This window comes from Hymenobacter nivis (genome assembly GCF_006439025.1).
Classification (GTDB): domain Bacteria; phylum Bacteroidota; class Bacteroidia; order Cytophagales; family Hymenobacteraceae; genus Hymenobacter; species Hymenobacter nivis_A.
Genome location: NZ_RCYZ01000001.1, coordinates 1 through 115,343 on the forward strand (window position 1 = coordinate 1; position 115,343 = coordinate 115,343).

Below are 115,343 nucleotides of genomic sequence, written 5' to 3' on the forward strand. Positions count from 1 at the left end.
GAGGGCTTGGCCCCGGCGTACCTCATCGCCGACCGGGGTTACGATTCCGACCCGCTCGTGGCCGCACTGGCCGCCCGTGGCACCTGTGCCGTGATTCCGCCCCGGCGCAAGCGCCTCTTCCCGCGGGCCTACGATGCGGTCCGCTACGCCCAGCGCCACCCCATCGAGCGGCTTTTCAGCCGTTTAAAGCAGTTTCGGCGCGTGGCCACGCGCTACGACAAGCTCGACGCGCACTTTTTGGCCTTCATTCACTTGGCGGCGACCGTACTCTGGTTGCGCGACTGTTAACACTTCCTAGTTTTCCGTCCCCACAACCAGCCCACGATACCTACCACCACAGCGGCGCACACGGCGTGGTTGAGGCGGGCGACGCGGTGGATTTCCTGGGGCCCGATGGGGCGCGGGTTTTCACCGATGTAGGGCTTGGCCACGAGCTGGCCGTGGTAGTAGTTGGGGCCCCCGAAGCGGCAGTTGAGCACGCCGGCCAGGGCAGCTTCGGGGTAGCCGGCGTTGGGGCTTTTGTGCTGATTGCCGTATTTGAGGATGAAACGGAAGCTGCGCCGGCTGCCATCCAGGGCCCCCAGCAGCGCGGCCGTGAGGCGGGCAGGCACGAGGTTGGCCGCGTCGTCGAGCCGGGCGGCGAACTTGCCGAACTGCTCGTAGCGCGGGCTGCGGTAGCCCACCATCGAGTCGAGGGTGTTCACCATTTTGTAGGCCATCAGGCCGGGCACGCCGGCCAGGGCGTAGGCGAGCAGCGGGGCCACCACGCCGTCGCTCAGGTTTTCGGCCAGGCTTTCGAGCACGGCGGTGCGGATTTGCTGGGCGTCGAGCCGGGCCGTGTCGCGACCCACGATGCGCGCCAGCTGGCGGCGGCCGGCGTCCAGCCCGTCCTGGTCCAGCACCGCAAACACCGCCTGGCCCTCGCGCACCAAGCCCGTGTTGGCCAGGCCGTAATACACCCAGGCGCTGTTCACGGCCACGCCCACGGCGGGCGGCAGGCGACGCAAAGCCTTGTCCATCAGCCAAAACGCGCCGAACGTGCCGCCCACCAGCCCGCCGGCCAGCAGCGCGCCCTTGGCGAAGCGCTGGGGCCCCCGGTTCAGGCTGCGCTCGCCGGCGGCGATGAGGGCCCCGTAGGTGCGCACGGGGTGAGGCCAGCCCTCGGGGTCGGCCAGCAGCAGGTCGAGGGCGTAGCCGGCGAGCAGCGGCGCGGCTAGGCGCGGGAAGCGGTCCATTCAGCAAGGGCGTTGACGAGCAGCTGGTTGTCGTCCGGGCGGCGGGTGCACAGGCGGAAGTGCGCCGGCGTGAGGCCCCGGAAGTTGGCCGCGTCGCGGATCAGCAAGCCGTGGCGGTCCAGCAGCCCGCGCTTCAGCTCCGCCGCGGTGCCGCGGCGCAGGGCCCCCAGGAAGTAATGCGTGTGGCTGGTAAATATCTCTAAACCAGGGTTTTCGGCCAGCTGGGTGGCGAAGGCGGCGCGGTCGGCCAGGAGCTGGGCGGTGGGCGGCTGCACCTCGGCGAAGTGCTCGAAGATGAAGTGGCCGGCAGCGGCGGCCAGCGCGTTCACCGTCCAGGGGGCCCGGGCGCGGGTGAGCCGGGCCACCACCGGCGCCGACGCCACCACGTAGCCCAGGCGCAGCCCGGGAATGGCGTAGGCCTTGGTCATCGAGCGCATGATCAGCAAGTTATCGAACCGCGCCAGCAGCGGGATGGCCGTTTCGGCATCGGTGGTAAATTCGATGAATGCCTCGTCGAGCACGAACACCGTACGCGGGTGGTTGGCCAGCAGCGTTTCGAGCACCCGGGGCCCCAGCAAGCTGCCCGTGGGGTTGTTGGGGCTGCACACAAACACCAAGTCACTGTTTATCACCGTTTCCGCGTGCAGGTCTTCCCAGGCCAGGAAATTTTGCTGGTGGTCGTGCAGCCGGCCGGCGTCTTCATACTCGGCGAAGGCGGGCGTGACGACCGTGCTGCGGCGCCGGGCCCAGGCCTGCGCCACGAGGTAGATGGTTTCGGTGGTGCCGCTGCTCACCAGCACTTGGCCGGCGGGCACGCCGTGGTGCGCCGCCGCCCGAGCGGCCAGGCTTTCGGCCAGCACTTCGGGGTAGCGGTTCACGCGCGGCCACTGGCTGAACACGTACTCCTTGAGGCCGGCTGGCTCGCCGCCGTACCACACGTTGGTGCTGAAATCCGCTACGATATCGGAAGTGTGACGGTAGCCGTCGTCGCCGTGGCCGTGCAGCATGGCTAGAGGGGGTTAAGGGAGAAAATTAGCTTGTACCGCCAAGCTGCGCTTGGCCTTGCCTATGCTGCCCCGAGGGCCCCTGGAGCAAGGCCAAGCGCAGCTTGGCGGTACATCACATTTGCAATGCTTTATAAATCTGCGCCATGTCTACGTTTTCGCGGATGAGGGCGGCCAACCGGTCGTACTGCTCGTTCTTAAAAGCCGCGAAATCGAGCGGCGCGGCGGCCGTTTCGGTGGTGTGGGGCCCCAGCAGCGCATCGATGACGGCCGGGTTATCGAGGATGCCGTGCAGGTAGGTGCCCCAGCAGCTCGGGCCGGCGTAGTAGCCGTCGGGCGCGCCGCTGGCCAGGGTGGCCACGGGGCGCGGGGGGCCCTCGGCCACGGTGCGGCCCATGTGGATTTCGTAGCCCTGGCAGTCGGCCGCCGCGCCGTCCAGAAACACAAATTGGCGCTGCTGGGTGGTTTTCTCGCCTTCCAGCACCGTGCGCACGGGCAGCAGGCCCAGGCCGGCGGTGGCGGCCACGCGGCTCTCCACGCCGGCGGGGTCTTCCACCGAGCGGCCCAGCATCTGGTAGCCGCCGCAAATGCCGACCACAGTTTTGCCGGCGCGGTGGGCCTGCACGATGGCGGCGGCCAGGCCGTTATTTTTCAGGGCAATGAGGTCGTCAATCGTGTTCTTGCTGCCGGGCAGAATCACCACGTCGGCGGCCAGGATTTCGGCCGCGTCGTGGGTGTAGAACAGGTGTGCCCGCGGGTCGTGGCCCAGGGCGTCGAAGTCGGTGAAGTTGGACATGCGGCCCAGCAGCACCACCGCCACCTGCACCCGGCCGGGGGCCCCGGGGCCCCGCTGCTTGCGGGCCAGCGCCACGGAGTCTTCCTCCTCCACAAAAATGTCGCGGAAGTAGGGCAGCACGCCCACCACCGGCACGCCGGTCAGGTCTTGCAACTGCTGGCGGCCGTCGGCAAACAGCCGCGCATCGCCCCGGAACTTGTTGATGATGATGCCCTTGATGCAGGCTTTTTCCTCAGGCTCCAGCAGGGCCAGCGTGCCGTACACGCTCCCAAACACGCCGCCCTTGTCAATATCCGCAATCAAATACGTAGCGGCGCCGGCGTGCTGGGCCATGCGCAGGTTGGTGATGTCGCGGGCCTTCAGGTTCAGCTCCGAGATGCTGCCGGCGCCCTCCAGCACCACCGGCTCGTGGCGGGCGGCCAGCCGGTCGTAGGCCGCGGTGGCGGCCTCGAACAGGGCGTGGCGGTCGTTGGTGCGGAAGTACTCGTAGGCCGACTGCGTGCCGATGGGCCGGCCGTTGACGACGACCTGCGCGGCCTGGTCGGAGGTGGGCTTGAGCAGCACCGGGTTCATGTCCACGTGGCACGGCACGCCGGCGGCCTCGGCTTGCACGGCCTGGGCCCGGCCAATTTCGAGGCCCTCGGGCGTGGCGTAGCTGTTCAGGCTCATGTTCTGGGCCTTGAAGGGGGCGGGGCGGTGGCCGTCTTGCAAAAAAATGCGGCAAAACCCGGCGGTGATAACGCTCTTGCCCACGTCGGACGCGGTGCCGACAAACATGATGGAACGAAGCATAGGGCCACAAAAAGGAAGGACGGGGCCCCCAAAAGTATTGCCCAGCCGGCGGCCGGCGGCGGCCGGGCCCCGCCCCGGCCCGCGGGGGCCGGGGCCATCTTCCGCGCAGTGGCCCCACATTTGCGCAGCCCCTGCGCCACCAACACCGCCCGCCATGCCCCCCTTCACCGTCCACCGCTTGCTGCGCCCGCTGCTGGTGTGGCGGGTGCGCCACATCAGCGAGCGCATGTACCTGCTCATCCTCAGCGTGTTGGTGGGCGCGGGCGCGGGCCTGGCGGCGGTGCTCCTCAAAACCAGCGTGCGCACGGCCGCCCGCCTGCTGCAAGCCAGCGTGCCCGAGCAGCAGCGGGTGTTTGCCTCGTCGCTGTACCCCATCATCGGCATCACCCTCACGATGCTGACCACCAAGTACTTGCTGCACGGGCACCTCAACCGGGGCATTGCGCCCATCATCTACAACACGGCCCGTGAGGGCAGCGTGGTGCCGCGCTCCAAGCTGTACTCGCAGCTCATCACGGCCTTTTTCACGGTGAGCTTCGGGGGCTCGGCCGGCACTGAGGCCCCCATCACCGTCACGGGTTCGGCCCTGGGCTCCAACGCCGGCCGGGTGCTGCACCTCGACCGGCGGCGGCGGCGCTTGCTCACGGGGTGCGGGGCGGCGGCGGGCCTGGCGGCCATCTTCAACTCGCCCATCGCGGGGGTGCTATTTGCCGTCGAAACCATTTTGCTGGAGCTGCCGGCGCAGTACTTCATCCCGCTGCTGCTCTCCTCGGCTGCGGCCACGGTGGTGTCCAAAGCCCTGTACGCGGGCCAGCCGTTCGTGCTCATTACCACGAGCTGGCCGGTGCACGCGGTGCCGTTTTACGTGCTGCTGGGCGTTTTCACGGCCTTCTTTTCGGTATACATGATCCGGACCTACTTCTGGTTCGACCATTTTTTTGCCCGTTGGCCCGGCCTCAGCTGGCGCAAGGTGCTGCTGGGCGGCACGGCCCTGGGGGCCCTCATTTTCCTGTTTCCCACGCTGTACGGCGAGGGCTACAACACGGTGGAGCTGCTGCTGGCCGGCAAGTCGGGCCAGCTCACCGACGGCAGCATCTTCTCGGTGTACGGCGACCACAACCCCTGGCTGCTGCTGGTGCTGGTACTTTTTAGCCTGCTGCTCAAGGTGGTGGCCACCAGCATCACGGTGGGGGCGGGCGGCAACGGCGGCATGTTCGGCTCGTCGCTGTTTTCGGGGGCCCTGGCGGGGTTTTTCTTCGCTAGGCTGCTGAACATGAGCGGCCTGGTGCAGATTCCGGAGGTACACTTCATTGTGCTGGGCATGGCCGGCACGCTGGCGGGCGTGGTGCACGCGCCGCTCACGGCCATTTTCCTCATCGCCGAAATCACGGGGGGTTACGCGCTGTTTGTGCCGCTGATGGTGGTCAGCAGCCTTTCATACCTGATTACCAAGTACTTCGAGCCCTATTCGGTGTACACCAAAAAGCTCGTGCCCCAGGGCGTGGACGTGAACGCCAACCGCGACCAGGGCCTGCTGGCCCAGCTCGACCCCCGCAAGCTGCTCGAAACCGACTTCGTGCCCGTGCGCCCCACCACCACGCTGGGCGAGCTGGCCGACATTTTCCGGCACGCCTCGCGCAACCTGTTTCCGGTGGTGGCGGCCGGCGGCCGGCTGCTGGGCGTCATCGGCCTCGACGCGGTGCGCGACGCCCTCTTCGACGAAAGCCACTACGATACCACCCTGGCCCGCGACCTGATGACGCCGCCCCTGGCCATTGTGGGCCCCGCCGACGACCTCGAGCACACCCTGGCCCTGCTCGACCGCCACGGGGCCTACGCCCTGCCCGTGTGCGAGGAAGACGGCCGCTACCTGGGCTTCATCCTCAAGTCGGCCATCCTGGCCCGCTACCGCCGCCAGCTCATTCAGGACAGCCAGGGCTAGGGCCCCCGGGGCCCTGTTGGCGTGGCCCGCGCTGGCCGTAGCGCAAGCCACGCCAACAGGGCCCTACACCTCCCCTTCCAGCGGCACGCCTTTGGGCACGAGCTGCAGGCCCACCATCATGAGCACGCCGGTGAGCAGGATGACCAGAAACATGAGGGTTTCGCTGACTTCGCCGATGAGCAGCGGGGCCGGAATGCTGTAGAACAAAAGCACCGAAATCAGGCCCTTGGGGGCGATGAACAGCTCGGGCAGCAGGTCGGTGCGGGCCACGAAGCGCAGGTACAGGTAGCGGATGAAAGTGAGCACGGCCACCACCAGCAGGCCCTGCCACAGCAGGTGGGTGTTGAGCAGGTTGGTGAGGTCGATGGAAAACCCGAAGACTAGGAAGAAGAACGTGCGCACCAGAAACGCCGACTCGGCGGTGAGGCTCTTGAGTTGGCCCAGCTCCGAAACCAGCTCGCTGGGGTGCAGCCAGCTTTGCAGGCGGCGGCCCCGCAGAAACAGGTCGGCGTTGTTAACAGCCAGCCCGAACACCAGTACCAGCACCAGCGAGGACAAGTGCAGCTGCTTGGCTAAGCTGTAGAGGAGCACCAAAAAGGCGAAGAGCAAAAAAAACTTGATGTGCCCGCGCAGCCGCGCCAGCAAAAATGCCAGCGCCGCCGTGCTCAGCACCGCTACTACCATTACGGCCAGGATATCGGCCCCGAACGTGACCAACGACACGCCCTGAGCGAAGTTTTCTTGCAGGGCGAAGTTGAAAAACATGATGCCCAGGATGTCGGAAAACGTGCTTTCGTAGATGATGAACTCCTTTTTTTCGGCCGTGAGGCCCGCCACGCTGGGGATGGCCACCGCGCTGCTTACCACCGACAAGGCCACGGCGTTGGCCAGGCAGCTCTGCCAGCCCGCGCCGGTGTAGAAGTGCAGCAGCGCGGCAATGGCCGACGAGGCCACCACCAGAATGGTGGCCGCCGCCAGAAACGAGCGCCGCACCATGGGGCCCTTGTCGCGGGTGAGGCGCAGGTCGAGCGAGCCTTCGAGCACGATGAGGATCAGGCCCACGATGCCCAGAATTTGGAGGAGCACCGGCGGCAGGCGCACCGGCAGGTGCCAGTAGGCGGTGGCCTGGCCGAAGGCGATGCCCGCCAGCAGCAGCAGCAGCACCGAGGGCACCTTGGTGGCCTTGGCGGCCAGGTCGAACAGGTACGAGAGCACCACGGCCAGGCTCAGGCCAATGAGAATGGTATAAGGATTCATGGCCCGGCTTAACGGGCCGGCGCGGATGCGGGTTGGGGCCCCGCGGCGGGCGGGGGCGTAGTTTTGGGGCTGAGTTCCTAAGCTGGTGGCCGTAATGAGTGGTGATACTTCTGCGTTTGTGGCCGTGGTGGGCGGCGGCCCGGCCGGCCTGCTGGCCGCCCAGCGCCTGGCCGAGGCCGGCCACCGGGTGCGCGTGTTCGAGGCCCAGGCCACGGCGGGGCGCAAGTTTCTGGTGGCCGGGCACGGCGGCTTCAACCTGAGCAACGCTGCCCCCGGGGCCGCCCGCTTCGCGGCGCAGTATGGGGCCGCGGCGGGGCGCTTCGGGGCCCTGCTGGCGCAGTTTGGGCCCGCCGAGCTGCGCGCTTGGGCCGCCGACCTGGGCATCGACACCTTCGTGGGCACCAGCGGGCGCATCTTCCCCGTACCGGCCCACACGCCCGCCGCCGTGCTGCGCGCCTGGCTGGCCCGCCTGGGGGCCCTGGGCGTCGAAATCCATACCCGCCACCGCTGGCTGGGCTTTGCGGGGCCCCGCGGCCTGCGCCTGCGCCGCGAGGCCACGGGCGAAGAATTCGTCGCCGAGCCTGCCGCCACAGTGCTGGCCCTGGGCGGCGCGAGCTGGGCCAAAACCGGCTCCGACGGCACTTGGGCCCCGTTGCTGCGCGAAATTGGCGTGGAGGTGCTGCCCTTCGCGCCGGCCAACTGCGGGGCGGAGGTGGCGTGGTCGGCGTTTTTCCGCGAGAAGGTGGGCCGCCAGCCGCTCAAAAATATTGCCCTGCGCGTGCACGAGGGCCCCGAGGTGCGCGGCGAGCTGCTGCTCACCGACTACGGCCTGGAGGGCACGCCCGTGTACGCCCTCACGCCGCAGGTGCGGGGGGCCCTGGCCGCCGGGGGCCCCGCCGTGCTGCACCTCAACCTCAAGCCCGACCTGCCCGCCGCCGCCCTGCTGGGCAAGCTGGGGGCCCCGCGCGGCAAGGCATCGCTGGCCGAATTCCTCAAGAAAACCCTGCACCTGGGGGCCCCCGTCCCCACCCTGCTGCGCGAAATTCAGCCCGACGCGGCCACGCTACCGCCCGCCGCCTTGGCGCAGCTCCTCAGCCACTTGCCGCTGCCCGTGGCCGGCCTGCGCCCGCTCGACGAGGCCATTTCGACGGCCGGCGGCGTGGCGTGGGCTGAACTCGACGAGCACCTGATGCTGCGCCGCCGCCCGGGCACCTACCTGGCCGGCGAAATGCTGGACTGGGAAGCCCCCACCGGCGGCTATCTGCTGCAAGGCTGCCTGGCCAGCGGGGCCGGCGCGGCGGCGGGCATCCTCGCCGCTAAGGCCCCAGGCGGCGGCGCGTAGAAAGTCGCAGCGGCTTTCATCTCGGCGCACTTTTGGAAAAAAGTTAAAAGTTGAGAGTTAAAGACTAGACTATCTGATCCTTAACTTTCAACTCTCAACTCCGCCTGGGCCCCACTACGCCCCGGGGAATGCCTGCGCCAGCTCCGCCATCACCTCGGCGGTGACGGCCGTGACCTCGCCCACGAGCCAGGCTGCGCGGGCCGGGTCGGGGTGCTGGGCCTCACTGGCCTCCAGCTCGCGGATGGCGTCGTAGAGGGGAATCACGCCCATGCCGTAGAGGGAGCTTTTGAGGTGGTGGGCAGCGTCGGCCAGGGCCGGCCAGTCGGCCTGCGCCAGGGCCTGCCGCAGGGCTTCGAGGATGGGCGGCGTGCTGGTGCAGAACACGCCCACCAAGTGGCGCACAAACGACTCATTGTCGCCCACCATCTGGCGCACGGCGCTCAGGTCGTAGAGCGGGCCGCGGGGGACCGGGGCGGCGGCGGGGGCCTGGCGGGCCACGGCCAGCGCCTGGCGTAGCGCAGCCTCGCCGAAGGGCTTGGCCAAGTAGGCATCGAAGCCGCTGGCGCGCAGGGCATCGGCGTCGAGCTGTGCGTGGGCCGTCACGGCGAGCACGGGCGTGGCGGCGCGGGCCGGGTCGGGGTGCTGGCGCAGGCGGGCGGTTGCGGCCGTGCCGTCGAGGCCGGGCAGGCGCAGGTCCATCAGCACCACGTCGTAGCAGTGCTGCTCAAACAGGGCCACCGCGGCGGGGCCGGTGGCGGCCGCGTCCACGGCCCAGCCCCAGCCGCGCAGCAGGGCTTCGGCCAGCAGGCTGCTCACGGGGTTATCTTCTACGAGCAGGGCGCGGCCGGCGCTACCGGGCGCGGCCTTGGCAGCCGGGGCGGGGGCCACCGGGGCCGTGCCCGGGGCGCTTTGGTCGGTGTCGAATTCGAGCGCGAAGTGGAACGTGCTGCCCACGCCCAGCTCGCTGGTAGCACGCAGCGTGCCGCCGAGCAGGGCCACTAGGCTGTGCGAAATGCTCAGGCCCAGGCCGGTGCCGCCGTAGTGCTGGTCGGTGGTTTCGCCGGCCTGCACGAAGGGCTCGAACACGGCGTCGAGCGCAGCGGGTGCAATGCCGATGCCCGAGTCGCTCACGCTGAACGCCACCCGGGCGCGGCCCGGCGCGGCCCCGGCCGGGCACTGCACGCGCAGCTCCACGCCGCCGCGCTCGGTAAACTTGAGGGCGTTGCCGAGCAGGTTGAGCAGCACCTGGCGCAGGCGGTGGGCGTCGCCCACTACGCGGGGCAGTGCGGGGGGGGCGTTCAGGCGCAGGGCCAGGCCCCGGGTTTCGGCCTCGGGCGCGAGCAGGGCGGTGCAGTCGCGCAGCAGGGCCCCCAGGTCGAAGGCTTCGGCGGCGGCGTGCAGGCGGCCGGCCCCCAGGCGGGCGGTAATCAGCACGTCGTTGAGCACGGCCAGCAAGTGCTGGGCCGAGCCGTTGAGCAGGCGCAGGTGTTCGGCCTGGGCGGGAGCCAGGGCCGAGGCGGCCAGCATTTCGGCCAGGCCCAGGATGCCGTGCAGCGGCGTGCGAATTTCGTGGCTCATGTTGGCCAGGAACTCCTGCTTGGCCCGCACGTTGGCCTCGGCGGCCTCGGTGGCGGCGCGCAGGCGGGCTTCGAGTTGCTTGGAGGCCGTTACGTCGAGCAGCAAGCCGCTGTAAACCACGCCCTTGTCGTCGCGGGTGGTAACGGCGGCCGTGCCACGGCACCAGCGCAGCGGCTGGCCCGGCACCACCACCCGCCCCTCAAATGCCCAGGGGCCCCGCACCTGCACGGCGGCAGCCAGCGAGAGGCGAAACGAGCGCACGTCGGCCGGGTGCAGAAAGGTTTCGGCCTGCTCGAGGGCGGCCGGGGCCATGCCGAAGCACTCCTGCAGCCGCGGGCTGACGTAGGTGACGTAGTGCTCGCCGTCGCGGTTCACGCGCCACTCAAAGAGCACGCCCGGCACGCTTTCGGCCAGCATCTGGAAGCGGGCTTCGCTGTTGGCCAAGGCGTTGGCCGCCTCGCGCCGGTCGGTGGTGTCGAACAGAGCCAGGCGGCAGCCGGGGCCCTGGGGCGGCAGCGGCTCTTCGCGCACGGCCTCCAGCTGGGCATAAAACGCGGTGCCGTTGGCGCGGCGCAGCTCCGTTTCGGTGTGCTGGGGGGCCGGGCTGGCCAGCACCCGGGCCAGGAAATCGGCAAAATCGGCGCGGTGCCCGGGGGTCACAAACAGCGCGAAGGGCCGGCCGGCCAGCCGGGTGCCCCCCGTGCCCAGCAGCTGGCTGGCCGTGCGGTTGAGTTGGGCAATGCCGCCGTGGGGCCCCAGCGTAACGAAGCCCACGGGGGCGTGCTCGTACAGGTCTTCGTACTGAACGCGGTTGGCCTCGGCGTCGGCCTGGGCCAGCAGCAGCGACTCGTACTGCATCTGCAGCTCCAGCTGGTGGGTTTGAAGCTCCTGCACCAGGCCGGGCAGCTGGTCGGGCGGCGTATTCTCAACGGCTTGCGTGAGCGGGCGGTGGCGCGAGCCTTCCGGATGAGGAAATAATGAGTCGGCAGCAGTCATAACATAAGGGCATAGCATATCGCCCAGCAAGTTACTGCCCGCCCCCTAAACTTGCCCCTCGGGGCCCTAAAGTGGCGTTTATTCGGGGCCCTGCGCGGCGGCTTTGGCCTGCGCGGCGTCGCGCAGGATCAGGCGGGCATCGGCCAACAGGCGACGGCCGGGGTCGAGCTGCTCGCGCAGAATGAGCGCGGTGAGCAGGAAAAACGAGGCCAGCGGCAGCACCCAGCCCAGCGCAAACCACAGCCAGAACGAGCGCCCGTAGTTGTAGGCGCAGTAGCCGGTGAGGATGGGAATAAACGAAATGGCCACCGCCATCACGAAGATCATGTCGACGAAGAGCATAGGCTGCGGGGGTGGGGCGGGGCGGCCCGGCGTTGGGGCCCTCGGGTACCCCGAAGGTACGAAAAAGCCCCGGCTTTGAGCGCGTGGCGGCAGTTATTTTGGCCGGCTTGCCACCGCGGGGCCCACTTTTGCGTATGCCGGGGCAGCGCCGGGGCCGCCACCGCCCCGGGCCCCTTTTTGCCCATGTGGGAGCACCAAAGTTTGTTCCGGGTTTCGGCCCAGTTGTTTGCCGAAGGCGTTTTTAACCTGCTGGACCGCAACCTGCGGCCGGAGGTTTTTTTGCTCGGCCTGGCCTCGGCCCGCGAGGCCGACGAGCCCGAGGGCGTGGTGCTGGAGCCCCAGAGTGTGCGCTACCGGCCCCTCGACTTTGCCGATATTAAGGACCGCGCCGCCGCCCTGGAGGCCGACGCCGGGCCCCGCGACGTGGTGTACCACCTGCACCCCAACGACCACGACCGCTACGAAAAGCAGCGCTGGTACGAGCTGGTGTGCCAGGCCACCGAGAGCACGCTGCGCGAGCTGACGGCCGCACGCCAGGAAAACCGCCGCTCCTTCTGCTCGGTGCCCGTGAACTTGCAGGGCTACCTCGTGACGGTGGTGCTGCAAGTGGCCACCGATTGCTACGAGAGCTACTACGCCATCCCCAAATCGGGGGGGCCGCGGCCGGCCAACTTGCTGCACGCCACGGTACTGGAGTTTTTGCACGACTGCACCCGGGCCCTGCGCGAGGCCGACACCGCCGACAACGAGCAGCCCGCCCTCGACCGCGACTACAACGAGGTGCTGCGCAGCGCCGGCCGCCGCCTGATGCTGCGCGCCGCCCCCGCCGGCACCCAGGGCCTGTACGATGCCTGCAACGGCGTGGCTGCCCTGCGCCACGAGGGCAGCGAGGGCGTGGGCACGCTGCTGGTGGCCCGCCGCCAGCACCCGGCCATCGTACCGGTGCTCACCCTCGAAACCCCCGTGACCCTGCGCGACCACCGCTCCATTCGCAAGCTGCTGGAATTGAGCGAGGACGCCACGGCCCTGGTCTCCGATGCCTCGCACGTATTCGGGCTGGGGCAGCTGGTGCCGGAAACCGACCCGCGCTACGAGCCCTTGGTTACCGTCAACTTCACCCACCACTACAGCTGGGAGATGAGCCACGCCGGCCACGTGCTGATGCGCGTGGTGAGCAACACGCCGCGCCTGCCCCAGGGCCGCGTGGCGGCCGACAATTTCGGCCGCACAGTGCGCCGCGTGTTCCCGTCGCTTGACTCCGACAGCGTGGACTACCTCTGGGACCTAACGGCCAGCGCCAGCACCCAGCCCACGGGCACCATCCTGGTATTCAGCACTGGGGCCGCCCAAGAGGCCCAGCGCCTGAGCCGCCAGAGCTTCCGGGTGGCCCCGCGCATCATCACGCCCACGGTGCTGCGCCTGGTTACCAACATCGACGGGGCAGTGTTCATCGAGCCCACCGGCGTGTGCCACTCCATCGGCGCTATCCTCGACGGCCTGGCCACCGAAAAGGGCGATTCGTCGCGCGGCTCGCGCTTCAACTCGGCCCTGCGCTACGTCAATAGTAGCCAATACCCTTGCCTGGCCGTCGTCGTCAGCGAAGACGGCTGGATTGACCTACTGCCGGCGCAATGAGCGAGTTGGTGAATGAGTAATTTAGCAACATGCTCATTGCTAGCTTACTCATTCACCAACCCGCTCATTGAAAGCTAGCCGTTCACCGAGCCCATCATGGCGGCGGGGTAGCGGCTGCCGGCGGCCACGCCCTTCGGGGCAATGTCGTCGAGCTGGGCCAGCTCGTCTTGGGAAAGGTTGATTTCCAGGGCCCCCAGGTTTTCTTCGAGGTAGGCCACGCGCTTGGTACCAGGGATGGGCACTACGTCGTCGCCTTGGGCCAGCACCCAGGCCAGGGCCAACTGGCCGGGGGTGCACTCCTTTTGCCGGGCCAAGTCGTTGATGCGGGCCACGAGGTCGAGGTTTTTCTGGAAGTTCTCGCCCTGGAAGCGCGGCGTGAAGCGGCGGTAATCGTCGGCCGCCAGGTCCTCAAACTTCTGGATTTGGCCCGTTAGGAAGCCCCGGCCCAGCGGCGAATAGGGCACGAAGCCAATGCCCAACTCGCGGCAGGTGGGCAGGATTTCGTCTTCCGGCTCGCGGCTCCAGAGGCTATACTCGGTTTGCAGGGCGGCGATGGGGTGCGTGGCCACGGCCCGGCGCAGGGTGGCGGGGGCAGCTTCGCTCAGGCCCAGATAGCGCACTTTGCCCTCCTCCACGAGGCGGCTCATGGCGCCCACTGTTTCTTCAATGGGCGTGCTGGCGTCCACGCGGTGCTGGTAATAGAGGTCGATGTGGTCGGTGCCGAGGCGCTTGAGGCTGGCTTCGCAGGCCGATTTCACATACTCGGGCCGGCCATTAATGCCGCGCTTGGTGGGGTCTTCGGGGTCGCGCACAATGCCGAACTTGGTGGCAATCAGCACTTGGTCGCGCTTGCCCTTGAAGGCCCGGGCCAGCAGCTCCTCGTTTTTGAAGGGGCCGTACATGTCGGCCGTGTCGAAGAACGTGACGCCTAGGTCCACGGCCCGGTGCAGGGTACGGAGGCTCTCGGCGTCGTCTTGCTGGCCGTAAAAATCGGACATGCCCATGCAGCCGAGGCCGAGGGCGGAAACCGTGAGGCCGGAGCGGCCGAGGGTGCGGGTTTGCATTGAAAAGGGATGGGAGGGTGAAGCTGTATAAACGGCCGGGGCCCCGCCGGGTTTGGGCGGGCTGGGCGGCCGGCTTTTCGCCGGCTGCCGGAAAATCGTTGAATCGCCGCCCATCCGGGGCCCTTACTTGCCCGCAAATCTTCCCCCAAAGATTACCGCCCATCCGGGGCCCCTACTTGTTCGCAACCCTTCCCCAAAGATTACCCGACAGGCGGCGAAAAGCCGGCACCCCGGCCCGCTGCGCAGCGGGCACGCCGCTGGCCGGTACCTTTGCGCCATGAAGGCATTTACTCCCAAAACCCTATTTGTGGCCCTGGCGGCCGCCGCCGGCTTGGCCGCCTGCTCGCCCACCACCACCGCCGATTCGCCCGCTGCCAGCGCCCGCGCCGCCGAAAACCTGCTCATGGACCGCCACGATTCGGTGATGGCCCAGACCGGCCACCTCTTTGAATTGCGCCAGCAGATTGCCGCCGCCAAGCCCGCGGGCGCGGTGCCCTACGCGCACGGCCTGCAGGCCGCCGAAAACGCCATGATGGCCTGGATGCACGGCTACCACGCCCCCGACACCGTCACCACGCCCGCCCCCGCCCGCCTGGCCTACATCCAGCAGCAGCAGGCCAAGCTGCAAGCCGTGGAAAAGCAGATGCACGGCACCATCGATTCGGCCGCCGCGTTGTTGAAGCAAGCGCCGGGCACCCCCGCCCCCGCCACTAAATAAGCTATGTCGATTCGCTTTTGGCTGGCCCCCGCGCTGGCCGCCGCCCTGCTCACGGCCTGCTCGGGCCCCAGTGCCGACCAAGCCGCCCGCCTGCCCATTCTGGGCGAGCGCGACGTGCGCCCCAACCCCAACGGGGGCCCCGCCGATACCATTTTTGCCACTGCCCCTGCCTTTAAGGCCGTGGACCAGGCCGGTAAGCCCGTCACGAACCAGACGCTGGCGGGCCGCGCCTACATCACCGATTTCTTCTTCGCCACCTGCCCCGGCATTTGCCCGAAGATGAACGGGGCCCTGCTCTCGGTGTTCAAGCCCTACGCCACCGACCCGCGCGTGGCCTTCGTGTCGTTCACCATCGACCCGGCCCACGATTCGCTGGCCGTGCTGGACGATTACGCCCAGCGCCTGGGCGTGACGAATGCCGCCCGTTGGCACTTCGTGACGACCGGCCACTCGGCCACCGCCCGCGATACGGTGTACGGGCTGGCCAAGGGCTTCTTCACGGCCGCCCAGCCCGACAAAGAGGCCCCCGGCGGCTTCGCGCACAACGGTACCTTCGCTTTGGTGGACGACCAAGGCCACATCCGCGGTCTTTATGACAGCCTGGACGCCAACGAAGTAGCGCGCCTGCAAAAGGAGCTGCCCGTGCTGCTGGCCGAAATCGCGGAGCGCCACCCCCAGGCCACCGCCGCCCAATGATCGGGCGCTGCCTCGGGTTGGGGGCCCTGGGCGTGGTGGCCTGCCTCTCGCTGCCCGGCTGCTTCTCCAACAACCGCCACCAGGGCGCGCGCCTCTACGCCGAGGCCTGCGCCGGCTGCCACGGCGACGCCGGCCAGGGCCTGGGCCGCCTCATCCCGCCCTTGGCCGGGGCTGACTACCTGGCCCTGCACCGCGCCGAGCTGCCCTGCCTGCTGCGCCGCGGCGTGCACGGCCCCATGACGGTAAACGGCGTGCTCTACAACCAGGTGATGCCCGCCGCCCGCGTCGATGACAAGCAGCTCAGCCCCGCCCGCCTCACTAACCTGCTGAACTACATCGAGAACAACTGGGGCAACCACGCCGCGCCCCGCACCATCCAGGAGGTCGAGCGCCAGCTTACCGCCTGCCCCAATGTCGGCGAGTAAACGACCATCCAAAGCAGGTCTTGTCCTGCTGCGCTTGCGAACCATCTTTCACCGCTGAACGACCTGTTGTAACCCAATAAAATGCTTCGCAAGCGCAGCAGGACAGGTCCGGTTCAGGCGGTTTCCAAGTGCTGGGGCCCTGCTATGGGCCCCGATAATAATTCTATAATTAGCCGACCGCTGGCTAAAAATCGGCCGGCTGCTCCCCGGGGCCCTGGCCCATTTCCCGTCCGGGCCGTACTTTGCGGCCCATTCCACTGCTCTTTTTCTTTGCCTCATGGGTCTGCTTGACTTTCTAAAAAATAAGCCCGAGAATAAGCCCGCCGACGCGCCGGCCCCCACCCCTGCCACCCCCGGGGCCCCTGCCCCCGCTTCGCCCGGGGCCCCCGCGGCACCGGCCGATGCCGCCGGCAAGCCCGCCGGGCCCCGCTACCAGGGCTCCAACTTCAAGACGCCGGCCCCCGAGCCCGCGCCGGTACCGGCCACCCCGCTGCCCTTCCCGGCCCCCGAGCCGCTGCCGTTCCCGTTCGAGCCCGAGAACGTGCTGGAGCAGCTGCTGCTGATGGCCGCCACCGAGGAGCAGGCCCGCCCGGCCTTCTACCAGGCCCTGATGCAGGAGGAAATCCTGATGATTCTAGCCCCCGAAGAGGGCGTGGGCCCCGGCGACGTAGTACCCACCGAGGGCGCGCAAATCCAGCTCCAGGTGCTCACCGACGGCAAACTGCCCATCTTCACTTCCCCCACCCGCCTCACCGACGGCGGCCAGGACGCCAGCGAGGTGAGCTACGTGCGCATCCCCGGCCACGCGTTTTTCAGCATGGTGCAGGGCCAGGACTGCGTGCTGAACCCCTTCTCGCCCGCCGGCAAGCTGCTGCCCAAGGAGGAGATTGAGGCCCTGCTCAACGGCCAGCTCACGGGCCCCACCTCGCCCGCCGGCGGCGATGCCGAGGTGCTGCTGAGCCAGCCCGAAAACTACCCCACCGCCGTGGCCGATGCCGTGGTGGCCTGGGCCGCCACCCAGCCGCACCTGCGCACCGCCTACCTGGCCCAGATGCAGCTTGCCAACGCCCCCGAAACGCCCCGCCTGCTGCTGGCCTTCGAGAGCGACGCCGCCGGCCCCGAGTTCATGCAGGAGCTGGGCCCCGTGCTGGAAGGCAAAACCGACGCCTACCAGTTTGTGGACCTGATGCTGCTCGACCTGGATTCGGACGAGGGCGTAAACCCGTATTTCAAACAGGTAGACCCCATCTACCAGCGCGCCTAGCGCCAATTTAGGGCCCCGGGCGGCTGGCTTTTTTGCCGCTTTCCGGGGGCCCCATGTGCAGCGTTTTTGAAAAGCCCGCGCCCTTGGTGGCGCGGGCTTTTTTGTGTTTAACCCAGGCCGCGTATGTTTACCGCTGTATGAAAGCAATTTTCCTCCTGGCCCTGCTGCCGCTGGCTGCCGCTGCCCAAACGGCCCCCTCCCCCGCCCCGCTGCTGCCCAAGGCCGACCCAGCCATTGCCAAGCTGGTGAACGAGATTTCGGCCAAAAACCTGCAAACTGACATCGAAAAGCTCGTCAGCTTCGGTACCCGCCACACCCTGAGCGACACCCAAAGCCCCACGCGCGGCATCGGGGCGGCCCGCCGGTGGGTGCAGGGCGAGTTTGAGAAATACAGCAAAGCCGGCGGCGGCCGCCTAAAGGTGGAAATGGACACCTTCACCGTAAAGCCCGACGGCCGCCGCATCAACCGGCCGGTGCTGATGGCCAACGTGCTGGCCACGCTGCCCGGCACCGACCCCACCGACACGCGCGTCATCCTCGTGAGCGGCCACATCGACTCGCGGGTAAGCGACGTGATGAACGCCACCGCCGACGCCCCCGGCGCCAACGACGACGGCTCGGGCACGGTGCTGGTGATGGAGCTGGCCCGCGTGCTGGCCGGCCAGAAATTCCCGTGCACCCTGAAATTTGCGGTGGTGCAGGGCGAAGAGCAGGGCCTCTACGGCTCGACCCACCTGGCCGAGCGCGCCAAGAAAGAGGGCTGGAATGTGGTGGCCATGCTCAACAACGACATCGTGGGCAACTCGCACGGCCACGACCCCGACCTGAGCGACGCCACCAAGCTGCGCGTGTTCAGCGAGGGCGTGCCAGCCACCGAAACCCCCGAGCAGGCCCGCCAGCGCCGCCAGCTCAGCTCCGAAAACGACGCCCCCAGCCGCCAGCTCGCCCGCACTGCCCAGCGCGCCGCCCTCGTCTACACCAAGGGCCAGGAGCTGGTGCTCATCAACCGCCCCGACCGTTTCCTGCGCGGCGGTGACCACACGCCGTTCAACGCCCAAGGCTTTGCCGCCGTGCGCTTTACGGAGATGAACGAGGACTTCAGCCACCAGCACCAGGACCTGCGCACCGAAAACGGCCGCGCCTACGGCGACGTGGCTTCGGGTGTGGACTACGCCTACCTGCGCCGCAACGCCGGTATTAACCTGGCCACCATGGCCAGCCTGGCCCTGGCCCCCGCCGCCCCCGCCAAGGTCGAAGTCCTCACCGCCAACCTCACCAACCGCACCGAGCTGCGCTGGCAGGCGCCCACCGGGGGCCCCAAGCCGGCCGCCTACGCCGTGCTCATCCGCGCCAGCGACGCGCCGCAGTGGCAGCAGCGCTACCTCGTGACGGACCTCAAAGCCGACTTGCCCATCAGCAAGGACAACTTCACCTTCGGCATCGCCAGCGTCGACGCCGCCGGCCACGAGAGCCCCGCCGTGCTGCCCGTGGTGGGCCGGTAAGTGGTTGCCTCCCGGCCCAATCAACGATAGATCTTAAAGCGAGTTAATAAACTTTTTCACTTGAATAAGAGGCAAATCGTTTTTTGATATGATAATAGAGAACGGAGAAGATGAATGGTTATTGGCGTACACAATGGGCAACATTTCAGAGCGCTGCTACTACGCCGGCTGGATGATGCATATCGAGTATCTGCTATGGTATTCACTAAAAGAGGGCCCCAGACGCTACGGCCATGGTGAAATTTCTCTTGATGATATAGACGCTCTTAGGTTACTATCGGGCAGATGCAAGCATTGGGTTTTTTTGACGACGTAGACGAGGAAACGGCAATTCCTTTTGACTTGTGGCAGAAGATGTATGCTGAATTTATTTTAGCCAATCCAGCAGTAGTGAAAAAGTGGGGCAACGGAGCCGCTTGACGCAGGAAACCCGTGCAGCGAGCGTTTAACTCAACGCAATCCGTGCTAAGCGGCGTAGACCATACAGAAAAGATGAACTGATTTATGGCCAATGCCTTCAACTTACAAAGGTTCGTCAGCGCCCAGGAAACGGCGTATCCGCAGGCCCTGACCGAGGTGAAAAACGGCCGCAAGCGCAACCACTGGATGTGGTACATCTTCCCCCAGATTCAGGGGTTGGGGTTCAGTGAGATTTCCCAGCACTACGCCATTGCCGACTTGGCCGAGGCAGCGGCCTACGCCCAGCACCCCGTTTTGGGGCCCCGGCTGGTGGAAATTTGCACGGCGCTGCTGGGGCTGGCTGGTAGCGATGCAGGCCGGATTTTTGGCAGTCCCGACGATTTAAAACTCAAGTCATCCATGACGCTGTTTGCCGCTGTGCCGGGCGCTGACCCAATTTTTCAAGCGGTTTTGGCAAAGTTTTTCGGCGGCGTGCGCGACGCCAAGACGCTGCAAATTATTGGCCGGCAGCCGTAGACGGGGTTGGCTGTAATGTTCCGCTTTGCGCGGCGATACATCCCCCAAACTCACCCATTCTTTCGGCCATGTCGCCACTCGTTCTGCTTGCCATCGTGCTCGTTCTCCTCGTGCTCAGCCTGCGCATTGCACAGGAATACCAGCGCGCCATTGTGTTCCGGCTGGGGCGCTACACGGGTACCCGGGGCCCCGGGCTGTACTTCCTCATCCCGTTTATGGAGCGCCAGCAAACCATCGACATGCGCACCAAAACGGTGGAACTGGAGCAGCAGGAAACCATCACCAAGGACAGCGTGACCATCAAGGTGAACGCCGTGCTGTGGTTCAAGGTGCTCAACCCGGCCGATGCAGTGATTAAGGTAGCCGACTACAACAAGGCGGTGTACCAGCTTTCGGTCACGGCGCTGCGCAACATTATTGGGCAAAACCAGCTCGACGAGGTGCTGCGCGAGCGGGCCCAAATCAACGGGGCCCTGCTGCAAATTGTGGATGCGGCCACCGAGGCCTGGGGCGTTAAAATCGAGCTGGTCGAAATCAAGGACGTCGAGATTCCGGAGTCCATGCAGCGGGCGATGGCGCGCGAGGCCGAGGCCATCCGCGAGAAGCGCGCCCGCATCATCAAGGCCGAAGCCGAGCTGGAGGCCTCGCTCAAACTCACGCAGGGGGCCCTGGAAATGGAAAAAAGCCCCATTGCCCTGGAGCTGCGCCGCATGCAGATGCTCTCGGAAATCGGCATCGACAACAACACGACCACCGTGGTGCTCATCCCCTCCGAGTTCACGCAGGCCGCCAAAAGCTTCTCGCAGATGGTGGGCCAAGGCACCCCGCCGCCGGCCGCATAGCGCAGGGGCCCTACTGCACGGCCACAATCTTGCGCAGCAGCTCGTCGGCCTCGAAGGGCTTGGCCAGGTGGTCGTCCATGCCCGCAGCCAGGTACTTGTCGTAGTCGCCCTGAAAAGCGTTGGCCGTGAGGGCGATGATGGGCGTGCGGGCCCGGGTACGGTCGGGGTCGCGGCGTATGCGGGCCGTCACCTCCACGCCGCTCATGTCGGGCATCTTAATGTCCATCAGCACCACGTCGTAGCGGGCCTGGGCAAACAGGGCCAGGGCCCCCGCGCCGTTCACGGCGCTGTCCACCACCAGGCCCTGGTGCTCCAGCACGTACTGCACCAGCTGGCGGTTCAGCTCGTTGTCTTCCACCAGCAGCACCCGCAGGCCACGGGCCACGCCGGCGGCCGGCGGGGGCGTGGAGGCCCCCGCGCCCGCCGACGCTTCGGGGGCAGGGGCGGCGGCTTCGGCAAAGGTGAGGGCGAAGGCGAAGGTGGTGCCCTCGCCCGGGGCGCTGCTCACCAGCAAGCGCCCGCCCAGCTGCTCTACGAGGCGGCTGCTGATGGTGAGCCCCAGCCCAGTGCCCCCAAACTGGCGCGCCGTATCGGCCGAGGCCTGCGCGAAGCTCTCAAAGATTGCCTCCTGCCGGTCGGCCGGAATGCCCAGCCCCGTATCCGTCACGCGGAAGGCCACGGTGAGGGCCCCGGCGGGGCGGGCCAGCACCCGGGCGCGCAGCGCCACGGTGCCCCGCTCGGTGAACTTGAGGGCGTTGCCGAGCAGGTTCACCAGCACCTGGCGCAGGCGCAGGGCGTCGCCGCGCACCCACGGCAGCGGCGCCAAGTCGAGGGTCAGGGCCAGGTTTTTCTCGGTGGCCTGGTGGGCCAACATCTGCCCCACGGCGTGCAGCGCGGCCGCCAGGTCGAAGGGCTCGTGCTCGGGGCCCTGCTCGGCCGAGGTAATCTTGGCGATATCGAGCACGTCGTTGAGCACCCCCAGCAGGTGCTGGCCCGCCGTGCGGATGGCCCCCACGTACTCCTGCTGCCGGGGCGTGAGCGGGGTGTTGCGCGCCAGCAGGCCCGCCATGCCCAGCACCGCGTTCAGGGGCGTGCGAATTTCGTGGCTCATGTTGGAAAGGAAGCTCTCGCGGGCCAGGGCCGCCTGCTCGGCCGCCAGCTTGGCCCGCCGCAGCTCGCGCTCGGCCAGGTAGCGCTCCGTCACGTCCAGCCCCGAGCCCACCACCATGCGCAGGGCCCCGTCCGCCCCAAACACCGGCCGCAGGCGCCGCATTTTCTGCTGCAGGCCGGTGGAAGTTTCCACGGTTTCCTCCCAGGCCGCGTCGGCCCGCTGGCGCAGCACCTGGTTAAATACCCGCTCGCGCTGCACGGCCACCTCGGCCGGGCGCCCCCGCCAAGCGCAGTATTCCCGGTTGGTCATGCCCATGGCCTGCTCCCGCACCTCGGCGTCGGCAATGGAGGCGGGGTTGGCGTACAGGTAGCGGTGGGCCGGGTCAAACACGGCAATGTCAACGGGTAATTGATTGAGGATGGCCTCGTAAAACTCGCGCTGATGCGCCATTTTCTGCTCGATGCGCAGGCGTTCGCTGATGTCGATGCCCGTTAGCATAACCATCCGCAGGGCCCCATCCGGGCCAAACAAGGGCTGGGCACTGCCCAGCCAGCAGCGTTCCTTGCCGCTGTACAGCAGTCGTTCTTCCCACGTTACCTCGCGCCGCTGCTGCACGGCCCGCTCCAGGCGCTGCTGCCGCAGCTCGGCTTGCAGCTGGGAGCGGCCGCGCAGGCCGTAGCTTTCCGTCGTGTTGCATCCCACCATCGCCCTCCGCAACGCCTGGTCGGGCTCAGAGGTGGCGTTCACGAACAGATACCGCAAGTCGGCGTCCAGCACCGACACGGCCGAGGGCAAGTGCATCAATACATCCTCATAAAAGGCTTGCTGCTCCACTAATTGCTGTTCGGTACGCCGTTGTTTCGTCACATCGCGGGCGCTGAGCAGATACCCCGCACCCCCACCGTCCAGCACCAGGTAGTCCACCGCAATAATGCGGCCGTCGGCCAACGCAAAGTCGTTGTTGAGCGACGTTTGGTTAGCCTCCCGCATCGCCTGCATTCGGGCCCCAACGCTTACCGGATCGGCCAGCAGCCGCTGATCGGCCAACATGCCCGAGGCATTGCGCTGCTCATTGAGGTCTTGCACACTGTCTGCGGGCAGTGCAAACATGTCGCGGCACTCGTCACTCACAAACCGGACCTGGTTATTACCGTCGAGCAGCATTGTGGCCACGGGAATGGCCCGCAGCACCGCCAGCAGCTCGTTTTCATGGCGATGGGCCGCTTGCTGGGCGGTGGCCACTTCTTGCTCGAGGGCGGCCACCCGGGCCTCCAACGCCAGGCAGCGGGCCCGTTCGGCCGCTAGCTCGGCGGCCAGGTCGGGTTTTAAGCCGGTAGCGGGAGGGAAAGAAACCATGAAAAAACAGCAAAAAACCTATCTCTATCTGTTGCGCAATTCAGCCGCAACAAGTCCGGTAGCCCTAAACAATGTACAACTTACGGGTAATTCATCAATTGCACTAGTTGCCGGTGTTATAGGCCAGCCAACCTAAGAGCAATGAGGGGCGCACTGCGTTAGCAATTTGCCAGTCAGCACCATCCGTTATTATGAATAAGCTCAACAGTAAACTAATATTATTTATTATTTATCTTTTTATAATACAACCAAGATAGCGGTTAGGTACTCGCCCCGCCAAAATACCAACCTGCCCGGGGCTGCCCCCTGCGTGCGGCCCCGAGGCCCCAAGGTGGCAGTTTTGGGGCCCCGGGACCGAACATGTGCAGCCTTTTCACGTTCTCAAAAACACCGTTGCGCGGAGCCCCGGCCCGGGGCCCCACCGTTTTTTTCCTCGTCGCCCATGAAAATTTTACTCACCGGGGCCACCGGCTACATTGGCCAGCGCCTACTCCCGGGCTTAGCCGAGGCCGGCCACGAGGTGGTATGCCTCGTGCGCGACGCCCGCCGCTTTGCCCTGCCCGATACGCTGCCCGAGGCCCGACGCGCGCAGGTGAGCGCCGTGCAGGGCGACTTGCTAAAGCCCGAAACCCTGGCCGACCTGCCCCTGGACATCGACGCGGCCTACTACCTGGTGCACTCGATGAGCGGGGGCGATAAGGATTTCTTCCAGCTGGAGCAGGACTCGGCGCGCCACTTCGCGCAGTACCTCGACCGCACCGGGGCCCGGCAGGTCATCTACCTTTCCGGCATCGCCAACGACCACGACCTGAGCGTGCACCTGCGCTCGCGCAGCGCCGTGGAAGACGTGCTGGCCGGTGCCCAACGAGCCCAACTCACAGTACTGCGGGCCAGCATCATCATCGGGTCGGGCTCGGCTTCGTTCGAGATCATCCGCGACATTGTGGAGAAGCTGCCGGTGATGGTGACGCCGCGCTGGCTGGACTCGCGCTGCCAGCCGCTGGGCATCCGCGACGTGATGTTTTACCTAGTGGCCGTGCTCGGCAACCCCGCTTGCCTGGGCCAAAGTTTCGACTTGGGGGGGCCCGACGTGCTGACCTACAAAGAGATGCTGCTCGGGCTGGCGGCCCAGCGTGGCTACAAGCGCTGGATCGTGACGGTGCCCGTGCTCACGCCGCGGCTCTCGTCGTGGTGGCTGTACTTGGTCACCAGCACCTCGTTTTCGCTGGCCCAAAGCCTGGTGGAAAGCCTCAAGAACGACACCGTGGCCGACCCCGCCCGCAGCATTGCCCGCGCCGTGCCGCACCAGTGCATGAGCTACCGCGAGGCCCTGGCCCTGGCCTTCCAGCGCATCGAGCAGAACGAGGTGGTGAGCAGCTGGAGCGACGCCATGAGCAGCGGCACCCTGCGCCAGAACTACATGGACGCCATCCAAATCCCCAAAAACGGGATGTTTTTCGACCGGCAGCTGCGGCCCTTTACGCGGCCCGTGGCCGAGGTGCTGGACAATATCTGGCGCATCGGCGGCGAGCGGGGCTGGTACAAAACCGACTGGCTCTGGCGCATCAGGGGCCTGATGGACAAGCTGGTGGGCGGCGTGGGCCTGCGCCGGGGCCGCCGCTCGCCCAGCCGCCTGCGCGCCGGCGACCCGCTCGATTTCTGGCGCGTGCTGGTGGCCGACCGCGCCGCCAAGCGCCTACTGCTCTACGCCGAAATGCGCCTGCCCGGCGAGGCCTGGCTCCAGTTCCGCATCGTGGACAACGAGGACGGTACCCACGCCCTGGAGCAGCTGGCCGCCTACCGCCCCCAGGGCCTGGCCGGCCGCCTGTACTGGTACTCGGTGCTGCCCTTCCACGGCATCATTTTCAAGGGCATGGTGAAGAACCTGATTGAGTTTGATGCCCCGGACGCGGAAAAGTAGCCAATTAATAGGCCGACCATAAGTCTAATGCTTTTTGCTTTAAGCACTAATAATCAATAGTCTATATCGCGCATATTGGGCAGTGGCGAGTCTAACGGTTGTGTTTTTTGGATCGTGTTTGGGCAGGACGGGCGGCTACCTTTCTAGCCGTCTCCCCTCCTTTCCAACGCACGGCCCATGTTCCTTTATACTTTCGAACTGCCCGCCGTTTTTCGGCCCGGCCACTACACAGCCTGCTACTTACTGGCCGTGGCCACCTACCAACTGTTGTTGCTGCTGGAAGGCCAGCGGCGCGGCTTCGCGCTGCGCCCCTGGCTGCTGATGCAGGCCGCCACGCTGCTGGCTTTTGTGGTGGGCTGCAAACTGGTGGTGCTGCCGCTGACCGACTGGTCTTCGCTGGGGCCCGGCGGCGCGGCGCTGGGGGCATACCCGGTGCGCTCGGCGTTGGGTGGCATTGCCGCCAGCAGCTTGGTGCTGTTGGCGTTGCGGCGGTGGTTGGGCCTGGGCTGGGCAGCATTCGATGCGTTTGTGGGGCCCCTAGCGGCGGGGCTGGCCGTGCAGTGCCTGGGCTGCCTGGCGGCCGGCTGCTGCTGGGGCGAGCTGGCGGGCAACACTGGCTTGGGCATAAGCTTCGGGCCTGGCACGGGGCCCTACGCCGCTCAGGTGGCGCGGGGCCTGCTGGCCGCCGGGGCCCCGCACGCGCTGCCGGTGGTTCCCACGCAGCTGTACGGACTGGTGCTGTGCCTGGCGCTGGCCGGAGCCACCTGGGCCACGCGCCGCCGCGCCTGGCCAGCCGGCACGCGCTACTTACTGGGCACGGGGGCCCTGCTGCTGGTGTGGGGCGGGCTGTGCCAGTGGCGCGACCCGGCCAGCCAAACCCTGGGGGCCCAGCCGCTGGTGCTGGGTGGCTTGCGGCTGCTGGCTATCCAGTGGAGCGTGTTGGAGCTGGGGCTGCTGCACCTGGCCGGCGCGGCGCTGTTGAGGTGGTGGGGCACGGTCTTCCCGGTGGCCCGGGCGGCTGCACCCAGCGCGCCACGGCCGGCACGGCAACTGGCCGGCACCGCGGCACTGCTGGCCTTCACGGCCGCGCTTGCCCCGCACGCCCTCACCGGAGCCGAGTTCCGGGTGCTGCAAGTGGCGCTGGGGGCCCTGTTGCTGGCCGAAGCGGCTGCCTGGTGGCCGGCCTTGGCCGCGGCCGGGTGGCACGGGCCGCCGCGATTGGCCTTCGCCGGGGCCCTGGCCTTGCTCGTGCTGATGAGCCAGGCCCCCGCCCCCAGCCAGGATTCGGTGCGGTCCATCGATTTTTCGGTGGGCGCGTCGCAGGGGGCTTTCGACCAAGATTTCAATTACTCTTCTACCACCGGCGGGGGGTGCGGCGGCGGCTCACAGTTGGCGGAGCGGGACGGTTACTTGCACAACTACCGGGCCGTGGGCGGACAAGTAGCCGTACAGGTTAATCCGGGTGGACTCGGCGGAATAGGCACGCTGGGCGTGGGCATGTGGGGCGGCACCGACCGGGTGAGCTACGCCCCGCAACCGCCCGGCGACGGCCCTCTGCAAACCGACCACGTACGGTTCGTCAGCAACTACAATCTCTTCGACGTCAATCCTTACTTCGAAGGGCAGGGCCGAATGACGAAGGATTTGCGCATTGGCTACCGCCTCGGCTTTCACATGGGCAACCTATTGAATAACCGAGCTACGCGCAGAGATTCAACGCTAGAAACCCTGCATTTCCTGCCCGAAGCGCAGCTATGGGTAGGCAGCCGCCGGCTGCTGTTCGTGCAGGCCGATGCCGGCTACGGCGCGGGAGGCTTGGGCAATTACCTCTACCGCTTCGGCCTGGGCTCGGGGTTCGGCTCCGACAAATGGGGCAACGTAGTGGCCGGCCTGGCTCTCACCGACGCCAGCACCCAAACGTTTTCTGCGCTTTTCAGCTCCACCAGCGAACGTCCCATCAATTCCACGCTGGGCTTTGCAGCGGCCAATATCCACCTAGCCAACAGCAGCTTTACCCTGGAGCCCAGCGCCGCCACCGACTTTGGCCGGCACCATCAAGTCAATCTACGCCTGCACTACCGGCTGAATAGAAAATAGGGCCCCGGGGCCCTATTTTTAGCCAAATACTGGCACCACGCGCCCCTCGTCCACCTTCAAGGCCGCGTCGTACTTTTTGCCGGTTTTGGCCGACACGAAGCCCTTGATGACGCCCGTTTCGCCGCGGCGCAGCAGCTGCTTTAGTTGCGTATCGGTCAGCTCCTTGCCGCCCCAGGCGAAAGGCACGCGGAACTGGCAGTCCTCGCGGAAGCGCGAGCAGCCGTAGGCGCTGCTGCCGCGCAGCATGGTGCCGAGCTTGCACACCGGGCACGGAATCTGGCCGGGGTCGGTGGCGGTGGTGGGCTTGCTTTCGGCGGCGGGCAGCAGCACGGGCTGGTGCTGCGCGTCGAGGCCCAGGGCGGCGTCGAACTTCTGCCCGTCGGGTCCCACGAAGCCCTTCATAATGGGCGTGCGCCCCTTGCTGAGCAACGCCTTGATTTGCGGGTCGCTGAACTTCTTGCCTTGTAACTCGGCCGGCAGCCGGAACTGGCAGCCCTCGCGGAAGCGGGCGCAGCCGAAGGCCGTTTTGCCGCGCAGGATGTGGCCGGTTTTGCACACCGGGCAGGGCCCCAGGCCAGCCGTGGCGTCGGCGGATTTCTTGGCCGCGGGCGTGGCGGTGGCCTTGCTGCCCGGCGCCACCGCAGCGGCGCCCTGGGGGCCCCGGGCGGCGGGCTGCTCGGCGCTGCCGCTCGTCACGGCGCGGCCCGAGCCGTCGGTTTTCACCTCCTGCACCATCTCGCGCACTAGGTTGGTGAGCTCGCCCAAAAACTGCTCGCTGGTGAGTTCGCCGCGCTCGATTTGGCGCAGCTTGTGCTCCCACTGCCCGGTCAGCTCCGCCGATTTCAGCGTCGGGTTGCGAATCAACCCGATGAGTTCCACCCCCGTGGGTGTGGGCAGGATGCGCTTTTTCTCGCGCCGGATGTAGTTCCGCTTGAACAGCGTTTCGATGATGGCGGCGCGGGTGCTGGGGCGGCCAATGCCGTTTTCCTTCATCGCCTGGCGCAATTCCTCGTCGTCGATGTTGCGGCCAGCGGTTTCCATGCCGCGCAGCAGGCTGGCCTCGGTGTAGTCCTTGGGCGGCTGGGTCACCTTGCTGTCGAGGCGCGGGGCGTGGGGCCCGCTTTCGCCCTTCGTGAAACTGGGCAGCACGGTGCTCACCACGTCGTCGTCCTCGGCGGCGGGGGCCCCGGGCTGGGCGCCGGCGGCGGGCGCGGGCTTGGGCGCGGCCTGCTGGGCTGGGTCGCCGTACACCACGCGCCAGCCGGGGCTGAGGATCTGGCGGCCGCGCACCCGGAAAGGGCGCTCGGCGGCCTCGGCCAGCACAGTGGTGTTGCTCACCTCGCAATCGGGGTAAAACGCGGCGATGAAGCGCCGGGCGATGATGTCGTACACGCTACTTTCCATACCGCCGCTGGGGCCCGCCGCGCCGGTCGGAATGATGGCGTGGTGGTCGGTTACCTTGTTGTTGTTGAACACCTTGCCCGTCTTCGGTATCTTGCCCGCCAGCAGCGGCGCCGTGAGCGTGGGGTAGGCCAGGCCGCGCAAAATGCCGGGGATTTTCGGGTACTGGTCGTCGGGCAGAAACGTGGTGTCTACCCGCGGGTAGCTCACCGCTTTCTTCTCGTACAGGGCCTGCACAATCTTGAGCGTGTCCTCGGCCGAGAGGCCCAACTGGTTGTTGCACTGCACTTGCAGCGAGGTCAGGTCGAAGAGGCGCGGCGGCGATTCACGGCCTTTCTTAATCTCGACATCGGTGATGGTGAGCGGCGCGGGGCGCACGGCTTCCAGGGCTTCGTTGGCCTCTTTTTCGGTCACGAAGTAGCCCAGGGCCTTCAGGCGCTCCTTCTCGTCGGGCGCGTCTTCGGCGGCCTTGGCCTGCTTGGGCGGGGCAATGTGGGCGAACATCGTGCCCCGGTATTCGGTGCGCAGCACCCAGTAGGGCTCGGGCTTGAAGTTCTGGATTTCGTGGTGGCGGGCCACCAGCAGGGCCAGCGTGGGCGTTTGCACCCGCCCGATGCTCAGCAGCTGCTTGTCCTGGTAGGTCGTGTATTTCAGCGTGAACAGGCGCGTGGCGTTTAGGCCCAGCAGCCAGTCGCCCACGGCGCGGCTCTTGCCCGCCTGGTAGAGCTTGTCGAATTCCTTGCCGTCGCGCAAGTTGTTGAACCCCTGCCGAATGGCCTCTTCGGTGAGCGACGAAATCCAGAGCCGCTTCACCGGCTTGCGGCACTTGGCCTCCATCAGCACCCAGCGCTGAATCACCTCCCCTTCCTGCCCCGCGTCGCCGCAGTTGATGACCTCCGTGGCCTCGTCAATCAGCCGCTTGATGGTGTGGAACTGCTTCACCACGCCCTCGTCGCGGCGCATGAGCTTGATGCCGAAGCTCTCCGGCACCATGGGCAGCGCGTGCAGGCTCCAGCGCTTCCAGGCCGGGTCGTAGTCGTCGGGTTCCTTCAGCTGGCAGAAGTGGCCGAAGGTCCAGGTCACCTGGTAGCCGTTGCCCTCCATGTAACCGTCCATGCGGCGGGTGGCGCCCAGCACGGTGGCAATTTCGCGGGCTACGCTAGGTTTTTCGGCAATGCAGACAATCACGGGTTTTCAGCGTTTTTCGTTGGTTGCGCGGGGTTTTCGGCGCGCGTAATCAACAAAGGTAACCGCGAAAAAGGTCGGCGTTTGGGACCCTTGGCACGAACCGCGCGGCCACCCGCCACCGGGGCCCTACGCCGCCACCGCTTCCCAAACCGCCGGTGCCTCGTCGGCTGCCGCGCCCGGGGCCCCAGCCGGGGGCGTGGTGGTTTGCCGCACCCGCCACAGCACGGCGGCCAGCACCAGCGCGCTCAGCCCCACGGCCCCCGCATACGCCCAGGCCGAGCCAAACCCTTCGACCAGCGAATCCTTTTGCCAGGCCGCCGGGGCCCACCGCATGGCGATGAACGCCACGGAATTGTTGAGCGCGTGAATGGCCATGCACACGCCCAGCGACCGGGTGCGGTAGTAGAGCCAGCCCAGCAGCAGGCCGAACAGCCCGGCGCTCACGCTCTGCGCCGGATTGAAGTGGATCAGCCCGAAGAGCAGCGCCGACTGCCCAATGGCCACCCAGGGCCGCTGATGTTGCAGCAATCCATTTAGGATGACGCCCCGAAACAGCAGCTCCTCCAGCACGGCGGCAGCGCCGGCCCCCAGCAGCAGGGCCACGGCGGGCGTTCGGCTTACTTCCTCGAAAAGGCTGCCAGCGGTGTTGGGCAGGTGCAGAAAGCTGAGCAGCGAAAGCACCAAGATGTTGGCTACCACCACCGCGGGCAGCGCGACAAGCAGCCACGGCCGCGCCTGCCCCAGCAGCTGCCAGGGCTGCCACCGCGCGCCCGCCTTCCAGCGCAGAAACGCCAGCAGAGCCGCGTTGGCGACGGTTGCCGCCACCATTATCCGTTGGGCCCGGGGCCAATGGGTGACGCTGAGCGCCGCGTAGCAGAGGCCACCGGCTACCAGCGAAACCAGCAGGTACCACCCTAGGATGCCCCAGCTCTCGCCCAGCGTGGGGTAGGCCAAGACCGGGCGTTTCGGAGCAGCAACGGGTGCTTCGGGAGCAGCTTTGGAGGCGAAGGGTACAGGTATTTCCATACAGAAAAGACGGGCGAAGCGAAGGATGGGGCCCCTAAAAATACCGGCCTGCGCCCCACCAAACAGCAGCGGCCGCCACATTTATTTTGGCGGCTGCCCCCACTCCCCGCTCACTGCCGCGGGCCGGCCGAAACCGCTGAGCCGGCCAGACTCTTCGGGGCCTGGATGGGGCCCCGGGGCGCAGCTTCTGGTGCAGCTAGCGGCGCTTTTGCGGTGGCCGTTGCTGCGCCGACGCCTACCCGCGGGGCCGGGCCGCGTATGTCTAGCCTCACTTCTCTTGCTGCCCATGGTTGTTCAAAAACAGTTGCGGCTGCCGGCCCTGCGCCGGGGCTTCCACCTCATCACCGATTACGTGCTGGCTGAGCTGCCCGAACTCCAGCAAATGCGGGCCGGCCTGCTGCACGTTTTCATCCAGCACACGTCGGCCAGCTTGTGCCTCAACGAAAACGCCGACCCCACGGTGCGCCACGACTTCGAGCAGTTTTTCAACCGCACCGCGCCCGAAAACGCGCCCTATTTCCGGCACAATTCCGAGGGCCCCGATGACATGCCGGCCCACCTGAAAGCCGCGCTGTTGGGCAGCAGTGTCAGCATTCCCGTCGCAAACGGGGCCCCAGCCCTGGGCATTTGGCAGGGCATATACCTGGGCGAGCACCGCGACCACGGCGGCCGCCGCGCACTGGTGCTCACACTGATGGGCGAGTAGGCCCGCACCGCCCGTGGGGCCCTGGCGTTGGCCGGCCAATACGGCGGCGTCGGCCGGGTTTTTCGGGGCGTTGGCGGGGGCCCGCGTCACATTTTGCGCGGTGGGGCCGTATGCGGGGCGGTGCCTTTGGCGGCGTCTTTCCAACGCCCCACACCCCGTTTCTACCATGTCCGACGTCGTTCTTATTGCCGAGCCCTACGGCTCGATGTTGTTTGCCCCCGAAGTGCCGTGCCTCATCGTGCAGTGGCACGGCTTCGCCACCAGCGCCGAATTTCGCTCCTTGATGGACCGCGGCCTGGAGCTGTACCGCGGCAAGGCCCGCCAAATCAAGCCCCTGGGGTGGCTGGCCGACACCCGGCTGGTGGGCGCCGTGCGCGCCGAAACCCAGCAGTGGATGTGCGACGACTGGAACCTACGGGCCGCTAAGGCGGGCATCCACCACGTCAGCTTTGTGGTACCCGAAACCGTGTTCGGGCAGATTTCGGTGGGCACCTACACCGAGAACGTGGCCAAGACCGCGGCCTACGCCATCGACCCCAGCCAGCACCACACCCTGGCCACGGCCAAGGCGTGGCTGCGCGAGCAGTTGCAGCAGATTAAGTAGGTGCAGCGGGCGCGCTGAGCCCCGGGAATTATCGTGCCCATTACGCTAGGCACTGCCCAGGGCCCAAAACGGGCTACTGTGCGTCGGCGTCGCCGCGCTCCTGGGCTTGGCGCAGCTTGCTATTTTTCTTGCCGTAGCCGTAGTAGATGGCCAAGCCCAAGGCCAGCCATACGAACAGGCGCAGCCAGGTTTCCCAGGGCAGCGAGGCCATCATCACCAGGCACACCACAATGCCGAGGATGGGCACCACCGGCACCCACGGCGTGCGAAAGCTGCGGGGCGCGTCGGGGTTGGTGCGGCGCATGATCATCACGCCCAGGCACACCATCACGAAGGCCAGCAGCGTGCCGATGCTCGTCATTTCGCCCACCACGGAGATGGGCACGAAGCCCGCAAACACGGCGATGAAGCAGCCCAGCAGCAGGCTCGACTGGAACGGCGTGTTGAAGGTGGGGTGCAGCTTGGAGAACACCGGCGGCAGCAGGCCGTCGCGCGACATGGAGAAAAACACCCGCGACTGCCCCAGCAAATCGACCAGAATAACCGACGTGTAGCCGATGAGGATGGCCAGAATCACGGCCGAGCTGAGCCAGGCGTAGGGTGTTTTTTCGATGGCGATGGCTACCGGGGCGGCGCTGTTTTTGAACTCGGTGTAGTTGGCCAACCCCGTGAGGACGTGACCGAAGAGCACGAACAGCACCGTGCACACCGCCAGCGAGCCGAGGATGCCGATGGGCATGTTGCGCTGCGGGTTCTTGGTTTCCTGGGCCATGGTGGCCACGATGTCGAAGCCGATGAACACGAAGAAGATGACGCCCGCCCCGCGCAAAATGCCGCTCAGGCCGAACTCGCCAAAGTTGCCGGTGTTGGCCGGAATGTAGGGCTGGTAGTTGGCGGGGTCGATGTACTTCCAGCCCAGGGCGATGAACACCAGCACCACTGCCACCTTCAGGGCCACCACCAGGGCGTTGAACCACGCCGAGCCTTTGGTGCCCCGCGTGACGATGGCCGTGATGGCCAGCACCACCAGCATGGCCGGCACGTTGCCATAACCGCTCACGCTAGAGCCGTCGGCGAGCTTGGCCGACTCAAACGGCGACATCACCAGCTGGGCCGGCAGGTGCAGGCCGTACTTGCCCAGAAACTTGATGAGGTACTGCGACCAGCTGATGGCCACCGTGGCGGCCCCCACCGAGTACTCAAGCACAAGGTCCCAGCCGATGATCCAGGCAAAAAGCTCGCCCATGGTGGCGTAGGAGTAGGTGTAGGCCGAGCCCGACACGGGCACCAGCGCGGCAAACTCGGCGTAGCACAGGGCCGAGAAGGCGCAGCCCACGGCCGCCACCACGAAGGAGAGCGTAACGGCGGGCCCCGCGTTGTTGGCCGCCGCGATGCCGGTGAGCGAAAACAGGCCCGCGCCGATAATGACGCCGATGCCAATGGCAATGAGGCTGAAGCCGTTGAGGGTGCGCTTGAGGGTGTTGCCCCCGGTTTCGGCCGCTTCGCGCTGCAACAGGGCCAGTGATTTTTTTAGCATGTAAGCAAAGGGCCCGCGGCGGGGCGGGCGGGGGTGAAGGCGCGGCGGGGCCCCGGCGGGGGCCGGCGGTGCCCCGCCGCGGGGCGTAGGAAAAAGGACGGGGGCTTGGGGCGGGGGCCCCGGAGCGGCGAGCGGCAGGGCCGGGCACCGGGCGGGGCAACGGAACGAATCAGGGCATTGCGGCGGCTTGTTTTTATAGGTCCAGGGCTTGGCACCTTTCCACGGGGTGGGGGTTGCCGGCGCGTCAGCGAGCCTGTCTCTCGGCGCCTCTTTATAAAAACAACCCGCGGCGCACCGCGGCATTGCCGGGCAAAGGTACGGCGCAAGGGCCTTGGCCCGGCGCGCGGGGCCTTACTTTGCGGGCCATGAAGATTCTATTGGTTGAAGACGAACCGTCCGTGGCCGCGTTCCTGCACCAGGGCCTGAGCGAGCAGGGCTACGCTGTAGACCTGGCCGCCGACGGCCTGCTGGGCCTGCGCCGGGCCCAGGCCACGCGCTACGATTGCCTCATCCTCGACCAGCTGCTACCCGGACTGAGCGGGCTGGAGCTGTGCCGCCAGGTGCGGGCCCACGACGCGGGCGTGCCCATCCTGATGCTGACGGCGCTGGGCGAGACGGACGACAAAATTCGGGGCCTCGACGCCGGGGCCGACGACTACCTCGTGAAGCCCTTCGCCTTTGAGGAGCTGCTGGCGCGGCTTCGGGCCCTTGTGCGCCGCCGCACCGAGGCCCCCGCCCCCGCCGCGCCCCTGCACCTGGCCGACCTCACCCTCGACCCCGGCGCCAAGCGCGTGACGCGCGCCGGCCAAGCCGTGCAGCTCACGGCCCGCGAGTTTGCCCTGCTCGAGTACCTGCTGCGCCACCAAAACCGGGTGGTGAGCCGCGCCGACCTGCTGGAGCACGTTTGGGACCTGAGCTTCGACACCGGCTCGAACGTGGTGGACGTGTACATCAACTTCCTGCGCAAGAAGATTGATAAGGGATTCGATACCAAGCTCATTCACACGCTGGTGGGCATGGGCTACATGATGAAAAGCGAGGACTAATTTCTTGATGTGGACGAATGCGGCAATGGGCAAACTGTAGTTCTACGAATGAAAGCGGCGCGCTGCGTGACGGCCTTTTGTTTACCTGGGGCCCCATTGTCCACATTCTTTACATCCTGCACATTCTTCCCTTCCTGCCCATTTAACCTCCCCCACTGCCGTGTCCATTCGCCTGCGCCTGGCGCTCCAGTTCGGGGCCATTCTGGCCGTTACGCTGCTGCTGTTTGCGCTGGTCATTTACGTGGCCACGCAGCAGTCGCGGCGCGTGCTGTTCACCGAAAGCCTGTTTAAGCGCACGCTGGTGGTGGGCCACGCCTACGCCGCCGGCCAGAGCGAGGCCGCCGACGCCGACGCCGGCCACCGCACCGCCTACCGCCACTACCTGCGCCAGCTCTACCGCACGCTGCCCGCCGAGGAAGGCCGGGTGTACAACGCCGCCGGCCGCCTGGTGTTTCGGGAGGGGCAGGGGCCCGGGCGCGCGGTGCCCGCCGCCTGGCTGGCCGAGGTGCGCCGCACCGGCCGCGCCGTGCTCGAACCGGAAACCAACTACCACGAAACCGTGGGCCTGCTCTACCACGACGCCCGCCTGGGGCCCCTGGTGGTGGTGGCCTCGTCGGTAGACGAAGACAGCCGCCAGCAGCTGGGGCAGCTGCGGCAGCTACTGGCCGCGGGCCTGCTGGCGGCCCTGGCCGTGACGGGCATCGGCGGGTGGGGCTTTGCCGGGCAGGCGCTGCGGCCGCTGCGGCGCATGGTGCGGGAGGTAGACGGCATCACGGCCACTGACCTGAGCCAGCGCCTGACGCCCGCCACGGGCCACGCCGACGAGATTGGCCGCCTGGCCCAGCGCTTCAACCGCCTGCTCGACCGCCTCGAATCGGCCTTTGCCGGGCAGCGCACCTTCGTGCGCGACGCCTCGCACGAGCTGCGCACGCCCCTCACCGCCCTCATCGGCGAGCTGGAGGTGGCCTTGCTGCAAGCCGAGCGCCCCGCGGCCGAGTACCGCCGCGTGCTCCAGCGCACCCTCGATTCGGCCCGCCGCCTGAACGAGCTCACCAACGGCCTGCTGCAAATTGCCCGCGCTTCCGACGACCCTTCGCAGGTGCCGATGGCCGCCGTGGCCCTCGACGAGCTGCTGCTGCTGGCCCACGAGCAGGTGCTGCGCCGCTACCCCACCTGCCGCGTCGACCTGGCCTTTGGCGATACCGATGCCGACGCGGCCGACGCCTTTGCCGTACGCGGCAACGAGGCCCTGCTGCTGGCGGCCGTGCTCAACGTGCTCGACAATGCGTGCAAGTTTTCGGGCAGTGGCGGCACCGTCACGGCCACGCTGGCCACGGGGCCCGCCCGCCTCGTGCTGCTGGTGGCCGACGAGGGCCCCGGCCTCCACGCCGAAGATCTGGCCCAGGTGTTCGTGCCGTTTTTCCGGGCGGCAGCGGCGCGGGCGGTGCCGGGCCACGGCATCGGCCTGCCCCTCACGGCCCGCATCATGGCCCTGCACGGCGGCACGGTGCGCCTGGCCAGCCAGCCCGGTCAGGGCACGCAAGTGTGGCTGGAGTGGCCCCGGCGCGGCGCGGGCGCGGCCTAAGGGCGGCGGGGCTTGCCGCCGCCCGGGGCCCTAGCGCAACCTATTTAATGGTTTTAATTTCATTTTAATTGGGCTTTAACCCCGGTTTAATAGCGGCTTTCTAACCTTGCATTGCGCTTTTACCCGCGCTCGATAACGTGTCGTTTTCGAGCCGCTGGGCGCGCTCCCGCACCTTTATGTCGCAGGTTATTTCGTCGCCGGTGCGCACCGGCACCCCCATTGCCCCCGCCGGGGGCCCCACGCCGCAGCCCGCGGCCCCGTCGTCGCTCTTCAGCACCCTGGGCCAGGATGCGCCGGCGGGGCTGGTGGTGTTTCTGGTGGCGCTGCCGCTGTGCCTGGGCATTTCGCTGGCCTCTGGGGCCCCCCTGCTGGCAGGCCTGGTGTCGGGCATCGTGGGCGGGCTGCTGGTGAGCACGCTCAGCGGCTCGGCGGTGAGCGTGAGCGGGCCGGCGGCGGGCCTCACCGCGATCATGCTCTCGGCCATTGCCACGCTGGGCTCGTGGCCGGCGGTGCTGGCGGCCACGGTGGTGGCGGGCGTATTGCAGCTGCTGCTGGGCGTGGCGCGGGCGGGCATCATCGCGCTGTACTTTCCGGCGGCCGTGATCCGGGGCATGCTGGCCGCCATCGGCATCATCTTGATCATGAAGCAGATCCCACACTTTTTGGGAGCTGATACGGACTATTTTGAGGACATGGACTTTTTGCAGTTCAACGGCCTGAACACCTTCTCGGCCATTGCGGCGGCGGCCAAGGGCCTGAGCCCGGGCTCGATGCTGGTGGGCGCGGTGTCGCTGGCGCTGCTGCTGCTCTGGGACACGGCGCCCGTGCGGCGGCAGCCCTGGGCGCGGCTGGTGCCGGGGGCCCTGGTGGCGGTGCTGGTGGCCGTGGGCCTCAACCAGCTGCTGCGCGCAGTGGCCCCGGGCCTGGCCGTGCGCCCCGAGCACCTGGTGAAGCTGCCGGTGCTCTCGTCGCTCGGCGAGCTGGCGGGGGCCATGACGTTTCCCGACTTCGGCGCCCTGCGCAACCCCGCCACCTACGGCGTGGCCTTCACCATCGCCGTCGTGGCCTCGCTCGAAACGCTGCTCAGCGTGGAGGCCGTGGACAACCTCGACCCGCTGAAGCGCCACACCCCCACCAACCGCGAGCTGATGGCCCAGGGGGCCGGCAACCTGGTGAGCGGCCTGCTGGGCGGCCTGCCCCTCACGGCAGTTATCGTGCGCTCGTCGGCCAACATTGCCGCTGGCGGCCGGAGCAAGGTGTCGGCCTTCATCCACGGCATCCTGCTGCTGGTGAGCCTGTTGTTCTTGGGCGCGGCCCTGAACATGATTCCGCTGGCGGCGCTGGCGGCCGTGCTGCTGCTGGTGGGCTTCAAGCTCACCAAGCCGGCCCTGTACCGGGCGCAGTGGCGCCTGGGCTGGGCCCAGTTTGGGCCGTTCATCATCACCATCGCAGCTGTGCTCTTCACCGATTTGCTCAAGGGCGTGAGCATCGGCCTGGTCATCGGCTTCTTCTTCATCCTGAAGGACAACGCCAAGGCGGGCTCCTACCTGCGGCGCGACGAATCGGCCGGCGGCGACGACGAAACCCCGCTGCACCTGCGCCTGCCCGAGCACGTGTCGTTTCTCAACAAGGCCAGCATCGTGACGACGCTGGAGCAGCTGCCCGCCGGCAGCCGCGTGGTGCTCGACGGCACCCGCTCCGACGCCATCGACCACGACGTGCTGGAGGCCATCGAGGCCTTCCGGCAGGCGGCCCCGGCGCGCGGCATCGAGTTGGAGCTGCGCGGCATCCGCCAGGTGGCGCTGGCCGGGCACTAGGCCTGTCAGTTGCCAGAGCAGTTTCGGGGCGAGGGCACGCAGCGCCTGTACCACCGAGCTGTGCTGGTAAGTAACGGGCGGCAACCAGTCGCTTTTTTACTCGTAATTTTCCTTTCCTGAGTGGCGGACATTTCCGCTTTATCTTCGGTGGGGCCCCGTGGCGCACGGGGCCCCACTTCCCACCGCAGCGCCGGCCGGGCCCCTGGGCCCACCGGCCGGCGCTGCGCTCCTAACCCTTTTATCATGGCTGGCATCAGCGAAATCCTCGAAAACAACAAGAAGTGGGTATCAAGCCGCAACGCGGAAGACCCCGAATTTTTCCACCGCTTAGCCAACGGCCAGAAGCCCAAGTACTTGTTCATCGGCTGCTCCGACTCGCGGGTGCCGGCCTCGGGCATTACGGGCACGGGCCCCGGCGAAATGTTTGTGCACCGCAACATCGCCAACCTGGTGGTGCACTCCGATATGAACCTGCTGAGCGTGCTGCAATACGCCGTGGAAGTACTGGGCGTACAGGACATTATGGTGTGCGGCCACTACGGCTGCGGCGGCGTGGCCGCGGCGGCCGCCAACAAGCAGTACGGCCTGATCGACAACTGGCTGGTAAACATCCGCGACGTAATCCGGCTGCACGAAACCGAGTACCTGCGCTTATCGAACGAGACCGAGCGCATGCGCCGACTGGTGGAGCTGAACGTGATTGAGCAGGTGCGCAACCTGGCCAAAACCAACATCATCCAGAACGCCATGCGCGGCGACAATCCGCCCCGCCTGCACGGCCTGGTGTACGACATCGCCGACGGCGTGCTGAAGGACCTGGAGGTGGACGGCAACGACGTGATCAAGAAAATGGAGCACATCTACGCCACCGAGGCGGCGAACGCCCGCCACGACGACGACGCCAGCTCCTACGAGGGGCCCCAGCACGACCCCGCCGACTTGCCCCTGGCCGGCGGGCCTAATGAGGAGCAGGCCAAAGCCAAGAAAACGGCCAAGGCCAGCTAGCCCACCAAGTGCTTCGGCCCAACAAAAAAGGGACTTCCGGCTGCGGCCGGAAGTCCCTTTTTTGTGCTTGTGCTGGTGCGATGAGGTCCAGCGCCGGGGCCCTATTTGGCCTGCTGAATTTCCTGCACGGCGCGCTCCAGGGTGGCGCGGTTGGCGGGCACGGCGGCGCTGGCCGATTTTTGGATGGGCTCGCTCTGGAGCAGGCCGATGATGGCCTGGTCGGCCCCCTGCGACTTGTACTGGATGCCGATGGCCTTGAGGCGGTCCACGTTTTCGGCGAACAGCTTGGGGTCGTCCAGGCGGGGCAGCATGGCGGCCATGCCGGGCAGCAAGCCCGCCTTGCCCGAGATGGGGGCCGCGTCGAACTTGTCGCGGATGTAGGGCCACTGGGCAGGGCCCCCAGCCACGGCGTAGGTAGAAGCCACGGCACCAACGAGGGCGCCGTGGTCGTCGCTTTCCAGGGCCTGGGCCTTGGCCAGCGCCTGTTGGGGCGCCACTTCGGCCAGGCTTTGCAGCGCCGCGCTCTGCACGCCGTACGAGCGGCTATCGGCCAGGTACTTGGTGAAAGTGGCCGCGTCGCGCTTGTCCTTCAGCTGGCCCAGGGCCCCCAGCACGGTGGCCTGCACGTTGGGGTCTTTTTCGGTGGCCAGCAGCTTGCGCAGGGCCGGGCCGGCGGCTTTGGCCACGGCTTTGTTCTCAAAATCAAGGCTTTGCACGGCGGCCATGCGCAGGCTGTAGTACTTGTCGTTGAGGGCGGCCAAGAGCAGGGCCCGGGCGGCGGGGTCGGTGTCCTGGGCCTCTTTGGCGGCGGCCACGGCCTCGCGGCGGTCCACGTACAGGGGGGCGTGGGCGTACTGGTAGGCGTAGGCGCTAAAGGGCTGGTTGTTAGCTTTCAGCCACACCATCTTCTTCTCGGCGTCCACGTTCACCAGGGCGGGCTGGGCGGCCAGGGGCATCTCAAACGTTTGGCTGGCCTGGGTCATCAGCACGCGCTGGCGCTGGGCCTTGCCGTTCACGTAGTAGTCGATGGCGAACGGCAGGCGGAACGGGGCCCCGGGCTGGGTTTGCTTCACGGTCACGAGCTCGGTTTTGCGGGCCGCGTCCCAGGCGTAGTCGATGGCCACGACCGGGTGGCCGGCCCCAAAGTACCACTGGTTGTAGAACCAGTTCAAATCCTGGCCCGATACGGCTTCCATGGCCAAGCGCATCTGGTGGGCCTCGCCGTTGCCCAGGGCGTTGTCCTTCAGGTACTTTTGCAGGCCGGCGAAGAACACGTCGTCGCCGAGGTAGGTGCGGAGCATGTCCACCACGGCCCCGCCCTTCTGGTAGGTCACGAGGTCAAACATCTCCTCTTTGTCGCCGTAGTGGAAGCGCACGAGGTCCTTGGCGGCGTCGGCGGGGTTGGCCAGGTAGCGGCGCAGGTTGCGGTAGTTGTGGGCGTCGGCGGCGTCGCGGCCGTACTTGTGCTCGGCGTAGAGGCCTTCGGAAAAGTCGGCCATCGACTCGTTCACGGTCAGGTTGCTCCAGCTTTCGGCCGTCACGTAGTCGCCAAACCACTGGTGAAACAGCTCGTGGGCAATCACCGATTCGCTTTCGTACTCGCGGTCCAGCAGCTCGCGGTCGGTCATTTGCACCTGCTCGCCGTGCAGCGTGGCGGTGGTGTTTTCCATGGCCCCGCTCACGTAGTCGCGGGCCACAATCTGGGCGTACTTGTTCCACGGAAACTCCACACCCAGGCGGGTCGAGAAGAATTCGAGCATGTCGGGCGTGTTACCGAAAATCTGCTTGGCGAAGGGCGCGTACTTGGGCTCGAGGTAGTAGTTCACCTCCTTGCCGCGCCAGGTGTCTTTGTATATTTTGAAGTCGCCCACTGCCATCATGAACAAGTAGGGCGCGTGGGGCAGGTCCATCTTCCAGGTGTCGGTGCGCAGGCCGGGGCCCGCGGGCACCTGGCTCACCAGCTTGCCATTGCTGAGCGTCACGTACTTACTGGGCACGGTCATGGCAATTTCCTCGGTCGACTTCTGGTTGGGCCGGTCGATGGTGGGGAACCAAGCCGACGAGGCCTCGGTCTCGCCCTGCGTCCAGATTTGCACCGGCTTGCCCTTGGTGGTGCTATCGGGGTTGATGAAGTACAGGCCCTTGGCGTCGGTAATGGCGGCCGAGCCCTTCACCTTCAGCTCGTTGGGTTTGGCCACGTAGTCGAGGTACACGGTGTAGGCCTCGCCGGGCTTGAAGCTGCGGCCCAGGTTGACGTACACGTTGTTCTGGTCGGTGTAGGTGAACTGGAGCGGCGTCTGCTGGGTGCCGTTCATCAGGGCCACCGCCTTGATGTCCATGCCCTTGGCGTCGAGCCGCAGCGAGTCGGTGGCGTAGCCGTGGGGCTTGAGCGTGATCCAGGCCTGGCCGTAGAGGTAGCGCTTGGCATAGTCGAACTTCACGGCCAGCTTGGTGTGCACCAAGTCGTTGACCTTGGTGGACGAGGCGCGGTAGGGCCCCAGGTCGGCGGCGGGCGGATCGGTGGCGGGCAGCGGCGGGGTGGGCGGAACCGGGGTTTGGCCCAGGGCAGGGCCGGCCAGCAGGCCCAGCAGGCCCAGCGCGGAAGCGTATTTCATAAAAAGCAGCGGTGGTAGGGAGTCGGGGCCCAAAGATGCAGGATTTGGGCCACGCGTTGCGCACCGGGGCCCCGGCCGCGCGGCCGGCGGGCGTGGGCACGCGGCCCCGGTTGCCAGCTTTACCGGGCCGCTTCGGTTGCACAAACCCGCCGGGGCCCCGCCGGTGCAGCCCCCGGGCCCCTACCTTTGCGGCTCATTACCCCCCGAACCGACTTGGACAGCCCCACCCCTACCGCCGCTTTCGACAAGGCCCGCACGGGCCTGTGGACGAGCTTGCAGAAGCACTTGGCCACGGTGTACGCGGCCGAAGCGGCCTACCGGCAGGCGGTGGCCTTCGCCCCGGACGTTCCCTTTGCGGCGGCCGATGCCACGGACGACCAGCTCGACGCCTACCACAAGCAGCGCAGCGCCCTGCGGGACCTCTTTGCGGACGAAACCACGCAGCTCGACCAGCTGACCAAGGCCATCCGCACCAAAGGCTACGCGGCCGACGAAAAGAAGCAGCTCTACGTGTTGCTGCTGGGCTACGTGGACATTGCCGCTTCGGTGTTTGCCCTGCTGGATTCGCACGCCCCCAGCGCGCTGGCCCCGGACGAAGAGCTGGCGGAAACCAAGGCGCGGTTTGACCGGGTGAAAAACTTTGCCCGCCTGAACGTGAAAGGCGTAGCTGGGCTACTAACAAGCCTATAGGAACGCGGCGATGGCCCAGGAGCCAGCCATTTTACCGCTGGCAGCAGGCCTAAGCAGTGGTTGAAGTGGACAGCGCAGCCGCCGCCCGCACCCGGAAGTGCGCCAACTGCGCGCCCAACGCAAGCGGGCTGGGCAGGCGCCCGGGATGGGGCGCGCTCACGATAAAACGTAAACGCGGTGCTTTTTCGGTCAATTGTTGGGGGCCGCTGGCACCGAAACTGGGCAAAACCGACGAGCTAGATGCGCAGGACTTGGGCCGTGCGTTGCGCCCCGGGGCCCCGGCCGCGGGGCCGCTGATCGTCCGTGCGTTATGGCAATTACCAGATTTTTTGGGCTGTTCCGCTTACGCAAACCCGGCGGGGACCCGCCGGTGCGGCCTTGGGGGCCCTAGCTTTGCGGCGTCATTTCACCCCAACCATGCTGGCCATACGCACCACTGCTACTCTTTTCGGCACTTTTTTTACCCTCAACGCCCTGGCTCAGACGGCCCCGGCCGACAGTGCCCGCACCCTGCGCGAGGTGACGGTGTACGCCTCGCGCTTGGGCCAGGCGGCGGGCCAAACGGGCCGGGCCGTGACGGTTATCCCCGGCAGCCGGCTGAACGAGTACCCGGTGCTCTCGCTCGACGACTTGCTGCGCGTGCTGCCGGCGCTGGAGGTGCAGAGCCGCGGCAGCTTCGGGGCCCAGGCCGACGTGACGCTGCGCGGCTCAACCTTCACGCAGGTGCTGCTGCTGCTCGACGGCATGCGGCTGAACGACCCGCTCACGGGCCACTTTGCGGGCTACTTGCCCATCAGCCCGGCCGAAATCGAGCAGATTGAGATTGTGCGGGGCCCCGGCGCGGCCCTGTACGGGCCCGACGCGGTGGGCGGCTTCATCAACATCGTCACCAAAACCTTCGCCGCCACCCACCGGCCCGACGGCACCCAGCTAGCCGCCACGTTCCAATCGGGCGAGTACGGGCTGAAAAGCACCAATCTGGGCTTTTACGGCCAAGAGAAGGGCCTGCGCCTAGCCGGGGGCTTGTTGAACAACACGGCCAGCGGCCAGCTGCTCGACGCGCCCGGCGGGGGCCGCAACGACGTGAAGCTCAACACCTACTCGCTGTCGGGGGCCTACGACATCACGCCGAAGCTCAGCGCCGCGGCCCGCGCCAGCTTCGACCGGCGCGACTTCAACGCCCAGAACTATTACACCACCAACCTGGGCGACCGGGCCCGCGAAACCTTCACCCGCGACTGGTACCAGGGCCAGCTGCGCTACGAGTGGAGCGCCAAGGCCCGCACCGAACTGCAAATTGTGGGCACGGCGAGTACCGATTACTACGTGTACACGCCGACCTCCGTGCCCAGCGACCACCTCATGCACTACCTCAACGTGCAGGGCCAGCACCAGCTGCAAATCAGCCCCAAGCTGCGGGCCACGCTGGGCGGCCAGGCCGACCGCCGCGCCGTGCTCAGCAACGACCGCGGCGACCACGCCGTGTGGCACACGGGGGCCTTTGCCGTGGCCGCCCTCGCCCCCACCCCGGGCCTGAACGTGACGGGGGCCCTGCGCCTCGACCACGACCAGGCCTACGGCACCGAGCTGGTGCCGCAGCTCAACGCCAGCCAGCAGCTGGGCGACAAGCTGACCGTGCGCGGGGCCCTGGGCAAGGCCATCCGGGCGGCCAACTTCACGGAGCAGTACAATTCCAACGTGCGGCCGGGCATCACGCCGGCGGGCTTCAACGTGGGCGACCCGGGCCTGGCGGCCGAGCGCACCTTCAACTACGAGGGCGGCGCGGACTACCAGCCCACGCCGGCGCTGCTGGTGCGCGCCACCTACTTCCACCGCGACGGCCGCAACCTGATTGATTACGTAGCCCAGTCCGGGGCCCAGGTGATTGCCGCCACCGGCCTCACGAACATTAACCCCAATAGCAGCTACCGCTTCGCCCAGAACCTGTTCAGCGTGACCACCCAAGGCGTGGAAACCGAGGTGCAGGCGCAGGCGCAGCTGGCGGCCGGCCTGCGCCTGAACGGCTCGCTGGGCTACACCTACGTGAACCTTGATAACCGGAGCGGCGTGGCCTCGCAGTACCTCTCCAACGTGGCGCGCCACCTCGTGACGGGGGCCCTGAGCCTGACCCATCGCCGGGCCAACTTCGCGTTCAGCGGCGTGTTCAAGCAGCGCGCCGCCCAGCAAACCGACCCGGCCAGCGCCACGGCCCTGCCCAGCGTGCTCACCCCCACCTACGCCGTGTTCAATATTCGCCTCGAAGTGGCGCTGCTGCCCGGCCGCCTCTGGGTGCTGGGCCAGGTGCAAAACCTGTTCGACGCCCGCTACGCCGACCTGCTGGGAGCCCAAATGCCCCGGCGCTGGAGCATGCTGGGCGCCCGCCTGGCGCTGGGAAAGTAAGTAGTTTATGAAGTATGAATGAGGAAGATGGGACGGTTTGTAGCGTACTTGGCGCTGCAAACCGTCCCATCTTTTTTATGCGCTGTTTTCTACTTTATCTGTTGCTTTTCCTAGCCGGTGGTCGGGCTTTTGCCCAAACCACGCCGTCGATGGCCCGCACCGACTCATTGGTGGCCGCTTCGCAGGCGGTGGTGCAGGCCCAGCAACTGGCGGCCCAGGCCAGCGCGGCCACCGCCCAAGCCAACGCGGCCACCGATACCGTGGGGGCCCTGCACCGGCTGTACGCGGCGCGGCGGCATCGGCGCCTGCTGATTGCAGGTGGCTTCATAGCGGTTACCGCGGCCGGCCTGGCCATCGACCAAAATAGGGACAATCCCGGGCAATACCAGGGCTTGGTTAACATAGCCTTCGTGGTCTTAGTGGGCGTGCCGGTACTGGCGGCTAATTTTTTCTACCACGCCCACTACAGCCGCAAAAAGGAGCGGCGCACCATTGCCGCCTTCGAAGCCCACCAGTTGCCCGCGTCCACCAAGGCCCAGCTGCAAAGCAAGTTTTTCCAACTGCCAAACAGCGCCACGCAGCGCTAGCTGGGGGCCCCCGGCGCGTGGCCTGAGGGCCCGTTCCGCAGCCTGTGTATCGAGTTAAAAGTTGAGGGTTAAAAGTAAAAACACACAATCGTTGTGTTTTTACTTTTAACCCTCAACTTTTAACTCCACTTTGGCGACTTGCCCTACCCTGATAGGAACCGCGCCAGGTACGGCGCAATGCGGCTGGCGGGGGCCCCGGCCACGTCGGCCGGGGGCGCGGCGATGACCACTTTGCCGCCCTCGTCGCCGGCGCCGGGGCCGATGTCGATGAGCCAGTCGGCGGCGGCGATGACGCGCATTTCGTGCTCCACCACCACCACCGTGTTGCCGGCTACGACCAGGGCGTTGAGTTGCAGGAGCAGGCGCTCCACGTCGGAGGGGTGCAGGCCGGTGGTGGGCTCGTCGAGCACGTAGAGGGTGTGGCCGCGGGCGGGGCGCTGCAGCTCGGTGGCGAGCTTCACGCGCTGGGCCTCGCCGCCGCTGAGCTCGGTGGCGGGCTGCCCGAGGCGCAGGTAGCCCAGGCCCACGTCGCGCAGCACGGTGAGGGGCCGGCGCACGGTGGCGTCTTCCGAGAAGAAGGCCCAGGCGTCGTCCACGGTCAGGCCCAGCACGTCGGCAATGCTTTTGCCCTGGTACTTGATTTCCAGCGTTTTCTCGTTGTAGCGGGCCCCGTGGCACACCGGGCAGGGCGCGTACACGCTGGGCAAAAACAACAGCTCCACCATCACGAAGCCTTCGCCCTGGCAGTTTTCGCAGCGCCCCTTGGCCACGTTGAACGAGAAGCGGCCGGCGTCGTAGCGCCGCTTCTTGGCCTCGGGGGTGGCGGCGAACAGCTGCCGCACGGGGTCGAACAGGCCCGTGTAGGTGGCCAGGTTGGAGCGCGGCGTACGGCCGATGGGGCGCTGGTCTACCTGCACCAAGCGGCGGATGCCGGCCAGGCCCTGGGCCAAGTGGCCGCCGGTGGCCTCGGGCGCGGCGCGCTCCAGCGGGTCGCCTTCCTCGTCTTCGGCAGGCAGGGCCTGGCCGAGCTGGGCGGCCACCAGCTCCACCAGCACCTGGCTCACGAGGCTGGATTTGCCCGAGCCCGACACGCCCGTGACGGCCGTGAAGACGCCCAACGGAAAGTCAACGTCCAGGTTGCTAAGGTTGTGGCGCGTGACGCCGCGCAATTGCAGCCAGCCGGCGGCCGGGCGCGGCGCGGGCAGCGCGGGCTTCGTAGCGTCAAAGAGGTAGCGGCGGGTTTGCGACTCGGCCACGGCGGCCAGGCCAGCGGGTGGGCCGCTGTAGAGGATGCGGCCGCCCAGGGCCCCGGCCTGGGGCCCCACGTCCACGAGCCAGTCGGCCTGGCGCACCACGTCGAGGTTGTGCTCGACCACGAACAGCGAATTGCCCGCTTTTTTCAGGCCGGCCAGGGCCGCGAGCAGCGCCTCGGTGTCGGCCGGGTGCAGGCCGGCGGAGGGCTCGTCGAGCACGTACACCACCCCGAACAGGTTGGAATACAGCTGGGTGGCGAGCCGCAGCCGCTGCAGCTCGCCGGGCGAGAGCGTGGGCGTGCCGCGCTCCAGCGACAGGTAGCCCAGGCCCAAATCGAGCAACACGGCCAGGCGGGCCACCAAGTCAGCGGCGATGCGCTGCGTGACGATGGCCTTCTCCGGCGCGGCGGCTTCAGCCTTCTTGCTCAGCGCCTTGGCGTCGGCGTAGGGCCCCAGCACGTCGGCCAGGCGCTTGAGGGGCAGGCGTGAGAAATCGGCAATGTCGAGCCCAGCGAAGGTCACGGCCAGGGCCTCCTGGCGCAGGCGCTTGCCGTGGCAGGTGGGGCACTCCTGGCTGAGCATGTACTGGGCCACGCGCTTCTTCATCAGGGCGCTTTGGGTGGTGGCGAAGGTGTGCAGCACGTGCCGCTTCACGCCCGTGAAGGTGCCCATGTAGTTGGGCGGCTCCTTGCGCTTGAGGGCCCGCTGGGTCTGCTCGGGCGAGTAGCCGGGGTACACGGGTACCACGGGCTGCTCGTCGGTGAACAGGATCCAGTCGCGGTCCTTTTGGGGCAAGTCCTGCCAGGGCGTGTCCACGTCGTAGCCCAGCGTCACGAGGATGTCGCGCTGGTTTTGGCCGCCCCAAGCCTGGGGCCACGCCGCAATGGCCCGCTCGCGGATGGTGAGCGTGGGGTCGGGCACCATGGTTTGCTCGGTCACTTCGTACACGCGGCCCAGGCCGTGGCAGGTGGGGCAGGCGCCCTCGGGCGTGTTGGGCGAAAAGCCCTCGGCGTACACAATACCTTGGCCCTTAGGATAATCACCGGCCCGCGAGTACAGCATCCGCAGCAGGTTGGCGAGCGTGGTGACCGAGCCCACCGACGAGCGGGTGCTGGGGGCCCCGCGCTGCTGCTGCAACGCCACGGCCGGCGGCAGCCCGTCGATGCGGTCCACCTCGGGCACCGCCATTTGGTGGAACAGGCGCCGCGCGTAGGGCGACACCGACTCGAGGTAGCGGCGCTGGGCCTCGGCGTAGAGCGTGCCAAAGGCCAGGCTGGACTTGCCCGACCCCGACACGCCGGTGAACACCACCAGCGCGTCGCGCGGGATGTCCACGTCCACGTTTTGCAGGTTGTGCTCGCGGGCGCCGCGCACGGTTACGTAGCCGGCAAGCGGCTCATGGTTAGTTTTTTGGGAAGAATTGGCCATACACAGCAGAGCAAAAACGAGCCGGCGGGTAGCGGCGGCGCGACTTTCCCATACGCAAGTGGGGCCCCGGCATCTGGCTCTGGGGCCCTACTTTTTGACCGCCGGGACCACCGCGCGGCTTGCGGCAGCGGCTGAAGCGTAGCAAAGCGCATGCTCATCAAGCACCGCGGCACCCCACGCAAACGGCCGCGGCGGGAATTGCTCCCACCGCGGCCGTTCAATACTATTCTTAAAAGCGCCCTGGGCTAGCGCCCGCGGCCGCCCCGCCCGCCAAAGCCGCCGCGGGGGCCGCCGCCCCCAAAGCCGCCACGGGGGCCGCCGTTGAAGCCGGCGCGGGGGTTGCCGTTGCCGCGGCCGTCGCTGTAGTGGCCGTGGCCGCCGCGGTAGGCACCGCCCCGGTTAGGCACCACGATGACGTTGGGGCGCGGGGCGTAGTAAGGCCGCCGCGCGTAGTAGCCAGGGGCCCCGTAGCCGTAGCCGGGGGCCCCGTAGTAACCGGGCCCGCCGTAGCCGCCACCGCCGTAGTAGCCGCCGGCCCCGACGGAAGCGGTACAGCCGCTGAGCAGCACCACAAACAGCCCCAAAACGAACAACATGGATTTAGCTTTCATATCGATAAGCGCCGGAGCGCGTCAGTTAAAAGTGAAAGGATAACATTGGTATACTATACAAATTGCCGGCCAGAATAATTGCCGGCCCCAGGGCCCTACGCGCCGCTGGGGCCTGGGGCGGGGCGCGGTTGGGCGGGTTTGGGGGGCCGGCGGCTGGCCGGGGCGCGGGGGCCCCGGGGGCCGAAATATGAGGAAGCAGTGAGCCGAATGCCCCGTTTTTGGTGTTATCCCCGTATACCATCGGATTCTACCATCCGCACACCCCGCATGCCCAGAACAATTATTGTTTCTAACCGCCTCCCCACCAAAGTACAACGCACCGACGACGGCCTCACCTTTCAGCCCAGCGAAGGCGGCCTGGCCACGGGCCTGGGATCCATCTACCGCCAGGAAGGCAATGTGTGGGTGGGCTGGCCGGGCCTATTTCTAGAAGATGCCACCGAAGAGCAGTACATCACCGAGGCTTTGCGGGGCGACAGCATGGCCCCGGTGTTCCTCACGGAATCCGAAATATTAGATTATTACGAGGGCTTCAGCAACTCCACGCTCTGGCCCACCTTCCACTACTTCCCGCAGTTTGCCACCTATGAGCCCGCCCACTGGGCCGCCTACGTGGCCGTGAACGAGAAGTTCTGCCAGGCCGTGCTGGCCCAGGCGGGCCCCGAAGACACGATTTGGGTGCACGACTACCAGCTGATGCTGCTGCCGGCCATGCTGCGCGCGGCCCGGCCCGAGGCCACCATCGGCTTCTTCCTGCACATCCCCTTCCCTTCCTACGAGCTGCTGCGGGTGCTGCCCTGGCGTACCGAGCTGCTACTCGGCCTGCTCGGGGCCGACCTCGTGGGCTTCCACACCTTTGGCTACATGCGGCACTTCCTCAGCGCCGTAACGCACCTGCTGGGCCACACCACCACCAACGGGCTGATTGAAACGCCTACCCGCACGGTGCTCGTCGATGCTTTCCCGATGGGCATTGACTACGAGCGGTTTGTGAAGGCCGCGGCCTCCGAAGAAGCCATTCAGCACGAAGCCGTCTACCGCCAGGCCCTGGGCACGAGCCGCGTGGTGCTCTCCATCGACCGGCTCGACTACACCAAGGGCATTGCCCAGCGCCTGCTGGCCTTCGAGCAACTCTTGATGCGCTACCCCGAGTGGGTGGGCCAGGTGAGCTTGATCATGGTGGTGGTGCCCTCGCGCGACCAAGTAGCGCAGTACGCATCGCTGAAGCAGGAAATTGACGAGCTGGTGGGCCGCATCAACGCCCAGTACCGCACCATCGGCTGGAACCCCATCCACTACTTCTACCGCTCGTTTCCGCTTGAGGAGCTGGCCTCCCTCTACCGCCTGGCCGAAGTGGCGCTGGTGACGCCCGTGCGCGACGGCATGAACTTGGTAGCCAAGGAATACATCGCCAGCAAGGCCGACGGCCACGGCGTGCTCATCCTCAGCGAGCGGGCCGGCGCGGCGCGCGAACTCTCCGATGCCCTGCTCATCAACCCTACCGACCTGGTGGGCCATGCCGAGGCCCTGCACCAGGCCCTGGTGATGCCCGAGGATGAGCAGGCCCAGCGCCTCGACGCCATGCGGGCCCTGGTGAAGCGCTACAACGTGTTTTCGTGGACGAAGCTGTTCATGAACCAGCTCACCTACAGCAAGATGAAGCAGCACACAATGGCCACCGATTTCCTGAGCCCCAACACCATCGACCGGCTGGTGGCCGACTACCGTGCCGCGCCCCGGCGCTTGCTGCTGCTCGACTACGACGGCACCCTGACCAGCTTCCACCCCGATCCCCAGCGCGCCGAGCCCGACTTTGAGCTGCGCCTGCTGCTGCGGGCCCTCGCCGACAACCCCCAGAACCGGGTGGTCGTCATCAGTGGGCGCGACCGGACCACGCTGCAAAAGTGGCTCGGCGACCTGCCCATCGACTTCATTGCCGAGCACGGCGTGTGGCTGCGCCCGGCCGGCCAGGAGTGGGAGCTGTTTCAGGCCCTGAACAACGACTGGATGCGCGAAATGCGCCCGGTGCTCGATCTGTACGTGGCCCGCACCGCCGGCTCGTTTGTGGAGGTAAAGGACTACTCGCTGGTGTGGCACTACCGACGCGCCGACGCCGACCTGGGGGCCGTGCGCGCCCGCGAGCTGCTCACCCACCTCACCTTCATGACCTCGAACACCGACTTGCAGGTAATGGAGGGCAATAAGGTCATCGAAATCAAGAACGCCGGCATCCACAAGGGGGCCGCCGCCAGCCGCTGGCTGGCCCAGTACCCAGCCGATTTTGTAATGGCCCTCGGCGACGACCGCACCGACGAAGACACCTTCCGGGCCCTGCCCGACGCGGCCTACACCATCCGGGTGGGCACCGGGGCCCGCTCGCGCGCCCGCTTCCACCTACCGGGCGTGCCAGCGGTGCGCGAATTACTCCGCAAGCTGCTCTAGGCACTGAGCCATTAGCTGATGAATTTTACTCTTATTGTCAGTCAGTTACAAAATAAAACGGTAGCTGTTTGCTTTTGTAACTGATTACGCAAACGCAGCCGTACGAAACAGCGTGGCCCCAACCAATCGGTTGGGGCCACGCTGTTTTTGTTTAGGGCCCCCACCGGCCCCGGCGCACCTGGGCCGGTGGGGGCCCTAATTCCTTAGTCCGCGTGCGTGGCGAATAGCGGCAGTTCCTGGTTTGATAGGGCCGTGCCGTCCCCGGGGCAAGCAGGCGCCGCCTTAGCCAATTCACTGTCCTTTATTGAACTCGCCGATGTGCCACAGCACGCCGGAAGGGTCGTGGACGAACCCCTCCTTGCCCCAAGCTTCCTGCCGGATGGGCACGAGGCGGACGCCCTCGCACTGGCCGGGCAAGTCCAGCGCCGTTAGCTCCGCCCAAAACTGCTCCACGTCCGCCACTTCCAGAAACAGCATGGTGTTGTCAACCCAATCTTGCACGTAGGCGTCCTGCAAATAAAAGCCGGCGCCCGGTAGCGCGAAATAGGACAGGGCCGGTGAGACAATCGTTTCGGTGAAGCCGAAGGCGCGGTAGAAGCGGCGCGAAACGGCAAAATCTCGGGCGCCAACAAACGGGCGAATGGAAAGGGCTGGGGTGGGCATGGGGTCAGAAATTGCAGAAAACGAGGTGGCAGGGGACCAGCGCTACGGGGCAAGATGGGGCTTCCTTGCCAATTATTAGGCCCCAGGCAGGGGCGCGCAATTGCGGGCTCATTACTCGCTACCTACGCAGCCTAATCAGCCTAATCAGCATGAAGTTCTGTTAAAATTAAACCAAGGAAATATATCATTGCAACTACCGGCGGCGTTTACCTTTGGCAGCTAAGAGGGCATCTGGGCTGCAACTAACTGGGTCCACTTTGTCTCCTTAAGCCGTTCTCTTCCTTCCTTCTATGAAACATTTTTCCGTTGTGGGTTGCCGGCTGCTGCCGTTGCTGTTTTTTATACTGCTCGGCCAGCGGGCGGCGGCCCAGGCCCCCGCGCCGGGCAGCGGCTCGGTGACGGGCACGGTGCTCGATTCGCTCACGCGGCAGCCGGTGCCGTTTGCCACAGTGGTGCTGCTGCCGCCGGCCCCGTCGGAGAAAACCGTCGCGGGGCAATCGGCCGACGAGCAGGGCCACTTTGCGCTGACGAAAGTGCCCGCGGGCAGCTACCGGCTCCGCGTCAGCTTTGTGGGCTACGGCGTGCGCACCCAGGCCGTGACGGTGGCCAACGGGGCCCTGGCGCTGGGCCCCATCCGGCTGCCGGCCACGGCCCAGCGGCTGGGCGAGGCGGTGGTGGTGGCCCAGCGGCCGCTGATGGAAGTGAAGCCCGACCGCCTGGTGTACAACGCCGAGCAGGACGTGACCAACGCCGGCGGCACCGCCCAGGACGTGCTGCGCAAGGCCCCGCTGCTGGCCATCGACGGCGACGACAACGTGACGATGCGCGGCAACAGCAACTTCAAGGTGCTGATTAATAACAAGCCCTCGCCCACGCTGGCCGCCAACTTGAAGGAAGCCCTCAAGAGCATTCCGGCCGACCAGATTAAATCGGTGGAAGTAATTACCACGCCGCCGGCCAAGTACGACGGTGAGGGCACGGCCGGCATCATCAACATTGTGCTGAAAAAGGGTGCCAAGCAGGGCCTCAACGGCACGGTGGGGGCCAACGCCGGCAGCCGCGGCAGCAACGGTAACGGCTCGCTCAACTTCCGCCAGGGCAAGTTCAATTTCACCTCCTCGGCCAACGGCGGGCTGAACTACAACAACCGCAGCTCGTCGAATAGCGAGCAGGTAACCTACCGCAGCACCCGCAACGACACGCTGCGCCAGAACGGCAGCGGCAGCAACACCGGCTACTACGGCTCGGGCTCGCTGGGCCTCGATTACGACCCCGCCGAGCACCACAGCCTCTCGCTCAACGGCTCGTTTTTCAGCTACGGCGGCGCCAGCCAGTCGGGCAACCTCAACCGCTACACCACGCCGCTGCCGGGCTTCGGGGCCCTGTTCCTGCGCGACACCCGCTCGACCTACAACGGCGGCAACGCGGAGGTGACCGGCACCTACACCCGCACTTATAAGCAAGAGCGCCGCGAGTGGAGCAACATCTTGCAGTACGCCTACAACGGCAACCGCAACGGCTACGAGTTCAACCAGTTCAACAACTCCGAGCAGCCGCTCGACGTGGGCCAGGCCAGCTACCGCGAGCGCAGCCTCACCCGCCTGCCGGGCCACGAGTACACGCTGCAAAGCGACTACACCCTGCCCCTGGGCGAGAAGAAAACCCTGGAATTTGGCGTGAAGGGCATTTTGCGCCTCACCGGCTCGCAGGCGCAAGTCGACACGCTGTTTCCGGGCCGGGCCGCCGATTTTGCCACTTCCCGGTTCCGCGGCACCTCGTTTGATTACCGGCAGGACGTGGAGGGCGCCTACGCCACCTACAACTTCAACCCCACCGCGAAGCTGCACCTGGGCCTGGGCGGCCGCGTGGAGCGCACGGGCCTCTGGGCTGAGTTTGCCAACACCAACACCGGCATCCCCTACCGCAGCTACGTCACGCCGCTGCCCAACGCCAACCTGAGCTACGAGCTGAGCAAAACCAGCAGCCTGCGCCTGGCCTACAGCCGCCGCATCAGCCGCCCCTACATCTACTACCTCAACCCCTACGTCAACCGCAGCAACCCCATCAGCTACTCCTACGGCAACCCCAACCTCGACCCCGAGCTGACGCACTCGGTGGAGCTGAGCTACAACAACTTCATCAAAACGACGTCCTTCAACATCGCGCTGTCGGTACTGCGCACGGGCAACTCCATCGAGCAGGTGAGCTTTTCCAGCACCCAGCCGCTGCTGCCCGTGCCCGACGAGATTGTGCCCGCCGCCAACCTGATCCTGGAAACCAGTGCCAACGTGGCCAGCAACACCGCCTTCCAGCTCAACGGCTACGTTTCGGCCAAGCCCACCGAAAAGTGGAGCCTCAGCATGGGCGGCAACCTGGAGTACCTGATGCTGCGCAGCACGGCCCTGAGCCTGACGCGGAGCGGGTTCGCCGGCAACTACAACGTCAACACCTCCTACAAGGCCACCAAGACGCTGACGCTGCAGGGCAACCTGTACCACAGTTTGTCGCGGCCCACGCTGCAAGGGCGCAACAGCGGCTTCATCTTCTACGGCCTGGGCTTGCGCCAAACGCTGCTCAAGGGCCGCGCCGACGTATCGTTCAACGCCCAGTACCCCTTCTCAGCGCAGCGCACGTTTGCTTACGAAACGGCCACGCCTACCTTCTCGCAGAACAGCCGCTACACCAATCAGCAGCGGCAATTTCGGCTGGGCTTCACCTACCGCTTCGGGCAGGCGCAGCAGTCCACGCGCCAGCGCAAAAGCATCCGCAACGACGACATTAAGGGTGGCGGGGGCGGCCAGAGCAGCGGCGGCTAAAGGTTGGCCAAGCAGGCGCTGCCAGGCCTTGTCGGTCGGTCACTCGCAGGGGCCCCAGCCCTATTGCTTTGAAACCCCGGTTGCTTCGGCAGCCGGGGTTTTATTTTTTTAAAGCCCAACCGTGCGCCGCGCTAAAAACAAATTCCTGGCATTATGAGCAAAAAGTGAAACAACCTTTTTACTGCCGGCCACGCCCTTGGGTAGTTACTGCATCGCCCGTCTATATGCCCCCAAGGATTACCCTCACCCGCCTACTGCTGACCACGGCACTGGCCGGCAATGTTCTGCTTAGCCACGGCCAGCAGGGCCCCGCGCGGGGCCCCGGCTCGCTCCCGCCCGGCCGCACCGCCGGGGCCCTAACCGGCACCGTGGCCGATGCCGCCACCGGCCAGCCCATTGGCTATGCCTCGGTGGCGGTGCTGGACGCAGCCGGCGCGCCCGTAAGCGGCGGCGTGTGCGGCCGCGACGGGCAGTTTGCGTTACCGGGCGTGCCGCCGGGCACCTACACCGTGCGCGTCAGCTTCCTAGGCTACCAGGATTTGGTGCGGCCGGGCGTGGTGGTGCCGGCCGATGGGGGCCCCGTGGCCCTGGGGGCCCTGCCGCTGGTGGCCGCGGCCCAAAAACTGGGCGAAGTAGTGGTGACGGCCCGCCAGGCGCTGGTGGAAGAACGGGTGGACCGCACGGTGTACCACGCCGAAAACGACCAGACCACCCGCGGCGGCGACGCCACCGACGTGCTCAAGCGGGTGCCCCTGCTGAGCGTGGACCTCGACGGCAACGTGAGCCTGCGCGGCAACCAAAACATCAAAGTCCTGATCAACAACAAGCCCTCGACCATCATGGCCAACAGCGTGGCCGACGGGCTGCGGCAGATTCCGGCCGACCAGATCAAGACGGTGGAGGTCATCACGTCGCCCTCGGCCAAGTACGACGCCGAGGGCTCGGGCGGCATCATCAACATCGTCACCAAAACCAATACCCTGCGCGGCGGCCAGCTGAGCCTGGACGGCAGCGGCGGCACCCGCTCGGGCACCCTGAACCTGAACGGCGGCTACCGCACCGGCCGCATGGGCTTCGCCCTGGGCGGCTTCGGGCGCGCGGGCTACAACACGCCCGGCAGCTTCACCAACGGCCAGCTGACCACCGACCCCGCCACGGGCCGCCAAACCCGCACCACGCAGGCCGCCGACACGCGCCAGAACCAGCTGTTCGGCCGCTACACGCTGGGCTGGGACTACGACCTCGATAAGCGCAACTCGCTGGCGGCCACGCTCACCTACGGCACCCGCAACGCCACCAACTACCAAGACGCGCTGGCCACGACTACCGCCGCCCTGGCCTCGCCGGGGCCCCCAACCACCTCGGTGCGCAACGTAAAAACCACCGACGACTCGGGCACCATCGACGCGAGCCTGAGCTACACCCACGCCTACGACGTGCCGCAGCGCGAGCTGAGCGCAGTGGCGCTGCTGAGCCGCAACAACCGCACCTTCGCCTTCAACAACGACACCTTCGCGGCCTCCTACGCGGCCCAACTTGGCGCGTCGGGCAACGACAACCGCAGCTCGAACCAGGAACTGACGGCCCAGGTGGACTACCAAACCCCCACCGGCCCCAACCAGCTGCTGGAAGTGGGCGCCAAGGAAATCCGGCGCACCGTGCAGAGCGACTACACGTACTACGGGCAATTGGCTAATTCCCAGGCCGACAATTCCTTTCAATACCGCCAAAACGTGGCCGCTGGCTACGCCGTCTACACCGTGGGCCTGCCCCAAGGCTTCACGCTGAAGCCCGGCGTGCGTTACGAATACACCGCCATCGCGGCCGACTACGACCAGGGCCCCATCGGGAATATTCCCAGCTACGGCATCCTGGTGCCCAGCGTGAATTTGCTGCGCAAGCTCGGCAACGGCAACGTGCTGAAGCTGGCCTACAACCGCCGCATCCAGCGCCCCTCCTTGCAGTTCCTAAACCCGAACGTGCAGGCGGCCAACCCCCTGATTCAGACCGAGGGCAACCCCGAGCTGCGGCCCGAGTACACCAACAACTACGAGCTGGGCTACAGCACGTTGCTCAAGCAAGCCAACCTAAATTTCAGCGCCTTTGCGCGCAATACCACCGGCTCCATCCAATCGGTGCGCACGCCGCTCGGCGACGCCAGTTACCCCGGGGCCGTGCGCGTCACCTACGCCAACGTGGGCCAGGAAGACGCCTACGGCGGCAGCGTGTTTGCCAACCTGGACGTGGGCACCAAGTTCAGCCTCAACGGTAGCGTGGACGCCTACTACGCCGTGCTGCGCAACAACGTGCCCGACCCCCGCTACGCCGCCCGCAACGCCGGCCTCGTGGTGAGTGGCCGCCTCTACGGCAGCTATGCATTGCCCCGGCACTGGGGCTTGCAGGTTTTTGGCTTTTACCGAGGGCAGCAGGTGCAGCTGCAAGGCTACCAAAGCAACTTTGCCACGTACAGCATGAGCTTGAAGCACGACTTCGCCGCCAAGAAAGGCAGCCTGGGCTTCGGGGCCGAAAACTTCTTCTCGCCCAGCAACACCGTGCGCACCGAAATCAGCGGCCCGCTGCTCGCCCAAAGCAGCCGCAACGTGCAGCACATCACCAGCTTCAAGGTGTACTTCAGCTACCGTATCGGCCAGCTCACGGCCGAGCCCCGCGCCCACAAAAACGTGCAGAACAACGACTTGAAGCTGGACGAAAACGGCGGCGGCAGCCAGGGCAGCGGCGCCGCGCCGGCCGCCACCCGGCCCGCACCAGGGGCCCCAGTCCCAGTACCGGCTATGCCCACCGCGCCCACCGCACCGGTGGCCCCAGCAGGTTCGCCCGCGCCGGGCACTGCTGCGCCGGGCAGCGGCCCACCGGCGGGAGCCCCGGGCAAACGTCCGTAATGCTGGAGCCCCGTTGCTTACAGAACAAAACGCAAAAAGCCGTTTGGAATGTGCTCCAAACGGCCTTTTGCGTTAGACATTTAGCTTACGAAGCGGCGCTGCGCTGGGGGCCTACGGTTTCGATGAAGTTGGGCAAATCGAGCTTTTTGGCGATGCGGTAGGCGGCGTTCACCAAGCCCACGTGGCTGTAGGCCTGCGGGAAGTTGCCCCACTGCGAGCCGGTTTTGGCGTCCACGTCTTCGCTGAGCAGGCCCAGGTGGTTGGTGTAGCCTGCTAGTTTATCGAACTCCACGATGGCCTCGTCCACGCGGCCCACGCAGGCCAGCGCGTCCACGTACCAGAACGAGCAGATGAGGAACGTCGTCTCGGGCGTGCCGAAGTCGTCTTCGTGGCGGTAGCGGTAAAACAGGCCCTCGGGCGTTTTCAGCTCCTTTTCCAGGGCCTCCAGGTGGCGGTGGGCCCGGTCGGAGGCGGGGTCGAGGTAGCCCATCATGATGAGCTGGATGGTGCTGGCGTCGAGGTTATCCGAGCCGATGGCGTTGGTGTAGGCCCCTTGCTCGGCGCTGAAGCACTCCTCGATGTGGGCGGCGGCCACGTCGCGCAGGCGCTCGGCCTCAGCCTCCAAGTCGGGGCGGCCCAGGCGGCGGGCTACTCGGATGGCGGCGTGGCTGCCGGCCCAGTGGAAGAGGTAGGTATAGCAGTGGCGCTGGGCAATGTGGCGGAACTCCCAAAGGCCAGCGTCGGGCTCGTCCATCGTCTTGGCAATCATCTCCAACGCGTCCGTTACCAGCTGCTCGGCGTCGCGGCGCGTGGGGTCCTGGAAGCGGGCATCGACGTAGAGCGGCAGCAGGGCCACCAGCACCTGCCCGTACACGTCGTTCTGGATGTGGGTGTAAGCGTCGTTGCCGATGCGCACGGGCTTATTGCCCAGGTAGCCGGCCAAATCCAGCTCCTGCTCCACCAATTTGGCCTCGCCGCTGATGCCGTACAAGGGCTGGTAGCGGGCCTGCTTGGGGCGCGGCAGGTTGGCAATGTACTGGAAGTAGCGGTCCATTTCCTCGAAGTGGCCAATGTTGTTGAAGGCCGTGAGGATGTAGTAGGTGTCGCGCATCCAGCAGTAGCGGTAGTCCCAGTTGCGGGTGCTGCCGGGGGCCTCGGGCAGGCTGGTGGTGGTAGCCGCAATGATGGCCCCGGTGTCTTCGTACTGGTGGATTTTCAGGGCCAGCGCCGAGCGGATGACCTGCTCCTGGCGGAAGTTGCCGATGCTGGTGCTCTTCACCCAGCCGCGCCAGTAGGCCAGCGTGCTGCGCAAAAACTGCTCGGCCGTTTTCTCCAGCGGTGCCTCCAGCGGGGCCCCGTAGGTGAGCACCAGGTACTTGGTTTCGTTCAGCAGGAAGCCCTGCTCGTCGAGCACGTAGGTGAGCGGAATATTGGTCGTGAGGCGGATTTCTTCTTCCAAGCCCAGGTAGGCCACGTGGTTGGAACTGCGGCGGCGCGTGAGGGGCAGGCGGCCGTAGTCGCCCACCGGGCGGCAGGCCACGCGCACGCGGGGCGTGCCGCCGAGGGGCTCCACCTTGCGCACAAACATCAGCGGCTTGTAGTAGCGCTCGTATTGGGCAAAGCGGGGCGCAAAATCCGTCACGCGGTAGCTGCCTTCCGCGGTGGTAATCTCGGTGCAGAGCACGTTGGTATTTTCCTCGTAGTACTGGTGCGAAGTGAAGGCAGCGCCGTCGGCGGGCCGGATGCTGTACTCGCCGCCCTTGTCGTCGTCGAGCAGGCTGCCGAACACAAAGCTGCTGTCGAAGCGCGGCCAGCAGAGCCAGCGCACGGCCGTGTCGGTCCCGATCAGGCCCAGAAAGGCGCAGTTGCCGATCAAGCCCATGTCATACGTGTGTTTGCTCATCAAAATCCGTCGGTTGGTAAGGCGGGCCGGGGCGGCCCTGGGGCTCTGTGTACCCCGTTTGGGGCCCCATAGTTGCCCCGGCCGGGCCCGGGGGCCCCAAAACCAACGGCATTACTTGTTCACCAGCAGCTATTTACGGGCCGTGCCAAAGTTTTCCGGGGCCCCGGGGCTGGGGGCCCTGCTGTGGCGGGGGCCCCCGGTGGCGGCGGCGGGCAGCGGCGCGGCGGGGGCCAGGTGCATGCCCAGGGCCAGCAGCGTGGCCAGCACCAGGGCCAAGTAGTAGCGGAAGTAGCGTTGAATGTTTTCGAGCATGGCCCAGGCGGCGGGGTAAGTGCTTCAAAGGTAGGCCCAAGCCGCGGTCCACGGTTGGCTTTGGGCCCCACAGGCACCCGGCGCTGGGCCAAAGGCAGCATGGGCGGGGCCAACATTTGAAAAACTACATTCACTATTCACTACATTACATATATTAACCGCGTGATTGCACCCTGCCCGAAAACCGCTGCACCGGCCACGCCGCGGGGCCTATACTTTCCCGTTATGATGAAGATTTTAGTTGTCGACGACGAGCCCGATGTGCCGCTGCTGTTCGAGCAGCGCTTCCGCCACGAAATCCGCAGCGGGGCCCTGGCTTTTGCCTTCGCGCCCTCGGGCGAGGCGGCGCTGGAGTACTTGCAGCAGGCGCACCACTACGCGGAGGTGGTGCTCATCCTCTCCGACATCAACATGCCCGGCATGAGCGGGCTGGAGCTGCTGCGGCGCATCCGGCTGGCCCACGCCGGGCCCCGGCCCACGGTGATGATGATTACGGCCTACGGCGACGCCGAGAGCTGCCGCCAGGCCCTGCAGCTGGGGGCCCAGGATTTCCTCACCAAGCCGCTCAACTTCGCCGCCCTGCGGCAGAAACTCGCCCCGCTGCAAGCCGCCTAACCCCATGACAACCAAAATACTGGTGGTGGACGACGAGGCCGACCTGGAGCTGCTCATCAAGCAGCGGTTCCGGCGCAAAATCCGGGAAGGGGCCTACGAGTTTCGGTTTGCGCGCGATGGCGAGCAGGCCCTGGCGCGGGTGGGCGAGTGGCCCGAGCTCGACGTGGTGCTCACCGACATCAACATGCCCGGCCTACTCGACGGGCTGGCGCTGCTGCCCCGCCTGGCCGCCGCCAACCCCGTGCCGAAGGCCGTGATGGTGTCGGCCTACGGCGACATGGCCAACATCCGCACGGCCATGAACCGCGGGGCCTTCGACTTCGTGTGCAAGCCCGTGGACTTTGCCGACCTGGAGCTGACCATCGACAAGGCGGCCCGGCAGGTAGCGCAGTTGCGCCAAACGCTGCGCGCCATCCAGGAAAATAACATTTTGCGGATGTACGTGGACGAAACCGTGCTGAACGTGATGACGCGGCCCGACTACCAAACCACCTTCACGGCCAGCGAAACGGTGACGGCCACGGTGGTGTTCATCGACATCTGCGGCTTTACGGCCCTGGCCGAAGTGCTGGCCCCCGCCGACGTGGTGACGCTGCTCAACACGTACTTCGACCAGGCAGTGCGCGAAATCATCGCCCAAGGCGGCTACGTCGACAAGTTCATCGGCGACGCCATCATGGCCGTGTTCCGGGGCGAATTTCACCTCGACCGGGCCGTGGACGCGGCCCTGGCCGTGCGCGCCGCCGTGCAGGCCCACGCCACCACCCTGCCCGACGGCCGCACCTACCAGCCGCAGCTCTCCATCGGCCTCAACGCCGGTGAAATGGTGTCGGGCAACATCGGCTCGGCCTCCCTCAAGCGCTTCGACTACACCGTCATCGGCGACGCCGTGAACCTGAGCCAGCGCCTGCAAGCCGCCGCCGCCCCCGGCCAAATCATCATCACCGCCGCCGTTTTCGAGCAGGTCAAGGAATCTTTCCAGTGCCTCCCGCTCAAGGAAGTCAGCTTAAAACACAAGGCCAAGCCGGTGATGATTTACGAAGTAGTGGCTTGATTAAGCGCTCAGCATGACGGCCTGGGGGCCCTAGTGTCCTGGCCCCTAACGGCCTGGGGCCCTAGCCCCTACCCTACTCCCTTACGCCACCACCGGGGGCATCTTCTCGTTTTGGCGGCGCAGGCGCTGGCAGAGCACGCGCAGCACGTTGCGGCCCACCTCGGCGCACTCCTCCATCACGTCGTAAAAATCTTCCTGGTCGATGCGGAAGGCCGCCACGGGGCCCTGGGCCACGGCAGAGGCCGAGCGGGCCTCGGCGTCGAGCAGGGCCAGCTCGCCAAAAAAGTCGCCCGGGCTGAAGGTGGCCAGCGGCCGCAGCCCGTCGAAAATGCCCACCTCGCCGGTGCACACAATGAAGAGCGAGGTGCCCAGGCTGCCCTTGGCGAAGATTTCCTGGCCCGGGGCGAAGGCCATTTCGCGCATGATGGGCTCGATGGCGGCCAGGACGTTTTCGGGCGTTTGGGCAAACAGGGCGGTGCCCTTGAGCAGGCGCACGCGCTCCAAGGCCGAGGCGCAGGCGGGCGAATGATCGGAGGAAGGGGCCATGAGCAGGGCGGCAGCGCCGGGAAATTCGGTGAGCAATACATCGTAGGCGGCGGGGCGCAGCACCGGCAGCTGGCGCAGCAGGGCCCGGGCGCTTTCCTGCACCAGCAGCCCCTCGGCCAGCAGGTGCGGGTAGAGGTGGGCCACGGTGGCCGGCTGGGGGTGCCAGCGGCGCAGGGCCACGCCCACCGTCCAGGCTGAAAACGCACCCAGGCCCCGGCGCACCACCAGCGCCGGCAGAGCCTCGGGGGCCACCAGGGGCCCCAGCAGGTCGTTAAACACCAGTACCTTATCGCGCAGTCGGCCCGCGTCGAGCATGGCTTGCAGGCCCTGGTAGAGCGGGCGGGGCAGCAGGTTGTCGAGCATTTCGAGGGCGTTGGCCTGCCGCTCGCCAGCGGTGTGGGCCGCCCCGCGCTGCGCGTCGAGGATGGGCTGGCGCTCATACAGCTGCGCCAGGGCGCCAAACAGGCGCTGCTGGCCCTTACGCAGCTCGTAGCGCAGGGCCGCCCGCAGCTCGGCGTCGGCCGCGGCCATGCCGTGCAGTAGGTGCTGGGCAAAGCGTAGCTCCTCCTCCACCAGGCGCTGGAAGCCCGGCGCATCGGCCCCATCAGAGGCGAAGGCGGTGAGGGCCCGCAGCGCCGCCGCCCGCCCCGGCAAGTGGGGACCCTGGGCCGTGGCCACCAGCAGCTGCCGGGCGGCGGGCGTGCCTTGGTGGGCGCAGGCCTGCGCCACGCGCTGCAGGCGCCGCCCGTCGGTTTCGCGCGCCAGCACGTCGCCCAGCACCGGCAGGGCCGCCGCACCCGCCCCGGCCAGGGCCGCGGCGGCCAGCGGCTGCACGGCTTTGGTGTGCAGCAGGGCCACCAGCTGCGCCAGCACGGCGGGCGTGGGCGCGGCGGCGGCGGCCCGCACGGCGGCCTGCACCAGCGCCGGGTTGGGGCCCCGCAGGCCAGCGGCCACGGCCTCGGCTTGCGGCCCAGGCTCTAGAAAACCTGCCAGGGCGAGGCACGCGAGGCGGGCGGCGGGGGCGGCATCGGCGGCCAGCGCGGCCAGGCTGGCGCGGGCCAGGGCGTCGGCCGGGGCGGCTTCGAGGCGGCCGCGCAGGGCCCCCTGGCGCGCAGGCCAATCGGGGTGGCCGAGCAGGGCATCGGCGGCCGGGTGGGGGCCGGCCAGGCGGGCGGCCAGTTCGCGCAACGCGGGGTCGGGGTCGGCCAGGGCGCGGCGGCAGAGCAGGGCGACGTCGGCGCGGGGCCCCAGCAAGGCCAGGGCGCGGGCGCGCACCCGGCCGTCGGGGTGGCCGAGCAGCGCCTCGGCGTGGGGGGCCAGGGCGGCGGGGCCCGCGTATTGCAGGTGGGCCAGGGCTTGCAAGGCCGCGGCGGAGGCGGGCGCATCAGCCGCTTCGGCGGCAGCAGTGGCCTCCGCGGCATCGGTGGCTGCGGCAGGCACGGGGCCGCCAGGGGCCCCGGCGGGCTCCCTGGGGGCCCCGGCGGCTTCCGCGGGGGTGCCGAAGCGCAGGCCCAGCGCGCCCCGCAACTCGTTCAGGTACTGGCCATAGGCGCGGCGCAGCAACACCAAGGCCCCCAGCAGTAGCGCGGCCATCCAAGCCAGCGGCAGCCACTGGCCCAGCGCCGCGGCCCGGGGCAGCGCCAGCAGCAGGGCCCCCAGGGCCAGGCCCAGCGGCTCGTACACGCCCTTGGCCTGGGTGTGGCCGGCCAGGCGCGCCGGCGGCGAGAGCGGCTGAAACAGCACCAAAAACACGGGCTCGAACACGGCCCGGCGCAGCACTTCCAGCCCCAGGTACAGCCCGCAGAAGTACGCCAGCTGCGCGCCCGGCCCCGCCTGCGCCGCCCACAGCACCCCAAACAGCCCGATGCCCGCCAGCGCCGCCAGTGGCAGCACCAGCAGCGCCCGCCGCACCCCCAGCCAGTCGAGGCCGCGGCGCGCAAACAGCAGCTTCAGGCCCGTGGCCAGCAGGTAGGTAAGCACCAGCACGCCGCCCACGTATTGCAGCACGGGCCCCTGGCCCTGAAACTTGTACTTCACGTTTACCAAAAACAGGTACTCCACCCCCACCGCCGCCGCCGCCAGCGCCAGCAGGCTGAGGCCCAGCGCCCGCACCAGCGCCTGCCCTCCCGCCGCCGGGGCCCCGTGCGCCGCCGGGGGCCCCGGGCGGGCCGCGGCCTGCGCCCGGAACGTGGCCCGCTGCACCAGCAACGCCAGCAGGTAGGCCCCAAAGGCCGTGAGCAGCAGCCCGTACAACGCGTGCTGGGCGTGCACAAACACGGCCAGCCCCGCCCCCAGGGCCTTGGCCGGCAGGTCGCCGGCGCTGATGACGCCGAACAGCCGCCGCCCCTGCCGCACGTTAAATACCACCGCCGACATTCCCCAAAACTCCAGGCTTGTCAGCAGATAAATTAGCCGGTAGCCCGCCATGATGGCCACCGCCGCCCCCACCGAGGGCCCCCACCGCAGCAGGGCCCCCAACACCAGCACCAGTACGGCCGCCGCCGCCAGGGCCCGCCCCGCCAACCGCTGCAGGGCCCAGTGGTGCTCGGCGCGGGCGTACAGCCGGCCAACGGCCAGCGCCGCCAGGGCACCCGCGCCGTAGGCCAGCGGCAGGGTACGCGCGGGGTCGTGCGCCAGCAGCAGCACCGTGGCCGCCACGTACACCAAAATGGTGCCCGTGCCCAGCAGGAAATTGTGGGCCGCAAACAGCCCCACGGCTTTCATCTCGCCCGGCCGCACCCCCAAAAAACGATGCCATCTTTCCATCGGTAAGCTGCTGGTTGGGGGTGTTGATTTATGGGCGAGGCAAGTTTTTTTATTATGATTTCGCAGGTTTTGTCATGCTTCCTTCGTCGGCATGACAAAACCTATTCGGGCAGCTTATCCGTGGCAAACCAGCTTCTTAATTAGCCTCCTTGTGTAGTTATCTAGTGCAAGGCGCGCCTTTTAATTAGCCCGCCCTTAATGTCGCTCACGCTGTGCTGCACGATAAAGGCGCGGGGGTCAATTTTATTAATCTCGTCAGTCAAAGCCATGATTTCCAGGCGGGTGACGACCGTAAAAATGGCCTCTGCCTTCAGGTGCTGGGCCCCGTGCGAGCCGTAGCCCTGGGTGACTTCGTAGACGGTGGCGCCGCGGTGCAGGCGCTCGGTGATGAGCCGGCGGATTTCGGGGCTGTGGAACGAGATGATGGTCAGGCCGATGTATTCCTCGATGCCCACGAGCACAAAATCCACGGTTTTGGCCGCCGCCAGGTAGGCCAGCACCGAGTACAGCGCCGTCTCAACGGAAAGCAGCCAGGCCGCCACGCCAAAAATTAGCACGTTGATGACCAGCACAATGTCGCCGATGGACGCGGGCAGCTTGCGGGTGAGGTACACGGCCAGGATTTCGGTGCCGTCGAGCACGCCGCCGCCGCGCATGGCCAGCCCCGAGCCGGCCCCCAGAAAAAAGCCTCCGAACACGGCAATCAGCAGCTTGTCGTGGGTGAAGGGCGGCACCGCCACCACCGCCACGGCCCCCGCCAGCGCCAGGATGGCCACCAGCGTGCGCGCCGCAAACGCCCGCCCCAGCTGCCGGTAGCCCAGCACCACAAACGGCACGTTGATGACCACAATCAGCAGCGACAACGAAATGTGCGTCAGCTGGCTAACCAGCAGCGCGATGCCCGTCACGCCCCCGTCGATGAACTCGTTGGGTAGCAAAAAGCCCTTCAGCCCCACCGCTGCCGAGGCCACGCCCGCCAGCAGCAGCCCCGCCCGGAGCACCTGCGCGCCCACCGCTCCCCACCGGCCCGGGGCCACGGGCGGCGCAGGGGGCGCCGGGGCAGGCGCCCCGCCGGGGGCCCCGGGGCGAAAGCGCAGCGCAAGCGGTGGATTGGGCAGCATGGGCGAAGGGCTAGGGGCCCTAAAAGTGAAGTAGGTTTAAAACTATAATGTGTAATATATAAATAAATTAATTTTAATCTACTCCGCCGCCGCTGCCGCCGGGAGGGTGATGGTGAACTCGGTGAACTCGCCCTCCTGGCTGGCCACGGCCAGCGTGCCGCCGTGGCCCTTGGCGATGATGTCGTAGCTCAGCGACAGGCCCAGGCCGGTGCCCTCGCCGGTGGGCTTGGTGGTGAAAAAGGGCTGGAATATTTTCTCGCGCACGGCCGCCGGAATGCCGTTGCCGTTGTCGCGCACGCGCACGCGCACCGTGCCGCCGGTGCGCCGCGTGGCCACGGCCACCTGGGGGCGGTAGGCCGGGCCGGCGGTTTTGGCCTTCTCGGCCACGGCGTAAAAGGCGTTGGTGAGCAGGTTGAGCAGCACCCGGCTCAGGTCTTGGGGCACCACGGGCACGGGCCCCAGGCGCGGGTCAAAGTCAGTTTTCAGCTCGGCGTTGAAGTCCTTGTTTTTGGCGCGCCAACCGTGGTAGGCCAGGCGCAAGTACTCGTCGGCCAGGGCGTTGAGGTCGGTGGGCTGGCACTCGCCGCTGCGGGTGCGGGCGTGCTCCAGCATGTTCTTCACGATGCGGTCGGCGCGGTGGCCGTGCTGGTGAATCTTGGCCTGGTTCTGGGCCAGGGCCTGCACCAGGGCCCCAATGGCCGGCCCGCCTTCGGCCGAAAGCCGCTCTTTGGCCAGCTCCGCCTCCAGCTCAGCCACCAGCTCCACGCTCAGGTCGGCGAAGTTGGTGACGAAGTTGAGCGGGTTCTGCATCTCGTGGGCCACGCCGGCGGTAAGCTCGCCGAGCGAAGCCATTTTTTCGCGCTGCACCAGCTGGTTCTGGGTGGTTTGCAGCTCAGTAAGGGTGCGGTCGAGGTCGTCGCGGTGGGCGGCAATTTCCACGTTCTTCTCGCCCAAGCGGCGGTTGGCGCGCTGCTTGAGGAAGATGTTGCGCAGCAGCAGGCCCACCACCAGCACCACGCCCCCCAGCCCTACCAGCGCGGCCAGCATCTGCTGGCGCTGCCGGTAGGCTTTCTGGGCCGCAATTTCCTGGTCTTTCTTCAGCAGCACAATCTGGGCCTGCTTCTTGTCCAACTCGTAGCCGTAGCGCAGGGCGCTGGTGCGGCGCTGGGTGTCCTCGCCCGAGAGCGTGTCGTTGTAGGCCATCTGCAAATTGCGGTAGCGGTAGGCCTGCGCAAAGTCGCGCCGCTGCGCGTAGGCCTGCGCCAGGATGTCGCCCGCGTTGCGGATGTTCTCGTTGCTGCGCGACTGCTGGCTCAGGGCCAGCGCGTGCCGGGCCAGGGCCACGGCGCTATCGGGCTGCCCGGCCAGCACGAAGCCCCGGGCCAGCATCAGCTCCACCGAGGGCAGGTTGTACTGGTCGTGCGTGGCCCCCACCAGGGCCCGGGCGCGCCGCCCGTGGGCCAGCGCCTCGGCTTGGTTGCCTTGCAGGCCATACACCTCGGCTAGGTTGGTTTCGTCCACGGTTTCGCTCGATGCATCGCCCAGCTCCCGGCTCAATTGCAAGGTTTGCTGGTGGTAGAACAGGGCCCGGGGCCAGTTTTTAAGCCGTTGGTAGGCGTTGCCCAAGCCACTTAGCGCCAGCGAAACGCCTTGCCGGTCGCCGGCCTGCCGGCTGCTTTTCAGGGCGGCCCGCAACATGGGCAGGGCCTCGGCATAGTTGTCCATCTTGCAGTAGATGTCGCCGATGTTGGCCTGCAAACTGGCCTGCGTTACCCCATCGCCGGTTCGCTCGGTCAGGGCCAGGGCCTTGAGGGCCACGGCCAAGGCCGGCACCAAGTCGCCCTGCAGCTTATCGACCCGGCTCAGCTGGAGCCCTGCGCGGGCAAGCCCCCAGCGGTCGGCACGGCCCGCGAAGAAGCGTTGTGCCTCGTGCGCATAGCGGCGAGCATTAGCATAATCGGTTTGCCGGCGGTGCAGCATGCTCAGGGCCAGCAAAGCTTGGCCCTCTCCCGTAGGGTCGGCCAGTTGCCGGGCCAATTGTAGAGCCTTGGCGCTCAACTGAGTTGCCTGCGGGGCATCGGTGGTTTTAAGCTCCTGCGCCAGCGCTTGCAGCCAGCGCACCCGCGTGGTATCGGGCCGGGCCGGCGTGCGCAGCAGCTGGCGCAAGCTGTCAGCTCTGGGCGTCTGGCCCGCGGCGGGCAGCGCGCACACAACCCAGCACAAGAGCAACAAAATGGCCAACAATTTCATGCGGGGGCCCTAAAAACCGGAGTGCACCACTGGGCCGGTACATCGGCCGAAACCGTACTATGCTTTAGTGGGTGGATTATGGTCTACTGCAAGTACGCCCACTACATCAGAGTTGCTAAGCTTTGCGTTGTCCTCATTCAAATAAAAGCTGCCGAACCTGACGTACTCTATTTTTATCGCTCGACCAATAAATGCATCCCGGTAGACAGGAAGTGTAGTAACTGGGTCTTTTACTTTCAACCCAAGGCACTTAAAATCACCAATCAAAGCATCAAATTCAGTCCCTGGGGCAGCTTTAAGGAAAATATCATGTCCGGCTGGGACAACGGTCTGACCCCGCTGCAAGTCCACGCCAGATTCATTATTGCCCCATTTTGCTTCGTCAGCTTCGTCTACGGTTGACACAGGATCCCCAGATTTTAGCAGATCAGGTTTGCCTAAGCTTTTGGTAAATATTTGCACTGTTCTGACCCATTTATCGTCGGAAACAAACGTAGATGGCAGCACGTGGACCGTATCTATGACGGACGAAGGATCAGGATTTAGGTAGTCTGCCATGGCTGGAATGGTGGGGTTTGTTAGTTGACGTTAAGGGAATTGTTAAACGAGCGGATTATGGTCCACCGCACTCTGTATAGTGGCTGCTTCAGTTGCTTCGGCGGCGGATTGGGAAGGGGCTGTGTCTGCTTCCTGCGCATCGTTGGGATCTGGGCCCCGGGTAGTTTCCATGAGTGGGTTGGATGAGGTGGAGAGCACAAGAAAAAGCAAGGCCTAAATATAGGTTTATTATTTTATATATAAAATATATGATTCTTAGATGCGTCCACTATTCCCCACGGCTGCAAAAATTCTACCACTGTGCCGGGGCCCCAAACGGGCATCTACGCACCCAAGCCCCCCGTTATAACTCCCGGTATATCACCAAAATTTTGGTTAGGGCCCCGTGGCTCACTTGGCGCTAACAGCTGCTAACGAGCAGGTAAGCAGCTGACCGTAAAGGCATTCTGCATTTACCATGGCGCTTAACGCAATTAGGAATTAGTCTAAATATTGCCGGGGCCCTAACTACCCTACAACCGCCGCGTAGGCCAAGCATTGACCAACTCATTGCTTGAATTTTATGAGCTTACACTTCACCCAGGAGGCGCTCGACAAAACGCCGCCGACCATCGTGCCCACCCAGCCCGTGACGCTGAACGTCAACGGCGAAGACCATACCATCCAGATTGCGCCCTGGACCAGCCTGCTCGACGCCCTGCGTGAGTACATGGACCTCACCGGCACCAAGAAAGGCTGCGACCACGGCCAGTGCGGGGCCTGCACTGTACTGGTTGACGGCAAGCGCATTAACTCGTGCCTGGCGCTGGCCACGGTATACCAGGGCAAGCAAATTCAGACCATCGAGGGCCTCGGCTCGGAAGACAATCTGTCGCCGCTTCAGCAGGCATTTGTGGACCACGACGCCTTCCAGTGCGGCTACTGCACGCCGGGCCAGATTTGCTCAGCCCAGGGCCTCATCAACGAGGGCCGTTGCAAAACCGAGGACGAGGTGCGCGAGCACTTGAGCGGCAACCTCTGCCGCTGCGGCGCTTACACCAACATCCTGAGTGCCGTGATGGAAGTGCTCCACGACGGCCAGGTAGTGGTGGATAACGGCACGCTGGTCACCATTCCGGCCCAGCCATCAGCATCTAGCTCCGTTAATTAATTCGCTATGAACAGTTTCACCCTTACCCAAGCCACGGCCGCCGACGAGGCCGTGCGCGACCTTACCAGCCACGACGGCGCGGCCTACCTGGGCGGCGGCACCAACCTCGTGGACTTGATGAAGTACAACCTGGAGCGCCCCAGCCACCTCACCAGCCTGGGGATGCTGCCGCTCGCCGACATCACGGGCCTGCCCGACGGCGGCCTGCGCCTGGGGGCCCTGGCCACCAACGCCGACACCGCCTGGCACCCCGAGGTAGAGAAGCGCTACCCCCTGCTGAGCCAAACCATCCTGGCCGGGGCCACGCCGCAACTTCGCAACGCGGCCACCAACGGCGGCAACCTCAACCAGCGCACCCGTTGCTACTACTTCTACGACTTGGCCGCGCCCTGCAACAAGCGCGAGCCTGGTACCGGCTGCTCGGCCCTCACCGGCCCCAACCGCGTGTGCGGCGTGCTCGGCACCAGCGACAGCTGCATCGCCACCCAGCCTTCGGATATGTGCGTGGCCCTGGCCGCCCTGGAGGCCGTGGTGCGCGTGCAGGGCCCCGATGGCGAGCGCACCATCAAGTTTCAAGACTACCACCGCTTGCCCGGCGACCAGCCCGAGAAGGACAACACGCTGAAGCCGGGCGAGTTGGTAACGGCCATCGATCTGCCCGCCGAGGGCTACGCCGACCACTTTGTGTACCTCAAGCTGCGCGACCGCAGCAGCTACGCCTTTGCGCTGGTGAGCGTGGCGGTGGGCCTAAAAATGAACGGCGATACCATCGAAAAAGCCCGTTTTGCCCTGGGCGGCGTGGCCCACAAGCCCTGGCGCGACCAGGCAGCCGAGCAGCTGTTGGAAGGCCAAAAGCCTTCTCCCGACCTGTTTCGGCAGGTGGCCGCCAAGGTGTTTGCCGAAGCCAAGGGCTACGGCGAGGGCTCGCTGCACAACTCGTTTAAGATTGAGCTGGGCAAGCGCGCCATCGTGCGGGCCCTCAAGCAGGCCACCGAGATGCAGTACGAGGTGAACCCCAATGCTTTTTTGAATTCTAATCCGTAAGTTATTATGAGTCAGACTATCGCAACCCCGCCCACCGTGCGCTTGGATACCGACGTTATTGGGCGGCCCGTCAGCCGGCCCGAGGGGCCGGCCAAGGTAAGCGGCGCGGCCAAGTACGCGGCCGAGTTCAGCGTGACCGGCCCGCTGTGGTACGGTTACATTGTGAGCAGCCCCATTGCCAAGGGCAAAATCACCAAAATTTACGCCGACGAGGTGTTGGCCATTCCGGGCGTGCAGCAGGTGTTCTCGCACGAGAATGTGCCCTCGCTGGCCTGGTTCGACCGCAGCTACAAGGACCAGGTGGCCCCCGGCGGCTCGCCCTTCCGGCCGCTGCACGAGCCCGAAATTCAGTTCAGCCAGCAGCCAGTGGCGATGGTGGTGGCCGAAACCTTCGAGCTGGCCCGCTACGCGGCTTCGGTGCTTCGCATCGAGTACGATGTAGATGAATTCAACACCGATTTGAAGGCCGCTGCCTCGAAGTCGTTCGACGCCCCAAAGGGCAAAACGGGCTTCTTGCCCCCGCCCAAGCCCAAGGGCGACATGGACGCGGCCTACGCCGATGCCCCGCACAAGGTGAGCGGCGAGTACACGCACCGGGCCCAAATGGCTAACCCGATGGAAATGTTCGGCACGACCATCGACTGGCTGGGCGATGGCAAGAAGATGAAAATCTACGACAAGACGCAGGGCGCGCCCAACGTGCAACAGTACCTCACCAAGATTTTTGGGCTGAGCAAGGAGGAAGCGCGCATCATTTCGCGGTTCACGGGCGGCGGCTTTGGAGCAGGACTGCGGCCGCAGTACCAGGTGTTTATGGCTGTGCTGGCGGCGCTGGAGCTCGAGCATTCGATACGCGTGGTGATGGACCGCTCGCAGATGTTCAGCATGGGCCACCGCCCCCACACCATCCAGAATCTGCGCCTGGCCGCCGATGATAAGGGCCACCTGCAAGCCTTGGAGCACACGGCCCTGGCCGAAACCTCGCAGTTTGAGGAAGAGACCGAAACGGTGGTAAACTGGTCGGGTATTATGTACAACTCGCCCAACTCGAAATTCGACTACCAGCTTACCCGCATCGACGTGAACACGCCGGCCGACATGCGCGCCCCCGGCGCGGCCACCGGCTCGTTTGCCATCGAAAGCGCTATTGACGAAATGGCCTACGCGGCCGGCGTGGACCCGCTCGATTTCCGCCTGCTCAACTACACCTACGAAGACCCCACCGAAAATAAGCCCTTCAGCAGCAAGCGCCTCGATGCCTGCTACCACGAAGGCGCCGCCCGCTTCGGCTGGGAGCAGCGTACCCCCGAGCCCCGCTCGATGCGCGACGGCAACATGCTGGTGGGCTGGGGCATGGCCGCTGGCTGCTGGGATGCCTCCACGCAGAAGGCCGCCGCCAAAGCCATTCTGCACGCCGACGGCACCCTCGTCGTCAACAGCGCCACCAACGACCAGGGTGCTGGCACCTACGTAATTATGACCCAGGTGGCCGCCCAGACCCTCGGGCTGCCGATGGCACAGGTGAAGTTTAACCTTGGCGATACCGAGTTTCCGGAAGCCCCCATCCAGGGCGGCTCCTGGACGGCCAACTCGGTGGGCACGGCCGTGCAGAACGCCTGCCAGGAGGTCGGCAAAAAGCTGCTCAAGCTAGCCCAGGACATGGACGACTCGCCCCTGAAAGGCGTTGATTTTGAGGACGTGCAGTTCGCCAACGGCTGCCTGCGCGCCAACGAGGACGTCAGCCGCTCGGTGGCCATTACCGACATCCTGGCCGCCAGCGGCGAGGCCAAGATTGAGGCCGACGGCAAAGCCGGCCCTAACCCCGCCAACCTACTCAAGTACTCGATGCACTCGCACAACGCGGTGTTTGTAGAGGTGAAGGTGGACGAAGACCTGGGCACTGTGCACGTCACGCGCGTGGTGGATGCCGTGGCCGCCGGCCGCATCCTGAACCCCAAGACGGCTCGTAGCCAGGTATTGGGCGGGGTAGTGTGGGGCATCAGCATGGCCCTGATGGAAGAGGCCTATCTCAACAACGACCTGGGCCGCTACGTCAACCACAACTACGCCGAGTACCACATCCCGGTAAACGCCGACATCAAGAAAATCGACGTGATTTTTGTGGAGGAGGAAGACCACATCGCCAGCGCCATCGGCGTCAAAGGCGTCGGTGAAGTCGGCATGCTGGGCGTAGCCGCCGCCATCTGCAACGCCGTGTACCACGCCACCGGCAAGCGCGTCCGCGAATTGCCGCTGACGATTGATAAGCTGCTGTAAGGTTGAATTAAGTTGAGTGCAAAAGCGCCCCGTAGCCATTACAGCTACGGGGCGCTTTTCTATTTAACCTAATCCTCAACTCACCCAAGTAGCCTGGGCCGAAGCCCGTGTTTTTCAGTGTTCGCCTCGAATCTTAGGCTACTGCTTAGACTGCCACAGTAACTTTGCGGCCATAGTGACGGGCTTCTCAGCGAAGGCCCGTTGTGCGGATGGGACCACGCGCGGCCCAATAGCCAGCTGTCCGGATGCGGATTTTAGCCCGCACTTACGCCCAAAAATCCGTTTTTTCGACCACCCAGGGCGGCTCCGCCCCCTTACGATAAGGCTTACCATGAGTACCCTTAATACCTCCAACACTCCTAGCCCCAGCGCTACCCCCGGCAAGCCAGTGGTTGGCGTGGTCATGGGCTCCAGCAGCGACTGGGACACCATGCAGCACGCCGTGCAGATTCTCACCGACTTTGGCGTGGCCCACGAAGCGCGCGTGGTATCGGCCCACCGCATGCCCGACGACTTGTTTGCCTACGCTGAGCAGGCCGGCCCGCGCGGCTTGCAGGCCATTATTGCCGGCGCGGGGGGGGCCGCCCACCTGCCTGGTATGCTGGCCGCTAAAACCACCGTGCCCGTGCTGGGGGTGCCGGTGGCCAGCCGCCATTTGCAGGGGGTCGATTCGCTGCACAGCATCGTGCAGATGCCCAAGGGGATACCCGTGGCCACGTTTGCGATTGGCACCGCCGGGGCGGCCAATGCCGCGCTGTTCGCGGTCAGCCTGCTGGCCCTGCACGACCCGGACCTGGCGACCAAGCTGCTGGCCTTCCGCGCCGCCCAAACCGAAGCCGCCCGCAACATGACGCTGCCCGTATGAGCGCCGATAGTCACGCTACCGCCATGGCCCCAATTTTTCCCGGCAGTGTGGACGCTGCGGGCCGGCCGGCTACCCTCGGGGTGCTGGGGGGCGGCCAGCTGGGCCGGATGTTTGTGCACGCCGCCCAGCGCCTAGGGTACTTCACCGCCGTGCTGGAGCCCGACCCGCAAAGCCCGGCCGGGCTGGTGAGCCACCACCACATCCAAACCAACTACGACGACCCGACCGGGCTGGCCCAGCTGGCCCAGCTGTGCCAAGCCATCACCACCGAGTTTGAAAACGTGCCGGCCCAGGCCCTGCAAACGCTGGCGCAGACCCGCCCCGTGGCGCCGGGCGCGGCCGTAGTGGGCATTGCCCAAGACCGTATCGAGGAGAAAGCCCACTTCGCGGCCTGCGCCGAAGTGTCGGGGGTGACCTGCGCGCCCTATGCGGTGCTCGAAACGCCGGCCCAGCTCCAGGCCGTGCTGGACGAGCGCGCCGATTTACTGCCCGGTATCCTGAAAACCGCGCGCATGGGCTACGACGGCAAGGGCCAGGTCCGCGTGAAGACCGCCGCCGAGCTGGCCGCCGCCTGGGCCGAGCTGGGCGGTGTGGCCTGCGTGCTGGAAAAAATGCTGCCGCTCGCCGCCGAGTGCTCGGTGCTGGTGGCGCGCGGCTGGCACGGGCAAGTCGTCAGCTTCGCCCCGCAGCGCAATGTGCACGAAGCAGGCATTTTGGCCGTAACCCACGCTTACGAGGGCGCCATGCCCGCAGCCCTAGCCGATAGAGCCCGCGAGGCGGCCGTAGCCATCGCGCAGCACCTCGGCTACGTCGGGGTGCTGTGCGTCGAGTTTTTTGTAGTAGACGACGGCAGTGAGCACGGCGGCCTGGTAGTCAACGAGATGGCCCCGCGCCCGCACAACAGCGGCCACTACACGATAGACGCCTGCGATGCCTCGCAGTTTGACCTCCAGGTGCACGCCATGGCGGGCTTGCCCTTGCCCCAGCCGCGCCAGCATTCCCCGGCCATTATGCTCAACCTGCTGGGCGACGTGTGGTTTGACGCCAGCGGCCAGCCGCAGGAGCCAGCCTGGTACGCCGTGCTGAGCCTGCCGGGCGCGCACTTGCACCTCTACGGCAAGCTGGAGGCGCGCGCCGGCCGCAAAATGGGCCACCTGACCATTACCGGCCCGGACGTCGCCAGTGTCAAAACCGTGGCACGCCGCGCCGCGGAATTGCTCGACTTGCCGGGACTGGACGCCATTTAGGTACACCGAATCAGAAAAATGTCCGTCGTGCTGAAATACCGAACTTGCTCCTAAGAAGCTTTCTCACAACCTGCTGCTTGCCGCGCTAAAAAGCCGCCGCGAATTCCCGGGCGAAATCCTCTAGCTTCACCTGGCCCAGGACGGGCTTGTGCTGCTCGTAATCCTCGCCCAGGGCCCCGGTGCGGATGCTGGCGTAGATGTCTGCGATTTCGGCGGCGCGGTCGGCGGGCAGGCCGTGGTTGGTTAGGTTGTGTTGCATCTGGGTATCGGTGAGGGCCACCCAGGGCAGGGCGGGCTGGCCGATGGCGGCCCCCAGCACCTGGGCCACTTCGTCGGCGGTGCGCTCGTCGCTGGCCACGTAGCGCACGGAGCGGCCGGGGGCGGCGGGCGTGGTCAGCTCTTCGGCGGCGGCGGCGGCAATGTCGCGCTGGTGCACGAAGGCCACGCGGGTGCTGCCAGGATAATTAACGCCGATAACGCCCGCCGCTCTTATCATACCAATAAAGCTCAACATATTGGTGTAGAACGAGGTGGGTCGCAGGTAGGTGAGCGCCAGGCCCGGTACCTCAGCCAGAATACCCTCCACATCGTGCGAGCCCAGGATGCCGCCCGTGCCCGCCGCCCGGTGCGCCCCCCAGCTGCTGAGCAGCACCACGCGCCGCACCCCGGCCTGCTGCACGGCCTCGGCGTAGCTGCGGCCGATGTGGCGGTGGTAGGCCCGCGAGTCGGCCACTGCAAAGTTGGGCGGCACCATGAGGTACACGGCATCGGCCCCGGCAAAGGTGGCGGCCAGAAAAGCCGCATCGTCGACCGAGCCGATGGCGGCGCGGGCCCCCAGGGCCCCAATGGCCGCCTGCCGGCCCGCCTGGCTGCTGATCACCGTAACGGCGTGGCCCTGCTGCACCAGCAACGCGGCAAGCGGCTGGCTGATGTTCCCGAGAGAACCGGTGAGAATGATTTTCATGCCACAAAGCTCCGGCCGGCGGGTACCCGCCCAAAGGGCCAAACGGCGGCAATATTGGGCCAAACGGCGGGGGCCCGCGTGAGCAAAGCGCTACGCCCCGCCCTGCCGGTAAGCGGCCGGCCCTACCCCCACGTGGTTCCGAAAAAACCGGCCGAACGCCGATTGGTCGGCGAAGTGGAGCGCGTCCGCAACCTGGCCGATGGTGAGAGCGGGGTTTTGCAGCAGCACGCGGGCCTCCAGCAGCACGGCCTCGGCTAGCCAGGCCAGGGCGGGCTTGCCGGTGGCTTGCTTAATAGTTTCGGCGAGGTGCTTGGGCGTGATGCAGAGTTTATTGGCATAAAAAGCCAGGCCACGCTCGTTGGCGTAATGACTGTTTACCAAAGCTTTAAATTCGGCGGCGATGAGCTGGCTACGCGTCTGCACGGCTTTCAGCGAAACGTGCTGAGCGCTATAAATAGGCGCCGTTTCGTGCAGTAGAATGTGGATGAGGCTGCGCACAATTTCCGTGCGGTAAGCGTGAGGCGCGTTGTATTGCTGCCCGATGGCCCGCAGCAACTCCGCGATGCGCTCGGCCGGCGCCGGGGGTAGCTCAAACACGTGCCGGGCATCGCGCTCAAAAAACGCGAACGCATCGGGGCTGGGGCCGCCGCCGGCCGCCACAAATTCCTTGGTAAAGAAAACACTCAGCGCCTCCATATCGGCCGCCATGTAGGGCCACTGCTTGATGGCGTAGGGCGAGAGCAGCATCAGCGACCGGGGCCCCAGCTCGTAGGTTTCGAGGTTGACTTGCAGGCGGGCGCTGCCGTGCAGGCACAGTCCGATTTTGTAGTAATCGCTGCGGTAGGGCCGCTCGATGGGCAGCCTCGCCGGTGCCGAATCGGGCCCCAGAAAGAAAAAATCCGCCGGCGCTGCGGCGGGCTCACCGAGGGCCGCCAGTGGGTAAACGGGAATGGGTGCGGGCATAAGGGCCAAAGTACGCGCCGCCGGGCGCGGGGGCCCCGAACCATGCCGGCAGGCGGGCGGTTGTTACAACCCCGCCCCGCCACCGGGCGTACTGCCCCCGCGCCTCTTTTTTTGCTCATGACCGAATTACAACGGCTCTTTATTGCCTACGACCAGCACCGCGCCACCGCCCGCCCCTGCGCGCTGGCCACCGTGGTGGAGGTGCTGGGCTCGGCCTACCGCCGCCCCGGCGCCCGCATGCTCGTGACCGAAGACGGCGAGCTGACCGGGGCCATCAGCGGGGGGTGCCTCGAAGGCGATGCCCGGCAGCGCGCCCGGCGGGCCATTTTTCGGGGCGAGCCAGCCCTTGTTACCTACGACACGCGCGACGAGGACGACCCGCGCCACGGCCTGGGCCCCGGCTGCCAGGGCGTGGTGCGCATCTTGCTGGAGCCCCTCGATTTCGCCAACCCCGACAACCCGCTGGAGTTGCTGCGCGGCTTTGCCCAGCACCCCGCCCCCGCCGTGCTGGCCACCGTGTTCGAAACCGACGCCAGCGGCCTGAAAGCCGCCGTGGGCCAGCGCGTGCTGCTCTCGGAGGCCGGCGTAGTGCGCGGCACGCCGCTGCTGGCTGCCCCGCTGGCCGCCGCCGCCCGCGCCACGCTGGCCCAGCGCCAGCCCCATATCCTGACCATCGAAACCGATGCCGGCCCAGTGCGTGCCTCGCTCGAGCTGTTGCTGCCGCCCCTGCGCCTGGTAGTGTACGGCGCCGGCAACGACGCCCAGCCGTTAGTGCACCTGGCCGGCTCGCTGGGCTGGCACATTACGGTATTCGATGGCCGACCCAACCTGGCCACCACCGCCCGCTTCCCCGAGGCGGCCACCGTGCGCATCGTGCCCGTAGCCGAGCTCGAAACTGCCCTGCCCGACCCGCTGGCCTACCACGTGCTGCTCAGCCACAACTACGCCTACGACCTGGCCGCGCTGCAAACGCTGCTCACCTCGCCCGCGCCATACATTGGCTTGTTGGGCCCGCGCCTCAAGGCCCAGCGCCTGCTCGACGAGCTGGATACCGCGCCCGTGGCCTTGGTGGCGCAATTGCGCGAGCGCCTGCACAGCCCCATCGGCCTCGACCTGGGCAGTGAAACGCCCGAGGAAATCGCCCTGGCCATCGTGGCCGAGATTCAGGCGCAGCACAGCGGGCGGCAGGGCCGGCCCCTGCGCGAGCGCGCCGGCACGGTGCACATTCCGGCGGCCGACGCAGCAACTATTAACCAGTAATTATTACCGGCAATAACAACCAGGCCCCCCACCGGGGCTGCATAGCAGCCAGGTAAACCACTGGGGCCCTAAAGGCGACGCTTACCAAAAAACGGCGGCGGTTTAGATGCGGCAGAGTGGCCGGGTGCATTGCCCGAAGGGCTTCGTCGGGCCACTCTTATGATTGAACAGGACCCCTGTACTTTAATCAGAGCGGCCCGGCGATTGGAAAAGTCGCTGGACCACCCTCGCTTTAGGTCACCACTAAAAAATATAATGCGGCCAGTCGTATTTCCCCGCCCCTGTTTGCGGCAGAATTAGGGCCCCAGGCGTTTGTAACCAAACCCATTACAATACAGTCCGTTACCAGGCCAAGCGCCCGTTCGTGGGGGCCCCAAAGGGCGAGCTAAGGTGCTTGCAAACAGGCCGGTTCCCTGGCCACTGTGGGCCTGCGGCCCAAACAAAACGGGCCCATGGCTGCTTACGAAGCGCTTCCAGCCGGAAGCCTTTCCCTTATTTATTCATTACCGCACCAAATCAAAATGGCTGAGCAACCGCTTCTGACCCCCTTTCATTCCGATAAGCTAAACTTGCGCAACCGCGTTGTGATGGCCCCCATGACGCGCAGCCGCGCCGACAACCCGGGCAACGTGCCCAACGACCTGATGGTGACCTACTATGACCAGCGCGCCACGGCTGGCCTCATCATCACGGAGGGCACTTATGTCAACCGGGAGGCGACGGGCTACATCAACGTGCCCGGCATCTACACCCCCGAGCAGGTGGCGGGCTGGCAGAAAATCACCAGTGCCCAGCACAAGCTGGGCGGTAAGATGTTTGTGCAGTTGTGGCACGTGGGCCGCGTGTCGCACCCCGACTTGCTTGACGGCGACCTGCCCCTGGCCCCCTCGGCCATCAACCCCCACGACAAGGTGTACACGCCCACCGGCTTCCAGGGAACGGTGGAGCCCCGGGCCATGACCACGGCGCAGATCAAGCAAACCGTAGCCGACTTTGCACAGGCCGCCAAAAACGCCATCGAAGCCGGCTTTGACGGCATGGAGGTACACTCCTCGAACGGTTACCTGTTCCACCAGTTTTTCAACGGCACCAGCAACCACCGCACCGACGAGTACGGCGGCTCGAATGAGAACCGTGCCCGCTTTTTCTTCGAGGTGCTCGACGCCATCAAGGCGGCCGGCGTGGACATGGGCAAGGTGGGCGTGCGCCTCAACCCCTCGCTCGACGGCCTGTTTGGCATCACGATGGACGCCGACACCATCCCCACGTTCGACCTCATTATCAAGCGCCTCAACGACTACGGCCTGGCGTATCTGCACCTCAGCGAGCCGTTTACCGACGTGAGCAAAATCCCGTTTGCGGAGCCGCACATCGCCAAGCACTACCGCCCCATGTACCAGGGCACGCTCATCATCAACGGCGGCTTCGACCAGGAAAAAGGCAATAAAGTAGTGGCCGACGGCGACGCCGACCTGGTGGCTTTCGGCACCCTCTACATCTCCAACCCTGATTTGGTGGAGCGCTTCGCTGAGCACGCGCCCCTGGCCGAGGGCGACAAGGACACCTTCTACACCCCGGGCCCCAAGGGCTACACCGATTACCCCAAGCTGAACGACTAACCGGCAACGGCTAGTTTTGGGCCGGCGGTGGGCTGGTTGCGGGTTGCCTGCCGGGCAATGCGCAACCAGTTCGCCGCCGGCTTTTTTGCGCCCATTCTTCTTCCGGTTATGGATTCGCTACCGCTCATTACCCCGCCGGCCGCCGCCATTGTTTTGGCAGCCGGCAATTCCAGCCGCCTGGGCCAGCCCAAGCAATTACTTGTGTACCAAGGCGAAACCCTGTTACACCGGGCCGTGCGCACGGCCCTGGCCGCCGGATACGCCCCCGTGGTCGTCGTGACGGGGGCCCTGGACGCCGAGCTGCGCCTCGCTGTGGCCGGCCTCCCCTGCCAGGCCGTGCACAACCCCGGCTGGGCCGCCGGCATGGGCGCCTCCATCCGGGCGGGGCTGGCCGCGCTGGGCCCCGCGGCCACCGCCGTGCTCGTCATGAGCTCCGACCAGCCGCTGATCGAAGCCGCGGCGCTGGCCGCTCTGGCCCAGCACCAGCAGGCCACTGGGGCCCCAGCCGTGGCCGCCGCTTACGCAGAGGCGTTTGGCATCCCGGCCCTGTTCGCCGCCGGCGCGCTGGCCGGCTTGCGCAACCTCCGCCCCGAGCAGGGCGCCAAGCCGCTACTAGCCAGCTACGGCCCCACCCTGGCCCTGGTGCCCATCCCGGAAGCCGCGTTTGACGTGGACACGCCCGCCGCTTACCAGGCCCTGCTGGCCCATCGGGGCCCTAAATAAGGCCCTGGGCGCTTGCTATTTTTTGGGTTAATGGGCGTGTCTCCGAATTAAGAATCGCTTAAACAAAGCCGTTATGCTTGGCTGCGCTCAGCATAACGGCTTTGTTTTGTCGTTTTTCCAGCTCGGGAATACGTCTAATTTCTAATTATTAGGGCCCCCAGAACAATGTGTTTTCACATCGTTCTGGGGGCCCTAATAATTAGCTCAAACGGCTCAGCGTTTAGGGGCCCCGCCCAACACCTGGCTGTACGCTTTCAGCTGCTGAATTTTGGCTTCGATTTCGGCCAGCCCCGGGTTGTGCACACTGCCCAGGTGCGTGGTGCGGAAGTCGCGGTGGGCCTGGTAGCTGCCGTCTTCTACCGATTGGCCCACCTGGCGGTACGCCTCGCGGAACGGCACCCCGCTCTGAATGAGCTGGTTGATGTTCTCAACCGAAAAAATCGGGTCGTATTTGGCTTGGTTGATGATGCCGGGCACCACCTGAATTTCGGGCACCGCGAAGAGCAGCATATCCAGCAAATCGAGGAACTGCTGCAGGGGCCCAAACAGGATTTCCTTGAGAATCTGGAAGTCGCGGTGGTAGCCGCTGGGCAAGTTGCTGGTGGCCAGAATCAGGTCGGTGGGCAGGGCCTGGAGGCGGTTGGCGTGGGCCCGCACCAACTCGAACACATCAGGGTTTTTCTTGTGCGGCATGATGCTGGAGCCCGTCGTGAACTCCTTGGGCAGCTTCACAAAACCCATGTCCTGGCCGTTGTAGAGCACTAAGTCGTAGGCCATTTTGGCCAGCGTGGCGGCGGCTCCGGCGATGGCAAAGGCCACGGTGCGCTCGGTTTTGCCGCGCAACATTTGGGCCCCCACGGCGCTCACGGCCACGCCGCCAAAGCCCAGCGCCGCCGTGGTTTGCTCGCGGCTGATGGCAAAGCTGCTCCCGAAGCCCGCACCCGAGCCCAGCGGGTTCTGGTCGGCCACCGTGTGGGCGGCCTCAAAAAGCGCCACGTCGAGCAGCAAGTGCTCGGCGTAGGCCCCAAACCACAGCCCGAAGCTGCTCGGCATGGCCGCCTGGAAGTGCGTGTAGCCGGGCAGCAGGTCCTCGCGGTGCACGGCGGCTTTTTGCAGCAGCACCTCAGCCAGGGCCACCAACTTGGCCGCCGCCTGCTCGGTGTAATCTTTAATGAACAGCTGAATGGCCGTCAGGACCTGATCGTTGCGCGAGCGGGCAGTGTGGATTTTCTTGCCCGCATCGCCGAATTTCTCCGTCAGGTACGACTCGATTTTGGAGTGCACGTCCTCAAATTCGGCCTCAATCTCAAACGTGCCGCCCTCAATCTGCTGCTTCAGCTCATCCAGCCCCTGGGCCAGCTGCTGCTGCTCGGCGGCGGTAATCAGGCCCGCGCCGGCTAGCATGTCGGCGTGGGCCCGGGAGGCCAGCACGTCATAGTACGCCAGGTACATGTCGAGTTCCCGGTCTTGGCCCACGGTAAATTTTTCAATCTTTTCATTGACCGAAAAACCTTTTTCCCAGATTTTCATCCTTGCTTTCTATAATTAATTAAATCACCAAATCCGTCAGCAGCGCCACGTAGTCGCGCACGCCACTAATTATTTCGCTGCGCAAAATAAATTCATCCGGCGTATGCGAGCGGGCACTATCGCCGGGCCCTATTTTCACCGTCGCGAACGGCATCAGGGCCTGGTCCGACAGCGTAGGCGAACCGTAGGTTTTTTTGCCCAGGGCCCTACCACGCTGCACCACGGGGTGGTCGGCCGCAATGCGCGACGAGTTCAGGCGCAGCGAGCGGGGCGTAATTTCCGACCGCAAGTTTTGCTGGAGAATTTCCACTATTTCGGCGTTCGAGTACAACTCGTTGGTGCGCACGTCTACCACGAAGCGGCACTCGTCGGGCACCACGTTGTGCTGCTGTCCGGCGCCGATTTGCGTGGCCGTGGTTTTTACGGGCCCTAGCAGCGGCGAAACGCGCGGCAGCTGGTTGCTGCGCAGCCAGGCAATGTCGTCCAGGGCCCTGTACAGGGCATTTTCGCCCTCGTCGCGGGCCGCATGGCCGGTTTTGCCGCGGGCCATGCAGTCGAGCACCAGCAAGCCTTTTTCGGCAATTGCCAGCTGCATTTGCGTGGGCTCGCCCACAATTCCCAAGGCAATGGGCCCCAGCTCCGGCAATAGCTTGGCAATGCCGTTGGCCCCCGAAATTTCTTCCTCGGCCGTGATGGCGCAAATTAAATTGTACGCCCGCGGCTGGTGTTGCAAATAAATAAATGCCGCCAGCAAGCTTACCGCCGAAGCGCCCGCGTCGTTGCTGCCCAGGCCGGTCAGCTTATTGCCCTCCCAGGTGGCCTCAAATGGTGGGTAGGTCCAGGCCACGCCGGGCTTCACGGTGTCGTGGTGCGAGTTGAGGAGCACCGTGGGCTGAGCGGGTGCGTAGCCCGGGGCCACGGCCCACACATTGTTGCCCTGGCGCTGCGGCAGGGCCCCGTGCGCCGACAAGAAATCAAAAATCAGCGTAGCAGTGGCCCCTTCTTCCCGCGAGAACGAGGGCGTCTCAATTAATTGCTCCAGCAGCGCCACGGCCGCCTCCGTTAGCGCGGCTAGTTCAGGCATAGCACGGTTTTGAGCGAATCGTTAATTTTTAGCGCGTGGCCAATAATAACCTTGTGCACGCCTTGGCCCAGGGCGTCAAACGAATTATCCAGCTTCGGAATCATGCCGTCGGCAATAATTCCGGCTTCTTTTAATTCTGCGTAGCTCGCCAGATTAATGTTGTCGATAACCGAATTATCATCGTTTACGTCGAGCAGCACGCCGTTTTTCTCGAAGCAGTAGTGCAGCTCAACCGCAAATTGCTGGCTCATTGCCACCGCTACCGTGGCGGCCACGGTGTCGGCGTTGGTATTTAATAGCTGGCCCTGGCCGTCGTGGGTAATGGCGCAAATTACCGGCGTCAGGCCCAGCTCGAGTAGGGCCCCCAGCAGCTTTGCATTAACGCCCGCGGGCTTGACGTCGCCCACGAAGCCATAGTCAATCTCGCGCACCGGCCGCTTCACCGCCCGAATCACGTTGCCATCGGCTCCACTGAGGCCCAAGGCGTTGACGTGGTTTTGCTGCAAGCCGGCCACGATGGCCTTATTGGTTTTGCCGGCGTAAAACATGGTCACCACATCGAGCGTGGGGGCGTCGGTGATTCGGCGGCCGTTCACCAGCTTCGGCGCAAGGCCCAGGGCCCGCAGCATTTCGCTGGCCCCCTTACCGCCGCCGTGCACCAAAATTCGGGGGCCCTCCACCCGGGCAAATAATTGCAGAAAATGTGCTAGGCTCACCGCGTCGTCGATGATGCCACCGCCTATTTTAATTATTTTTAATTGCTTCATTTGCCCTTAATAATTAATTAATTCCCCTTGCACTTATGCGGAATTCAAAGAAGTGACCTTCACTTCACCGCCCCTAACTCCTCGGCAACTGAGTGGCTCGCCAAAAAACTTCCCCAAAAGGTTGCGGGCAAAAGTAGGGGGTTTTACTTTTGCAGCAGAATTGAACTCTGCGCCTCAGTGGCTCGTTTAGCCCCCGATTTCTCGCTCCTGCCAATGACCGCATCCATGCCCACTAACCCGTTGTCTGACGCCGCCGCGATGGCTGGTGGCTCAATGGGGTGCGTTCGGACTGCGTGGGTACGACGACCCTAGCGGCTACCGCAGCCGCTTGGTGCGCCCGCCCGGGCCACCTCTCCTTGGCGCCGGGCTGGGCCCCGCGCCACTTACCGACAGATTTTTGGGCCTTCCTGACAATACCAAGCGCGCACTGCGTTTGTCAGGAACCCGCGCATCTCTCCCTAAGTTTTTCTCAATTCACAGAATGGAAATACGGGTTGCAACGGCAGAAGATGCCATTTACGCCGACACGCTGTGCCAGTGGTACATCGCATCGGCCCAACAGCGCGGCACGGGCATCGCCAAACGCGAGCCCGCCTACGTGGCCCAGAAAATGGCCAGCGGCGACGGCATTCTGGCGTTTGTCGACGGCGAGCTGGCCGGGTTCTGCTACATCGAAACGTTTGACGACAAGTCTTTTGTCGTGAACTCGGGCTTGGTGGTGAACGTCGAGCTCCGCAAGCACGGCGTGGGCCGCGCCATCAAGCAGGCGGTGTTCAACCTCTCGCGCACCAAGTACCCGCAGGCCAAGATTTTCGGCATCACGACCAGCCTGGCCGTGATGAAAATTAACACCGACTTGGGCTACGAGCCGGTCACCTTCTCCGAGCTGACCCAGAGCGAAGACTTCTGGAAGGGCTGCAAAAGCTGCAAGAACTACGGCATCCTGATGGAGAACGAGCGCAAAATGTGCCTCTGCACCGGCATGCTTTACGACGCGGCCGATAAGCTTGTGCAAGTGCAGGTGCCCGATTTTGCCGCCCTGGGGGCCCCCGCCGCGCCCGCTGCCCAAGCCCTCGCCCCTGATTCTGAAACCGATTCTGCCTCCTAAATGATGAAGAAAAAAGCCATTCTCGCCTACAGCGGCGGCCTCGACACGTCGTACTGCGCCGTGTACCTCTCCCGCGAGCTGGGCCTGGAAGTTCACACCGTCATCGTCAATTCCGGCGGCTTTTCGCCCGAAGAATTGGCAGCCATTGAAAAGCGCGCCTACGAGCTGGGCTCGGTGCAGCACGAGGTGATCGACGTGACGCAGCGCTTCTACCACGACTGCCTGCGCTACCTGCTGTTTGGCAACGTGCTGAAGAACGACACCTACCCACTGAGTGTGAGCGCCGAGCGCATGTTCCAGTCGCTGGCTATCGCCGAGTACGCCCGCCAGAACAAGGCCGACTACATTGTGCACGGCAGCACCGGCGCCGGCAACGACCAAGTGCGCTTCGACGTGGCTTTCGCCGTGATTGCGCCCGATACAGAAATCATTGCCCCCATCCGCGACAAGAAACTCTCGCGCCAGGAAGAGATTGAGTACCTGCAAAAGAACGGCTTCGAAATGAGCTGGGAAAAGGCTAAGTATTCCATCAACGTGGGCATTTGGGGCACGAGCGTGGGCGGCGTCGAAACGCTGACCTCGCACTTGGCCCTGCCCGACAGCGCCTACCCCTCGCAGCCCACCGCCACCGACGCCCAGCAAATCGAAATCACCTTCGAGAAGGGCGAGCCCGTGGCGCTGAACGGCGAAAAAATGGATTCGGTAGCGCTCATCCAGCGCCTCAATACGCTGGGGGCCAGCTACGCCATCGGCCGCGACACGCACGTGGGCGACACGATTCTGGGCATTAAGGGCCGCGTGGGATTTGAGGCCCCGGCGGCGCTCATGCTCATCAAAGCGCACCATTTGCTGGAGAAACACACCTGCTCGCGCTGGCAGCTGCTGCACAAAGACAACCTGGCTAACTGGTACGGCACGCTGCTGCACGAGGCCCAGTACCTCGACCCGGTGATGCGCGACATGGAGGCCTTCCTTGCCTCGTCGCAGGCCCGCGTGTCGGGCAAGGTATCGGTGCGCCTGCAGCCCTACCGCTTTGATTTGCTGGGCGTTGTCTCGCCCTACGACATGATGCAGTCGAAGGCTGCCACCTACGGCGAAACCAACGACGCCTGGGATGCCCGCGACGCCAAGGGCTTCATCAAAATCTTCGGCAACCAGCTGAAAATCCACGCCAGCCTCGACGATGCAAACAATTAAGGCCGGCATCGTGGGCGGGGCCGGCTACACGGCCGGCGAATTATTGCGCATCTTGCTGCCGCACCCCAACGTAGAAATCGCGGCCGTGGTAAGCAGCTCCAACGCCGGGGCCCCCGTGGCCCTGGTGCACGACGACCTGCTAGGCGACACTGACTTGGTGTTTGCCAGCGAATTGTCGGGTGACGAAGACGTGGTATTTCTCTGCCTGGGCCATGGCAATTCGCGGGCGTTCCTGGAGAACACCCCGCTGCCCGCGGCTACCCGCGTCATCGACCTGAGCAACGATTTCCGCCTCGCCGCCGACCGCGACGTGGCCAGCCGCCACTTCGTGTACGGCTTGCCCGAGGCCAACCGGGCGGAAATAAAAACCGCCACCAGCATTGCCAACCCGGGCTGCTTTGCCACGGCCATCCAGCTGGCGCTACTGCCCCTCGCCGCCGCCGGGGCCCTCACCGACGCTGTGCACGTATCGGCCCTCACCGGCTCGACGGGTGCCGGCCGGGCCCTGAGCGATACGGGCAACTTCTCGTGGCGCAACAACAACGTGTCGGTCTACAAAGCCTTCACGCACCAGCACTTAGGCGAAATTGGCGAAACTCTAACGGGCTTGCAGCCGGGCTTTGCACGGCCGATTCACTTTATCCCTTATCGCGGCAATTTCACGCGGGGTATCTTCGCCTCGGTCTACACCACGTCGGATTTGCCGCTGGCCGGGGCCCTAAAGCTGTACCAGGACTACTACCGCGACGCGCCGTTTACGGTCGTTTCCGAACGCGAAATCCAGCTTAAGCAGGCCGTCAACAACAACAAGTGCTTCCTGCACCTGGCCCAGCACGGCGACCAATTGCTTATCACCTCAGCCATTGATAATTTGGTAAAAGGTGCCTCGGGCCAAGCGGTGCAGAACATGAACCTACTTTTTGGCCTCGACGAAACCACGGGCCTGCGGTTAAAATCAACGCTGTTTTAATTATTCCTTGTCATCCCGAACGCAGTGAGGCAGCTGAGTTAGTCGATTTACAAAGAATTAATTCAAATTCCTCACTGCGTTCAGAATAACAAAAATGAAATAACCTGCCATGAATTTATTCGACGTTTACCCGCTCGTGGACATCACGCCGGTGCGGGCCCTGGGAGCCAAGCTGTGGGATGATAAGGGCCAGGAATACCTAGATTTTTACGGTGGGCACGCCGTCATCTCCATCGGCCATAGCCACCCGCACTACGTGCAGCGCCTGACGGAGCAATTGCAGAATATCGGCTTCTACTCCAACTCGGTAAAAATCCCGATTCAGCAGCAGCTAGCTGCCAAATTGGGCCAGGTATCGGGCTACGAAGACTATACCCTTTTCCTGTGCAACTCGGGAGCTGAAGCCAACGAGAACGCGCTGAAGCTGGCTTCCTTCCATACGGGCAAAAAGCGCGTGGTGGCTTTTAAAGGCGCTTTTCACGGCCGCACCTCGGGCGCGGTGGCCACCACCGACAACCCGAAAATCGTCGCGCCCTTCAACGCGGACCACGCCGTTTCCTTCGTCGAATACGACCTAAAAGCGGTGGCCGAGGTGCTACGCGGCGGCGACGTGTGCGCCGTCATCATCGAGCCGATTCAGGGCGTGGGCGGCATCATCATGCCCTCCGATGATTTCTTGCAGGGTCTCTCGCTGCTCTGCGGGGCCCATAACGTGCTGCTGATTGCCGACGAGGTGCAGTGCGGCTACGGCCGCAGCGGCAAGTTTTTTGCGCACCAGTACGCCGGCATCCGGCCCGATATCATCTCGGTCGCCAAGGGCATGGGCAACGGCTTCCCCATCGGCGGCATCCTCATTGCGCCGCAGTACAAGGCCTCGTATGGCTTGCTGGGCACCACCTTCGGCGGCAACCACTTGGCCTGCGCCGCCGCGCTGGCGGTGCTCGAAGTCATTGAGGACGAAGACCTCCTGGCCCACGCCACCGCCATGGGCAACCACCTCCGCACCGAGCTGCTGGCCCACGCGGGGGCCCTGGAAGTTCGCGGCCGCGGCCTGATGGTGGGCATCAAGTATGACTTCCCCATCAAGGCAACCCGTGACAAGCTGCTCTCGGAATACCATATTTTTGTAGGCAATGCCTCGGACCCCACGGTGCTCCGGCTGCTGCCGCCGCTTAATATTACAAAAGCGGAGGTTGACCGGTTTTTAGGGGCCCTGTATACATTGACAGAGAAGTCGGTAGAAGCTGTTCAACCAGCATCGGTATTGGATTAATAGGTTATAGAGACGCAATATTTTGCGTCTCTTTGTTTATCGGCCCATGCCAGAACGACGCACATTAATATAGTCTGCGACGATGATGGCTTAATAACTTTGCGTCTCTAAAACAGCAACAACGTAGATGTCCCAAACAGTAAAACTCATCCTCGAAGACGGCACCGAAATCCAGGGCGAATCCTTCGGGGCCCTAACTTCCGCCGCGGGCGAAGTGGTGTTCAGCACGGCCATGACCGGCTACCCCGAAAACCTCACCGACCCGTCCTTCGCCGGCCAGATTCTGGTGCTCACCACCCCCATGGTGGGCAATTACGGCGTACCCGGCGAGGAGCTGTACGAGTCGATTTCCACCATTTTCGAGTCAGATAAAATTCACATTGCCGGGCTCGTGGTGAGCTACTACTCCGAGGAGCATAGCCACTGGCACGCCGCCAAAAGCCTCGGCGACTGGCTCAAGGAGTACAACATCCCCGGCATTTTTGGCGTCGATACCCGCATGCTCACCAAGAAGCTGCGCGAGAAGGGCGCCATGCTGGGCAAAATCGTGGCCGAGGAAGACGTGCCCCTGCACGACCCCAACCTGGACAACCTCGTGGCCCAGGTGAGCCCGGCCGGTGTGCAGCACTACGGCAGCGGCCAGCACAAAATCGTGCTCGTGGACTGCGGCACCAAAACCAACATTATCCGCTGCTTCCTGGAGCGCGACGTGGAGCTGATTCGGGTGCCCTGGGACTACGATTTCACCACGCTGGACTACGACGGCCTGTTCCTGAGCAACGGCCCCGGCGACCCCAAAATGTGCGCGCCCACCATTCAGAACCTCCATAAAGCGCTGCAACAGGACAAGCCGATTTTCGGCATCTGCCTGGGCAGCCAGCTCATGGGCCTGGCCGCGGGCGGCGACACCTTCAAGCTAAAATACGGCCACCGCAGCCACAACCAGCCCGTGAAGCTCACCGGCACCCAGCACTGCTACATCACCAGCCAAAACCACGGCTTCGCGGTAGACACCGCCACCCTGCCCGCCGAGTGGGACATGCTATTCGAGAACCTGAACGACGGCACCTGCGAAGGCATCAAGCACAAAACCAAGCCGTTCTTCTCCACCCAGTTTCACCCCGAAGCTGCTGGGGGCCCCCAGGATACGGAGTTTCTGTTTGATGACTTTTTGAAAGCGGTGGTGGAGTATAAGACCACAACAGCCAAATAGCTTTTGTCAGCCATGACAACGGATAAAAGCGAAATTCTCAAAGTATTGAAAGCGGCGCTTTGCGGCACGTACTACACGGAATTCAAATATTATATCACCGCTTTTGAGTACGAACTACTTAATGACAGCCTTGATATTAGCGCCTATCTCGTTGTCAGCGAAATTGAACTAGCAGATAAGATTGAGTGGAACAAGTGGGTGCAGTCAGCTCCATTCAATATAGCGAATAACAATGGGCCAGAAGAGCCTGCCAGAGTCTTTTTGATGGGCCTATTAACGCAGGCCATAGTTCAAGATGTAGAAGAAGAGAATGAAGGCACAATCATACTTACTTTCCAAAATGGACTGAAGGTGAGACTGGTAGGCGAAGTCGAAATCGAAGATATTTCCTGGACTATTCAATTCAGAAATTCTGATGGACAGAAAATTGGCGAGTGCACCTGCTCGTTCAATAAACTGTTTTTGAATATCAGTGAAGAGTTAGCACATAAGCTGCATTTGGCAAGCCATTGATTTAGAAACTTGGACTGGTTGATTGTGCAACGAAGCGGTAGAGATGTTTCGACTCCGCTGCGCTCCGCTCAATATGACGTTCAAGCCGTTCAAATAGAACACACCCCTTAGAATGAACAAACCCAACAAAGTTCTCATCCTTGGTTCCGGCGCCCTCAAAATTGGCGAGGCCGGGGAGTTCGATTATTCCGGCTCGCAGGCCCTCAAGGCGCTGAAAGAGGAAGGCATCCGCACCATCCTCATCAACCCCAACATTGCCACCGTGCAGACGTCGGACAACATTGCCGACGACGTGTACTTCCTGCCCGTGACGCCTTACTTCGTGGAGGAGGTCATTAAGAAGGAGCAGCCCGACGGCATTTTGGTGGCCTTTGGCGGCCAAACGGCGCTGAACTGTGCCGTGGCCCTGTACCGCGCCGGCGTGTTCGAGAAATACAACGTGAAAGTGCTGGGCACGCCCGTGCAGAGCATTATCGACACCGAGGACCGGGATATTTTCAAGGAGAAACTAGAGCAGATTGGCGTGCTCTCGGCCCGCAGCGTGGCCGTGACCACGATGGACGACGCGCTGGCAGCGGCCGAGAAAATCGGCTTCCCCATTATTGTGCGGGCGGCGTTTGCGCTGGGCGGCCTGGGCAGCGGCTTCGCCAACAACATGGACGAGCTGCGGACGCTGGCCCAAAAGTCCTTCACGACTTCCGACCAGATTTTGGTGGAAGAATCGCTGAAGGGCTGGAAGGAAGTGGAGTACGAAGTGGTGCGCGATGCCTATGATAACTGCATCACGGTCTGCAACATGGAGAACTTCGACCCCATCGGCATCCACACCGGCGAGAGCATCGTGGTGGCCCCGTCGCAGACGCTCAGCAACCGCGAGTACCACAAGCTGCGCAGCATCGGCATCCAAACCATCCGCCACCTGGGCATCGTGGGCGAGTGCAATATTCAGTACGCGCTCGACCCCGTTTCGGAGGATTACCGCGTAATTGAAGTGAACGCGCGCCTGTCGCGCTCCTCGGCGCTGGCCTCCAAGGCCACGGGCTACCCGCTGGCCTTCGTGGCCGCCAAGCTAAGCCTGGGCTACTCGCTGGCCGAACTGAAAAACAGCGTAACGCAGACGACCTCGGCCTTCTTCGAGCCGGCCCTCGACTACGTGGTGGTGAAGCTGCCGCGCTGGGATTTGGGTAAATTCGCGGGCGTTAACCGCCAGATTGGCAGCGCCATGAAGAGCGTGGGTGAGGTCATGGCTATCGGCAAATCCTTCGAGGAAGCCATTCAGAAAGGCCTGCGGATGCTGGACACCGGCAAGCGCGGCTTCGTGGCCAACCGGCCCGAGGACGAGTTGGATAACGCCGCCATCGACCAGCTCCTGAGCGAGCCGAACGAGGAGCGCATCTTTGCCATTAACAGCGCGTTTGAGGCCGGCTACTCGCTGGAGCAGGTGCATCAATTGACGAAAATTGACCACTGGTTTTTACAGCGCTTGTACACCATTTTCGAGCTTGGCAATCAACTGGCTGCTGGTCGCTCCAATGGCCTTGATGGCTTAGAAACCAAGCTGCTACGTGACGTCAAGAAAGCCGGTTTCTCCGACCAGCAAATTGCCGTGAAACTGCTGGGCGAAGGCGACGTGAAGGCCGACGAGCTGCTGGTGCGCGCGCACCGCAAGGCCCTGGGCGTGCTGCCCGTGGTGAAGCAGATTGACACGCTGGCGGCCGAGTTTCCGGCCAAAACCAACTACCTATACACCACTTACTACGGCACCGAAAACGACCTGGAGCGCGAAACCGCGCAGTCGGTGGTGGTGCTGGGCTCGGGCGTGTACCGCATCGGCTCATCGGTCGAGTTTGACTGGTGCGGCGTGCAGGCCGTGCAAACGGCGGCGGCCGAGGGCTACAAAACCATCATCATCAACTACAACCCCGAAACCGTTTCGACCGACTACGATGTGTCGGACCGGCTGTATTTCGAGGAGCTGAGTTTCGAACGGGTGATGGACATCCTGGATTTTGAGCAGCCCGGCGGCGTGATTCTGAGCACCGGCGGCCAGATTCCCAACAACCTGGCCACCCGTTTGGCCGATGTCAACGCGCCCATCCTAGGCACCGCACCAGCCCGTATTGACGAGGCCGAGAACCGCCACAAGTTCTCCAGCATCATGGACGAGCTGGGCATTTCTCAGCCGCGCTGGAAGGAACTGACCTCGCTGGAAGCCATGAACGAGTTCGTGCGCGAAGTCGGTTTCCCGGTGCTCATCCGGCCGAGCTACGTGCTATCGGGCGCCGCTATGAACGTGGTATCCAACAAGTTTGAGCTAGAAGCCTTCCTGCAAACCGCTGTGGAAGTGAGCGCCGAATACCCAGTGGTGGTGTCGGAATTCATCCAGGAAGCCAAGGAAATTGAGCTGGACGCGGTGGCCGACCACGGCGAGATCGTGAGCTATGCCATCTCGGAGCACGTGGAGTTTGCCGGCGTGCACTCCGGCGACGCTACTATGTACTACCCACCCCAACGGGTGTACGTGGGCACCATCCGCAAGCTGAAAATTATCGCCGAAAAGATTGCCAAGCGCTACGAAATCAGCGGCCCGTTCAACATCCAGTTTCTGGAAAAAAACGGCGAAATCCGGGTGATTGAGTGCAACATCCGCGCCTCGCGCAGCTACCCGTTCGTATCGAAAATATCGGGCAACAACCTCATCAAGAAAGCCACGCAAATCCTGCTGGGCAAACCCGTAGAGCGCGACGAAAGCGAGCGGATTTACGACCTGCCCTTCGTGGGCGTGAAGGCCCCGCAGTTCTCCTTCACCCGCCTGCCCGGCGCCGACCCCGTGCTGCGCGTCGACATGGTGAGCACCGGCGAAGTCGGCTGCCTAGGCGACACCGCTGAGGAAGCCCTGCTGAAATCGATGCTGAGCGTGGGCTACAAAATCCCGCAGAAAACAGTGCTCATTTCCGGCGGCCCCATCATCTCCAAAGTGGCCCTGCTCGCGCCCGCCGCGCTGCTGGTAAAAAAGGGATACACCGTGTACGCCACGCAAGGCACGCACCGCTTCTTTGCCGAAAACGGCATCCCGAGCAGCCTCCTCTTCTGGCCCGATGAGATGCAGGAGCCCAACGTGCTGACATATTTGAAGGAAAAGAAAATCGACCTGGTCATCAATATTCCCAAAAACCTGTCGAAAGGCGAATTGGATAACGACTACAAAATCCGCCGTACGTCCGTGGATTTTGGCGTTGGTTTGCTAACGAATGCGCGGCTAGCGAAGGCGTTTATTCAGGCGTTTTGCACGCTGGAAATGAAGGACTTGAAGATTAAGAGCTGGAACGAGTATAAGGCGATGTAAATCGGCAGGACAATAGCGAAAGCAACTTTTACATAGAACGTCATGCTGAGCGGAGTCGAAGCATTTCTACCGCGAGAGTAATTATTTACTACTGCGGTAGAAATGCTTCGACTCCGCTCAGCATGACGTTCTTTTTGACAATGAAACCCTATGAAAAACTTCACCTCCTTCGCCGATGCGGGCGACTACAAAGCCCTGCTGGCGAAGGCTCTCGAAATAAAGGCTAATCCCTACGGCTACCAGCAAATTGGCAAGAACAAAACTGTGGGGCTCATCTTTTTTAACCCCAGCCTGCGCACCCGGCTCAGCTCGCTGAAGGCGGCCTACAACCTGGGGGCCCAGGCCTGGGTGCTGAACGCCGGGGCCGACTCGTGGACGCTGGAAACAGCCGACGGCGCAGTGATGAACGGCGGCACCCAGGAGCACATTAAGGACGCTATTGCCGTGATGAGCGAGTACTGCGACGTGCTGGGCGTGCGCACGTTCCCCACGCTCAAGGATAAGGCGGAGGACTATGGCGAGGTTCTATTCAACAAGATTGTGCGGTACGCTACCGTGCCGGTCATCAGCCTGGAAAGCGCCACGTTGCACCCGCTGCAAAGCTTTGCCGACCTCATTACGGTAGCTGAAACCAAGCAGAAGGAGCGCGTGAAAGTGGTGCTCACTTGGGCCCCGCACGTGCGCGCCCTGCCCCAGTGCGTGCCCAACTCGTTTGCCGACTGGTTTTCAGAGGTGGACTGGGTGGATTTCGTCATTACCCACCCCGAGGGCTACGAGCTTGACCCCAAGTTCACAAAGGGCGCCCGCATCGAGTACGACCAGCGCAAGGCGTTTGAGGGCGCCGATTACATCTACGCCAAAAACTGGAGCAGCTACCGCGACTACGGCCAAATCTTGAGCACCGACCCCGCTTGGATGGTGAGCGAGGCCCACATGGCCCTCACCGACAACGGTAAATTCATGCACTGCCTGCCCGTGCGCCGCAACGTGGTGGTGACGGACGCGGTGCTCGACTCGCCCAATTCGCTCATCGTCCGGGAAGCCGGCAACCGTACTTTTTCGATGCAAACGGTGCTGCACGAGCTGCTGAAGTAGCTGGGGTAATGGCGAGCTTACCTGCTGATAATGGGGCCCCCGAGTTTCGGTGGGCCCTTTTCGTTGCACATCGTGCGTGCTCAGATTGCAGCCGAGGAACACTTACTTGCTACTCGGGTCGCAGGGATGGCGGCACGGTATGCGGCGCAGCCTGCTGATGGCTGCTGGAATAGCGCAGGTTACGTTCCCACACCGCGTCCACGTCTTGGCAACGGTTGGGAAGTTGCGGCAATCGCAACGACTGCCTTGTGTGGGGTTGCCGCCCTGCTAAAAATTCTGGGTGTGCCCGGCGGCAAGAGGCGGCAGAATGATGCCGTGGGGACTCAAATTTTCACTACACTGTCCTTTGACTCACAACAAGTTAAACAAAGTCATTTTACTTGAATGTGGCGAAATCGGTTGGCAAAGGATGGTTCCTACGGCTTTGCCTCAGAAAATTGTAGATTTATCGATAATAACTTCATGTTTTGGCAGCACTTCACCCGCCTGGCCGCGCCTGCCTTTTCCAATGGACAAAATCAACATCAAGCGTCTGGCCGAAGAGCTGAACCTATCCACGTCGACCATTTCCCGGGCCTTGCAGGACAGCTACCAGATCGGGGCCGCAACCAAGCAGCGGGTACTGGAGCTGGCCAAAAAGCTCAACTACCAGCCCAACCCCCACGCCAGCAGCCTGGGCAGCAGCCGGAGCAAAACCATTGCCGTCGTCATTCCAGAGGTCTTCGATAGCTACTTCGCGCTGGCCATCAACGGCATTGAGGCCGTGGCTCAGGCCCAGGGCTACCACGTACTTATCTACCTCACGCACGAGCGGTTGCAGCTGGAGCAGGAGATTTTGCACGCCTTCCGGAGTGGCCGGGTAGATGGCGTGGTGATATCAGTATCGGCCGAAACTACGTCTACAGCGCACATCCAGGCTCTGCGAGCGCAGGGCGTGCCAGTGGTATTTTTCGACCGCGCGGCTGACGACGTTGACACGGCACGGGTGACGACCAATGATACTGAGAGCGCCTACCAGGCCACCTGCCACCTCATCGAGCGCCGGTGCACCACGCTCCTATTGCTTTCCATTTCGCGCCACCTTTCCATCGGCCGGCAGCGCATTGCGGGCTACCGCCAGGCCTTAACCGAACACGGCCTGGCGTTCCGCGACGACGACATTGTGGACTGCGGCCAAGACCCAGAAGCCAACCGCGAGCTGCTGGAAGCAACCCTGCGAGCGCGCCCCGGCATCGACGGCATTATCTCCACCGTTGAGATGCTGACCGAGAGCACCTACCAGGCTTGCTACGCCCTGCACCGGCGTATTCCGCAGGATGTGAAGGTGGTTAGCTTCTACAACTCGCGCTCAGCGGCCATCCTCAACCCGTCGCTGACCACCATCAGCCAGCCCGCTTTCGAGATGGGGAAGACTGCCGCGACGCTACTGCTCAAAGCCCTGCGAAACCCGAAAAGCACCCTAGTGGCCGAAAATGTCGTGCTACCGTCCGTACTCACCATCCGCAATTCGACGGCCTCTATTGGGTAGTGAATGTGGGCGAATTAGGGCCCCCAGGGCAAAGTTTACTGCGGGCGTTTCGCTTTGTTAATCAACGCTTCATCTTCGGAAACAGGGCTAAAAGGTGAATTAATTGGCCTGTAGGAGACTACCGGAGACCAAAACGCTTGTGCCAGATTACGCAAGCGTTTGCGCAGATATAGGCTTGTTCATAGTATCTACATTCAGGTTAGGGTATCAATTTCGTGGTCTTAATCGCCCACTTTTTATTCCCTTTTTGTGTATGCGGACAACTTTTACGCGCTTACTGGCTAGTAATGGCTTAGCGGCCGCGCTCTGCTGCCTCAACCTCCCGGCCCAGGCCGGAAACGAGTCCGTTGCACCAGCGAACGGCCTGCCCCCCCACGCGTTGCCGGAGGTCCACCCCGCGCTGGGGGCCCCAGCGGTAACCATTACCGGCAAGGTGACCGACGAAAAAGGCGAGAGCCTGCCCGGGGCCACGGTGCTGCTGAAGGGCACTACCAACGGCACGACCACGGACATGAGCGGTAATTTCTCCATCGCGGTGCCCACCGCGAAAGGGGTTCTTATTGTCTCCTTCGTTGGCTACCAAACCATAGAAGTACCGATCAGCAACAACCTGGACATTAAGGTTGTGCTGAAGGCCGATGCCAAGTCGTTGGATGAGGTGGTGGTGGTGGGCTACGGCACCCAGAAAAAGCGCGACTTGACCGGCACCGTGGTGTCGCTCGAAAGCAAGGAGATCGTGAACTCCAAGGCCCCCAACGCCCAGGAGGCATTGCAGGGCCGACTGTCGGGGGTAGACGTGAAACGCTCCTCGGGCAAGCCCGGCGCCGACCTGACTATTGAGATTCGGGGCGCCAACTCCATCGGCGGCAACACCCAGCCGCTGTACGTGCTGGACGGCATTCCGGTGTCGAACATCAACGACATCAACCCGGCCGACATCGAGCGCATCGACGTGCTCAAGGACGCCTCTTCGACGGCCATTTACGGCTCGCGTGGGGCTAACGGGGTCGTAATTGTGACGACGAAGAAGGGCTCGGCCGGTGGCGCGCGCATCACCTACGACGGCTACGCGGGCTTTGTGGAAGCCTACAACCTGCCGCCCATGATGAACGGGGCAGAGTTTGCGGCCTATGCCCGCGAATACAGCCGCACCCGCGCCATCGACCAGGGCCAGAACCCCGATGTGGTGGCCACCGACGACAAGATATTTTCGGCCACGGAGCTGCGCAACATCCAAAACAACAACTTCACCAACTGGATAGACCTCATCAAGCAGCGCGGCCTGCAAACCAGCCACTTGCTTTCGCTCAATGGCGGCGATGGCAAAACCAATACCTTCTTGTCGCTCGGCTACCAGGATTACCAGGGCGCCGAGAAAGTAGCAGACCTGAAGAAGTACACCATGAAAATCGGCGTTGATAAGACGCTCAGCGACAAGTTCAAATTTGGGGCTTCGACCTACACAGCCTTCGTCGACAACAAGCCCGGCGGCTTCGAAGCGTTTCGGAGCGCCCACCGCCTGCGGCCCACCGGCAGCGCCTACAACGAGGACGGCAGCGAGCGTTTCATCGCCTTCGAAACCGAGGCGCAGATCACCAACCCGCTCTTCGACTTCCGCAACGAGGTGCGGCGCACGCAGTACGTTCGCCTCCTGCCGAACGTGTACGGCGAGTGGAATATCCTGAAGGGCCTGAAGTTTCGGTCCACGTTCACCACCGACATCACGTACCAGCGGGGCGGCTCGTACCTGGACACCTACACCAAGTCGCGCGCCGGCACCCAGCCCAGCAATGCCAGCTACAACACGTACCACGTCTTCAACTACGACCAGGAGAACTTCCTGAGCTATGCCAAGGACTTTGGGCCCCACAGCCTAAGCATTTTGGCGGGCACCACGGCCAACTATTACCAGAACGACGCCAGCTCCACCACCGTTTCGGGCCTGCCCTACAACTCGCTGTGGTACAACCTGGGCACGAGCACGGCCGTGACCATTGGGGGCACCACTACCCCCCCTTCCACTGTTGCCACTAGCAACTACGCCAAGCAAACGACCATGTCGTACCTGGCGCGGGCCAACTACTCGTTCCGCGGCCGGTACTTGGTGACGCTGACTGGCCGCTACGATGGCAACTCCATCCTGGCCGAAGGCAAAAAGTGGGACTTCTTCCCGTCGGCCGGCTTTGCCTGGGTAGCCAGCGACGAAGACTTCTTCAAGCAGTACGAATTCCTGAACCTGCTGAAGGCGCGGGTGAGCTACGGCGAATCGGGCAACGCGGCCATTTCCAGCAACAACCCGCTGGGCTTGAACCCCTACGCCACGCAGGTAACGGTAACGCCCTCGTACTACGACTTCAACGGCGTGACGGCCAACGGTTTTTCGCCCTCGGGCCTGGGCAACAAAAACCTGACCTGGGAGAAAACCCGCGAGTACAACGCCGGCCTGGAAATCTCGCTCTTCAAGGGTCGGATTTCACTTGATGCCGACTACTACAACAAAACGTCGCGCGGCTCCATTCTGGTGCAGCAAATTCCGGCCGGCAACGGCTTCAACTCGGTGCTCTCTAACGTGGGCCGGGTGCGCAACGAGGGGGTCGAGCTGAACCTGAACACGGTGAACGTAACCAACAGCAAGTTCACCTGGAAAACGAACATCAACTTTGCCCACAACCACAACGCGATTCTGGACCTCTACGGCGACGGTAAAGACGACGTGGGCAACAGCTGGTTTATCGGCCAGAACGTGCGGTCGTATTACGACTACAAAGTAATTGGCGTGTGGCAGACCGATGAAGCGGTGAAGGCCGCCGAGTACGGGCAGAAGCCCGGCCAATGGAAATTGCAGGACACCAACGGCGACGGCAAGATTAGCAGCGACGACCGGGTGGTGCTGGGCAACAACTCGCCCAAGTGGTTTGGGGGCATTTCCAACACCGTCAACTTCGCCAACTTTGACTTGAACGTGACCGTGTACACCCGCCAGGGCGTGACGGAGTACAACCAGTTTCTGTCGGCGCACGAGTTTGGCGACGAGGGCCGGGCCCGCTACAACTCCTTCAACCGCTCCTACTGGACCCCCACCAACCTGACCAACGAGTGGGCCAACGCCGCCATTGAGCAGGACGGTAACCGCCGCCGGGCTTCGGGTTACACCGACGCTTCGTACACCAAAATCAGCAACATCACCCTCGGCTACAACGTGCCGAAAGCCATGTCGGGCCGCTTCGGCGTGGGCAGCCTCCGGGTGTACGCCACGGCCTACAACCCCTTCATCTTCACCGACTACGTGGGCTGGGACCCCGAAACGGCTAGCCTGAACACCTACGGGTTGCAAAGCTTCCGGACCCGCACCTTCCTCTTTGGGGTGAACGTGTCGCTGTAACCTAACCTTCTACGAGCCCAGTCTTACTTTATGAAACGCTACATCAACGGCCTGTGCGCAACGGGCTTTCTGGCCCTGCTGGCCCTCAGCGGCTGCAAAGACTACCTAACCGAGGAAAACCTGGGCGGCCGCACCGCCGAAACCTACTACGGCACCGCCCAGGGCTTCGAAGACCTGGTGAAATCGAACTACGCGCCCCTGCGGCCCCTGCTCACCTACTCGGGCATGTTCTTCCTGGGCACCGACATCTTCACGGTGGCGAACGTGGGCACGACCGATGCCTTTAACAGCTACGACAACAACCTGAATTCGAGCAACTACGACCTCGATTCGTATTGGAAAGAGGCGTACTACGCCATTCAGCTGACGAACACGACCATCTTCTGGTCGACGCAGGTAGCGGGCCTGGACGCCGCAACGGTGGCTACCCGCGTGGCCGAAGCCAAGGCGCTGCGGGCCTACCACTACTTCCTGCTGACCGAAACTTTTGGCGACGTACCCCTGATTCTGGCCCCTTCGACGCAGCCTACGTTTGGCTTTACCCGCACGGCGGAGAAGGACGTGTACACCCAGATTATCAAGGACCTGACTGAAGCCACGGACGCCTTGCCGGCTACTACCCCCAACTTCGGCCGCGTGACGAAGGGCATGGCCCAGCACCTCTTATCCAAGGTGTACCTAACCCGCGGCTACAAGAGCTACGGCAGCGGCCAGGCCGACTTCACCAAGGCGGGCCAGCTGGCCGAGGCACTTATTAGCTCGGGCACCTACGCGCTGAGCAGCAACTTTGCGAGCCTCTTCGACCCCAACAACGCCAGCTTTCAGGTAAACCCGGAGGTTATTTTCTCGGTGCAGTACAATCCGAACGTCGAGAGCAACCGCTACTACTACATCAACAACCCCGGCGCGTTAATCACGGGCAACGGCCTCCAGAACCTGTTCAACATGGAGTTTCAGACGTACCCGGCCATTGGCCGGAGCGCCTATTACAACAAGTCGTCGCTGTACATCTCGCCTACTCCCTACCTGTACACGCTGTTTGACAAGACGCGCGACGCGCGCTACCAAGGCACGTTTGCGACGGCCATTTATGCCCAGCTGGCTACCGCGGGCTTCGCCGTGGGCGATACGGTTATTTACTTCCCCGACGTGCCTTTTTCGGCGGCGCGCAAAGCAACGAAGAAGTACTACGTGTACAACTTCGATGAGTACGAGAACAAGACCAGCTTTTCGCCCCGCTCGCTGCCCTTCGCCAAGAAGTTCCGGGAAGTGGGTGTGCCCTATAGCGACGACAACAAGGGCGTTCGCGACACCTACGTGTTCCGCTTGGCGGAAACCTACCTCATTGCGTCGGAGGCGTATTTGAAGGCCGGTGACATGGCCAAGGCGGTGCAGTACTACAACGTGATCCGCACCCGGGCCGGCAAAACCGGCACCAACCCGGCCACCAATCTGGCCTACAAAGACGAGTTGAAGGCCACCAGCATCACCATCGACAATATCCTGGACGAGCGCGCCCGCGAGCTGTTTGGCGAAGAATTGCGCTGGTACGAGCTGAAGCGCACGGGCAAGCTGCTGGAGCGCGGCAAGCTCTACAACAAGGAGCTGGCGAAATTCAACCGCCTCCAGAGCTTTAATTTGCTGCGCCCCATTCCGCAAACCCAGATTGACCTGAACCGCGGCGACTTCCCCCAGAACCCGGGGTACTAAGCGTTCATCCGCACCAGGTAAAAGCAGAACGTTCTACCCAGCTGGCACATCCGCCGCTGGGTGGAACGTTCTGATCGTTTAAAGACTCAACGCCTACCCCCCCCGTCCCTCCCCTGAAAACGCTTACCCCCCTCCTCTTCCTCGGCCTGCTGGGGCCCCTGCCCGCCGCCGTGGCCCAGGCGCCCGACCTGGTGCACTACGTGCAGCCGCTGGCCGGCACCGCGGCCAGCACCACCGTGGGGGCCCTAAAGCACGGCGAGGGCACCGAGCACCTGGCCAACACCATCCCGGCCGTGGGCACGCCTTTTGGCATGACGCAGTGGACGCCCCAGACCCGGCCCTCGGAAACCAAGTGCCAGGCCCCCTACTACTTCCGCGATACGGTGCTGACCGGCTTCCGGGCCAGCCACTGGCTCAGCGGCTCCTGCACCCAGGACTATGGCAGCGTCACGATCATGCCCATTACGGGCCGGCTGCGCACGCAGGCGGCGGCCTACGCCGCCGGCTTTTCGCACCGCACCGAAACGGCTACGCCGGCCTACTACCAAGTCAGCCTGCCGAAATACCGGCTCCGGGCCGAAATGACGGCGACGGCGCGGTGCAGTATGCTGCAATTCACCGCCGCGCAAGCCGACAGCTTGTACGTTTTGGTGGCGCCCAACAGCGACCAGGGCCAGGGCTTCGTGCAGGTGGACGCGGCGAAGGGCGAGGTGTGGGGCTACAACCCGGCGCACCGCATTTACCAGGGCTGGGGGCAGCCGGCGGGCTTCAGCGGCTACTTTGTGGTGCAGGTGGAGCGGCGCGGGGCCCGGGGTGGCACGTTCAGCGGCGGGCGCGCCTCGGGGGCCCTAAGCCTGAAAGACCAGAAGGACCTCGGCGCGTTTCTCGGGTTTAAGGTGGCCAAGGGCGAGACGCTGCGCCTGCGCGTGGGCACCTCGTTCAGCAGCCTGGCCGGGGCCCGGCGCAACCTGGCGGCCGAGATTCCGGGCTGGGATTTTGGGGCCCTATTGGCGCAAAACAAGGCTGTGTGGCAGAAGGCGCTGGGCCAAATCCAGGTGGAAACTGCCCAGGAGCGCGACAAGCGCATCTTCTACACGGCCCTGTACCACACCATGCAGCAGCCCCGACTGTTCAACGACGTGGACGGCACTTACCCAGCCTTCGCGGGCAACTACCAGAACCAGCGGCTCGCTAAGGGCAATTACTACGACGATTTTTCGATGTGGGACATTTACCGGGCCGAGCTGCCGCTCTACGAAATACTGCGGCCGGCGCTGGTGAACGACCTGGTGAACTCCTTGGTTTTGAAGGGGCAGCAGGGCGGCTGGCTCCCGATTTTCCCGTGCTGGAACAGCTACACTTCGGCCATGATTGGCGACCACGGCACGGCGTTCATCGCCTCGGCCTACGCCAAGGGCATCCGCGGCTACGACGTGCCCGCGGCCTACCGCCTCATGCGCCAGAACGCCTTCGACCCGGCCGGCCCCGCCGACTACGCCAACGGCAAGGGCCGCCGGGCCCTGTCCTCGTACCTGCGCTACGGCTTCGTGCCGCTGGAAGACAGCGTGCAGGAAGCTTTCCACAAAAAGGAGCAGGTGAGCCGCACCCTCGAGTACGGCTACGACGACTACGCCCTGGCGCAAGTGGCTAAGGGCCTGGGCAAAACCGCTGATTACGACACCTTGACCAAGCGGGCCCAGGGCTACCGCCGGGTGTTTGACCCGGCCGTGGGACTGGTGCGGGGCCGCCACGCCGACGGCCGCTGGGGGTCCCCGTTCCGGCCAGACGTGCGCGAGCCGTACATTACCGAGGGCACGCCGCGCCAGTACACATTCTACGTGCCGCACGACGTGCCCGGCCTGGCCCGGCTGATGGGGGGCCCCGCCCGGCTGGAAGCGGCCCTCGACAGCCTATTTGCCAAAAACGAGTACTGGCACGGCAACGAGCCCGGCCACCAGATCCCGTTTATGTACAACTACACCGCCGCACCCTGGAAAACGCAGCAGCAGGTGCGCCGCATCCTGGCCGAAGAATACAGCGACGGCCCCGGCGGCCTGAGTGGCAACGACGACGCCGGGCAGATGTCGGCCTGGTACGTGTTTGCGGCGCTGGGCTTCTACCCCCTCGACCCGGTGTCGGGCGAGTACTTGCTGTGCGCGCCGCTGTTTGCGCGCACCCGCGTGCAGCTGCCCAGTGGCAAGACCTTGGAAATCAACTGCCGCTGCGCCACACCGGGGGCCCAGTACATTGCCACCGTGCGCTGGAACGGCCGACCCTACCCCCGCAGCTTCCTCCGCCACGCCGACCTGATGCAGGGCGGCCGGTTGGAGCTGGACTTGCAGGCCGCGCCCGCCCCCAAGTGGGCCAGCGAAAAACAAAACCGGCCTTCGGGCTTATCCGCTAACTAATGGTGAATCCTATTTTAATGCGTCCGTCCGTCCTTCTTTTGTGCTTGAGCATTGCCTGGGGCTTACTGGGCTGCCAGGCTGGGCGCACCGTGCCGGCCACGGCGGCCAGGGCGGCGCTAGCAGTAGCCCCTGGGGCCCCAGCCGTGCCGCAGGGCGTGTTCAACATCCGGGCGTTTGGGGCCCTGGGCGACGGCAAAACCGACGACGCCGGGGCCCTGCAACGGGCCATCGACGCGTGCGCGGCGGCGGGCGGCGGGCGCGTGCTGGTGCCGGCGGGCGGCACATTTCTGGCCGGGCCGTTCGATTTAAAGTCGCGCGTGGAATTTTGCGTGGAAACCGGGGCCACGGTGCGGGCCAACCCTGACCCGCGGGTGTACCAGAAAAGTGCCTTCCGGGCCAACCGGGGCGAGGGCACCATCTGGATGGGGGGCGAAAACCTGGAGTCCGTTACGCTGTGCGGCGGCGGCACGCTCGACGGCAACGGCGTTTCGTTCATGGGCGCGGAGTTCGACGATTCCTACGAGTTGAAGCCCTTCGTGGGCACCGACCCGCGCCCGCATCTACTGACGCTGGTGGGCGTGAAAGGGCTGCGCATCCGCGACCTGCACATCCGCAACTCGGCCTACTGGACGGTGCACCTGGTGGGCTGCGACGACGTAGCCATCTCTGACATCACCCTGCTCAACAGCCTGAAGGTGCGCAACAGCGACGGCATCGACCTGGACCACAGCAAGAACGTGCGCATTACTAACTGCTACATCGAATCGGGCGACGACTGCATTTGCCTGAAAAACCGGCGTGAGTACGCCGAGTTTGGGCCCTGCGAGAACATCACCGTCACGGGCTGCACCATGACCTCGCGCTCCTGCGCCATCAAAATCGGCTCCGAAAACGTGGACCGCATCGGCCACGTGGTGTTCGATAATTGCATTGTGCGGGCCAGCAACCGGGGCGTGGGCATCCAGAACCGCGACGAAGGCACCGTGGACAACGTACTCTTTTCCAACCTACTCGTCGAGTCGCACCTGTTTTCCGACGTGTGGTGGGGCAAGGCCGAGCCCATCTACGTGACGGCCTACCGCCGGGCCCCTGGCAACAATAAGGACGCTGGCTGGCGCTTCCCCCCGGGCCAAACCGAGGGCAAAGTGGGCGCGGTGACGAACATTTTTTTCAGCAACGTGAAGTGCCAGAGCGAGAACGGCATCTACGTGAGCGGCGAAACCGCCGACAAAGTGTCGGGCATTTACTTCGATCAGGTAGACGTGCTGCTCGACAAGGTTACGCCCATTGCCGGCGGCGTGTACGACCGGCGCCCCAGCCAGGCCGCGGGCCTCGTGCCGGGCCGCACGGCGGGCTTTTACTTCGACACCGCCACCAACCTCACCGTGCGCAACAGCTCGGTGCGCTGGGGCCCTAATCGCCCCGCCTACTACGCCCACGCCCTGGAAAGCCACGGCGTAAGCGGCCTCGTCCTCCAGAACTTGGCCGGCGAATCGGCATTCCCCACCAAGCTCCCCGCCATTAAGAAATGACTTCCTGAAGCAGCTTCGGCAGCAACTCCAACAGGTCTTTTTCGCTTTGGCTACTCCACAGAATGACATTGGCCACACCCCGCCGGCCAGCAGCCGGCGCTTTATCCTAACTTCCGATGATGCCCACCTTAACGCCCGACCTCGTGCGGACCAGCGCCGCCGGCCCCGCCGTTTGGCTTCCCGCCCCGGCCCTGCTCAGCCTCCCCGAAAAAGTACTACAATTCGGCACCGGCGTGCTGCTGCGCGGCCTGCCCGATTTCCTGATTGACCAGGCCAACCGCCAGGCCCTATTCAACGGCCGCGTGGTGGTCGTGAAGTCCACCGATGGGGGCGACGCCAGCGCTTTTGCCCGCCAGGACAGCCTGTACACGGTGTGCGTGCGGGGCGTGGACGACGGCCAGCCCGTGGCCGAAAACGTTGTCTGCGCCGCCATCAGCCGGGTGCTGTCGGCCCGTAGCCAGTGGGCCGAGGTGCTGGCCTTTGCCACCAGTCCCGATTTGCAGGTGGTTATTTCCAACACCACCGAAGTGGGCATCGAATTGCTTGACGATGAGGACATTCACGCTAACCCACCGCGCTCGTTTCCGGGCAAGCTGCTGGCCGTGCTGTGGGCGCGGTTCCAGGCCTTTGCGGGGGCCCCGGACCGGGGGCTGGTCATCGTGCCCACCGAGCTGGTACCCGACAACGGCACCAAGCTGCGCGCCATTCTGCGCACGCTGGCCGAGCGCCAAGCCCTGGGGCCCGACTTTCTGCACTGGCTCGACACGGCCAACGACTGCTGCAACTCGCTGGTGGACCGCATTGTACCCGGCACGCCGGCGCCCGGGGCCCTGGCCGCGCTGCAGGCCGAGCTGGGCTATACCGACGAGCTGCTCATCATCGCCGAGGCCTACCGGCTGTGGGCCATCGAGGGCGGCGAGCGGGTGCGGCAGGTGCTGAGCTTCGCGCCCGCCGACCCCGGCATTTTCATTCAGCCCGACATCGCCTTGTTTCGGGAGTTGAAGCTGCGCCTGCTCAACGGCACGCACTCGCTGAGCTGCGGGCTGGCTGTGCTGGCCGGTTTCGGCACGGTGCGCGCGGCGATGGACGACCATGACCTGGCCGCGTTCGTGCAAAACCTGATGCTGGCCGACCTACTGCCCGGCATCCCTTACCCCATCGACGAAAAGGTGGGCCAGCGCTTTGGCCAGCAAGTGCTCGACCGTTTCCGCAACCCCGAAGTGGAGCACCGCTGGCTGGCCATCACCCTGAACTACAGCGCCAAATTGCAGCTGCGCGTGGTGCCTACGCTGGTGCATTACTGCCAGCAGTTTGGGGCCGTGCCGCAGTACGTGGCCCTGGGCTGGGCGGCGTATTTACTGTTTATGCGCGGCGAAACGCAGGATGAAAAGGGCACTTGGCATGGCCGCCTGCCCGACGGCACGGCCTACCCCATCAACGACGAGCAGGCCGGCTACTTTGCCGACTTGTGGCAGCGCCTGCCCGTGCACATGGTCACCGCCAGCGCGTTGGCCAATGCGGAGCTGTGGGGCCAGGACCTGGGGGCCCTGCCCGGCTTCACGGCCGCCGTCACCCAGCACCTGAACCTGATTCTGACGCACGGGGCCCCCGCCGCCCTGGGGGCCCTGCTGGGCCGCGCCGTGCCCACGCCGGCCCCGTAAAACGGAGCGGTCCTCCGTTAATCGTTGCACGATAAGCCGCTGCCGCTTCAATCATCAGCCAAGCGGCGCTTTTTGGGGCCCCAGTGGCACCTTTGCAGCGGCGCGGGGCAGGGCCGGCTCAGTTTGCCGCCGCCGGGTGTGGGGCCTGGTTTTTTATTCTGGTTAGCCTAATTCATTATGAAACACCTGGTTGCGAAAATCCACCCCGCCGACAATGTGCTGGTAGCCCTCACCGACCTGCCCATCGGCACGCCCGTGACGGCCGGCGGCTTCACCGTGACCACCACGGCCGCCATTCCGGCCAAGCACAAGCTGGCCATGCACCCGCTGGCGCCCGGCGACGCCGTGACCATGTACGGCGTGCTGGTGGGCCGCATGCGCCAGGCCGTGCCCGCCGGCGGCCTGCTCACCACCGCCAACATCGCGCACGCCACCGACGGCTACGACGAAGGCCAAACCCGGGCCCCCTGGGTAGCCCCCGACGTAACGCACTGGCAGGGCCGCACTTTCCAGGGCTTCCACCGGGCCGATGGGCGCGTGGGCACGGCCAACCACTGGCTGGTGGTGCCGCTGGTGTTCTGCGAAAACCGCAACATCCAGGTACTGCAAGAAGCCCTGGTGGACGACCTCGGCTACGGCCGCCGCAAAAGCTACCAGCCCCAAACCCAAGCCCTAATCGAGCTGATGCAGGCCGGCAAATCAGTGGAGGAAATCCTGCAGGCCGACCTGGCCGGGGCCTTAAATGGGGCCCCCAAGCCACGCCTGTTCCCAAACGTGGACGGCGTACACTTCCTCACCCACGAGGGCGGCTGCGGCGGCATTCGGCAGGACGCGCAGACGCTGTGCGGCCTGCTGGCTGGCTACATCACGCACCCCAACGTGGCCGGCGCCACCGTACTCAGCCTCGGCTGCCAGAACGCGCAAGTGGCCATGCTGCAAGCCGAAATTGCCAAGCGCGACCCGAACTTCAGCAAGCCGCTATTCGTGCTGGAGCAGCAGCAGCTGGGCACCGAGGAAACGCTGGTGAGCCAGGCCCTGCGCCAAACCTTCGTGGGCCTGATGCAGGCCAACGGCCAGCGCCGCCAGCCCGCGCCGCTCAGCAAGCTCACGCTGGGCCTAGAGTGCGGCGGCTCGGACGGCTTCTCGGGCATTTCGGCCAACCCCGCGCTGGGCTACGCTTCCGACGTGCTGGTGGCCCTGGGGGCCTCCGTTATCCTGGCCGAGTTTCCGGAGCTGTGCGGCGTGGAGCAGGAAATTGTGAACCGCTCGGTGACGCCCGAAACGGCCCACCGCTTCACCTCCCTCATGAAGGCCTACGGCGACAGCGCCGTGGCCGTGGGCTCGGGCTTCGACATGAACCCCTCGCCGGGCAACATCCGCGACGGGCTGATTACCGACGCCATGAAGTCGGCCGGGGCGGCCCGCAAGGGCGGCTCGTCGCCGGTGGTGGCCGTGCTCGACTACCCCGAGCTGGTGACGCAGCCCGGCCTGAACCTGCTCTGCACGCCCGGCAACGACGTGGAAAGCACCACCGCCGAGGTGGGCTCGGGGGCCAACATCGTGGTGTTCACCACCGGCCTGGGCACCCCCACCGGCAACCCCGTGGCGCCCGTCGTCAAGGTGAGCTCCAACACCAAGCTGGCCCTGCGCATGCCCGACATCATCGACCTGAACACCGGCACCGTCATCGACGGCGAGGAAACCATTGAGCAGGCCGGCGAACGGATTCTCGACTACCTGGTGCGCGTGGCCAGCGGCGAAACCGAGGTCAGCGCCGTGCGCCACGGCCAGGAAGACTTCATCCCCTGGAAGCGGGGCGTTTCGCTGTGAGCGCCCACCCTCACTCCTTTTTTTAATGCCGACGGCCCGCGCCGTTCATGCAAGCCGTACCTAGGGGCCCTACTTTCGCCCCCGTATCTCACCCGCCTCCGCCCTGTTCGTCCCATGAGCAAGCCCTTTTTGAACGAAGATTTTCTGCTGCAAACCGACGCGGCGCGCCAGCTCTACCACCAGCACGCCGCCTCGCAGCCCATTATCGACTACCACTGCCACCTGCCGCCCGACCAGATTGCCCAGGACCGGCAGTTTGACAACCTGACGCAGGTGTGGCTTTACGGCGACCACTACAAGTGGCGCGCCATGCGGGCCAACGGTGTAAACGAGCGGTTTATTACGGGCGACGCTTCGGACTGGGAGAAGTTCGAGAAATGGGCCGAAACCGTGCCCTACACCGTGCGTAACCCCTTGTACCACTGGGCACACCTGGAGTTGCAGCGCTACTTTGGCATCACCGAGCTGCTCGACAAAAACAGCGCCCGCCGCATCTACGATGCCTGCAACGCTCAGCTGCGCACGCCGGAGTTTTCGGTGCAGAGCCTGCTGACCAAGATGAAGGTGGAAACCGTGTGCACCACCGACGACCCCGCCGACTCGCTGGAGCACCATAGGGCCCTGGCCACCAGCGGCCTGGCCACGCGCATCCTGCCTACCTTCCGCCCCGACAAGGCCATGACCCCGGAGGCGGCCGACTACAACCAGTACCTCGACCGGCTGGGCGCGGCGGCGGGCCAGGAAATCCACACCTACGCCGACCTGCTGGGGGCCCTGCGCCAGCGCCACAACTACTTCGCCGCCCAAGGCTGCCGCCTCTCCGACCACGGCCTGGAGCACCTGTACGCCGCCGACTACACCGAAGGCGAGGCCGCGGCAGCCTTCGCCAAAGCGCGCGGCGGCTACGACCTGGATACGTTTGAAATCAACCAGTTGAAATCGGCGCTGCTGGTATTTATGGCCGAGCTGGACTGGGAAAAAGGTTGGACGCAGCAGTTCCACCTGGGGGCCCTGCGTAATAACAACGCGCGCGCCCTGCGCCAACTGGGCCCCGACACGGGCTGGGATTCCATCGGCGACTTTAGCCAGGGCCGCGCCCTTTCGCGCTTCCTCGACCGGCTCGACAGCCAGGACAAGCTGGCCAAAACCATCATCTACAACCTCAACCCCGCCGACAACGAGCTGATTGCTACCATGATTGGCAATTTCAATGACGGCTCGGTGGCCGGCAAGGTGCAGTTCGGCTCCGGCTGGTGGTTCCTGGACCAGAAGGACGGCATGGAAAAGCAGCTCAATGCGCTGAGCAACATGGGCTTGCTGAGCCGCTTCGTGGGCATGCTCACCGATTCGCGCAGCTTCCTCTCCTTCCCGCGCCACGAGTACTTCCGCCGCATCCTGTGCAACCTGCTGGGCCGCGACGTAGCAAATGGCGAGCTGCCCGCGGAAATTATGCCGTGGCTGGGCGAAGTGGTCGAAAACGTGAGCTACCGCAACGCCAAGGCGTACTTTGGCTTCGAGCAAGGGGCCCCAACGGCAACGCCGGTGGCGAAGCAGGCGCACGTTTAGCGCATATTTGCCGGCAGTTAAGCAGCGCGAGCGTGTACCGCCAAGCTGTGTTTGGCCTCGCATATGCTACCCGTGGGGGCCCTAGGGCGAGGCCAAGCACAGCTTGGCGGTACACGCTCGCGCTACTCAACTACTAACAATTCAACCCCCTAGTAATCTAACCATCCAGCATGAAGCAAGTCGTGACGTTCGGCGAAATTATGATGCGGCTCTCGCCGCCGAACCACGAGCGGCTGACCCAGGCCCCTGCCCTGGCCGTGACCTACGGCGGCGGCGACGCCAACGTGGCCGCCGCCCTGGTGCAGCTGGGCCAGCCCGCCGCCCACGCCGGCTGCTTCCCCGCCAACCCGCTGGGCCACGCCGCGGCCGAGCATTTCCAACGCTACGGCGTGGACATGCAGCACTGCGTGTTCAGCGAAAACGGGCGGCTGGGCCTGTACTTTCTGGAAGTGGGGGCCTCGCTGCGCCCCAGCCGCATCGTGTACGACCGGGCCGAATCATCATTTGCCCACCTCGATCCGGCGGCGTTTGACTGGGCCAAAATCCTGGACAATGCCCGCTGGCTGCACTGGACGGGCATCACGCCCGCCATTTCGGCCAGTGCGGCGCAGGCTTGCGGCGCGGCCATTGCCGAAGCCCGCCGCCGCGGCCTCACCGTGTCGGCCGACGTGAACTACCGCCGCAACTTGTGGCAGTACAGCCAACGAGCCCAGGACGTGATGCCGCCGCTGGTGGCCGGCTGCGACCTGGTGGTGTGCACCGAGGGCGACGCCGAGGACTTGTTCGGCATCCGGCCCGCCGCCGGGGCCCCCAATTCCTTCGTGTCGATGGCCGAGCAGCTCATCGCCCGCTTCCCCCAAATCCGGCAGGTCATTGCCACCAAGCGCGAAACCCAAAGCGCCTCGCACGAGCGCATCCGCGGGCTGCTGTACCAAGGCGGCGAATACTACGAGACCACGCCCTACGACATTGCGCCGGTCATCGACCGCATCGGCGGGGGCGACTCGTTCATTTCCGGCTTCATCTACGGCACCACGGTACACCCCGCCGACCCGGCGCGGGCCCTGGCTTTCGCCACGGCGGCCTCGGCGCTGAAGCACACCATCGCCGGCGACATCAACCTGGTATCGGCGGCGGAGGTAGAGCACATCGTGGCCGGCAACACCACCGGACGGCTTCTGCGTTAGGTTTCGGGACCCCAAGAGGGCCCCAGCTACCGCAAACGTTCCCGGCGTTTTTCCTAGGATGGGGCCCCGGATTGGGTCATCTTCGCACAATCGTTTATCTTTTGCCAAGGCCAATGTCTCCATTCTCTGCCGCTGATGTGGTGGCCCGCACGCTGCAAGCGCCGCTGGTGCCCGTTTTCTACCACGCCGACGCGGCCCACGCCCAGGACGTGGTGCGGGCCTGCTACGCGGGCGGCGTGCGGGTGTTTGAGTTCACCAACCGGGGGCCCCAGGCTTTCGAGGTTTTCCAGGCCTTAGCCAAGCTCACCACCGAATTGCCTGAGCTGATCCTCGGCATCGGCACCATATACACCGCGGCCGACGCTGAGCGCTTCATTGGGGCCGGGGCCGCCTTCGTGGTGCAGCCCGTAACCACGGCCGAGGTGGCCGGCGCCTGCCGCGCCCACGGCGTGGCCTGGGTGCCGGGGGCCCTCACGCCCAACGAAATCTACGCCGCCCAGCAACTCGGGGCGGGCCTGGTCAAAATCTTTCCCGGCAACCTGGTGGGGCCCGACTACGTCCGGGCGCTGCGGGGCCCCATGCCCCAGGTGCCGCTGATGGTGACCGGCGGTGTGGAGCCCACGACTGAGAGCCTGGGCGAATGGTTTGGGGCCGGCGTGAATGCGGTGGGCATTGGCTCGCAGCTCTTTAAAGGCGCGGCCGACCCGGCCACGATTACCGCCCGCGTGGCCCCGCTCATGCAGTTTTTGCAAGCGCGCGCTTAGTTGTCAGCTGCTAGTTGGTCGTTGCCGGTTCGCTCAAAAAACGGCACTGGCACGCCTTACTTGATGCCTGACAACTGCTAACTCCTAACTGATAACCGCCCATGAACCCCGCCCTTCGCAGCTCGCCGCCCCCGCCCGTGGCCGCAGCCCCCGGCATTGGCCGCTACCGCTGGACCATCTGCTCGCTGGTGTTCTTCGCCACCACGATCAACTACCTCGACCGGGCGGTTATCTCGCTGCTGAAGCCCTACCTGGAGAAAGCGTTCAGCTGGAATTCGGGCGATTACGCCAACATCGAAATTGCCTTTAAACTGGCCTACGCGGTGGGCATGGTGGGCGCGGGCCGCATCATCGACAAGCTGGGCACGAAGAAGGGCTACGCCCTTTCCACGGCCCTATGGAGCCTGGCAGCGATGGGCCACGCACTGGTTAGCAGCACGTTGGGCTTTGGGGTAGCGCGGGCCTTTTTGGGCATCACCGAGGCCGGCAACTTCCCGGCGGCCATCAAAACCACCGCCGAGTGGTTTCCGCAGCGCGAGCGGGCCCTGGCCACCGGCATCTTCAACTCGGGCTCCAACGTGGGGGCCATCATCGCCCCGCTCACGGTGCCGCTGATTGCCGTCACCATCGGCTGGCAGTGGGCGTTCATCATCACCGGGGCCCTGGGTTTTGTGTGGCTGGTGCTGTGGAACAAGCACTACGAAACGCCCGCCACCCACCCCAAGCTCAGCAAGGCCGAGTTCGACTACATCAACGCCGACATCCCTGCCGGCCTGCCCGCCGAGGGCGTGGTGGAGGAAAAACCCAAGGCCTCGTGGGGCCGCCTGCTGGGCTTCCGCCAAACCTGGGCCTTCGTGATTGGCAAGTTCATCACCGACCCCATCTGGTGGTTTTACCTGTTCTGGCTCCCCGACTTTCTGGGCAAGCAGTACCACCTCACGGGCACGGGCATTGCCCTGCCGGTGGCGGCCGTATACGTGCTCTCAAGCATCGGCAGCGTGGGCGGCGGCTACCTGCCGCTGGGCTTCATGAAGCGCGGCCTGCCCGCGTTCCAGGCCCGCAAGTCGGCCATGCTGCTCATTGCCTTTTGCGTGTTCCCGATTGTGTTTGCGCAGTACCTGGGCCGCACCAACATGTGGCTGGCCGTGGGCGTAATTGGCATCGCGGCGGCGGCCCACCAGGCCTGGAGCGCCAACATTTTCACCACCGTGTCGGACATGTTTCCGAAGCGGGCGGTGGCCTCCGTCACGGGCATTGGCGGCATGGCCGGGGGCCTGGGCGGCATTGCCCTCACGGCCCTGGTGCAGAAGCGCATGTTTGTGCACTACGAGGCCCTCGGCCAGCTCAACCACGCGTATTTCATCATGTTTTTGATTTGCGGCGGGGCCTACCTGCTGGCCTGGGTGCTGATGTTTGCCCTGGTGCCGCGCATGGAGCCCATAGTACTCGACGACGACGACATCCTCCCCACTGCCTAACTTGGTAGTTGACAGATTGGGGCCCCTGGGGTAAGACCAAGCACAGCTTAGTTTTACCCCAGGGGCCCCAATCTGTCAACTACCAATTACCAAACCTACAGCGGCTTGCCAGCTTCGGGGTAACGGTTCAGGAGCCAGAGCAGGGTGCCGTTGGTCCAGCCGAAGCCGTCTTGCAGGGGGTACTCGCCGCCGCCGGCCGCAGTGTTCACGTCCAGCACGTTGTATTTCTCCAGCAGCTTGCCGGTTTGGGTGAACACGCGGGCGTTCAGGCCGGCCCAGCGCAGGGCGATGGTGCGGGCCAGCGCGGGCTGGTTGTACTGGCGCAACCCGCTGATGCTCATCCACTGCAAGGGGGCCCAGGCGTTGGGCGCGTCCCACTGCTGGCCGGTGCGCAGGGGCGTGGTCACGAGGCCGCCGGGCTTGAGGAAGTCCCGCTCCAACCCCGCTGCCACCAGCTTGGCTTGGGCGGGCCGGGCCAGCCCCAGGGCCAGCGGAAACACGCCCGCCAGCGTGGGCCGCGCCGAGCGCTTACCCGTCCGCCAGTTGTAGTCGAGGAACCAGCCGGTGGCCGGGTCCCAGCAGTATTGCAGCAGGGCCTGGCTGCGGCGAGTGGCCTTCTGCTCGAAGGCGGCGGCCTGGGCCGCGTTGCCCTGCTGGCGGTAGCCGCGGGCGATGGTCTGCTCCAGCCCGTAGAGCAGGCAGTTCAAATCAACGGCCACCAAATCGGTGGTTTGGATGGAGCCCAGCGTATTATCGGGCCCAAACCAGCGGCTGCTGAAATCCCAGCCCGAGGCGGCCGCCGCCCGGATGTTGCGGTAGAACGCGGCCGGGGCCTGGCGGCTGAGCTTGGCGGCGGCCACGTCCTCGGCGTACGATTCTTCGCGGGGCTCGGTGCTGGCGTCCCAGTAGCGGTTCAGCAGGGCCCCACCGGGCAGGCGCACCACCGGGCCGGCGGCGGTGCCGGCGCGCACGGCGTCGGCCCCGCCCATCCAGTAGGCGTACTCGCCCAGCAGGGCCCCCTGGTAGCGGCGGCGCACGGTGTCGCCCTGGGCGGTGGCCAGCAGCTCCACCATTTGGGCGAAGAAAGGCGGCTGCGAGCGGGTGAGGTAATACGTGCGGTTGCCGTTGGGAATGAAGCCGTAGCGCCCGATGAGGTAGGCAAAATTGTCCACCATGTCGCGCACCAGGCCCACGCGGTGGGCGTCCACCAGGCCCAGCATCGTGAAGTACGAATCCCAGTAGTACACCTCGCGGAAGCGGCCGCCGGGCACCAGGTACGGGTGCGGCAGCGGCAGCAGCGACGAGCCCGGGGTCACGGCCGCGGCGTCGGGGCGGCGTTGCAGCACCGTCCACAGCGTGTCGAGGTGGGCGCGCAGGCCGGCGGCCACGTCGCTGCGGTAGATGTCCGTGCCCGCAACCGGGGCCTGGAAGTAGGTGTCGGTGAAGGCTTTCAGGTTGAAGCCGGGCTGCTGGTGCTGTTGGGCGTAGGCGGCCATAATGGTGGCCACCGGGGCCTTGGGCAGCGCGTCTACGAAGGTTTTATTATCGGCGTACACGTGCCCGAGCTGCACGGCCTCAAACAGGCCAGGATAGAGCTGCCGGGGCGAGAGCGGCAGCGCCGCCGCGGGGGCCACCCGGGTGGTGGTGGCGGTGGCCGGGGCGGCCGCGGGGGCCTGGGCGTGGGCCGCGCCCGCCAGCAGGGCGAGCCCGAGGGCGTACAAATGGTGGCGCATGGGCAAGGGGCGTTGGGATGGGAACGGGCCGGCAAGTTCGGTGCTTTTTGGCCAACGGCC

Annotated in this window: 81 protein-coding genes and 1 riboswitch; of the genes, 54 read left to right on the forward strand and 27 right to left on the reverse strand. The window is 65.0% G+C overall.

The genetic code is table 11. The features are described 5' to 3' along the window. The coding region (locus EAH73_RS00005; protein ID WP_140464265.1) for a transposase at positions 1-288 on the forward strand (288 nt) is incomplete at its 5' end. Here the strand turns inward: EAH73_RS00005 and cbiB are convergent. The 3 genes from cbiB to EAH73_RS00020 form a co-directional block, all read right to left on the reverse strand. Next, complete coding sequence (cbiB, locus tag EAH73_RS00010; RefSeq protein ID WP_140464266.1) at positions 285-1,235, reverse strand: adenosylcobinamide-phosphate synthase CbiB; 951 nt, start codon at positions 1,233-1,235, stop codon at positions 285-287. The two genes, EAH73_RS00005 and cbiB, sit on opposite strands and share 4 nt — an antisense overlap. Further along, entirely contained in the window at positions 1,214-2,242 is a 1,029-nt protein-coding gene (locus tag EAH73_RS00015) for a pyridoxal phosphate-dependent aminotransferase (RefSeq protein WP_140464267.1), read from the reverse strand. Before EAH73_RS00015 ends, cbiB begins: the two co-directional genes overlap by 22 nt. Positions 2,243-2,354: 112 nt before the next feature. Then, entirely contained in the window at positions 2,355-3,827 is a 1,473-nt protein-coding gene (locus EAH73_RS00020; protein ID WP_205012942.1) for a cobyric acid synthase, read from the reverse strand. A gap of 154 nt (positions 3,828-3,981) precedes the next feature. Between EAH73_RS00020 and EAH73_RS00025 the strand changes: the two genes are divergently transcribed. After that, positions 3,982-5,769: a chloride channel protein gene (locus EAH73_RS00025; RefSeq protein ID WP_161599390.1), complete on the forward strand. Its 1,788-nt coding sequence runs from the start codon at positions 3,982-3,984 to the stop codon at positions 5,767-5,769. 63 nt (positions 5,770-5,832) lie between these two features. On the opposite strand, the gene EAH73_RS00030 is transcribed toward EAH73_RS00025, so the two are convergent. Beyond that, positions 5,833-7,026 carry a cation:proton antiporter gene (locus EAH73_RS00030; RefSeq protein ID WP_140464269.1) on the reverse strand — a complete coding sequence of 398 codons (1,194 nt, stop codon included), beginning with the start codon at positions 7,024-7,026 and terminating at the stop codon, positions 5,833-5,835. A 94-nt stretch (positions 7,027-7,120) separates the two neighbouring features. Between EAH73_RS00030 and EAH73_RS00035 the strand changes: the two genes are divergently transcribed. Then, positions 7,121-8,368, forward strand: coding sequence for an NAD(P)/FAD-dependent oxidoreductase (locus tag EAH73_RS00035; RefSeq protein ID WP_140464270.1), 1,248 nt, complete (start codon positions 7,121-7,123; stop codon positions 8,366-8,368). A gap of 114 nt (positions 8,369-8,482) precedes the next feature. Here EAH73_RS00035 and EAH73_RS00040 read toward each other — a convergent pair whose 3' ends face one another. Next, complete coding sequence (locus EAH73_RS00040) at positions 8,483-10,942, reverse strand: PAS domain-containing hybrid sensor histidine kinase/response regulator (RefSeq protein WP_161599391.1); 2,460 nt, start codon at positions 10,940-10,942, stop codon at positions 8,483-8,485. A gap of 78 nt (positions 10,943-11,020) precedes the next feature. Further along, positions 11,021-11,284 carry a hypothetical protein gene (locus tag EAH73_RS00045; protein WP_140464272.1) on the reverse strand — a complete coding sequence of 88 codons (264 nt, stop codon included), beginning with the start codon at positions 11,282-11,284 and terminating at the stop codon, positions 11,021-11,023. 183 nt (positions 11,285-11,467) lie between these two features. On the opposite strand from EAH73_RS00045, the gene EAH73_RS00050 reads away from it, so the two are divergent. Further along, on the forward strand, positions 11,468-12,919 hold the full coding sequence (locus EAH73_RS00050) for a diadenylate cyclase (RefSeq protein WP_140464273.1): 1,452 nt from the start codon (positions 11,468-11,470) through the stop codon (positions 12,917-12,919). 74 nt (positions 12,920-12,993) lie between these two features. Here the strand turns inward: EAH73_RS00050 and EAH73_RS00055 are convergent, their stop codons facing one another. Beyond that, complete coding sequence (locus EAH73_RS00055) at positions 12,994-13,983, reverse strand: aldo/keto reductase (protein WP_140464274.1); 990 nt, start codon at positions 13,981-13,983, stop codon at positions 12,994-12,996. A 277-nt stretch (positions 13,984-14,260) separates the two neighbouring features. Here EAH73_RS00055 and EAH73_RS00060 point away from each other — a divergent pair, with 277 nt between their 5' ends. The 7 genes from EAH73_RS00060 (at position 14,261) to EAH73_RS00090 (ending at position 20,366) form a co-directional block, all read left to right on the forward strand. After that, the gene (locus EAH73_RS00060; protein ID WP_140464275.1) at positions 14,261-14,701 is read left to right on the forward strand and encodes a hypothetical protein; all 441 of its coding nucleotides are present in this window, start codon (positions 14,261-14,263) and stop codon (positions 14,699-14,701) included. A 3-nt stretch (positions 14,702-14,704) separates the two neighbouring features. Then, a complete protein-coding gene (locus EAH73_RS00065; RefSeq protein WP_140464276.1) occupies positions 14,705-15,397 on the forward strand; it encodes an SCO family protein in 693 nt (230 codons plus the stop codon). Next, complete coding sequence (locus EAH73_RS00070; RefSeq protein WP_140464277.1) at positions 15,394-15,822, forward strand: c-type cytochrome; 429 nt, start codon at positions 15,394-15,396, stop codon at positions 15,820-15,822. The genes EAH73_RS00065 and EAH73_RS00070 overlap by 4 nt, the downstream gene beginning before the upstream one ends. 277 nt (positions 15,823-16,099) lie before the next feature. After that, positions 16,100-17,086 (forward strand): enhanced serine sensitivity protein SseB C-terminal domain-containing protein, encoded by a 987-nt coding sequence (locus tag EAH73_RS00075; RefSeq protein ID WP_140464278.1) that lies wholly within the window; start codon positions 16,100-16,102, stop codon positions 17,084-17,086. A 137-nt stretch (positions 17,087-17,223) separates the two neighbouring features. Beyond that, entirely contained in the window at positions 17,224-18,588 is a 1,365-nt protein-coding gene (locus EAH73_RS00080) for a M28 family peptidase (protein ID WP_140464279.1), read from the forward strand. 504 nt (positions 18,589-19,092) lie between these two features. Further along, a complete protein-coding gene (locus EAH73_RS00085) occupies positions 19,093-19,524 on the forward strand; it encodes a DUF1810 domain-containing protein (protein WP_140464280.1) in 432 nt (143 codons plus the stop codon). A 68-nt stretch (positions 19,525-19,592) separates the two neighbouring features. Then, positions 19,593-20,366, forward strand: a complete 774-nt coding sequence (locus EAH73_RS00090) for a slipin family protein (RefSeq protein WP_140464281.1) — start codon at positions 19,593-19,595, stop codon at positions 20,364-20,366. Between the two features lie 10 nt (positions 20,367-20,376). On the opposite strand, the gene EAH73_RS00095 is transcribed toward EAH73_RS00090, so the two are convergent. Beyond that, on the reverse strand, positions 20,377-22,833 hold the full coding sequence (locus EAH73_RS00095; RefSeq protein WP_140464282.1) for a response regulator: 2,457 nt from the start codon (positions 22,831-22,833) through the stop codon (positions 20,377-20,379). 442 nt (positions 22,834-23,275) lie between these two features. Here EAH73_RS00095 and EAH73_RS00100 point away from each other — a divergent pair, with 442 nt between their 5' ends. Together EAH73_RS00100 and EAH73_RS00105 are read left to right on the forward strand one after the other, a co-directional pair. Then, complete coding sequence (locus tag EAH73_RS00100; protein ID WP_140464283.1) at positions 23,276-24,754, forward strand: SDR family oxidoreductase; 1,479 nt, start codon at positions 23,276-23,278, stop codon at positions 24,752-24,754. 177 nt (positions 24,755-24,931) lie between these two features. Next, complete coding sequence (locus tag EAH73_RS00105; RefSeq protein ID WP_140464284.1) at positions 24,932-26,851, forward strand: prolipoprotein diacylglyceryl transferase family protein; 1,920 nt, start codon at positions 24,932-24,934, stop codon at positions 26,849-26,851. 18 nt (positions 26,852-26,869) lie between these two features. Here the strand turns inward: EAH73_RS00105 and EAH73_RS00110 are convergent, their stop codons facing one another. Together EAH73_RS00110 and EAH73_RS00115 are read right to left on the reverse strand one after the other, a co-directional pair. Continuing rightward, positions 26,870-29,440, reverse strand: coding sequence for a type IA DNA topoisomerase (locus EAH73_RS00110; RefSeq protein WP_140464285.1), 2,571 nt, complete (start codon positions 29,438-29,440; stop codon positions 26,870-26,872). Between the two features lie 126 nt (positions 29,441-29,566). Next, complete coding sequence (locus EAH73_RS00115) at positions 29,567-30,466, reverse strand: CPBP family intramembrane glutamic endopeptidase (RefSeq protein WP_161599392.1); 900 nt, start codon at positions 30,464-30,466, stop codon at positions 29,567-29,569. 286 nt (positions 30,467-30,752) lie between these two features. On the opposite strand from EAH73_RS00115, the gene EAH73_RS00120 reads away from it, so the two are divergent. Both EAH73_RS00120 and EAH73_RS00125 read left to right on the forward strand, forming a co-directional pair. Further along, complete coding sequence (locus EAH73_RS00120) at positions 30,753-31,172, forward strand: secondary thiamine-phosphate synthase enzyme YjbQ (RefSeq protein ID WP_140464287.1); 420 nt, start codon at positions 30,753-30,755, stop codon at positions 31,170-31,172. A gap of 166 nt (positions 31,173-31,338) precedes the next feature. After that, entirely contained in the window at positions 31,339-31,776 is a 438-nt protein-coding gene (locus EAH73_RS00125; protein WP_140464288.1) for a hypothetical protein, read from the forward strand. 73 nt (positions 31,777-31,849) lie between these two features. Here EAH73_RS00125 and EAH73_RS00130 read toward each other — a convergent pair whose 3' ends face one another. Further along, positions 31,850-33,313 carry an amino acid permease gene (locus EAH73_RS00130; protein ID WP_140464289.1) on the reverse strand — a complete coding sequence of 488 codons (1,464 nt, stop codon included), beginning with the start codon at positions 33,311-33,313 and terminating at the stop codon, positions 31,850-31,852. A gap of 190 nt (positions 33,314-33,503) precedes the next feature. Beyond that, a riboswitch (SAM riboswitch) is annotated at positions 33,504-33,593 on the reverse strand. An 85-nt stretch (positions 33,594-33,678) separates the two neighbouring features. Here EAH73_RS00130 and EAH73_RS00135 point away from each other — a divergent pair. The 4 genes from EAH73_RS00135 to EAH73_RS00150 all read left to right on the forward strand — a co-directional run bounded on the left by EAH73_RS00135 (position 33,679) and on the right by EAH73_RS00150 (position 38,766). Next, positions 33,679-34,359, forward strand: a complete 681-nt coding sequence (locus EAH73_RS00135; protein ID WP_140464290.1) for a response regulator transcription factor — start codon at positions 33,679-33,681, stop codon at positions 34,357-34,359. A 160-nt stretch (positions 34,360-34,519) separates the two neighbouring features. After that, the gene (locus EAH73_RS00140; protein WP_140464291.1) at positions 34,520-35,944 is read left to right on the forward strand and encodes a sensor histidine kinase; all 1,425 of its coding nucleotides are present in this window, start codon (positions 34,520-34,522) and stop codon (positions 35,942-35,944) included. A 176-nt stretch (positions 35,945-36,120) separates the two neighbouring features. Beyond that, the gene (locus tag EAH73_RS00145) at positions 36,121-37,761 is read left to right on the forward strand and encodes a SulP family inorganic anion transporter (protein WP_140464292.1); all 1,641 of its coding nucleotides are present in this window, start codon (positions 36,121-36,123) and stop codon (positions 37,759-37,761) included. Between the two features lie 243 nt (positions 37,762-38,004). After that, positions 38,005-38,766, forward strand: coding sequence for a carbonic anhydrase (locus EAH73_RS00150; RefSeq protein ID WP_240047084.1), 762 nt, complete (start codon positions 38,005-38,007; stop codon positions 38,764-38,766). A gap of 101 nt (positions 38,767-38,867) precedes the next feature. Here the strand turns inward: EAH73_RS00150 and EAH73_RS00155 are convergent, their stop codons facing one another. Then, positions 38,868-41,381: a M1 family aminopeptidase gene (locus EAH73_RS00155; protein WP_140464293.1), complete on the reverse strand. Its 2,514-nt coding sequence runs from the start codon at positions 41,379-41,381 to the stop codon at positions 38,868-38,870. A gap of 213 nt (positions 41,382-41,594) precedes the next feature. On the opposite strand from EAH73_RS00155, the gene EAH73_RS00160 reads away from it, so the two are divergent. The 3 genes from EAH73_RS00160 to EAH73_RS00170 all read left to right on the forward strand — a co-directional run bounded on the left by EAH73_RS00160 (position 41,595) and on the right by EAH73_RS00170 (position 45,058). After that, on the forward strand, positions 41,595-42,071 hold the full coding sequence (locus EAH73_RS00160) for a hypothetical protein (protein ID WP_140464294.1): 477 nt from the start codon (positions 41,595-41,597) through the stop codon (positions 42,069-42,071). 417 nt (positions 42,072-42,488) lie between these two features. Continuing rightward, the gene (locus EAH73_RS00165; RefSeq protein ID WP_140464295.1) at positions 42,489-44,471 is read left to right on the forward strand and encodes a TonB-dependent receptor plug domain-containing protein; all 1,983 of its coding nucleotides are present in this window, start codon (positions 42,489-42,491) and stop codon (positions 44,469-44,471) included. Between the two features lie 77 nt (positions 44,472-44,548). Further along, a complete protein-coding gene (locus EAH73_RS00170) occupies positions 44,549-45,058 on the forward strand; it encodes a hypothetical protein (protein ID WP_140464296.1) in 510 nt (169 codons plus the stop codon). A 143-nt stretch (positions 45,059-45,201) separates the two neighbouring features. On the opposite strand, the gene uvrA is transcribed toward EAH73_RS00170, so the two are convergent. Both uvrA and EAH73_RS23445 read right to left on the reverse strand, forming a co-directional pair. Further along, the gene (gene uvrA / locus EAH73_RS00175) at positions 45,202-47,739 is read right to left on the reverse strand and encodes an excinuclease ABC subunit UvrA (protein WP_140464297.1); all 2,538 of its coding nucleotides are present in this window, start codon (positions 47,737-47,739) and stop codon (positions 45,202-45,204) included. Between the two features lie 245 nt (positions 47,740-47,984). Further along, positions 47,985-48,350, reverse strand: coding sequence for a hypothetical protein (locus EAH73_RS23445; RefSeq protein WP_205012943.1), 366 nt, complete (start codon positions 48,348-48,350; stop codon positions 47,985-47,987). A 267-nt stretch (positions 48,351-48,617) separates the two neighbouring features. On the opposite strand from EAH73_RS23445, the gene EAH73_RS00185 reads away from it, so the two are divergent. Further along, on the forward strand, positions 48,618-50,792 hold the full coding sequence (locus EAH73_RS00185; protein ID WP_140464298.1) for a bifunctional alpha,alpha-trehalose-phosphate synthase (UDP-forming)/trehalose-phosphatase: 2,175 nt from the start codon (positions 48,618-48,620) through the stop codon (positions 50,790-50,792). Between the two features lie 291 nt (positions 50,793-51,083). Here EAH73_RS00185 and EAH73_RS00190 read toward each other — a convergent pair whose 3' ends face one another. After that, positions 51,084-51,455 (reverse strand): glyoxalase, encoded by a 372-nt coding sequence (locus EAH73_RS00190; RefSeq protein WP_140464299.1) that lies wholly within the window; start codon positions 51,453-51,455, stop codon positions 51,084-51,086. 290 nt (positions 51,456-51,745) lie between these two features. Here EAH73_RS00190 and EAH73_RS00195 point away from each other — a divergent pair, with 290 nt between their 5' ends. Beyond that, complete coding sequence (locus EAH73_RS00195) at positions 51,746-54,271, forward strand: outer membrane beta-barrel family protein (RefSeq protein WP_140464300.1); 2,526 nt, start codon at positions 51,746-51,748, stop codon at positions 54,269-54,271. Between the two features lie 224 nt (positions 54,272-54,495). Continuing rightward, entirely contained in the window at positions 54,496-57,171 is a 2,676-nt protein-coding gene (locus EAH73_RS00200) for a TonB-dependent receptor domain-containing protein (protein ID WP_140464301.1), read from the forward strand. A gap of 85 nt (positions 57,172-57,256) precedes the next feature. Here EAH73_RS00200 and EAH73_RS00205 read toward each other — a convergent pair whose 3' ends face one another. Continuing rightward, complete coding sequence (locus tag EAH73_RS00205; protein ID WP_140465254.1) at positions 57,257-59,074, reverse strand: glycoside hydrolase family 15 protein; 1,818 nt, start codon at positions 59,072-59,074, stop codon at positions 57,257-57,259. A 129-nt stretch (positions 59,075-59,203) separates the two neighbouring features. Then, positions 59,204-59,386 carry a hypothetical protein gene (locus EAH73_RS00210; protein WP_140464302.1) on the reverse strand — a complete coding sequence of 61 codons (183 nt, stop codon included), beginning with the start codon at positions 59,384-59,386 and terminating at the stop codon, positions 59,204-59,206. A gap of 228 nt (positions 59,387-59,614) precedes the next feature. Here EAH73_RS00210 and EAH73_RS00215 point away from each other — a divergent pair, with 228 nt between their 5' ends. Both EAH73_RS00215 and EAH73_RS00220 read left to right on the forward strand, forming a co-directional pair. Further along, complete coding sequence (locus EAH73_RS00215) at positions 59,615-60,001, forward strand: response regulator (RefSeq protein ID WP_140465255.1); 387 nt, start codon at positions 59,615-59,617, stop codon at positions 59,999-60,001. Between the two features lie 4 nt (positions 60,002-60,005). Then, positions 60,006-61,055 (forward strand): adenylate/guanylate cyclase domain-containing protein, encoded by a 1,050-nt coding sequence (locus EAH73_RS00220; RefSeq protein WP_140464303.1) that lies wholly within the window; start codon positions 60,006-60,008, stop codon positions 61,053-61,055. Positions 61,056-61,136: 81 nt separating this feature from the next. On the opposite strand, the gene EAH73_RS23275 is transcribed toward EAH73_RS00220, so the two are convergent. From EAH73_RS23275 to EAH73_RS00240, 4 genes are all read right to left on the reverse strand, one after another. Beyond that, positions 61,137-64,367 (reverse strand): cyclic nucleotide-binding domain-containing protein, encoded by a 3,231-nt coding sequence (locus EAH73_RS23275; protein WP_170214064.1) that lies wholly within the window; start codon positions 64,365-64,367, stop codon positions 61,137-61,139. Between the two features lie 161 nt (positions 64,368-64,528). Beyond that, positions 64,529-65,488: a YitT family protein gene (locus tag EAH73_RS00230; protein ID WP_140464304.1), complete on the reverse strand. Its 960-nt coding sequence runs from the start codon at positions 65,486-65,488 to the stop codon at positions 64,529-64,531. 78 nt (positions 65,489-65,566) lie between these two features. Then, positions 65,567-67,738, reverse strand: a complete 2,172-nt coding sequence (locus tag EAH73_RS00235) for an ATP-binding protein (protein ID WP_140464305.1) — start codon at positions 67,736-67,738, stop codon at positions 65,567-65,569. A 57-nt stretch (positions 67,739-67,795) separates the two neighbouring features. Continuing rightward, positions 67,796-68,296 carry a hypothetical protein gene (locus EAH73_RS00240; RefSeq protein WP_140464306.1) on the reverse strand — a complete coding sequence of 167 codons (501 nt, stop codon included), beginning with the start codon at positions 68,294-68,296 and terminating at the stop codon, positions 67,796-67,798. A 562-nt stretch (positions 68,297-68,858) separates the two neighbouring features. Between EAH73_RS00240 and EAH73_RS00245 the strand changes: the two genes are divergently transcribed. From EAH73_RS00245 to EAH73_RS00265, 5 genes are all read left to right on the forward strand, one after another. Continuing rightward, entirely contained in the window at positions 68,859-69,446 is a 588-nt protein-coding gene (locus tag EAH73_RS00245) for a (2Fe-2S)-binding protein (protein ID WP_140464307.1), read from the forward strand. A gap of 6 nt (positions 69,447-69,452) precedes the next feature. Continuing rightward, the gene (locus EAH73_RS00250) at positions 69,453-70,490 is read left to right on the forward strand and encodes an FAD binding domain-containing protein (protein ID WP_140464308.1); all 1,038 of its coding nucleotides are present in this window, start codon (positions 69,453-69,455) and stop codon (positions 70,488-70,490) included. Positions 70,491-70,496: 6 nt separating this feature from the next. Then, entirely contained in the window at positions 70,497-72,767 is a 2,271-nt protein-coding gene (locus tag EAH73_RS00255) for a xanthine dehydrogenase family protein molybdopterin-binding subunit (RefSeq protein WP_140464309.1), read from the forward strand. A gap of 331 nt (positions 72,768-73,098) precedes the next feature. Beyond that, entirely contained in the window at positions 73,099-73,632 is a 534-nt protein-coding gene (gene purE / locus EAH73_RS00260; protein ID WP_140464310.1) for a 5-(carboxyamino)imidazole ribonucleotide mutase, read from the forward strand. A 23-nt stretch (positions 73,633-73,655) separates the two neighbouring features. Further along, positions 73,656-74,879, forward strand: a complete 1,224-nt coding sequence (locus EAH73_RS00265) for a 5-(carboxyamino)imidazole ribonucleotide synthase (protein ID WP_140464311.1) — start codon at positions 73,656-73,658, stop codon at positions 74,877-74,879. Between the two features lie 85 nt (positions 74,880-74,964). Here the strand turns inward: EAH73_RS00265 and EAH73_RS00270 are convergent, their stop codons facing one another. Together EAH73_RS00270 and EAH73_RS00275 are read right to left on the reverse strand one after the other, a co-directional pair. Beyond that, entirely contained in the window at positions 74,965-75,843 is an 879-nt protein-coding gene (locus EAH73_RS00270) for an NmrA family NAD(P)-binding protein (protein WP_140464312.1), read from the reverse strand. Positions 75,844-75,933: 90 nt separating this feature from the next. Continuing rightward, complete coding sequence (locus EAH73_RS00275; protein ID WP_140464313.1) at positions 75,934-76,806, reverse strand: AraC family transcriptional regulator; 873 nt, start codon at positions 76,804-76,806, stop codon at positions 75,934-75,936. A gap of 117 nt (positions 76,807-76,923) precedes the next feature. Here EAH73_RS00275 and EAH73_RS00280 point away from each other — a divergent pair, with 117 nt between their 5' ends. The 3 genes from EAH73_RS00280 to EAH73_RS00290 all read left to right on the forward strand — a co-directional run bounded on the left by EAH73_RS00280 (position 76,924) and on the right by EAH73_RS00290 (position 80,408). Further along, positions 76,924-78,066 carry an XdhC family protein gene (locus EAH73_RS00280; RefSeq protein WP_161599393.1) on the forward strand — a complete coding sequence of 381 codons (1,143 nt, stop codon included), beginning with the start codon at positions 76,924-76,926 and terminating at the stop codon, positions 78,064-78,066. Between the two features lie 521 nt (positions 78,067-78,587). Further along, positions 78,588-79,685, forward strand: coding sequence for an alkene reductase (locus EAH73_RS00285; protein WP_140464315.1), 1,098 nt, complete (start codon positions 78,588-78,590; stop codon positions 79,683-79,685). 108 nt (positions 79,686-79,793) lie between these two features. Beyond that, entirely contained in the window at positions 79,794-80,408 is a 615-nt protein-coding gene (locus EAH73_RS00290; RefSeq protein WP_161599394.1) for an NTP transferase domain-containing protein, read from the forward strand. Positions 80,409-80,621: 213 nt separating this feature from the next. Here EAH73_RS00290 and argH read toward each other — a convergent pair whose 3' ends face one another. Genes argH through argB form a run of 3 tightly spaced genes read right to left on the reverse strand, consistent with a single transcriptional unit; the run spans position 80,622 to position 83,789 of the window. Next, a complete protein-coding gene (gene argH / locus EAH73_RS00295) occupies positions 80,622-81,938 on the reverse strand; it encodes an argininosuccinate lyase (protein WP_140464317.1) in 1,317 nt (438 codons plus the stop codon). Between the two features lie 19 nt (positions 81,939-81,957). Further along, positions 81,958-83,022 carry a M20 family metallo-hydrolase gene (locus EAH73_RS00300; RefSeq protein ID WP_140464318.1) on the reverse strand — a complete coding sequence of 355 codons (1,065 nt, stop codon included), beginning with the start codon at positions 83,020-83,022 and terminating at the stop codon, positions 81,958-81,960. Beyond that, positions 83,010-83,789 carry an acetylglutamate kinase gene (argB, locus tag EAH73_RS00305; RefSeq protein ID WP_140464319.1) on the reverse strand — a complete coding sequence of 260 codons (780 nt, stop codon included), beginning with the start codon at positions 83,787-83,789 and terminating at the stop codon, positions 83,010-83,012. Before argB ends, EAH73_RS00300 begins: the two co-directional genes overlap by 13 nt. A gap of 481 nt (positions 83,790-84,270) precedes the next feature. On the opposite strand from argB, the gene EAH73_RS00310 reads away from it, so the two are divergent. The 19 genes from EAH73_RS00310 (at position 84,271) to EAH73_RS00400 (ending at position 113,550) form a co-directional block, all read left to right on the forward strand. Continuing rightward, positions 84,271-84,897, forward strand: coding sequence for a GNAT family N-acetyltransferase (locus EAH73_RS00310; RefSeq protein WP_205012944.1), 627 nt, complete (start codon positions 84,271-84,273; stop codon positions 84,895-84,897). A gap of 3 nt (positions 84,898-84,900) precedes the next feature. Further along, positions 84,901-86,094 carry an argininosuccinate synthase gene (gene argG, locus EAH73_RS00315; RefSeq protein WP_140465257.1) on the forward strand — a complete coding sequence of 398 codons (1,194 nt, stop codon included), beginning with the start codon at positions 84,901-84,903 and terminating at the stop codon, positions 86,092-86,094. After that, positions 86,081-87,064 carry an N-acetyl-gamma-glutamyl-phosphate reductase gene (gene argC / locus EAH73_RS00320; RefSeq protein ID WP_140464320.1) on the forward strand — a complete coding sequence of 328 codons (984 nt, stop codon included), beginning with the start codon at positions 86,081-86,083 and terminating at the stop codon, positions 87,062-87,064. The genes argG and argC overlap by 14 nt, the downstream gene beginning before the upstream one ends. Before the next feature lie 109 nt (positions 87,065-87,173). Further along, positions 87,174-88,337 (forward strand): aspartate aminotransferase family protein, encoded by a 1,164-nt coding sequence (locus EAH73_RS00325; RefSeq protein WP_140464321.1) that lies wholly within the window; start codon positions 87,174-87,176, stop codon positions 88,335-88,337. Positions 88,338-88,464: 127 nt separating this feature from the next. Then, entirely contained in the window at positions 88,465-89,550 is a 1,086-nt protein-coding gene (carA, locus tag EAH73_RS00330) for a glutamine-hydrolyzing carbamoyl-phosphate synthase small subunit (protein WP_140464322.1), read from the forward strand. A gap of 12 nt (positions 89,551-89,562) precedes the next feature. Beyond that, positions 89,563-90,063 (forward strand): hypothetical protein, encoded by a 501-nt coding sequence (locus EAH73_RS00335; protein ID WP_140464323.1) that lies wholly within the window; start codon positions 89,563-89,565, stop codon positions 90,061-90,063. A gap of 112 nt (positions 90,064-90,175) precedes the next feature. Next, a complete protein-coding gene (gene carB, locus EAH73_RS00340) occupies positions 90,176-93,409 on the forward strand; it encodes a carbamoyl-phosphate synthase (glutamine-hydrolyzing) large subunit (RefSeq protein WP_140464324.1) in 3,234 nt (1,077 codons plus the stop codon). A 150-nt stretch (positions 93,410-93,559) separates the two neighbouring features. Next, the gene (locus EAH73_RS00345) at positions 93,560-94,504 is read left to right on the forward strand and encodes an N-acetylornithine carbamoyltransferase (RefSeq protein WP_140464325.1); all 945 of its coding nucleotides are present in this window, start codon (positions 93,560-93,562) and stop codon (positions 94,502-94,504) included. A 508-nt stretch (positions 94,505-95,012) separates the two neighbouring features. Next, a complete protein-coding gene (locus EAH73_RS00350) occupies positions 95,013-96,032 on the forward strand; it encodes a LacI family DNA-binding transcriptional regulator (protein ID WP_140464326.1) in 1,020 nt (339 codons plus the stop codon). Positions 96,033-96,411: 379 nt separating this feature from the next. Further along, the gene (locus tag EAH73_RS00355) at positions 96,412-99,414 is read left to right on the forward strand and encodes a SusC/RagA family TonB-linked outer membrane protein (protein ID WP_161599395.1); all 3,003 of its coding nucleotides are present in this window, start codon (positions 96,412-96,414) and stop codon (positions 99,412-99,414) included. A 30-nt stretch (positions 99,415-99,444) separates the two neighbouring features. After that, positions 99,445-101,124: a RagB/SusD family nutrient uptake outer membrane protein gene (locus EAH73_RS00360; RefSeq protein ID WP_140464328.1), complete on the forward strand. Its 1,680-nt coding sequence runs from the start codon at positions 99,445-99,447 to the stop codon at positions 101,122-101,124. Between the two features lie 170 nt (positions 101,125-101,294). Continuing rightward, positions 101,295-103,532, forward strand: coding sequence for a GH92 family glycosyl hydrolase (locus tag EAH73_RS00365; RefSeq protein WP_205012945.1), 2,238 nt, complete (start codon positions 101,295-101,297; stop codon positions 103,530-103,532). Positions 103,533-103,576: 44 nt separating this feature from the next. After that, entirely contained in the window at positions 103,577-105,064 is a 1,488-nt protein-coding gene (locus tag EAH73_RS00370) for a glycoside hydrolase family 28 protein (RefSeq protein WP_205012946.1), read from the forward strand. Positions 105,065-105,180: 116 nt separating this feature from the next. Further along, positions 105,181-106,725: a tagaturonate reductase gene (locus tag EAH73_RS00375; RefSeq protein ID WP_317129362.1), complete on the forward strand. Its 1,545-nt coding sequence runs from the start codon at positions 105,181-105,183 to the stop codon at positions 106,723-106,725. A gap of 177 nt (positions 106,726-106,902) precedes the next feature. Beyond that, positions 106,903-108,555 (forward strand): UxaA family hydrolase, encoded by a 1,653-nt coding sequence (locus tag EAH73_RS00380; RefSeq protein ID WP_140464331.1) that lies wholly within the window; start codon positions 106,903-106,905, stop codon positions 108,553-108,555. 114 nt (positions 108,556-108,669) lie between these two features. After that, positions 108,670-110,121 carry a glucuronate isomerase gene (gene uxaC, locus EAH73_RS00385; protein WP_140464332.1) on the forward strand — a complete coding sequence of 484 codons (1,452 nt, stop codon included), beginning with the start codon at positions 108,670-108,672 and terminating at the stop codon, positions 110,119-110,121. Positions 110,122-110,291: 170 nt separating this feature from the next. After that, entirely contained in the window at positions 110,292-111,308 is a 1,017-nt protein-coding gene (locus EAH73_RS00390) for a sugar kinase (RefSeq protein ID WP_140464333.1), read from the forward strand. Between the two features lie 113 nt (positions 111,309-111,421). Then, positions 111,422-112,072 (forward strand): bifunctional 4-hydroxy-2-oxoglutarate aldolase/2-dehydro-3-deoxy-phosphogluconate aldolase, encoded by a 651-nt coding sequence (locus tag EAH73_RS00395; protein ID WP_140464334.1) that lies wholly within the window; start codon positions 111,422-111,424, stop codon positions 112,070-112,072. A 101-nt stretch (positions 112,073-112,173) separates the two neighbouring features. Continuing rightward, on the forward strand, positions 112,174-113,550 hold the full coding sequence (locus EAH73_RS00400; protein WP_140464335.1) for an MFS transporter: 1,377 nt from the start codon (positions 112,174-112,176) through the stop codon (positions 113,548-113,550). Positions 113,551-113,645: 95 nt separating this feature from the next. Here EAH73_RS00400 and treF read toward each other — a convergent pair whose 3' ends face one another. Beyond that, positions 113,646-115,283, reverse strand: coding sequence for an alpha,alpha-trehalase TreF (gene treF, locus EAH73_RS00405; protein WP_140464336.1), 1,638 nt, complete (start codon positions 115,281-115,283; stop codon positions 113,646-113,648). Positions 115,284-115,343 lie beyond the last annotated feature (60 nt).

Coding starts and splice junctions, on each gene's coding strand:
- cbiB (WP_140464266.1), bottom strand. CDS start 1,235: ATGGACCGCTTCCCGCGCCTAGCCGCGCCGCTGCTCGCCGGCTACGCC.
- EAH73_RS00015 (WP_140464267.1), bottom strand. CDS start 2,242: ATGCTGCACGGCCACGGCGACGACGGCTACCGTCACACTTCCGATATC.
- EAH73_RS00020 (WP_205012942.1), bottom strand. CDS start 3,827: ATGCTTCGTTCCATCATGTTTGTCGGCACCGCGTCCGACGTGGGCAAG.
- EAH73_RS00025 (WP_161599390.1), top strand. CDS start 3,982: ATGCCCCCCTTCACCGTCCACCGCTTGCTGCGCCCGCTGCTGGTGTGG.
- EAH73_RS00030 (WP_140464269.1), bottom strand. CDS start 7,026: ATGAATCCTTATACCATTCTCATTGGCCTGAGCCTGGCCGTGGTGCTC.
- EAH73_RS00035 (WP_140464270.1), top strand. CDS start 7,121: ATGAGTGGTGATACTTCTGCGTTTGTGGCCGTGGTGGGCGGCGGCCCG.
- EAH73_RS00040 (WP_161599391.1), bottom strand. CDS start 10,942: ATGACTGCTGCCGACTCATTATTTCCTCATCCGGAAGGCTCGCGCCAC.
- EAH73_RS00045 (WP_140464272.1), bottom strand. CDS start 11,284: ATGCTCTTCGTCGACATGATCTTCGTGATGGCGGTGGCCATTTCGTTT.
- EAH73_RS00050 (WP_140464273.1), top strand. CDS start 11,468: ATGTGGGAGCACCAAAGTTTGTTCCGGGTTTCGGCCCAGTTGTTTGCC.
- EAH73_RS00055 (WP_140464274.1), bottom strand. CDS start 13,983: ATGCAAACCCGCACCCTCGGCCGCTCCGGCCTCACGGTTTCCGCCCTC.
- EAH73_RS00060 (WP_140464275.1), top strand. CDS start 14,261: ATGAAGGCATTTACTCCCAAAACCCTATTTGTGGCCCTGGCGGCCGCC.
- EAH73_RS00065 (WP_140464276.1), top strand. CDS start 14,705: ATGTCGATTCGCTTTTGGCTGGCCCCCGCGCTGGCCGCCGCCCTGCTC.
- EAH73_RS00070 (WP_140464277.1), top strand. CDS start 15,394: ATGATCGGGCGCTGCCTCGGGTTGGGGGCCCTGGGCGTGGTGGCCTGC.
- EAH73_RS00075 (WP_140464278.1), top strand. CDS start 16,100: ATGGGTCTGCTTGACTTTCTAAAAAATAAGCCCGAGAATAAGCCCGCC.
- EAH73_RS00080 (WP_140464279.1), top strand. CDS start 17,224: ATGAAAGCAATTTTCCTCCTGGCCCTGCTGCCGCTGGCTGCCGCTGCC.
- EAH73_RS00085 (WP_140464280.1), top strand. CDS start 19,093: ATGGCCAATGCCTTCAACTTACAAAGGTTCGTCAGCGCCCAGGAAACG.
- EAH73_RS00090 (WP_140464281.1), top strand. CDS start 19,593: ATGTCGCCACTCGTTCTGCTTGCCATCGTGCTCGTTCTCCTCGTGCTC.
- EAH73_RS00095 (WP_140464282.1), bottom strand. CDS start 22,833: ATGGTTTCTTTCCCTCCCGCTACCGGCTTAAAACCCGACCTGGCCGCC.
- EAH73_RS00100 (WP_140464283.1), top strand. CDS start 23,276: ATGAAAATTTTACTCACCGGGGCCACCGGCTACATTGGCCAGCGCCTA.
- EAH73_RS00105 (WP_140464284.1), top strand. CDS start 24,932: ATGTTCCTTTATACTTTCGAACTGCCCGCCGTTTTTCGGCCCGGCCAC.
- EAH73_RS00115 (WP_161599392.1), bottom strand. CDS start 30,466: ATGGAAATACCTGTACCCTTCGCCTCCAAAGCTGCTCCCGAAGCACCC.
- EAH73_RS00120 (WP_140464287.1), top strand. CDS start 30,753: ATGGTTGTTCAAAAACAGTTGCGGCTGCCGGCCCTGCGCCGGGGCTTC.
- EAH73_RS00125 (WP_140464288.1), top strand. CDS start 31,339: ATGTCCGACGTCGTTCTTATTGCCGAGCCCTACGGCTCGATGTTGTTT.
- EAH73_RS00130 (WP_140464289.1), bottom strand. CDS start 33,313: ATGCTAAAAAAATCACTGGCCCTGTTGCAGCGCGAAGCGGCCGAAACC.
- EAH73_RS00135 (WP_140464290.1), top strand. CDS start 33,679: ATGAAGATTCTATTGGTTGAAGACGAACCGTCCGTGGCCGCGTTCCTG.
- EAH73_RS00145 (WP_140464292.1), top strand. CDS start 36,121: ATGTCGCAGGTTATTTCGTCGCCGGTGCGCACCGGCACCCCCATTGCC.
- EAH73_RS00150 (WP_240047084.1), top strand. CDS start 38,005: ATGGCTGGCATCAGCGAAATCCTCGAAAACAACAAGAAGTGGGTATCA.
- EAH73_RS00155 (WP_140464293.1), bottom strand. CDS start 41,381: ATGAAATACGCTTCCGCGCTGGGCCTGCTGGGCCTGCTGGCCGGCCCT.
- EAH73_RS00165 (WP_140464295.1), top strand. CDS start 42,489: ATGCTGGCCATACGCACCACTGCTACTCTTTTCGGCACTTTTTTTACC.
- EAH73_RS00170 (WP_140464296.1), top strand. CDS start 44,549: ATGCGCTGTTTTCTACTTTATCTGTTGCTTTTCCTAGCCGGTGGTCGG.
- uvrA (WP_140464297.1), bottom strand. CDS start 47,739: ATGGCCAATTCTTCCCAAAAAACTAACCATGAGCCGCTTGCCGGCTAC.
- EAH73_RS23445 (WP_205012943.1), bottom strand. CDS start 48,350: ATGAAAGCTAAATCCATGTTGTTCGTTTTGGGGCTGTTTGTGGTGCTG.
- EAH73_RS00185 (WP_140464298.1), top strand. CDS start 48,618: ATGCCCAGAACAATTATTGTTTCTAACCGCCTCCCCACCAAAGTACAA.
- EAH73_RS00190 (WP_140464299.1), bottom strand. CDS start 51,455: ATGCCCACCCCAGCCCTTTCCATTCGCCCGTTTGTTGGCGCCCGAGAT.
- EAH73_RS00195 (WP_140464300.1), top strand. CDS start 51,746: ATGAAACATTTTTCCGTTGTGGGTTGCCGGCTGCTGCCGTTGCTGTTT.
- EAH73_RS00200 (WP_140464301.1), top strand. CDS start 54,496: ATGCCCCCAAGGATTACCCTCACCCGCCTACTGCTGACCACGGCACTG.
- EAH73_RS00205 (WP_140465254.1), bottom strand. CDS start 59,074: ATGAGCAAACACACGTATGACATGGGCTTGATCGGCAACTGCGCCTTT.
- EAH73_RS00210 (WP_140464302.1), bottom strand. CDS start 59,386: ATGCTCGAAAACATTCAACGCTACTTCCGCTACTACTTGGCCCTGGTG.
- EAH73_RS00215 (WP_140465255.1), top strand. CDS start 59,615: ATGAAGATTTTAGTTGTCGACGACGAGCCCGATGTGCCGCTGCTGTTC.
- EAH73_RS00220 (WP_140464303.1), top strand. CDS start 60,006: ATGACAACCAAAATACTGGTGGTGGACGACGAGGCCGACCTGGAGCTG.
- EAH73_RS23275 (WP_170214064.1), bottom strand. CDS start 64,367: ATGGAAAGATGGCATCGTTTTTTGGGGGTGCGGCCGGGCGAGATGAAA.
- EAH73_RS00230 (WP_140464304.1), bottom strand. CDS start 65,488: ATGCTGCCCAATCCACCGCTTGCGCTGCGCTTTCGCCCCGGGGCCCCC.
- EAH73_RS00235 (WP_140464305.1), bottom strand. CDS start 67,738: ATGAAATTGTTGGCCATTTTGTTGCTCTTGTGCTGGGTTGTGTGCGCG.
- EAH73_RS00240 (WP_140464306.1), bottom strand. CDS start 68,296: ATGGCAGACTACCTAAATCCTGATCCTTCGTCCGTCATAGATACGGTC.
- EAH73_RS00245 (WP_140464307.1), top strand. CDS start 68,859: ATGAGCTTACACTTCACCCAGGAGGCGCTCGACAAAACGCCGCCGACC.
- EAH73_RS00250 (WP_140464308.1), top strand. CDS start 69,453: ATGAACAGTTTCACCCTTACCCAAGCCACGGCCGCCGACGAGGCCGTG.
- EAH73_RS00255 (WP_140464309.1), top strand. CDS start 70,497: ATGAGTCAGACTATCGCAACCCCGCCCACCGTGCGCTTGGATACCGAC.
- purE (WP_140464310.1), top strand. CDS start 73,099: ATGAGTACCCTTAATACCTCCAACACTCCTAGCCCCAGCGCTACCCCC.
- EAH73_RS00265 (WP_140464311.1), top strand. CDS start 73,656: ATGGCCCCAATTTTTCCCGGCAGTGTGGACGCTGCGGGCCGGCCGGCT.
- EAH73_RS00270 (WP_140464312.1), bottom strand. CDS start 75,843: ATGAAAATCATTCTCACCGGTTCTCTCGGGAACATCAGCCAGCCGCTT.
- EAH73_RS00275 (WP_140464313.1), bottom strand. CDS start 76,806: ATGCCCGCACCCATTCCCGTTTACCCACTGGCGGCCCTCGGTGAGCCC.
- EAH73_RS00280 (WP_161599393.1), top strand. CDS start 76,924: ATGACCGAATTACAACGGCTCTTTATTGCCTACGACCAGCACCGCGCC.
- EAH73_RS00285 (WP_140464315.1), top strand. CDS start 78,588: ATGGCTGAGCAACCGCTTCTGACCCCCTTTCATTCCGATAAGCTAAAC.
- EAH73_RS00290 (WP_161599394.1), top strand. CDS start 79,794: ATGGATTCGCTACCGCTCATTACCCCGCCGGCCGCCGCCATTGTTTTG.
- argH (WP_140464317.1), bottom strand. CDS start 81,938: ATGAAAATCTGGGAAAAAGGTTTTTCGGTCAATGAAAAGATTGAAAAA.
- EAH73_RS00300 (WP_140464318.1), bottom strand. CDS start 83,022: ATGCCTGAACTAGCCGCGCTAACGGAGGCGGCCGTGGCGCTGCTGGAG.
- argB (WP_140464319.1), bottom strand. CDS start 83,789: ATGAAGCAATTAAAAATAATTAAAATAGGCGGTGGCATCATCGACGAC.
- EAH73_RS00310 (WP_205012944.1), top strand. CDS start 84,271: ATGGAAATACGGGTTGCAACGGCAGAAGATGCCATTTACGCCGACACG.
- argG (WP_140465257.1), top strand. CDS start 84,901: ATGAAGAAAAAAGCCATTCTCGCCTACAGCGGCGGCCTCGACACGTCG.
- argC (WP_140464320.1), top strand. CDS start 86,081: ATGCAAACAATTAAGGCCGGCATCGTGGGCGGGGCCGGCTACACGGCC.
- EAH73_RS00325 (WP_140464321.1), top strand. CDS start 87,174: ATGAATTTATTCGACGTTTACCCGCTCGTGGACATCACGCCGGTGCGG.
- carA (WP_140464322.1), top strand. CDS start 88,465: ATGTCCCAAACAGTAAAACTCATCCTCGAAGACGGCACCGAAATCCAG.
- EAH73_RS00335 (WP_140464323.1), top strand. CDS start 89,563: ATGACAACGGATAAAAGCGAAATTCTCAAAGTATTGAAAGCGGCGCTT.
- carB (WP_140464324.1), top strand. CDS start 90,176: ATGAACAAACCCAACAAAGTTCTCATCCTTGGTTCCGGCGCCCTCAAA.
- EAH73_RS00345 (WP_140464325.1), top strand. CDS start 93,560: ATGAAAAACTTCACCTCCTTCGCCGATGCGGGCGACTACAAAGCCCTG.
- EAH73_RS00350 (WP_140464326.1), top strand. CDS start 95,013: ATGGACAAAATCAACATCAAGCGTCTGGCCGAAGAGCTGAACCTATCC.
- EAH73_RS00360 (WP_140464328.1), top strand. CDS start 99,445: ATGAAACGCTACATCAACGGCCTGTGCGCAACGGGCTTTCTGGCCCTG.
- EAH73_RS00375 (WP_317129362.1), top strand. CDS start 105,181: ATGATGCCCACCTTAACGCCCGACCTCGTGCGGACCAGCGCCGCCGGC.
- EAH73_RS00380 (WP_140464331.1), top strand. CDS start 106,903: ATGAAACACCTGGTTGCGAAAATCCACCCCGCCGACAATGTGCTGGTA.
- uxaC (WP_140464332.1), top strand. CDS start 108,670: ATGAGCAAGCCCTTTTTGAACGAAGATTTTCTGCTGCAAACCGACGCG.
- EAH73_RS00390 (WP_140464333.1), top strand. CDS start 110,292: ATGAAGCAAGTCGTGACGTTCGGCGAAATTATGATGCGGCTCTCGCCG.
- EAH73_RS00395 (WP_140464334.1), top strand. CDS start 111,422: ATGTCTCCATTCTCTGCCGCTGATGTGGTGGCCCGCACGCTGCAAGCG.
- EAH73_RS00400 (WP_140464335.1), top strand. CDS start 112,174: ATGAACCCCGCCCTTCGCAGCTCGCCGCCCCCGCCCGTGGCCGCAGCC.
- treF (WP_140464336.1), bottom strand. CDS start 115,283: ATGCGCCACCATTTGTACGCCCTCGGGCTCGCCCTGCTGGCGGGCGCG.